Below are 115,343 nucleotides of genomic sequence, written 5' to 3'. Positions count from 1 at the left end.
GCCACCATTGAATTTGGTTTGTTGTCCGGGTCGTCCTGCCCGTACGGAATAAAATAAATGTTTTTTGTTGCCATCAGCCGCATCAAATTCACGCCGTTTAATCCGAGCGCATCATTGGTCGAAATGCCGAGCACAACCGGTTTCAAATTGCGGAGCGTCGCTTTGGCGGCCATCAGCACCGGGGAATCCGTGAGCGCGTTCGCCAGTTTGCTCATCGTAAATCCGGTCAGGGGCGCAATCACCATGCAGTCAAGCGGGAGGGTTGGCCCGAGCGGCTCGGCCTCGACAATCGAATCAATCGCTTTTTGCCCGGTGCATTTTTCAATTTTTTCCACCCATTCTGAGCCTTTGCCGAATCTTGTATCCGTCGTTTTCACCGTGTGCGTGACCACCGGGATGACTTCCGCCCCCAATGCCACGAGCTTTTCGATTTCAGGAAAAACGGCCGCATAAGTGCAATGGGAGCCGGTTAAGCCGAAGCCGATTCTTTTTCCCTTTACATCCATGGCGATGACCCCTTTCTTTTTAAAACGTCTTCTTCAATCAGCCGGCCGAGCACATTCCCGAGTATCCGCCCGGCTGTTTTCGGCGCGACAATGCCAGGCAGGCTCGGCGCCAGCATCGCTTTAATGCCGCGCTTTTCGGCATACCGGAAATCCGTTCCGCCCGGTTTGGAAGCAATATCCAGAATGAGCGTATGCGAAGGCATCTTTTGGATAACGGATGCGTTCACAATCAGGTGCGGAACCGTATTAATGCAGATGTCAATGTCTTTTACTTCCTGTTCAAGATCGTTTAAATGAAAAGGCACAAGCCCCATCTCCGTTATCCTCGCAAGATGTTCGCTTTTTCTCGCGCCGACTTTCACCTTCGCGCCGAGATGGCAGAAAGCCCGGGCAACGCTCATTCCCACCCTGCCAAGGCCGAGGACGGCAACATTTGAGCCGTGAATCGTAAATTCCGTGTTCTGAATAGCCATCATGATCGTTCCTTCGACGGTCGGAATCGAATTATAGATGGCCACATCGTCCCGCTCGAATAGTTTCACAAGGCGGCGGCCCGCTTTTTTAGCAATTTGTTCCAAATACGGATTGCTGATGCCGGTATAGATCGTAAAATAAGGCGGCGTTTCAGCCAGCATATCACCGGTCAGCACAACTTCTTCGTTCGAAAAAATCAAATCGATTTTCCCGTCGTCCGCTGTCCCGGTAATCGGCAAAATGACGCAATCCATTTCCGAAAACCGGATATCTTTAAATTTTTCTTTCGTGACGCCGGAATACACAAAATCAAGCTGTTCAAATCCGATCAATGAAATTTTCGCATCGAGATCCGCAAGTTTCCGGATCACTTCCAATTGGCGCGCATCTCCGCCTATGATGGCAATTTGGACGCCGGTCAACAAATGCCTCACCTTCTTTTCCATGTGCATGGGGAATTCCCCATATCTTATGGCGGCAGCATGTTTTTTGTGAAAAAAGGCAAAGAAAAATGCCGGAATACCCGGCATGCTTCTTTGCCTTTTTAATAGCTGTACTGGTTTTCAGGCACTTCCAAAATCATCATATCGGCACCAATCGTTCTGATCCGGTTCCACGGGACGCGGATCTCGTTCGCCTGTTTTTTAAACCGCCTTCCGACCGGGATGATCAGGGCCTCCACTTTTCCGCTCGCTTCATCAATTTCAAGGTCCGTTGCGCCCAATACCCCGAGCCGTTCCGCTTTTTTAAAATCGACCATTTCTTTTCCGCTGAGTTCGCTGAGCCGCATATTCCCCCTTCTTTCTCTCATGGACTGATTCCATTTTATGCGGGGGATGGAAAAGATATGCCGTCTTTAAGACAACCGCTCCGGCAATTTTCCGTCCGGGCTGATTAAAGATGCCGAATACGGTTTGGAGAAAATCTCCCTCGCACAAGCATTGACTTTTTCCACGGTGACACGGTCGATTTCCTCGAGCATTTCATCAAGCGAACGGTGCTTCTTTAATAACAGTTCGTTCTTTCCGTTCCGGCTCATGCGGCTGTTCGTGCTTTCCAGGCTGAGCATGAGGTTCCCTTTTAACTGTTCCTTGCAGTTTCGCACTTCTTTTTCTGTTACCCCTTTTGCTTTCAGCGTCTGCAGCGTCTCCTGCACCGTCTCAAACAGCTCGTCCAATTGGGAGGCGCCCGTTCCGCCGTAAATCGTTAAAATGCCGCTGTCCTTATAGGCGGTATGGTAGGAATACACCGAATATGCAAGCCCCCGCTGTTCCCGCACATTTTGGAAAAGGCGGGAGGACATGCTGCCGCCTAATATATTATTCAGGACAATCAGCTCATAAATATCGTCACTGCCGATTTTCTTCCCCTCAAATCCGAGGCAGAGATGGGCCTGTTCTGTTTCTTTTTTGCGCGCAAGGTCATTCGTATGAAAAACGGCCGTTTCGCCGCCTGTCTCTTCCTTCCCGCCTTCATAGGAACCGAACAACGCTTCAATCTCCTTTACGAAAGACGGCAGCACATTGCCGGCAACGGAGACGACAACGCGGTCAGGGGTATACATATCATATACATATTGATGGAGATCGTCGCTCGTAAACGATGCAAGCGTTTCTTCCGTCCCTAAAATCGGATAGCCGAGCGGATGGTTTTCATAAATGGCCTTGCCAAGCAAATCGTGGACAATATCGTCCGGCGTATCTTCATACATTTTGATTTCTTCATTGACAACGCTTTTTTCGCGTTCCATTTCATCTTCTGAAAAAGTGGAGTGGAAAAACATGTCCGACAGAATTTCAAGCGCGAGCGGTGCATGCGTGTCGAGCACTTTCGCATAAAAGCATGTATATTCTTTCGACGTAAAAGCATTCACCTGGCCGCCAATGGCATCAAAGGCCTCGGCAATGTCTTTTGCGCTCCTTTTTTCCGTCCCTTTGAAAAACATATGCTCAAGAAAATGGGAAATGCCATTGTTTTTTTCATTTTCATTTCTCGAACCGGTGCCGATCCAAATGCCGATCGCAACCGAACGGACAGTTGGAATTTCTTCCAGTACAATCCTCAAGCCGTTATGGCAAGTATATTTTTGTATCATGTTGTGCCTCCTCGCAGTCTCATTTCACTCTGTGCCGTCTTTTGTATCAGCGGGATCCTTTTCGCTGTTTAAAAATGTTCCGTCCTCATTTTTAATGATTCTTTCCTCATCGAGCAATTTTGAAACGGTTCCGACTTGTAAATTTTTCTTTTCCAGCCTGGCAATCAACGGTTCCAACGCTTTCGCTGTAGAAGCGGTCGGATGCATTAAAATAAGCGAACCGCCCTGTGCTTTCGCAGTCACGCGCTCTACAATCGTCTCCGGGGAGGGGTTCTGCCAGTCGACCGTATCGACCGTCCACATGATCGTTTCCATTCCCATTGATTTTGCGATGCTTACCGCTTCATCCCGGTAACTGCCGCTTGGCGGGGCAAACCACTTCACTTTTTCTTCCGTAATCGCTTCAAGCACCCGGTTTGTCTTCACCAGCTGGCTTTTGATCTTTGATTCCGGCAAAGTGCTAAAATCGGGGTGGGTATAGGAATGGTTCCCGGTTTCATGCCCGCCGCTTACAATCATGCGGGCAAGCTCAGGGTTTTCTTTTGCCCATCGCCCCTCTAAGAAAAAGGTAGCATGAAGATGATGCTTTTTTAAAGTTTTTAGCATATCCGGCAAATATTCATTCCCCCATGCGACATTGATTAAAAAAGCAACCATTGGTTTATCCGGATTTCCCGTATAGACGGGGGCCGGGTCCAGATCTTTAAGGTGGACGGCAGGGGGAATTTGTTTAAATACCAGTTTGCGTTCGTCGTAACGGCCGTCCTGTTTCATTTTCGAGTAAGAAGCTTTTTTGTCCACTTCCACCCCGTTATAGCCGGGGATCGCCTTCCAAACCCTGTCAATCTTGGCATTTTCCGGCGGACGGTAAAACCGTTCTGCAGCCTGTTCAATTTTTTCCTGAAGCTCGTTCTCTTTTGTGCTAAAGGCGGCCCGCTCCTGCAAATACCGGGTGGAAAGCGGATTTCCCGCAAGCAACAATGCTAGAATAGCAATCAAGCCAAGCGCAATCAAGCGTTTTGCTTTATTCACGTTATTTTCCCCCTTCTTTAAAAAAAGTATGAAAAGGGAAAGGGGCATAGAACGGGCGCGCGGGACAAATAAAAAAAGCCAGGGCTCCCTGACTTTCATCACGATTTATTTTCTTTTTTTTGCTGCTCCTTTAAAACAGCTTTGCGGGAAAGGTTGATGCGCCCGTGGCTGTCAATATCCGTCACTTTGACCAGAATTTCATCGCCGATTTTGACAACATCTTCGACTTTCCGGACGCGTTCTTCGGCGAGTTCGGAAATGTGGACAAGGCCGTCTTTGCCGTTAAAGATTTCCACAAAAGCGCCAAATTTTTCGATCCGTTTTACTTTACCGAGATAAACCTTGCCGACTTCGACTTCCCGGACAATATCCTCAATCAATTTCTTCGCTTTGTTGTTTGCCTCTTCGTCCGTCGAAGAAATAAAGATGGTGCCATCCTGTTCAATGTCAATTTTCACGCCGGTTTCGTCAATGATTTTATTGATTTGTTTACCGCTTGGCCCGATGACGTCGCGGATTTTATCCGGATGAATGGTCATCGTTAAAATCTTCGGCGCATAGACGGACAAATGGTCACGTGTTTTCGAAATCGTCGACATCATATGGTCGAGAATCTGCATTCTGCCCTTTCTCGCCTGCTGCAACGCTTCTTCCAGTATCTCCCTTGACAGTCCTGCAATTTTAATATCCATTTGCAGCGCGGTGACGCCCTTCGACGTGCCGGCCACTTTAAAGTCCATATCGCCGAGATGGTCTTCCATGCCCTGGATATCGGTTAAAATCGTATAATGTTCGCCGGATTTCACAAGCCCCATCGCAATCCCAGCAACCGGCGCTTTAATCGGAATGCCGGCATCCATCATGGCAAGGGTGGATGCGCAAATGCTTGCCTGTGAAGTGGAGCCGTTCGATTCGAGCACCTCGGATACAAGCCGGATCGTGTACGGAAATTCTTTTTCATCCGGAATGACCGGTTCCAGCGCACGTTCACCCAGTGCCCCGTGCCCGATTTCGCGGCGGCCCGGCCCTCTCATTGGCCCGGTTTCCCCGACGCTGAATGAAGGGAAATTGTAATGGTGCATAAACCGTTTTGACTCTTCAATGCCGAGCCCGTCCAAAATTTGCACGTCGCCTAAAGCGCCTAACGTACAAATGCTTAAAGCCTGTGTTTGCCCGCGGGTAAACAACCCGGAACCGTGCGTGCGCGGCAAAACCCCGACTTCGGAGGAAAGCGGCCGGATTTCATCGATTTTGCGGCCGTCCGGGCGAATTTTATCGACCGTGATCAGCTTGCGGACTTCTTCTTTTTCAATATCGTGCAAAATTTGTTTAACTTGCTTGACCGTTTCTTCATCGGCTTCTTCTGCTTCAAATTGGGCAAGCACCTCATCGCCCACTTTTCTGATCGCTTCTTCGCGCGCTTTCTTCTCATGAACCTGGATGGCTTCAATCATTTTTTTCCGGCACATGCCGCTGACTTTTTCCACCAGTTCTTCGTCAAGTTCGAACAATTCGACAGCCATTTTCTCTTTTCCGATTTCTGCCACAATTTTTTCCTGGAAAGCAATCAGGCGCTTGATTTCCTCATGCCCGAACATGATCGCTTCAAGCATCACTTCTTCCGGCACTTCTTTCGCACCCGCTTCAACCATATTAATGGCGTCTTTTGTGCCGGCAACGGTTAAATGGATGTCGCTTTTTTCCATCTGTTCCACGGTCGGGTTGATGAGGAACTTGCCGTCCACCCTTCCGACGATGACGCCGGCAATCGGGCCTTCAAACGGAATATCGGAGACGGAAAGTGCGAGCGAAGACCCGAGCATCGCGGCCATTTCCGGCGTGCAGTCCTGGTCGACGCTCATGACCATACTGACAACCTGCACTTCATTGCGGAAGCCGTCGGCAAAGAGCGGGCGGATCGGCCTGTCAATCAGCCGACTTGACAAAATGGCTTTTTCGCTCGGGCGCCCTTCTCTTTTGATAAAGCCGCCCGGAATTTTCCCGACAGCATATAGCCGTTCCTCATAATTTACGGTCAGTGGAAAAAAGTCCACATTTTTCGGTTCTTTAGAAGCGGTTGCTGTACTGAGGACAGCCGTTTCGCCGTAACGGACGAGTGCAGCACCGTTTGCCTGTTTTGCGAGCTGGCCGATCTCCACGGTGAGCGGGCGGCCGGCCCAATCTATCGTATAGGTATGTTTATCCTGTACCATACAGATGAAAATCTCCTTTCTTTTTGCCTATATTGTTTCACATTTATGCAAAGATAAGCACGGGTAATGATTCAAAAACGAATCAACCGTTTGCTATGTATGTACAAGCCGCGCCAGGTCAGTGCGAAAACCCGGCGGCAATTTGAAATACATCTGTTCCCAAAATTAAGGGGGGAAAAACACATTGCAAAAAAGCGGGAATACTCCCGCTTTTTGCATTCTGCATTTTTTTATCGGCGCAAGCCCAGCCGGTTAATCAATTCACGGTAACGATGCACATCTTTATTGCGCAGATAGGTCAACAAATTACGCCGTCTCCCTACCATTTTCATCAAGCCGCGGCGTGAATGGTGGTCTTTTTTATGGACACGCAAATGATCGTTCAATTTGTTGATTTCTTCTGTCAATACAGCAATTTGCACTTCCGGAGAACCGGTATCGTTCTCGTGGATTTTAAATTGGTTGATGATTTCATTTTTACGTTCTTTTGAAATCGCCATCCTGTTCACCTCCTCTGTTTCCTATCCCCTGTTGCCGAGCAGGCGTCGGTGAGTCGCGCTGCCAAGCACAGGTTCCGGTACTGTAATAGAATACTACTTTTTCGCACAAAACTCAAGTAGCAGTTCCCTGTTTTTCAAAGTAACGCCTTGCTGCCGTTTCATCCCGTTTCATTTCTTCAATCAAGTCCTCCACGCGGGCGAACTTTTTCTCTTCGCGGATGCGCGCAAGCCATTTGACAACTGCTTCTTCCCCGTAAATGGTATCGGAAAAATCAAGCAGATACACTTCTGTCGTTTTTTCATATTCTTCCGGATTTTTAAACGTAGGATTGTAGCCAATGCTGCATAAGCCGTTATGCCACGTATCCGCGACCTTCATTTGCACAATGTATACCCCGTTTGGCGGCAGCATATACGACGCGGTAAGCTTTAGATTTGCCGTTGGAAACCCGAGCTGTCGTCCCCGCTTCTCCCCATGGACGACAATGCCTTTGATCTCATAATCGCGCCCGAGCAGCGGCTTCACTTCCCCGACTTTTCCTTCCCTGATTTTTGACCGGATCAGGGTGGAGCTGACTTTTTCCCCGGTATTTTCAAGGGCCAGTTTTTCAATCACCGTAATCCCGAACCTGCCGTTTGCATATTCAGGGAGATTCTCCATATTGCCTTTCCCGAATTTGCCGTATGTATAATCAAAACCAGCAACAACATGTTTCACACCGAGTGCGGCCAGATATTGGTCGACAAATTGCTGCGGCAAAAGAGACGCAAAACGGGAGGTAAAACGGACGACGAACAGATAATCGACACCAAGTTTTTCAATCAACTTGATCTTGTCTTCAAGCGGTGTAATCAGTTCAATGCCATCCTTTTTCTTTCCCAGCACAATAGAAGGATGGGGTTCAAATGTCATGACGGCGCTTTTCCATCCGTTTTTTTCAGCGATCCCGCGGGCTGTTTTAATCACTTTCTGATGTCCGAGATGGATGCCGTCAAAATAACCCAATGCGATGGCAAGCGGCGGAAAATCGCCGGGTTTAAAGGAATGGGGATGATGGACCGTTATTGTTTTCAAAATTTCTCACCTTTTCCCTTTTACAAATTGAAGCAGCCGCCTTCCTTGTTTTTACCCGGAAGGCTTTTTATATCACTTTCGCCGGTTTGATAAAGCCGGGCCTGCCGGAATGCGCCACGTATACCGCGAGTATTTTTCCGCGGAAAAAGACAGCAAGCCTGTCTCCTGTTTCCGGCCAGGTCTCCGGTTTTTTCAACACGGCACCGTTCTTTACTTTCTCTGCTAATGTATCACTAATTTCCCATTTCGGCAAATGGCGGATCCCGGCCTCGAGCGGGTAGAGCAGGCTTTCCCTGTCGCCGGTTTCCGCGGCTTTTTCAATCTCCTGAAAGGTGGCGCATTGTTCCTTTGAAAAACCGCCTGCTTCAATTCTTGTAAGATTGGACATATGTGCCGGATAGCCGAGCTTTTCTCCGATCATAACAGCAAGCGTGCGGATATAGGTGCCTTTGCTGCATGAAGCGCGGAAACGGAACGACACAACCGGCCCTTCAAAATATTCCCGCCCGTCCAATAGTTCAAGGCTGTAAATTTGCACATTCCTTTTAGGGCGTTCCACTTCGATGCCCGCCCGCGCATATTCATACAACCTTCTTCCGTTCACCTTGACGGCGGAAAACATCGGCGGGATCTGGGTAATATGCCCGGTAAACGAAGCGAGTGCGGCTAAAATTTCTTCCCGGCTGATCGGCCGGCTAATTTCCTTTTTTTCAATGATATCGCCGGAAGCATCTTCTGTCGTCGTTGAAATCCCGATCGTTGCTTCACCTTCGTAAGTTTTGCCGGCATCCTGAAGGTATTCGGCAATCTTTGTCGCACGCCCGATGCAAACCGGGAGGACCCCTTCCACATCCGGATCAAGCGTGCCGGTATGGCCTGCTTTTTTTGTGCCGAAAAGCTTCCGGATTTTAAAAACACAGTCATGGGAAGTCATCCCCGCCGGTTTCCAGAGCGGTAAAATGCCATCCATGGCGCCACTTCCTTTCGCAAATCCAATAGAATCACTCAAAAAAAGGAAACTTACCGAACCGTGTTCCGGCTCCGATCAGTTTCCTGAAACATTCATTCATCCGTGTCATGGATTTTTTTGATCAGCGTCTCAATGCGGTTGCCGTATTCGATGGATTCATCGATTTCAAAAATCAGTTCAGGCGTTTTGCGGAGCCGGATCCTTTTGCCAACTTCCGAGCGGATAAAGCCTTTTGCTTTTTCCAGGCCGTCAAGGGTGTCTTTCTTTTGTACCTCATCGCCGAGGACGGTGAGGTACACTTTTGCCTGCTGAAGATCGCCTGTTACTTCCACATCGGTTACAGTGACAAAGCCGACACGCGGATCTTTTAGTTTTCGCCCGATAATGTCGCTCAGCTCTTTTTTCATTTGCTCGCCAACCCTATTTGCACGAAGATTCATCAATCACACCTCATTTATAGCCATTCAATATTTGTTTCAAGACGCTCCCATTCAGGGAAGGAATCCAGAAAGAGAATTGCCCGCTGCAATTCTCTTTCAGCCGCCGCCCGGCTTGAAGCAACGGTCACGACTTCAACGAGGGTCCGCTGCCAGGCATCCTGGAAATCCATTTCACCGGCTGCAACATTATATTTTTGCTTTAGCCGCGTCAATATTCTTTGCAGCACTGCCCTTTTTTCTTTCAATGAACGGGCATCATAAATGCGAAATTCGCAACGGGCGCTCCCAATCATGCTCTTTCAATTTCCTCCATGATAAAGGACTCGATGACATCTCCTTCTTTGATGTCATTAAAGTTTTTAATCGTAATCCCGCATTCATATCCCTGGTTGACTTCTTTCACATCATCTTTATAGCGTTTCAGCGTATCAATTACACCTTCATAAATGACCACGCCGTCACGGATGACGCGCACGCCGCTGTCACGGGTGATTTTTCCGTCGGTGACATAGCCGCCCGCAATCGTGCCGATCCGTGATACTTTAAACGTCTGCCGCACTTCAACCTGGCCGATGATTTTTTCTTTGTATTCCGGATCAAGCATCCCTTTCATGGCAGATTCGATTTCTTCGATCGCTTTGTAGATAATGCGGTGCAGGCGGATATCCACTTTTTCCGTTTCGGCTGCGCGTTTGGCGTTATTATCCGGGCGGACATTAAAGCCAATAATAATCGCATTCGAAGCGGAAGCAAGCGTCACATCGGATTCATTAATCGCGCCGACGCCCGTATGGATAACGTTAATGTTGACGCCCTCCACATCAATCTTTTGCAAAGCGGCGGTCAATGCTTCTACAGAGCCTTGCACATCCGCTTTGACAATCACATTTAATTCTTTCATTTCCCCTTGCTTCATTTGCTCAAACAACGTGTCAAGGCTGACGCGCGCGGTTTCGTTACGGTGCGCCTGGACAGCCTGTTGTTTCCGCGCTTCCCCGACCTGGCGGGCTGTTTTCTCATCTTCAAAGACAACAAAACGGTCGCCGGCTTCCGGTACATCATTTAAACCGGTAATTTCAACAGGCGTGGACGGCCCTGCTTCTTTCACGCGACGGCCGAGATCATTGACCATCGCACGGACGCGCCCGTAAGTGTGACCGACTACAATCGGGTCGCCGATGCGCAAAGTGCCGTTTTGTACGAGCAAAGTGGCAACCGGGCCCCTGCCTTTATCAAGGCGCGCTTCAATAACCGAACCGAGTGCGCGGCGGTTCGGGTTTGCTTTCAGTTCTTCCACTTCGCTGACAAGCAAAATCATTTCAAGCAGATTGTCAATCCCTTCACCGGTTAGAGCAGAAATCGGGACAAAAATCGTATCCCCGCCCCAGTCTTCCGGAACCAGATTGTATTCCGTCAGTTCCTGCATGACTCGTTCGGGGTTCGCTGTCGGTTTATCAATTTTATTGACCGCAACAATGATCGGAACGCCGGCTGCTTTCGCGTGGTTAATGGCTTCCACTGTCTGCGGCTTCACGCCGTCATCGGCAGCAACAACAAGCACGGTAATGTCCGTCACTTGCGCCCCCCGCGCACGCATTGTTGTAAAGGCTTCATGCCCCGGCGTGTCTAAAAATGTAATTTTTTTGCCGCCTACTTTCACCTGGTATGCACCGATATGCTGGGTAATCCCGCCTGCTTCTCCGGCGGTGACTTTTGTATGGCGGATGGAATCGAGCGTTGTCGTTTTCCCATGGTCAACATGGCCCATAATGGTGACAACCGGCGGGCGGACTTCGAGGTCTTCTTCACGGTCTTCCGTAAAATACGTTTCCAGATCCGTCTGGTCAACGATCACTTTTTCTTCCACTTCAACGCCGTATTCCGAAGCAATCAGTTCAATGGCGTCTTTGTCAAGCTGCTGGTTGATCGTTGCCGCAACGCCGAGCAGGAACAGTTTTTTAATAATTTCGGAAGGTTCCCTGTAGAGCTTCTTCGCAAGTTCCGCAACGGTCAGCGATTCTGTGAACGTAATTTTTTCAGGCAGTTCTTTTACCTTTTGGACCGGCTGCGGCTGCGGTTTGAAGTTTTTATTTTTCCGGTTATTTTTCTTTTGTTTGTTAAACGGCCGTCCGTTGTTGCCGCGGTTTCCGTTATTGCTACGGTTTCCATTGCCACTGTTGCGGTTATTCCCGTTGTTCCGGCTGTTCCCGCTGTTTTGATTATTCCTGTTGTTGCCCGCGGCTTGGGTGTTTCCATTGCTCCGGTTGTTGCTTGTGTTCTGGCTGTTTCCGTTATTCCGGTTGTTACTTGCAGCCTGGCTTTTTTCGTTATTCCGGTTGTTGCTTGCGGCCTGGGTGTTTCCATTGCTCCGGTTGTTGCCGCCGGTTTGGCCGTTCCTGTTATTCCGATTGTTGCCGCCCGTTCTGCTCTTCCCATCGCTGCGGTTGCTGCCGCCAGAGCGGTTATTGTTATTGTTTCTGCTGTTTCCGTTATCCCCTTGGTTTTTGCTGTTTTGGCCGTTTCCGTGATTCGGCTTCTGGTTTTCGCGCCGGGTGCGGTTTTCGGGTTTGTTTCCTTGTCGGTCCCCGGTTTCGGACCTGGTGCTTCTTTCATTTCTGGTCGGCCCGTTTTGCCCGTTTTTCTTGCCATCCTGCTGATTTTTGCCGCTGTAAACCGTATCCAGCTTCCTTACTATTTCCCCATCGATCATTGACATATGATTGGATACCTCTATATTCATTTGTTTTAGTTTCGTGATAATTTCCTTACTTGATGTATGATGAGCTTTCGCATATTCGTAAACACGTATTTTGCTCATGTCGTCACCCCCACCTATGATTCATCGAGCAGTTCAGCAAGTTTTTCCGCAAATCCGCGGTCACTTACTGCCACTGCGACTCTCGCCTCTTTCCCAATGGCTTTTCCAAGCATTTCCCTCGTCTCTATCCACCGTACCGGTACATGATAGAAACGGCATTTGTCTAACAATTTTTTTGACGTATTGGATGAGGCATCTTTTGAAAGCAATACAAGTTTTGCCTGGCCTGCCCGGATTTCTTTCAGGACAGGCTCCTCTCCCGAAACGATCTTTCCTGCCTTGAACGCAAGGCCTAAAAGGGACATTGCCTGCTTCCCGTTCATGATTTTTGTTTATTCTCCTTTTTTTCCTTTTGAATAAACGCGATGATTTCATCGTAAAAAGCATCTTCTACAGCGGCACCAAGATGGGATGAGAGAATATTTTTTTTCTTTGCCAACAGCACCGCTTCCTCGTCTTTTGAAAGATAGGCGCCTCTTCCTGACTTTTTCCCGGTCGGGTCAATCGAAACATCGCCTTCCTTGGAACGAACGATACGGACCATTTCTTTTTTCGGTTTCATTTCTCCCGTTGCTACGCATTTTCTCATCGGAATTTTCTTACGTGTCGCCATCAGCCCCACTCCTTATTCGATCTCTTCATCTTTCCCGCCGTTTTCAGGCAGATCCGCTTCTTTCGCATCCGGTACGGCCAGTGCTTCGGAAGTGCGGCCGGCATCATCGTCATCAAAAAGCCCCGGTGTTTCCCCGTCTATGTCATCATTGGTTTCAGAACGCGGATAAATGCCTGACTCCCTTGCATCCGTTTCGCTCTTAATATCAATTTTCCAGCCTGTGAGTTTCGCGGCAAGCCGGGCGTTTTGGCCGCGTTTCCCGATTGCAAGCGACAGCTGGTAATCCGGAACGATGACCGTTGTAGCCTTATTGTTTTCGTCAACAAGCACATCAAGCACTTTTGCAGGGCTTAACGCATTTGCTACAAATTTAGCCGGGTCGTCCGACCATTTTACAATATCAATCTTTTCCCCGTGAAGTTCATTTACAATCGCCTGGACGCGCTGCCCTTTAGGCCCGACGCATGCGCCGACAGGATCAACCTCCGGGCGGTCGGTGTAAACCGAAATTTTCGAACGGTCCCCTGCTTCGCGGGCGATCGAACGGATTTCTACGATGCCATCGTAAATTTCCGGCACTTCAAGTTCAAACAGCCGTTTTAAAAGGCCGGGATGGGTGCGCGAGACAAAAATTTGCGGCCCCTTTGTTGTCCGTTCGACTTTTGTAATGTAGACCTTAATCCGGTCATGCGGGTTGTACGTTTCATTCGGGGATTGTTCCCCCGGCGGCAGCAGTGCTTCTGTTTTTCCGAGGCTGACATACGTAAAACGCGGATCTTTCCGCTGCACAATCCCGGTCATGACCTCGTCTTCACGGTCGATAAATTGATTGTAAATGATTCCCCGTTCCGCTTCCCGGACGCGCTGCGTGACAACCTGTTTTGCTGTCTGTGCGGCGATCCGGCCAAAATCTTTCGGCGTGACTTCCAATTCGACAACATCGCCGATTTCATAAGACGGATTGATTTTCTGGGCATCTTCAAGCGAAATTTCAAGGCGCGGGTCAAATACTTCTTCAACCACGTCTTTACGCGCGAACACACGGATCGTCCCGTTCGCCAGATTTAAATCCGTCCTTACATTCTGTGCTTGGTTAAAATTGCGGCGGTATGCCGATACAAGCGCGGCTTCGATGGCTTCAACGAGCACATCCCGCGAAATTCCTTTTTCTTCTTCAAGTATCGTAAGCGCATCTACCAGTTCTGAGCTCATGGAAATTGGATCCCCCTTCATTTTTTGAAAAATGATGCATTTTTAAAATTCAACGGCAAGCCGTGCGTTGGCCACTTTGTCATACGGAATTTCCTTCTCGATTTTCTTCGTTTTCACTTTACATTCTAATGTTAGGCACCCGTTGTGAAAAGCAATCAATTTTCCCTGGAACGTTTTCTCCCCGTCAAGCGGTTCATACGTTTTCACGAGGACGGTCCGGCCGACAGCACGTTCAAAGTCACGCGCTTTTTTTAACGGGCGTTCCGCACCCGGGGAGGAAACCTCAAGGAAATAATTATGGGGAATCGGGTCCGCTTCATCGAGCTTTTCCCCGAGCCGTTCGCTGACGAGCCCGCATTCTTCGATATCGACCCCGTTTTCTTTGTCAATATAAACACGAAGAAACCAGTTTTTTCCTTCTTTGACGTATTCAATATCAACAAGTTCAAGGCCGAGCCCTTCCACAACCGGGGATGCCAGTTGTTCCACCACTTCAACGACTTTACTCATGCTGACCTCCTCAAAAATCCGATTTAAAACACGAAAGAGCGGGGTGATGGCCCCACTCTTTCGCACGAGCGTTTATCCGTAGTATTTCCATAAAAAACTATACCATAACAGGCAAAAAAAAGCAAACAGCGGTCCTTAACCCGTATTTAGAAAAGCGACAGCTGGTTCTGCTCCGGCAGCGACTCTAAGCAGCCGTGCCCGTCAAGGTATTCCATAATCGTTTTGGAGACTTTTCCGCGGCGCTGCAAGTCTTCTTTTGAAAGGAATTCACCTTCTTCACGCGCTTTTACGATATTGACCGCGGCGTTTGTACCAAGACCCGGAATCGCATTAAACGGCGGAATGAGCGAATCGCCGTCAATGACAAACTTGTCTGCTTCCGATCGATACAAATCAATCGGCTGGAAGCGGAAGCCGCGCGCCGTCATTTCAAGCGCCAGTTCGAGCACGGTCAGCAAACTTTTCTCCTTCGCCGATGCGTCCATCCCTTTTGCATTAATTTCACTGATTTTTGCCTTGATGGAATTCGAGCCGTGGATCATGACATCGAGATCGAAATCCTCCGCGCGCACCGTAAAATACGTCGCATAGTAGATCAGCGGATGGTACACCTTGAAGTAAGCGATCCTTACCGCCATCAGCACATAGGCGGTGGCGTGGGCTTTCGGGAACATATATTTAATCTTTTTGCACGATTCAATATACCAATTTGGCACGTTTTGCTTGATCATTTCCTCTTCCATTTCAGGCGTGAGCCCTTTCCCTTTCCGTACCGATTCCATAATTTTAAAAGCAAGGGACGGCTCTAAGCCCTGATAGATTAAATAGACCATAATATCGTCCCGGCAGCCGATTACTTCAGGCAGGGTGCATGTGCCGTTTTGGATCAGTTCCTGGGCGTTGCCGAGCCATACGTCCGTTCCGTGCGAAAGCCCTGAAATCTGGACCAGTTCGGCAAAAGTCGTCGGTTTTGTATCTTCGAGCATTTGGCGCACAAACTTTGTGCCAAATTCCGGAATGCCGAGCGTGCCGGTTTTGCACATAATCTGCTCTTCCGTAACCCCGAGCGGTTCCGGCCCGCTGAAAATTTTCATCACTTCCGGGTCATCGGTCGGGATCGTTTTCGGGTCAATCCCGCTTAAGTCCTGGAGCATGCGGATGACGGTCGGATCATCGTGCCCGAGTATATCAAGCTTCAAAATATTATCGTGGATCGAGTGGAAATCAAAATGCGTTGTCCGCCATTCCGAATTGTGATCGTCCGCCGGATACTGGATCGGCGTAAAATCGTATATATCCATATAATCCGGGACGACGATAATGCCACCCGGATGCTGGCCGGTCGTCCGTTTCACCCCGGTGCAGCCCTGGACAAGCCGGTCAATTTCCGCGCTCCGGAATGTCAGATTATGGTCCTGGGCATACCCTTTTACATAGCCGTAGGCCGTTTTTTCCGCAACCGTGCCGATCGTGCCGGCGCGGTATACATACTCTTCGCCGAACAACACTTTTGTATAGGCGTGGGCGCGCGGCTGGTAATCGCCCGAAAAGTTCAGGTCAATATCCGGTACCTTGTCCCCTTTAAAGCCAAGGAACGTTTCAAACGGAATATCATGGCCGTCTTTTTTGTATTTTGCCCCGCACGCCGGGCAGTTTTTATCCGGCAGGTCAAAACCGGAACCGACCGAACCGTCATTGAAAAACTCGGAATGCTTGCAGTTCGGGCACACATAATGCGGCGGGAGCGGGTTGACTTCGGTGATTTCCGTCATCGTTGCAACAAGCGAAGAGCCGACAGACCCCCGCGAACCGACAAGGTAACCGTCATTCAATGATTTCTTGACAAGTTTATGGGCAATCAGATAAATGACCGCAAATCCGTGACCAATAATGCTTTTTAGCTCTTTTTCAAGCCGTGCTTCGACAATTTCGGGAAGTGGATCCCCGTAAATCCTTTTCGCGCGCTTATAGCTTTGCTCGCGGATTTCTTCTTCCGCCCCTTCAATTTTCGGCGTGTACAACTCATCTTTTACCGGCTTGACGTCCTCGATTAAGCCGGCAATTTTATTCGTGTTGTCAACCACGATTTCTTTTGCCTTTTCTTCGCCTAAAAACGAGAAGCATGCAAGCATTTCATCCGTCGTGCGGAAATGCACGTCCGGCAGCCGGTGCCGGTTCAGCGGATTGGCACCGCCCTGGGAGCTGATCAGGATTTTCCGGTAAATTTTGTCTTCGGGGTTTAAATAATGGACATTGCCTGTTGCGACAACCGGCAGATTTAATTTTTCCCCGAGCCTGACGATTTTCGTGATGATTTCTTCAAGCGCCTTTTCATCCCTTATCAGTTCCTGGTCGATGAGCGGGGCGTACACTTCTTTCGGATGGACTTCAAGATAATCATAAAAGCGGGCGATCTCCTCTACTTCCGCCGGATCTTTCTGCATCATGCCTTCAAATACTTCGCCTTTGTCACAGCCGGACCCGACGAGAATGCCTTCCCGGTACTTTTGCAGCTCGGAACGCGGAATACGCGGCACACGGTAAAAGTAATCGATATGGGAAAGAGAAATCAGTTTAAATAAATTTTTCAAGCCTTCCTGCGTCCGGACAAGCAGCGTGCAGTGCGACGGGCGCGCCCGCTTGTACGCGCCGCCTTCCCCCATATACTGGTTCAGCTCGTCATGGTATGTGATCCCCCGGTTACGGGCGTCTTTCAGCATTTTTAAAAAGATTTGTCCTGTTGCTTCCGTATCGTAGATTGCGCGGTGGTGCTGGGTCAGTTCCACATTGAATTTTTTCGCGAGCGTGTTCAGCCGGTAGTTTTTGAAATCCGGATATAAAAACCGTCCGAGTTCGAGCGTATCAATGACGGGGTTATTGGATTTCGGCAGCCCGGCTTTTTTCAGGCCAACGTTTAAAAACCCGATGTCGAACGAAGCATTGTGGGCTACAAGCACCGCGTCGCCAATCCATTCATTGTATTCTTTCAACACTTCGGAAATGTCCGGCGCATCTTTTAACATATCGTCGGTAATATGGGTCAGCTCAATAATCGTATTGGACAGCGGACGTCCGGGATTGGCAAACCGTTCAAACGTATCGACCACTTCGCCGTCTTGGATTTTCACCGCAGCGATTTCGATGATCGTATCATAAACGGCAGATAATCCCGTTGTTTCAACGTCAAAGACGACATATGTCGCTTCATCAAGGTGGACGTGCGCATCATTATAGGCAATCGGCACCCCGTCGTCGACAAGATTGGCTTCAACGCCGAAGATGACTTTTATACCGTTCTTTTTGCCGGCGCTGTAAGCTTCCGGAAAACTTTGCGCGACGGCGTGGTCTGTGATCGCAATCGCCGGATGGCCCCATTTTTTTGCCTGGGCGACAAGGGTAGACGCGGAAGTGACCGCATCCATCTGGCTCATCGGCGTATGGAGATGGAGTTCGACCCGCTTCTCATTTTCCGGCGCATGGTCTTTCCGGACGCGCGGGGCTACTTCAGAAAGATCGTTGGCGATCATGACCAGATCACGGACAAACGTATCGTTCTGGATGCTGCCGCGCGCACGCAGCCACATCCCTTTCTTCACGCGGGCAAATTGTGCGGCATCTTCCTTATCCCGCGAAAACATCTTCACGAGAATGGAGCTCGTATAATCGGTGATTTTTAACGTCAAAAGCGTCCGCCCGCTGCGCAGTTCTTTCGTTTCGACGTCAAACACATAGCCTTCCACCGTAATCCGCCGTTCTTCATCAACAATCTCGGAAAGGCGGCGGATATCATCATCGGGCGGGATTCTCAGCCCGATCATAAGCGGTCCCGCGTCGTGCGTTTCTTCCCCGCTCTGTTGCTCATTCACGTGCTTCTGCATTTCGAGAACGGCCTGTTTTGCCCGTTCCTCATCTTCTTTTTTCTTTTCTTCCATAAATTTGGCGTATGCTTCACTTGCTTCAGGTGCCGCCGAAATTTCCGTGTCAAACATCAGCTGCGGAAAACCGGCCCGTTCGTAAAAACGGACGATCCATTCCCCGTATTTTTGTTTTAATGTCGCTGCTTCCGGTTCATTGCGGCCGGTTACCACCAGCTTATTGCCGGAAAGTGACGGCACCTGCTCCGCAAGTAGGGACAAAAGCATCGGCGACATGCCTTCCAGTTCTCCTAGGCACGCTTTCCAGTAATCGGCAATCAGCGCCGGCCCAAAAGAAGGGTCTTTCGCCCGGATTGAAAAACGGACGTCGGCAATATGCTGAAAAGCCTGGCGCAAACGGGTTGTAAATGTCAAGTACACTTCAAAGGGGAGAATTTTTTCGAGCAAAAAATAAAAATGCCATCGCTTTGACTGGCGTTCCACAACTAGTTTTTCAATTTCTCCGTATTTAAAATGCTCGTAAAACCTGTCATCAAGCAGTTCCAGCTGCCGGAGCAAAATCTGGAACCTTTCTTTCTTTCCGGCGGGATTTTCAATCATCTTGTCCTCTCCCATCCTTTTTCATTCAATCTATCTTTATCTTAAAAAACAAGCGTCCCGAATGCAATCTTTCCGGAATTTTTCCCGGTAGTGTTGAAAGGTTCGGGTGTTGAAATTTTCCAGGCAAAACATTTTCTGCCTCTTTTTTGCAGGAAAAGAAGAGAAGCACCGGCCGGTAAGCCGATGCCCCTGTCATGAAGCAAGTTGTGCTAAAATATTAGAAATTGTCTCGGCCAAATCCTCTTTTTTCACTTCGAGCACTTCCCCGGTTTTTCTGATTTTCACTTCGACGATGCCTTCCGCCGCTTTTTTCCCGACGGTTACCCGGACAGGCAGGCCGATCAGGTCGGAATCCGCAAATTTCACACCCGGGCGCTCGTTTCTGTCATCCATCAAGACGGTAAACTGCTTTTCAAGTTCCGCATGGAGCGATTCTGCAAGGGCGGATTGTTGGGCATCCTTCATATTTACCGGAACGAGATGCACGTCAAACGGCGCCAGATTGACAGGCCAAACAAGCCCTTTATCATCGTTATGCTGTTCGCACACTGCTGTTAAAGTGCGGGAGACACCAATCCCGTAACACCCCATCAACATGACCTGCTCCCTGCCGTTTTCGTCTAAAAAGGCGGCGTGCATGGCCTCACTGTATTTTGTGCCGAGTTTGAAAATATGCCCGACCTCTATGCCGCGTGCAAACCGGATCGTTCCCTTTCCGTCCGGTGACGGGTCGCCTTCCTGGATATTGCGGAGATCCCCATATAGATCGACGCGGTAATCCCTCTCCGGATTCGCATTCACATAGTGGAAGTCATTCTCATTGGCACCGCAAATGCCGTTGACTACATAGCGGACGGCGTGATCGGCCAAAATCCGGATCTGTTCCGGCGCGCCGACAGGGCCGAGCGAACCGGGATCCGCCCCCATGATCGACTTGATGGCTTCCGGATCTGCCATTTCAATCGTTTCAGAACCGAGAAGATGTTTGACTTTGACTTCATTTACGTCATGATCGCCCCTGACCAGCACAATGACATATTCATCATCCGCTTTCAGCACAAGGGTCTTCAGGCATTTTTCAGGATCTGCCTTTAGAAAGTCCGCAATTTGCGCGATCGTTCTTTGCCCCGGGGTCGGAATTTTTTCGAGCGGTTTTTCCGCTTCATCCGGCTTTGTGTAAACGGTCTTCACTTCCGCCATTTCAATATTTGCCGCATAATCGGATGAGTCGGAATACGCAATGGTGTCTTCCCCGATTTCAGACAGCACCATAAACTCCTGCGTATCTTTCCCGCCGATCGCGCCCGAGTCCGCCAATACGGCGCGGAAATCCAGTTTGCACCGCGAGAATATATTGGTATAAGCCCGATACATATCCTTATACGTCTCATCAAGGCTCTCTTTGTTGGCATGGAAAGAATACGCGTCTTTCATGATGAATTCCCGTCCGCGCAGCAAGCCGAAACGCGGGCGCTTTTCATCCCGAAATTTCGTTTGAATTTGGTATAAAGAAAGCGGCAGGCGTTTATACGATTTTACTTCGTTCCGAATTAAACTTGTGATCACTTCTTCATGCGTCGGCCCGAGCGCAAAGTCCCGTTCATGCCGGTCCTTAAGGCGCATCAAATCCGGCCCGTAAGAATACCAGCGCCCCGATTCCTGCCACAATTCCGCCGGCTGGAGGGACGGCATCAGCAATTCCATGGAACCGATAGCTTCCAATTCTTCGCGGATAATCGCTTCAATTTTATGTAAGACTTTTTTCGCGAGCGGCAAATACGTATAAACACCGCTTGCAATTTGCCGTATGTAACCGGCACGGAGCAGCAGCTGATGGCTTTTCACCTCGGCTTCTGCCGGTACGTCCCGCAATGTCGGAATAAACAATTTGCTCTGTTTCATACATCGCACTCCCGTATTCATTTATTATAGATCAGTCGCGTTGATTACGTTCCTTCGTTTCTATTCCCCCGATTCAGCAAACCAGGTCCAAGGTTGGATGGTAAGAGATTGTAAATCAAAAGCCGGGCCAGGGTGCTAGAAATGCAGATTTTAAAAGGGATCCGCACGGTAAAAATACGAAGATTTGGCGTTGCTTGTGAAGACGAGCGGGCCAAACCGGGCTAATGGCGGATCAAAAATGCAAATCCATTTTATAACCGTCTCCGTATAGCAGGTAAGGAAGCAGGCCCTTTTGCAACAGGGCCCGCTGGAACCCCCTCGAAACCGGAAACTTTACAGGAAAAATCTTTGGATATCATTCCAGGTGACAATAATCATCAACAGCATCAGGAGCGCAAAACCGATAAAATGGACGATGCCTTCTTTTTGCCGGTCAATCGGTTTGCCCCGCAATGCTTCGATGCCGAAAAACAGCAGCCTGCCGCCATCTAAAGCCGGCAGCGGGAGCAGGTTCATAATCCCGATGTTGATGCTCAACAATCCTGCCCATTTAAACAAATAAATGATGCCCGACTTGGCGACGGTCTCTGTTGATTTGTAAATGCCGACAGGGCCTGACAGCATATCAATGGAAAAGCCGCCGCTGATCAGGTGGCCAAGCAGTTTAAAAATTTCCACCGTCCAAACGTATGTCTGTGTAATGCCGTACGTGGCTACTTTCAGCGGGGAATGGTCAACCGGGCTGGTCACGCCGATTCTCCCGATGGTCTTCCCGTCCTCTGAAATGCTTTTTGGCGTCACCGGAATGTCCATTGTTTTGCCGTTCCGTTCCACTGTAAACGTAATTTTTTCATCAGGGTGTTTTTGGATCACGTCGACAATGTCATTCCACGTCGAGATTTCGGCACCGTCAATGCTGATCACTGTATCCCCTTTATGCAGCCCGGCCTTTGCCGCAGCACTGTCCTTGACAACCGTTCCGAGCACCGGATCGGTCATCGGCACCCCCTGCACCACGGCCATAAGGGTAAAGACAAGGGCTGCCAGAACGAAATTCATGAGCGGGCCCGCAAAAATCGTGAGCGCCCGCTTCCCAAGCGATTTGGAGGCAAACTGGCGGTCCCAAGGCGCGATTTGCATTTCCATCCGGTCTTCGACAAGCACGGCATCCCTTTTCACTTTAAACGTCCGGAGGTGTTCATCATCGCCTTCTTCATAGCCTTTGATTACAAGCGCACGTTCCAGATCTGCAGATTCCGTTTCAATCATGCGCAATCCGGTATACCGGTCTTTTCCGTTCACCACGATTTTTTCAACGGCTTCGTTTTCATCGAAAAGCAGCCCAACCCGCTGGCCTGGCTTCAACTCCGGCATATCCGGGTCTTCCCCCGCCATCCGTACGTATCCGCCGATCGGAAGCAGGCGGACGGTATACTGCGTTTCGTTTTTCTTAAACGAAAGGATCTTCGGGCCGAATCCGATCGCAAATTCGCGGCATAAAATCCCGGCTTTTTTGGCAACAAAGAAATGCCCGGCTTCATGGAAAATGACAAGTGAACCAAAAATCAAAATAAAGGCTATAACTGTCGTCAAATGAATACCACCTTACTTTAAAATAGTCTCCGCCTTTTTCAGGAACTCCGGGCAAGCTCCCGCTTATATGAGCGAGGCCACATAGTCCCGCGTCTCACGGTCAACGGCCCAGATCGTTTCCAAATCAGGGTGTATAATTACATTATGCCTTGCAAGCGCCTTTTCAATCAACTGATCAATTTGCAAAAACGAAATTTTTTCCTGCAAAAAGGCATGGACCGCCACCTCATTGGCCGCATTCAGCACGGCCGGCATCGATCCGCCGGCTTTTCCGGCTTCATAGGCAAGTTTCAGGCAGTAAAAGCGTTCTTCATCCATTTTTTCAAAATGAAGCCGGCCGATTTCCGCCAAATCGAGCCGCTTTGCATCCGGTAGCGGCAACCTTTTTGGAAATCCGAGCGCATATTGAATCGGGATGCGCATATCGGGCATCCCGAGCTGCGCCTTTACGCTGCTGTCACGGAATTCGACGAGAGAGTGGATGATGCTTTCGCGGTGCAGGATAGTATCAATTTTTTCAAAGGGAAGGCCGAACAGCCAGTGTGCTTCAATGACTTCGAGCCCTTTATTCATCATTGTTGCCGAATCAACCGTGATTTTGGCGCCCATCGACCAATTCGGGTGGTTCAGCGCATCTTTTACGGTGACGGTTTCAAGCTGTTCCCTTGTATAATCACGGAAACTGCCGCCGGATGCGGTAATGATGAGCCGTTCGATCTCATCCCGGTTTTCCCCTTGCAAACATTGAAAAATGGCGGAATGCTCGCTGTCGATCGGAAGAATTTCAGTTTCGGCGCGCCTTGCTGCATCCATCACGAGGTGGCCAGCTGTGACGAGCGTTTCTTTATTGGCGATCGCAACAGTTTTCCCCGCCCGGATCGCCTCCAAAGTCGGCAACAGCCCGACACTGCCAAGCACCGCATTGACCAAAATATCCGATTCGGCATATACCGCCGTTTCGACCATCCCTTTTTCCCCGTAGAGCACAACCGGGCTGTCCCCGAATTCGGTTTTCAGCCGGGCACAGTCTTCTTTGTCAGCGACAGAGACAAGCGCCGGATGAAACTCCGAAATAATTTTCCTCGTTAAGTTGAGATTTTTCCCTGCTGAAAAGGCAGCGAGCCGGAATGCTTCCGGATGGTTCCGGATCACATCCAGCGTTTGCGTGCCAATGGAGCCCGTTGCCCCCAATAAGCTGATTTGCTTCAATGCTATCCACCTCTTTTTCTATCCCGCCATCATTTTTAAAAAATGGATAAGCGGGAGGACAAACAATAAGCTGTCGAAGCGGTCCAAAATGCCGCCGTGCCCGGGCAGGATTTTCCCTGCGTCTTTTACCCCGTAATGCCGTTTATAGGCGGATTCCACCAAATCCCCGATCTGGCCGAAAACGGAGAGGACGACCGTGGAAATCATGAGCCGCCCGAGACCGAGACCGATATCGGAAAACAAAAAAAACAGCACAGCAACAATGACCGCACACAGTACGCCGCCAAGCGCGCCTTCAACCGTTTTATTCGGGCTGATCTCCGGCCACAGCTTATGCTTTCCAAAAGCCCGTCCGATGAAATAAGCGCCGGAATCCGTTGCCCAAATGAGAAACAGGGCGTAAAAAATATAGGTTATGCCCGCATCTGGCGCATTTCTTGTTTCAATAAAATAATAAAAGCCGATGCCAACGTAGATGGCGGACAAAATGTGGAAACCCGCCTGCTCAAATGTAAACCGGTTTTTCGTCATCACCATGTAGGCAAGAAAAAGCAGCACGATCATATACACCAATTCAAGCTTTGAAAAGCCTGTTTGTGCGATGACATGCATATACTTTGATGGAAATAAAATCAGCCACAGCAGCAGGACGGAAAGGATGCCGCCAAAGGAAAAAAATGACTGTTTTCCCATCCGCAACAGCTCGTATAGCGCAACGGTCGCCATGGCATACACGAGCAGCGCAAACGGCCATCTCCCGTATACCACAAAAGGAATAAAAAAAGCTGCTGCCACGATGGCTGTAATGATTCTCTGCTTCATTCAGACTGCTCCTCACTTTTTAAACCGCCGTATCTTCGGGAACGTTTTTGATATTCTTCAATCGCACTTAAAAAATGTTCCTCATTAAAATCCGGCCATAACACATCGGTAAACACAAACTCCGTATACGCCAGCTGCCACAACATAAAATTGCTGAGCCGGATTTCCCCGCTCGTCCGGATTAAAAGGTCGGGGTCCTGCAGGCCGTGCGTCATTAAGTACTGGTGGAACACTTCCTCGGTCAGCTCGTTTTCATTCATTATACCATTTTTTACATCCATTAAAATATTTCTCACGGCGCGCATAATTTCATCCCTGCTCCCGTAGTTCAACGCAAAATTGAGAATCAGCCCGTCGTTTTGCGCCGTTTCACTGATCGCTTTATTGATGGCCCTTTGAGTATGAAGCGGGATTTTTTCTTTGCACCCCATCATCTGCACTTTCACATTTTCCGCTTTCAGCTCGGGAAGATAAGTGGATAAAAATTCTTCCGGCAGCTTCATTAAGTATTCCACTTCTAATTTTGGCCGTTTCCAGTTTTCTGTTGAAAAAGCATACAGCGTCAATACTTTGATTCCGAGCCGGTTGGCGATACGGGTAATTTTCCGGACGGTTTTCATGCCTTCGTGATGGCCGGCCACCCGCGGCAAATGGCGTTTTTTCGCCCATCTTCCGTTGCCGTCCATGATGATGGCGACATGTTCCGGGATGGCGGCAGCTTTCACTTTTTCGCCGCGGGTTGTCGTGTCGCGGCCTTCTTTATCGAAAGATTTCCATCTTTTTAAATTCATATGCACATTTGCCCTCCAAATGGTATCCGCCTGCAACTTTATGCACGGTACCGCGGCCATACGTGTTCAGTCGTTTCCGGCAAAAGTGGTATGACCTTTGTATTCCATTTGCCAACCTCTATTATAGAGAAAATGGATGCGTTTGTGTAGTTCTGTTTTTTAAACGATCCGGCCATTTGGTTTGGGGGTGTATGGAAAACCGGCTTTGTATCCCCTTTTAAACGCGTGTGTAGCCCCATTTTCCGGCAATATGACAGGATTTTAGAACCGGAACATTCCATGCTCCCGGGAAAAGCGCGCACTGATAACATAATAAAAAACTTCCATCGGCCGCTTGCCAACGGAAGTTTTTTGTCCGGCAGTCAGACTTCCATAATTTCCTGCTCTTTTGTTTTTGTCATTTTATCGATTTTTTGAATGTGCTGGTCGGTGATTCTCTGGACGTCTTCCGCGAAGCCGCGGTGCTCGTCTTCTGTAATCTCACCGTTTTTCTCCTGCTTTTTCAGCTCATCATTGGCATCGCGGCGCACGTTACGGATGGCAACTTTTGCTTCTTCCGCTTCTTTTTTGATGAGCTTCACCAGTTCTTTTCTCCGTTCTTCCGTTAAAGGCGGGATAGATAGGCGGATCACGGAACCGTCATTATTCGGCGTAAGGCCGAGATCCGATTTTAAAATGGCCCTTTCAATTTCACCCAGCACCGTTTTATCATACGGCTGGATCACCATCAGGCGCGCTTCCGGCACGGAAATGGACGCAAGCTGGTTTACAGGTGTCCTAGCGCCGTAGTAATCTATCGTGATTTTATCGAGCAGGGCCGCGTTTGCACGCCCCGCACGGATGGAGCCGAGTTCGCGCTGAAAAGCCTGGATTGCTTTTGCCATTTTATCTTTTGCAGTGTCAATGACCTGATTTGCCATCATATTTTCCCCCTAACGATTGTCCCAATGGTTTCGCCCAAGACGGCGCGTTTGATGTTTCCTTCCTCCATAATTGAGAATACTATAAGCGGGATGTCATTGTCCATACATAAAGAGGACGCGGTGGAGTCCATGACAGCGAGGCCGTCTTTGATGACATCCAGATATGAAAGCTCTTCATATTTCACAGCATCTTTGTCCAGTTTCGGATCGGCAGAATAAACACCGTCCACATTATTTTTTGCCATTAAAATGACATCGGCTTCAATTTCTGCTGCACGCAGCGCGGCGGTCGTATCGGTGGAGAAAAACGGGTTGCCCGTACCGGCGGCAAAAATAACGACACGACCCTTTTCCAGATGGCGGATGGCCCGCCTTCTGATATAAGGTTCTGCCACCTGGCGCATATCAATGGAAGTCTGCACGCGTGTTTCCACGTCGCTCTGTTCCAGGCTGTCCTGAAGGGCCATTGCATTCATGACCGTGGCGAGCATGCCCATATAATCAGCCGTTGCCCTGTCCATTCCCATCTGGCTGCCGATCTTGCCGCGCCAAATATTGCCGCCGCCGACGACAATCGCCACTTCAACGCCAAGCTCGACAATTTCTTTTACTTGCCGCGCGACGGACTGGATGACCGTCGGATGAATACCAAAGCCCTGCTCTCCAGCCAATGCCTCACCACTTAATTTCAATACGACACGTTTATATTTAGGGGTGTCCATTTTGAACCTCCAATATGGTTATGTAAAATTGCCCCGGTCCATCTTTGCCGGTAAACGGGGCGTTTTTTTTGCAAGGTTAAAATCCTGCCTTCTTTTAAAAAGAGGAACACACTGTGTTCCCCTTTTAAAACTAGTTTTTCTTCACTTGATTCATGACTTCTTCAGCAAAGTTTTCCTGGCGTTTTTCAATGCCTTCGCCGACTTCATAACGGACAAAATCTGCCACTTTTGCATTATGGGAAGCGACGAACTGCCCAACCGTTTGATCCGGATTTTTGACAAACGCCTGGTCTGCCACACAAATTTCCTCGAAGTATTTCTTCAAGCGTCCTTCCACCATTTTTTCCACAATCTTTTCCGGTTTGCCTTCGTTCAGCGCCTGTTGTTTTAATACTTCGCGTTCATGGGCCACTTCTTCTTCCGAAACCTGGTCGCGGGAGATGTATTTCGGATTCATCGCTGCAACATGAAGGGCAACGTCTTTTGCAACAGAAGCATCGGTTGTGCCTTCAAGAACAGTGAGCACACCGATACGGCCGCCCATGTGGAGGTATTCGCCGAACGCACCGTTATCCGTTTTCGTTTTCAGGGCAAAACGGCGGAGCGAAATTTTTTCACCGATTTTGGAAATCGCCTGTGTAATAAAATCATTGACAGTCGATCCGTTTGCCATTGTTGATTGTAAAGCGGCATCCAGATCGGCCGGTTTGCTTTGAAGCAAATGTTCAGCGATTTCTTTTACAAGGTTTTGGAATTCTGCATTTTTTGCAACAAAGTCTGTTTCGGCATTGACTTCGAGAATGACGGCGTGGTTGCCTTCGCTTAATACGTAAGTGGTTCCTTCTGCAGCAACGCGGTCTGCCTTTTTCGCCGCTTTTGCGATCCCTTTTTCACGAAGATAGTCCACCGCTTTTTCCATATCGCCGTTCGTTTCCGTCAGCGCTTTTTTGCAATCCATCATGCCTGCGCCGGTTTTTTCACGAAGTTCTTTCACCATTTGAGCTGTAATTGCCATCGGATTTCCTCCTTCAAGTTTATGTACGTCTCCCTAAAAAAAGGTGATAAGCACAAACCTTCTTATCACCTTTTTTATTGGGATATTTTGGGTAAGGTGCGGCCGCTGTCAAACCCCGGCCGGAAAACGGATCAGGCTTCGACAGTCGTTTCTTCCGTGCCCGCTGCTTCGCCGGATTCGGCCGGAACTTCAGCGGCACCTTCTTCGCCCTGTTTTGCTTCCACAATAGCATCCGCCATTTTGCTGGTCAAAAGTTTGACCGCACGGATCGCATCATCGTTTGCCGGAATGACATAGTCAATTTCATCCGGATCGCAGTTTGTATCCACAATCCCGATAATCGGAATGTTTAATTTTCTTGCTTCCGCTACCGCGATGCGTTCTTTGCGCGGATCGATTACAAACAATGCATCCGGCAGGTTCCGCATATCTTTAATGCCGCCAAGGAATTTCACCAAACGGTCGTGTTCTTTTTTCAACTGGACGACTTCTTTTTTCGGAAGGACATCAAATGTGCCGTCTTCTTCCATTTTTTCGATTTGTTTCAAACGGTCAATCCGTTTTTGGATCGTTTCAAAGTTGGTTAAGGTTCCGCCAAGCCAGCGGTGGTTCACGTAAAACATGCCGGAACGTTCCGCTTCATCTTTAACGGATTCCTGCGCCTGTTTTTTCGTGCCGACGAACAGAATATTTCCGCCGTTGCCTGCAAGATCTTTTACAAAGTTATAAGCTTCTTCTACTTTTTTGACCGTTTTTTGCAGGTCAATAATATAGATGCCGTTCCGTTCCGTGAAAATGTATTTTTTCATTTTCGGGTTCCAGCGGCGCGTCTGGTGGCCGAAATGGACACCGGCTTCGAGCAGTTGTTTCATTGAGATTACTGACATTTTATTTCCTCCTATGGTTTTTTTCCTCCGCCCCAATCCTTTTCAAAAGGAGACCGCTTAAAAGCAGCACCGTCCTTTAAATCATGAAGCGTGTGTGATAACACCAACGATTACTATACCATAAAAAAAAATGCGAATCAAGCATTATCCGCGTCCTGTCTGAAATTTGAGAAGCAGCTCGATTTCCGTGCGGCCTTTATTTAATTTTTGGGCAATTTCATCAACAGTATACCCGTTTTGTTGCAAATCATTCACTTTTTGCAAAAGGCTTTTTTCTTCCTGAAGCTGCCCATCGCTTTGTTCCCCTGAAATTTGCCGGGCCGCATTCCGGTACGCCCGGTTTGCGGATACCTGGATGAGCGCATCTGACTTCAGTTCCGCTGTTTCTTCTGTCTCAGGCGGCTGTTTTGTTTCCGAACCCGGCTGTCCCGTTTCCGGCCCTGCTTTTTCCGCCGGCCCGGCCTCCTTCATCCTGCCTGCTTTCATTTTTTTGATAAAAGCATCGTTTTCTTCTTTTAGCTCCATCAGGTATACGGAAAAGATGTCTTCGATTTCCTTTACCATTTTATTGACGTTCTGTTCTGCCCGGGCAAAGCGGTTTTGCCGTAAATAGAGCAGGATGATGGCAAAAATGGAGAGCGCATTAAATAGGAAAGAAAGAATGAGGAAAAAAATAACCGTTTGATTCACCCCCTCTGATTACAGCAACCGTTTTTCCAAAATATTCCGCAGTTTGTAAATGGCCTTCGAATGGATCTGGGAAATGCGGGAAGTGGAAAGCCCCATCACTTCGCCGATTTCTGTCAGCGTGCATTCTTCCTGATAAAAGAGGCCCAGCACAAGCTGCTCTTTTTCCGACAGGGCACGGATGGCCTCTGCCAGTTCCTTTACGGTTTCCTTCTTTTCCAGTTCGGATTCTGGCTGGCCATTATTCCGTTCCCCGGACACGAGCCGGGATGCCGCTTCCGGTTCATCATTGTCGGTGCCCGTTTCTTCTATTGACAGGACATTGGCAAAAAACTGTTCATTCATCGTTGTGCAGACTTCCGTTTCTTCCATGCCAAGCTCCAAAGCGACTTCTTTCGGAGAAACGGCGCGCAAGTATTTCTGCTCCAGCTTTTCAATGGCGCTTTCAATTTTTTTCGCTTTTTCTCTCGTGCCCCTTGACAGCCAGTCTTCTTTCCGCAGGCCGTCCAAAATCGCGCCGCGGATCCGAAAAGAAGCATATGTATCAAATCTCAGTTCGCGGGACGGATCAAATTTGTTTAATGAATCCAAAAGCCCGAACATGCCGAGGCTTTTTAAATCCTCTTTCGATACGTTGCGGGGAAGCCCGGCGGCAATTCTTTGGACATGGAAAGAAACAAGCGGCATATATCTTTTCACAAGGGCATTCCCGGCTTCCGGATCACGGGATTTAAGCCACAAATCCCAGTCTTTCTGCTCTTCACCCTGTATTGGCTCCTCCGCCATATCGCATCCCTCCTTGTTGCCATTGCCTTTTCCCGAAAACAAAGGGGCGGCCCTCATTATATTTCGACAGATCCCTGGTTGACCGTTCTCACGGTCAGCACGGCATTTTCCGGGTTAAATTCAATCGTGCGGCCGCTTTTCCCCCCGGTATCTTCGGCCACCAATTGAATGCGGTACTTTTTCAGTTCGTGTTTTACAGCCTCGACATTGCGCGGCCCGATCCGCATTGCTTCATTCATGGAAGAAAAAGAAAACATTTCGGCTCCGCCGGCGATTTTTGCCAACAGCCTGCTCTGGTGGCAGCCTACGCTTTTCAGCATGCCGATCAGCTCAAAAATGGCGGTATCCGCAAATTTTGCTTTATTCATATGCTCCCCGTTCTTCGCAATGAAGGATGAAGGCAGCATCACATGGGCAAGCCCGGCTGTTTTGGCCGGCAAATCGTACAGGACGACGCCAACGCATGAGCCAAGCCCGGTGGTCCTGATCAGGCCGGGAGAAGTGACAATCTTCATTTCCGCAATGCCCACTTTGACGATGTTCATTTCGCTATCCATTTAATTCAACCCTTAGCGCACGGAACAGGATTTCATAAGAATCCGGATCCGGAAAGAGGAAAAAATGCCCCTTCATATCGGAATTTTCCGCCTGCTCATCGCTCAGCACCGTATCAATCACGATGGCATAATCGCTGACCTGGGACAGTTCAATCAAACCGTAGCTGATAATGGATCCGAACATATCAATGCTGAGCGCCGGGACGGAAGGCAGCATATCCAGCTTCGTAAAATCGGAAAGCGCCGTTAAATAAGACCCCGACAAAATATTGCCCAGCTCCAGCATCGCCGACAGCCCGAGCTCCGGATAAGGCGGTTTTTCAAAAGAAAACGACGGATCCCCGATCATTTCTTTAATGAATCGTTCGCCCTGGGCAACCGGCACGATGAAAAAAATATTGCCGGGTGCATCGCCTTCAATCCGTAAAAACACGCTCACCACAACGAGCTCAGCACCGCCGATCAGATCCATGATTTCTTCAAAAGAAGCAATATGGACATCCGGAACCGTCATTTTGATTTTTTTATGCAGCAATTTGGAAAGTGCCGTTGCGGCATGCCCCGCTCCGATATTCCCGATTTCTTTTAAGACATCAAGGTGAAGATTTGTGATTTTATTTTTAATATCCATTTAAAATACCCCTATTGTAATGGCGTTAAAGTTTTTTCTAAATCAAGCAGCAGCAAAAGCCTCTGGTTTATATTCGCCACACCGGAAATAAAGTCCTCTTTGCCCGCGTTTACCACTTCCGGCTCGGGTTCCACTTTTTTTTCGTCGATATCCAGGACATCCGTCGCCTCGTCCACAAGCAGGCCCGTTTCAATCTCTCCAAACCGGACGATGATCAGCTTGCGTTCCTCCGTATCAGCGCCCGTGTCATCCTCCATGCCAAACCGTTTTTTCAGATCAATGACCGGGATAATGACACCGCGCAAATTCATCACGCCAAGTATAAAAGGAGCGGTAAGCGGCACTCTTGTAATATGCTGCAGCTTTTCAATGGCCAAAACCTGCGTAACCGGCAGGGCATACTCTTTATCATTTAACTGAAATACGATCACTTTCTCCAACGATCTCAACCTCTTTCCTGCGCAATGAAATGGGCGGCAAGCACCCTGTTTTCTATTTAATCAGCGCATTGCTGTCGATGATAAGGGCAACCTGGCCGTTTCCAAGAATGGTGGCCCCGGAAATGGCAAATACATTCGTTAAATAATTCCCTAAAGATTTTAATACGATTTCCTGCTGGCCGATAAAGGCGTCCACCACAAACGCAGCCAGTTTTTCCCCTTTCCGCACAATCAGTACGGAGACATATTCATCATTTTGCTTTGCGTCCGGAACTTCAAATATTTCATTCAAAAAGACAAGCGGCACCACTTTGCCCCGGAAATCGATCACTTTTTGGTGATGCGCTTTTAATATTTCGCCCTTCTTAATAATGGCCGTCTCTACAATAGAGGATAACGGGACAGCATATTTTTCCGTCCCGATTTCCACGAGCATGACGGAAATGATCGACAGGGTAAGCGGCAGCTGAATCGTAAAGACGGATCCGCGCCCTTCTGCGGAATGGACAGAAATCGAGCCGCCCAATGATTGAATAGTTGATTTCACCACATCCAGCCCGACACCACGGCCGGAAATATCAGATACATGGTCAGCGGTTGAAAAACCGGATTCAAAAATCAGGTTATAAATCTGGCTGTCTGTTAAACTGCCGGCTTCCTCCTTTTTGACAATGCCTTTTTCAATGCCTTTTTCCAGCACTGTTTCACGGTTAATGCCGGCGCCGTCGTCTTCGATTTCAATAAACACATGGTTGCCGCTGTGGTAAGCTTTTAACGTAATTGTCCCTGTTTCCGGCTTTCCTGCCCGCTTTCTTTCTTCCGGTTGTTCAATGCCGTGGTCGCACGAATTCCGGATCAGATGGACAAGCGGGTCGCCGATTTCATCAATGACGGTGCGGTCCAGTTCTGTTTCGGCACCGATAATGTCGAGATCCATTTTTTTGTGCAATTCTCTTGCCAGCTGGCGGACAAGCCGCGGAAAACGGTTAAACACCGTTTCGACCGGCACCATCCGCATGTTCAAAATGATCGTTTGCAAGTCGCCGGAAATTCTGGACATCCTTTCAACGGTTTCATTGAGCTCCGGATGGTTCACTTCTTTTGCAATTTGTTCGAGGCGCCCGCGGTCAATGACCAGCTCTTCAAATAGATTCAGCAGATTATCCAGCCGCTCGATGTTCACACGGATCGTCTTCGTTGTATGTTTCTGTTTTTGCGGATGCTTTTTCGCCGGTTTTTGCGGATGCTTTTCCGCTATGTCCGGTGCAGCCTGTTTTTTCTCTTCTGCTGCCGGTTTCTCCGGTTCTGCCGTTTCCAGGTGTTGTCCGCTCTCCGGTTTTGAGAGGGTCACGGTGCTTGCTTTGACATCTTCAATCTCTGATACTTTACAGATTTTTTGGCGGATCTCTTCCCTGTCCTCTTTTGAGATCAGCGTCACCTTAAATTCATTGTCGAACTGCTCTTCTTCCAGCTGGTCGGCCGGCGGATCGGAATGGATAATCTCGCCGCATTTTTCAAGGATATCAAATACCATGAATACCCGCGCCGCTTTTAAAAGGCAATCGCTGCGCAATGTTACCGTGAACTGGTAACAGCTGTACCCTTGTTCTTCTGATTGAACAATCACGGCCTGTTCGTACTGGTCAAATTCGTCTTCCTCTGTTTCCGCCTTTTCCGCTGTGGCGGCCGAAGCTTCTTTCTCCGCCTTCTTCTCTCCGGCCGAACCCTGTTCTGCCGCTTCCAGGCGGGCGATTGTCCCGCTCACATCCATTTTGCCGTCCCCGCCGTTTGCAACCGATTCCACCATCGCTTCCAGATGGTCCACCGCAGTAAAAATCACATCGATAATGTCCGGTGTTACAGACAGCTTCCCGTTCCGAATGGCATCAAGCACATTTTCCATCTTATGAGTCAGGTTGGCGAGGTCTTCATACCCCATTGTTGCCGACATCCCTTTCAATGTGTGGGCGGAACGGAAAATTTCATTGACAATTTGCAAGTCATCCGGGCTTTTTTCAAGCAGCAGCACATTTTCGTTTAACGACTGGATATGTTCCCTGCTTTCTTCAATAAACACTTCCAAGTACTGGCTCATTTCCATCTATACCACACCCTAATCACTAATAAATTTCATGATTGCCTCCGCAATTTTTTCCAGCGGCAAAACTTCATCCACCACTTTCGCGGCAATGGCACTTCTCGGCATGCCGTAAACGATGCAGCTTTCTTCCGCTTCGACAATCGCTCTTACATGCCCGCGATTCTTTAACGCGATCAAACCTTTTGTTCCGTCTGAACCCATCCCGGTCATGATGACGGCAAGTGTTTCATAGTTTTTCAGCATGCTCACCGATTCAAATGTTTTATCCACAGCCGGCCTGTGCCCGTTAACCGGCGCGGATTGCTCAAGCCGGATAAAGAGATGTGCGCCGCGCGCCTCCACGCCCATATGGAAGTCCCCGGGCGCAATATAAACCGCCCCCGGCTTGAGCATTTCGCCATCCTCGGCTTCTTTCACCCTGATGTTTGAAATGGCATTCAGCCGGCTGGCAAGCGACTTTGTAAATCCGCTTGGCATATGCTGGACAACCAGAACAGGCGCTTCCAAATTCCCGGGCAGGGAAGAAAGGACGGTTTGCAGGGCGCGCGGGCCTCCGGTCGATGTTCCGATGCAAACCAATTTTTTCCGTGCTATCCGTCCGCTTTGAACAGGATCGGACAAAGGTTGCGTGTTTTTTTCCGGTTCGCTTCCTTTACGTTTTTCCCATTTCACAAATCTGCCCCCTGTTTTTCAAAACTGTCATTCATTGCCCTGTTATTGTCATGCATGTTTAAGATTTCAACAAAAGCCCCCTCAGTTTCCGCATAAATACCGGTGCGCGCTGGCTGGGCCCGTCCGAATTGCCGGATACATAGCGGTTAAGCAATTCATCGATTCTTCTTGCAGCCGCTGAATGTGGAAATGCACTGTAAAACGGCAGCTGCCTTGATACAGCTTTTTTTACATGCGCATCTTCCGGCACAACGCCGAGAATGTTCACTTCTTTCCCTAAAAATTTCTTAACTGTAAATTGAAGCCGGTTTAACGTCAACATCCCGTCTTTTTCTTTTTCCGCCCGGTTGCAAATTAAATAAAGGGGGGCGCTGAATTGCTGCATGTAAATATATTTCATCATCGAATAAGCATCGGTAATCGCTGTCGGCTCAGGTGTTGTGACAATAAAAATATCATCAGCCGAAAGCAAAATTTTAAGGCTTGATGGCGCGGCGCCGGCACCCATATCGAAAATGATGTAATCAAAATCATACTGGAGCAGTTCGAGCTCTGTGACAAGCCTGGTTACAGCAGCTTCTTCCATCTCGACAATCTGGGCAAACCCGTTGCCGGCAGAAATATAAGAAATACCGGCCGGCCCGTCGCATATCATTTGGGCAAGTGGGATATTCCGGTTGATAAAGTCCGAGATCGTGTATGGTGCGTCAAGCCCGAGAAGGACGTGGATATTGCCCATGCCGACATCCAGGTCAAATAAAAGGACTTTTTTTCCCCTTTCTGCAAGTGCCATTGCCAAATTGACCGAGATGTTGGACTTCCCGACGCCGCCCTTTCCACTTGCGACTGCAAGCGTTTTTGCCGGAATCCCGTGTTGCATTTTTAACTTTGCGCGCAGCTGTTCTGCCTGGTCTCTCATTTGTCGTTCTCCCCAAATACGTATTCGGCAAAAATACCGGGGGTTGCCTCGAGCATATCATCAGGGACATCCTGGCCGTTTGTCACATAAGCACAGCCTTTTCCATACTGTTCCATTAAATTGATCGCAGCGCCGTAAGTGGATGTCTCATCCAGCTTGGTGAAAATAAACCGGTCAATCCTGATGCTTTGAAAACTGTCAAAAACGGCTTTCATATCTTTCTCTTTCATCGTTAACGACAACGTCAGAAAGGTTTCCATTTCCGCATGAAAATCGATGAGTCCTGAAAGCTCGCGGACATATTGCAGCTCCCTGTAATTCCGGCCGGCGGTATCGATAAAAACACGGTCAAAATCGGAAAATTTTTCGATCGCTTTTTTGAAATCGGACAATTTATAGACCACTTCGAGCGGCACATTCAGCAGGTTTGCATACGTTTTTAATTGTTCAATCGCTGCAATCCGATACGTATCCGTTGTAATGAAAGCAATTTTTTCTTTTTTTTCGAGCACGGCCTGTGCAGCCATTTTGGCGAGTGTCGTCGTTTTGCCGACACCGGTTGGGCCGATCAGGTTCACGTACTTTTTCTGGCTCCCCCCGTATGTCAAATGGGCGAGCTTTTTTTGAAGCAGTGCCTTCGCCTGCTTTAAAATTTCGTTTTCCGTCAGATTGCCGTTTGCTTTCTCCCATTCTTCATACAGGGCATCTCCGATCACAACCAGCAGCGATTCATCCAGCCCTTGCTGCAAACCTGTGTTTAATCGTTTTTGAATCGGCAGTGGATACTTTTGGTAAGCGGGATTCCCAAATTTCGACACTTCCTGGACCACTTTTTTCAGCGCTGCGATTTCTTTTTGCAGGCTTTCTTTTTCTGAACGGACGGAGGCATCCGGTGCGCGCGCAGGTTTTTCACCACGGGCAGGGGCCGTTTGTACCGGACTGTTTTTCCCGGCATCCGGGTCAACGGCTGCAATTACTTCGATGTTCCGCTTTTTCATAAATCCAAGAAAGCCTTTGTGCTGGACCACTTTTGAATTTAAAATGACGGCCTGGTCCCCAAGCTCAAGACGGATCTGTTTCATTGCTTCAGACATATTGGGCGCCATAAACTTTTTAATTTTCATTCTATGTTCACCAGCCCTGTGCTTTGTACCTCAACGTTTGCTTCCAGTTCATTATAGGAAAGAACCGACACCTGAGGAAAGAACCGTTCAATCATTTGCCGCAAATACATGCGGATGGCAGGCGAACAAAGGATGACCGCGGAACTGCCGGTAAGCGATACCCTCTCAACCTGCTGTGCAACGGATTCCACAATTTTTTGCGACACGGACGGGTCCAGGGAAAGATAATTGCCATGTTCCGTACGCTGGATGCCATCCGCAATCAATTTCTCTACTTTCCCCGAAACGGTGATGACTTTTAATTGCCCGTCTTGCGCATATTGCGCCGTAATTTGCCGCGCGAGACTTTGGCGGGCGTATTCCGTCAGCAAATCGGTATCTGTTGTTAATTTACCATAGTCGGCTAACGTTTCAAAGATAATCGGCAGTTTTCGGATGGAAACATTTTCTTTCAAAAGATTCGCCAGCACTTTTTGGATCTCGCCGACGGACAACGGGTTCGGTGTTACCTCTTCCACAAGCACCGGGTACGACTCTTTCAAATGGTCAATCAACGCTTTTGTTTCCTGCCTTCCGAGCAGCATATACGCGTTTTGCCGGATCGTTTCCGTAATATGGGTCGAGACAACCGTCGGGGGGTCCACGACCGTATAGCCCATCATTTCCGCCTGTTCTTTTTGTTCTTCCGTCACCCATTTTGCCGGCATTCCGAAAGCCGGCTCGACCGTCTCAATACCTTCAACGGAGCCGTCATCTTCGCCGGGCGCCATCGCTAAATAATGGTCGAGAAGAAGCTCGCCTTTGGCAAGTTCATTCCCGTTAATTTTCAACCGGTACTCATTCGGCTCAAGCTGGATATTATCGCGGATCCGGACAACCGGAATGACAATGCCGAGTTCGATGGCGAGCTGCCTGCGGATCATGACAATCCTGTCAAGCAAATCGCCCCCCTGGTTGACATCCACAAGCGGGATCAGGCCGTAGCCGAATTCGAATTCGATCGGGTCAATATCGAGCAGGCTCATGACGCTTTCCGGGCTTTTCAATTCCTCAGGCTGGAGTTCTTCCGCTTTCTCCGCGCTTTCCTGTTCCGTCTTTTTCGGGACTTGCTGGAGCCGGAAACCGCCGATGAACAGCGCCGCTGCCACCGTCATGGTTAAAAAATCATTAATCGGCGTAAACAAGCCGAGCAGAAAGATCGTGCCGCCCGCGACATATAGCATTTTGGGATAGGACAGCATCTGCGCCATTACGTCCTGGCCAAGATTGCCGTCTGATGCCGCCCTCGTGACCACGATCCCGGTTGCTGTCGAAATGAGCAGAGCCGGCACCTGGCTGACAATGCCGTCGCCAACGGTCATCAGCGAAAACTGGCTCGCGGCATCACTAATGGAGAGGCCGAGCTGGGTCATGCCGATAATGATCCCGAAGATAAGATTAATGAGAACGATAATGATGCTGGCAATCGCATCGCCCTTGACAAATTTGCTGGCACCGTCCATCGCGCCGTAAAAGTCTGCTTCCCGGCTGACTTTTTCCCGGCGAGCGCGCGCCTCCTGATCGGATATCATGCCGGCATTCAAGTCCGCATCAATGCTCATTTGCTTGCCCGGCATCGCATCGAGCGTGAACCGGGCCGCGACTTCAGCCACCCGTTCAGCGCCTTTTGTAATCACAATAAATTGGATAATAATCAAAATCGTAAAGACGACTAGCCCGACGACGATGTTGCCGCCGACAACGAACGATCCGAACGTCTCAATGACCCCGCCGGCATTGCCGGTGGAAAGGATCGAGCGGGTGGTTGAGATATTCAGCCCGAGCCGGAATAAGGTTAAAATGAGCAGCAATGACGGAAAGACGGAAAACTGAAGCGGCTCTTTCATATTCATTGAGATTAAAAGTACCATCAATGCAAGAGAAATATTACATATAATTAAAAAGCTCAATGCCCATGTCGGAAAAGGGATAATTAGCATAGTGACGATTAAAATGACACCTGCGATCACGGGAATATCTCTCAAATCTCTTGCACTCATACGGTTTCTCTCCTAACTTGCATGAAAAAGCTTAAATTTTATGCTTGATTTTGTATACGTACGCCAAAATTTCCGCTACTGCTTTAAAAAACTGTTCCGGAATGCGTCCGCCAACTTCCACCTGCTCATAAAGCGCCCTTGCCAGCGGCCTGTTTTCCAGCATGACAATGTCATGCTCTTTTGCGATCGATTTGATTTTTTGGGCAAGGAAGTCCGCTCCTTTTGCCACAACGATGGGCGCATCGCTCTTTGTTTCATCGTAGCGGAGGCAGACGGCAAAATGCGTTGGGTTCGTAATGACGACATCGGCGTTCGGCACTTCCTGCATCATTCTCCGCATCGCCATTTCGCGTTGCTTTTGCCTGATTTTTGATTTAATCAGCGGGTCGCCTTCCATATTTTTAAATTCTTCCTTGATTTCCTGCTTGGACATCCGGATATTTTTTTCAAAATCGAAACGCTGGTACAAGTAATCAAGAACGGCGAGCACAAACAGGGCAACAGAAGCGCTGATGCCGGTTATGGCGGCGAGATGCCCGACTGCAGCCAGCGTATCGCCCGCGCTTTTAAACGGCAGGCCTGAAATATCCTGGATATTGGCCCAAATGACGTAAAAAGCAACAACGCCGACCACCGCCATTTTTAAAACGGATTTTAACAATTCCACAAGCGCCCGGATCGAAAAAATCCGTTTTAATCCGGCGACGGGATTGATTTTGTTTATATTCGGTTTCAGCCCTTCACCGGTAAAAAGGAGGCCGGTTTGGGCCACATTTCCGACCACGCCGGCCAAAAGGGCAACGGCCATAACCGGCAAAAGCATCGAAGCCAGCTGTTTCATGACGCCGGTCATCAATTTGCCAACGCTTTGCTCCGTGACATCCTGCAGCATATATTTTGAAAAAGCCTGGCGAAAGAGTGCCATCATCGGGCTTCCGATCGAGGAGGCCCCGAAATACAAGAACAGAAACACCGCAAGAAGCATGACAGCCGTTACGATATCCTGGCTTTTGGCTGTCTGCCCCTTTTTGCGGGCATCACGCCGCTTTTTCGGCGTTGCCTTTTCTGTTTTCTCCCCTGCGAAAAACTGCAAATCGAGTGAGAGGTGCTTCAAACGGATCCCCCCAACAGTGCCATACAATTCCGCATCGCAACAAACATCCATTCAAACAAATGTTCAACCGCGATATAAATCGTGCCCATTGCCACCGCCAGCGCGATCAAACTAACGGCAATTTTGACCGGAAAGCCGACCACAAAAATATTAAGCTGCGGTACGGTCCGGGCGATGATGCCAAGCGCAATGTCCGTTAAAAACAGGACGGCGACAACAGGTGCCGACATTTGAAAAGCGACGAGAAACACACGGGCCAAAAGGGTTGCCAAATATTTTGCGAGATTGAAAGACCCGAGATGGACCCATGCCTGATCGAGCGGGATAAACGAATAGCTGTAATAAATCCCGTCCAAAAGCAGGTGGTGCCCGTTCAGGGAAAGCAATAAAAGCAGCGCAAAACTGTACAAATATTCCCCGGTAAGCGGCGTTTGCGCCCCTGATTGCGGATCAATCACATTGGCCATGGAAAACCCTGCCTGAAAATCGATAAACGTACCGGCCAATTGCACGGCCGACAAAATGAAATAGGCTACAAAGCCAAGCAGCAGGCCGACAAGTGCTTCTTTAATCATCAGCATAAAATAGGCGCCATCCATGGTGAACGGTTTGGCATGGATCGTGTATGTCACAAGGACGGACAAAAAGAAGCCAAGGCCGATCCGGAACCGGGCCGGTACGCTCCTGTGGGAAAATAACGGCATCATGATAAAAAAAGTGGTGACCCTAATGAAAACGAGTAAAAATATACTGAATGACGGAATCAGTTCATCCATATGTTAACCTATATATTGTGTTAAATTGGATAAAATTTCTTTTGTGTATGTAAGCATGTGGCTTAGCATCCACGGGCCAAGCAGTACAAGGCCGAGCAGCACCGCAACAATTTTCGGGACAAATGCCAGCGTCTGTTCCTGGATTTGCGTTGCAGCCTGGAAGATACTGACAATCATACCGACGACAAGCGCAATCAATAAAAGCGGACCGCAGACCATAAAGGTCACCATGATGCCTTTTTCGGCCAGTGAAATGACCATTTCCTCACTCAATCCATTCACCTTCTTTAAAAACTTTCAAGCAGCGACTTCACAACAAGATACCATCCGTCCACGAGCACAAACAGTAAGATTTTAAAAGGCAGCGAGATCATCACAGGCGGCAGCATCATCATTCCCATCGACATCAGGACACTTGCCACGACCATATCGATGACAAGAAAAGGAATGAAAATCATGAAGCCCATTTGAAAAGCCGTCTTTAATTCGCTGATTGTAAATGCCGGAACAAGGGTTGTCATTGGAATATCCTGCACCGACTTAGGCTGCTTTTTATGGGCATAATCCAAAAACAGCTGCAAGTCTTTCTGCCGGGTCTCTTTCGCCATAAATTCCTTAAACGGCTTCTGGGCTTTGTCATAAGCCTCTTCCAGCGTCAGTTTATCATGGAACAACGGCGTGAGCGCCTGTTTATTTACCTGTTGAAACGTCGGAGCCATGATAAAAAACGTCAGAAACAGCGCAAGGCCTACGATCACCTGATTCGGTGGGGCTGTCTGCGTGCCGAGCGAAGTCCGGACAAAAGACAGGACAATGACAATCCGCGTAAAAGAAGTCAATAGGATTAAAATGCTCGGTGCCAATGAAAGAACGGTCATAAGCAAAAGGATTTTGACCGAAAGGGAAACGGTATCGCCGGATGTGCTGCTTAATGTATTCAACAACTCATTCATCGTTCTGTTTCTCCTTCTCCCTTTGTTCCAGTTCTTTCATCGCCTGCGCCCGCTCCTCCCTGATCGCGCTAATTTGCGACTTCAGCAAATGCCCGAACGGGGTTGCTTCTGTTTTTGCCCCAGTTTCCCTGTTTTTCACCGCTTTTATGAGCCTTGTCGCAATATCGCGCGGTTCCAGTTGCTGCTCGAGCTTTTGATTGTACTGGTCAACGAACTGCCTGACCTCTTCCTCGTCATCAATTTCTTTGACAAGCTGCACATCGTCCCCGACACCTAAAATAAGAATCCTGTCGCCCGCTTTTACAATTTGCAGCGACTTATTTCCGCCCAAAGGCGTGCCGCCGAAATTCTGTATCATTTTACTGCTTTGATAGGCATGGCTTCTTTTGTTGACAAATTTTAAAACAAAGTATAGTAAACAAATCACGAAAATAAGTGCGAGGATCATCCGCGCAATATCCCCGAAGGTTACCGCCGGATTTGCCGTTTCCGATTGTGTAGCCTGGCTTTCGGATTTTCCGTCCGTTTGTTTTTGACACTGTTTCGGATGGTCGATACATTCTTTCACATTTCCGTTAAAAGAAGCCGCGAGGGCATTGCCGGGTGCCGAAAACCCGTACAGCAGGCACAGCAGAATCCCAAACAGCAAAAGCCCCTTCGTCACTTGGCTTTGCAAATCATTGTCACCTTCCTGGCATCGTCAGCCGAGCGTTTTTTGGATGGCCTCAATTACACGGTCAGCTTGGAACGGTTTGACGATAAAGTCTTTTGCACCGGCCTGGATGGCATCAATGACCATCGCCTGCTGGCCCATTGCCGAACACATGATGACTTTTGCATCCGGGTCGATTTTTTTAATTTCCTTCAGCGCGCTGATCCCGTCCACTTCCGGCATTGTAATATCCATTGTCACAAGATCCGGCCGGTGTTCCTTATATTTTTCGATTGCTTGTGCGCCGTCTCCCGCTTCAGCGACAACGTCATATCCGTTTTTTGTCAGAATGTCTTTAATCATCATGCGCATAAACGCAGCGTCATCTACAATCAAAATTTTCTTTGCCATTTGGATCTTCCCCCATTATCTCAGTTTTTTCAGCCGGTCTTTCTGGCTCACGATATCTGTCACACGCACACCGAAGTTCTCATCAATCACCACCACTTCCCCGATGGCGATTAACTGATGGTTGATGAGAATATCCACGGGTTCTCCGGCAAGCTTGTCCAGTTCTACAATGGAGCCTGCGCCCATTTCAAGAATTTCCCTTACTGTTTTCGATGTCCTGCCCAATTCAACGGTCACTTCAAGCGGAATGTCAAGGAGCATGTCCAGATTTTTCGTTTCCACGCGCGGCGCTGTTTCTTCAAAACTCGTAAAAACAGCCGGCTGCACATTTTGGTGCGTCTCCTGTTTTGCTGCATTTTGAGCAGGCTCAGCCGGTTTTTCCGCAGCATGGCCGCGCATATTTTGATCCGGCTGCTTTTCCTCTGCTTTTTTTTCAGCTTCGGCGGGTTGTTCAGGATGAATGAGATCGCGCGCCAGTTTTTTCGCAAACGAAAGCGGCAACAGCTGCATGATCTGCGAATCGATTAATGACCCGATCATAATCCGGAACGAGACTTTCACAAGCAAATCCTGGTCCGGAAGCTTGTCCGTGCCTTCGCCTTCCAAAATATTTAAAAGTGAAACGGCCGGCGGGGAAATATCGATTCTTTTATTAAAAACCGTAGACATCGAGGTAGCGGCAGAACCCATCATCTGATTCATCGCTTCCTGTACCGCGCTCAAATGGATCTCATCCAGTTCGCTGCTCGGATTTTCGCCGGTTCCGCCCAGCATCAAGTCGGCAATAATGGCGGCATCGGATTGTTTAATGACGAGCACATTCACGCCGGAAAAGCCCTCCGTGTATTTCACCTGAATGGCCACGTAAGGATGCGGAAATTCATCCGCCAGTTTGTCGTGCCGGACAATGCTGACCTCAGGCGTTGTAATTTCAACTTTTTGTGAAAGCAGGGTGGACAATGCCGTCGCAGAGCTCCCGAACGAAATGTTACCAATTTCCCCAAGCGCATCCCTTTCCATGGAATCGAGATAATCTTCCACACGGAGGGAATCTTTGGCGCTTGCGTCTTCCAGATTTGCAGTGCCGTTAAGAAGGGCATCAATTTCTTCTTGCGACAGCATATCATCGCTCATACTGTTCTTCTTCCCCTTCCTCTATGATATCAAGGATTTGGACAGCCATTTTAGTGCCTTGCTTGCCCGGCTGCCCAATGAATTTCGGAATTTTATCCACCTTGACAACCAACGGCTCTTCAATGGTTTGGTTCAGCCGTATACAGTCGCCAATTTCCAGATTCAGAAAATCTTCAATTTTTATTGTTGCCGTCCCCAGTTCGGCGGTGAGCGGCACTTTTGCCTCCTTAATGCCTTCTTCGAGCAGGCGGATATTATTCGGGTCCGGTTCCTTTCCGGCGTGCTGCATCCAATAATGCCCGGACAATTTCGGCATCATCGGGTCAAGCACCACTTGCGGCAGGCATAAATTGATCATGCCGCTTGTATCGCCGATGGTCGTGTTGAGAGAAATGACGACCACGGTTTCATTCGGAGAAATCATCTGCAGAAACTGCGGATTGACTTCCAGTTCAGTCAGAAAGGGATTGATTTCGATGATCTCGCTCCACGCTTCCTTTAACTGGTCGATGGTCTGGTCAAAAATTCTCGTCATGATTTTCTTTTCAATCTCAGTGAGTTTGTCAATTTTATTGATGCTTTCCCCGTACCCTCCCAACACACGATCCATCATCGTATAGGCAATGTTCGGGTTAATTTCCATAATAATATTCCCGTCAAGCGGGGGAACTTCATAAACCGTCAAAAGCGTCATTTTCGGTATCGAACGGATAAATTCCTCATACGGAATCTGGTCAGCCGATGCAACGGAAATCTGCACGTAAGTCCGGAGCTGGGCAGATAAAAAGGTTGTCAGAATCCTTGAGAAGTTTTCATGAATTCTTGTCAGGCTTCTGATCTGGTCTTTTGAAAACCGGAGTGCCCGCTTGAAATCATATACTTTGACTTTCCGGGTTTCCTCTTTTTTTATTTCCTCCGCGTTCATTTCCCCCGTTGACAGGGCGGATAGCAGCGCATCAATTTCAGACTGCGATAAAATATCTTCCGGCAAGTTTACCCACCCCCCTTGTTTACATACAGGCACAGGGGCCGGACTGCCTGCTGCGGCACTGCCTGTTTGCTGCACTCTGCCTTTATTGCTTCAACAGGCGGCATACTTTTATTGGATAACAAAGGAAGTAATATATACATTTACAACTTCGCCGTCCTGCATCATTTTATTTAACCGGTTTTTTATGTCTGTTTTGAACTTTTGTTTCCCCTTTTCAGCTTGCAAATCCTGCATGTTCATATTTGACAGCTCGTCAATCATAATGTCTTTGATTTGAAAATCTCTTTTTGTCAGTTCATCTTTTGCTTTTTTATTGTTTCCTTCAATTTTGATGGCAATCTGGACGATGTGGTTGTCTTTCAGATTGGTTGTCATCGTGTCAATGTCCACGGAAGAATCGACAACTTCATCAATGTTTGGCCCTTTTGCCTTTGTTGCCTCGTTCGATTTATAGATGACGATGATGGTGATGATGCCGGCCAGTAAAATGACGGAAATCATCACAAGCATGATCCGCACCATTTTATTCATTCCGGCCCCTCCTCCCCGGTATTTCTTCCAAGCAAAGAAACAGACCGGAAAAAGGCGGTCACTTTTTGCTCGATTTCTTTGCTCGACTCCCTAACAATATAAGCGTGTCCGTTTGTCAGGATGATTCTTGTATCCGGCATGCTTTCCACCGTTTCAATATGAATAGCGTTTATCCAGAATGCCCTGCCGTTTAATTTTGTCACTTCAATCACATTATGCGGGCCGGGGCTAGAGCCCTGGCCCCCTTCCCCCTATCGTTTCAGATTGACAAGTTCCTGCAGAATTTCATCGGATGTCGTAATAATTCTTGTATTCGCCTGAAACCCGCGTTCTGCTACGATCATATTGGTCAACTCTTCCGACAGGTCGACATTGGACATTTCGAGATAGCCGGATTTGATTGTGCCTGCACCGTCTTGTCCCGGCTGGCTTACTGTGACCGTCCCCGCATTGGAATTCGTTGTGGTATATAAATTGCCGCCGACTTTTGTCAGCCCGGCAGGATTCTGGAAAGTGGCAATGCTGATTGTTCCAATTGTATTGCCATCCTGATCGGTAATGGTTCCGTCTGTTGCGACTGAAAAGCTTTTGACATTTGCGCCAAGGGTGATGGCTTGTCCATTTGTACCCAGCACAGTAAAACCTTCTGAATTGACGAGTCTTCTGTTATTATCAAAGTAAAAATTGCCGGCACGCGTATAGTACGTGTTGTTGCCATCTGCTACTCTGAAGTACCCGTCTCCAGTAATCGCAAAGTCAAGGGGACGCCCCGTTGATTCCGGACTTCCTGAAGTATCAACGGTATCAATTGAACCGATCTGAGACCCAAGGCCTACCTGCTGGGCGCTTGTGCCGGGCGTCGCGCTGGCTAGCGTCTGGCTGATTGCATCTTTAAACGTCACACGCCCTTTTTTGTACCCGTAAGTATTCACATTTGCGATGTTGTTTCCGATTGTATCAAGTTCTGTTTGAAAGTTTTTCATGCCGCTTACGCCTGAATATAATGAACGTAACATTGCATTAACCCCTCTCCATTTTTGTTTTCAGCTGCGTCTGTCATTCGGCAGCTGCGGCCTTCCTTCCGGTCCGGCCGGTGATTCTAAAATGATGGCGCCGTTAATATTGCTGAAAATTTGGGAACCGGCTTCACTCCGGTCCATTGCAGTAATCACGGTTGCATTTTTTGCACTGACGATCAGCGCGGCATCATCTGCCAGAACCAGTGTCTCATCCAGCCCTTTTTGCTTTGCCTCCGCCACCTTTTCGCTGATCTGCTTCCAGGTGGAATCGTCGAGTTCAATCCCCCGTTCCTGCAGCCTTTCGCCGGCGTGTTTGCTGATTTTTAATGTGGCTGGTTCAGACTGCCCGGACAATGCCTGCTTGAAATAATCCGAAAAATGGCCGGTTTGGTTCTTCCCCTGGCCGGATTCTCGCGTTCCATTAAGAGAACGCACAGGCGTGGTTCGCTGCAATGGAATGGACGGATAGGATTGATCCATTCAATCACTTCCTAGTTTGCAATTTTCGTAAGCTGCCCGCTTGCGGCTTTTTGCCCGTTATCAAGTGTAAAGATGAGGCTGCCGTTTTGGATGGAAACGGCACTGACCGAAGCTGTTTCTTCTTTTCCGGCATTATTTGTATAGGCCACTTTTTTTCCAATCAAATGGCTTGCCTGAATCAATGCTGCTTCATTTGAAGTGTTGCTATTGATCCCTGTCATATCGGAAGAACTGATTTTCGTTCCGTCATCCAGCGTGAAGGTAACTGCATTGTCATCCCCAAACGAAATGCCGGTAATCGTCCCGGTTCCCGACTTAACGGATGCTGTTCCGTCATCTGCTGTTTCCGTTTTTTCCCAGGAAACCGTTCTCCCGATATATTGTGTATACGCAATTTGCTGCGATTGCTGCGAAAGTTTGATCAGATTGTCGATATCGTTTTTCAGATTGGTCATTTGCTCCAATGAAGAGAACTGCGCCATTTGTGAGACAAATTGCGTGTCGTCCATTGGCTTGGTCGGATCCTGGTTTTGAAGTTGGGCAATCAATATTTTCAAAAAAGCATCTTTATCCAACGTCTTACTCCCCGTACGCGTGCTGGTAGCTGTATTTTGATTGCTTAACAGCAGGCTTGGGTCAATAATAGAAGTCAAAGTCATTTCACCTACGCTTCCGCATCAATCATATTGTTTTCGAGCATGGCCGAGAAATGTCCCGGTTCCGGGTTTTCCCGACGTTTTTGCTGCTGTTGCCGTTGTTCGCGGCCCCCGCTGTCCCCGGGCTGGCCGTGGGCGGTTTGTGCCGCTGTGTCACGGTATTCAATATCCATTTTTGTTAACTGGACCTGCTGGCCTGCCAAAGCATGTTTAAGCTGCTGCAGCTGGGAATCAAGCAAATCTTTTGCCGCACCAGTGTCTGTCAGTATCTTTGCTGCCAGTTTTCCGTCCTGCTCAAGCAATTCCACGCGCAAAGAACCGAGGTTTTCAGGTTCAAGCCGGATCAACAGCCTGTTTGCGCCTTTATGGCTGGAATAGGCCGCCTTTTGAATGATATTGGCGAATTCCTGGACAAACTGCCGGTACGAAACCGGATTATGTTTTTCGCCGGTGTAAAGGACGAGCTGTTCCACTTTGCCCGAGAGTGAAAATGCCGGGGCTGTATTGCCGTTCCCGTTTATTTCTTCTGCTGCTTGAAGATGGCTGCTGTTATGCGCAACAGGGCTTCTTTTTCCGGTTTCCCATCCGTTTGCCAATCCATCTTCGGTGCTATCGTTTCCGGATTGTCCTGTCTGCTGGATTTCCCGGGAAAAATCCAATGCGGCATGCCGGCTGCTGTCTTCTAGTTTTCCGTTTTCCTGCTGGGGACCCGCATTTTGGCCTGGCACAGCAATCCGGCCATTTTCACCAGCTGTTGCCTGCGTCTTCACCCTGCCGTTGCTTCCCGGTATCCCGTCTTCCATGAGCTCAATATGCTGGCTTGCAGTGGCCTGCACCTCATCAGCCGTTGCTTTTAGTGCCTTGAGCTGGCTGCCATCTGCAGGCTGCCCGGTATTTGCCTCTGGATGGGCGGTCGTTTGCACACTGGGCGCCTGATTTTGCAATGGCCCGCCTGTCCTGCTTTCACTTGGCGCATTGCCCCGAATCGCTGCTTTGCCATTTTGCGCGTCCGCTCCTGAAGTACCCGCCTGCAGCGGTTTTGCAGCCGGATTCCCAGCATTTTCATCCGCGGCGACGGATTCTGCTGCCAGACTAAACGGCACCCCTTCCTGCCGGGATGAGCGGCCATCCTTTGATAAGGCTTCCGTCACTTCATTGTTGTCTGTTTGTAGCAGTGCTGTTCCGGTGGTGCCCGTGCCTGCAGCAGCCGGTTCGCTTCTTTCATTTGCCGGCAATACCGCTTCGTTCATTTCCGGAATCGCCCCATTTGCAGAAACTGGGCCGTTTTGAAGCAATACCTGGTTACTTTCCCGTCCATTTTGCGCCGAGTTGGCATGATCCGGATTGGAAGCCATTCCTAGAGCCGCGGCAGCTGGAGATAAAGGAAGAACAGGTGCTTTTTTAAACAGCGATGGATCCGCCTTTCCGCCGGATAAATGCAAATAAGCAGTTTTTAATATTTCTTCTTTTACGGCAATGCCCGGCTGTTGCGGCGCGCTTGAAACCGTCTGCCCCGCGTTTAGCGCATCTGCTGAAATGGCCTTGAGAAAACGGCCGATTTTTTCGGACAACTGGGCTAATTGTTCCGTTGTCTGCATCATGTTGATGCCTGCTGCTGTATTTTCGGGAAACGTTTTTAGAACAGCCCCCACCTGCCTGAGCAATGTTTCCGCATCTTCAAGTCCGAGCTTTATTAAAGACGGGACTGGCATGGAGGCGAGCATTTGCGCCATATTCATGATGGCAGCTGCGGCATCGCCTGTTTCGATGGCCGTTTTTGTTTCTTGTATCTTTTTTTTGCTGTTTTCGTCTTCAGCGCCGGCAAACCGCACCAGCCGGTTGAAAAGAGCGGAAATGGTCTGCATATCAGCCCCTTCTTCCTGGCTTCCATCTTCTCTAGCCTGTTCCGTTGCCCCGGCCTTTTCCGTTAAAACCGCGACAATCCTTTGTTGAAGCTTTTGGCAAACATCCACTGCCTCCTCGTTTTCCGGCATCCGGCCGCTGTCCTGGCCGGCAAGGCTCAATTGCTGAAAAAACCCGGATGGCTGCGTCTGCAGCTGTGCGCCAGCCGTTTGCGTACTTGGCGGAGAAAATGGTACAGCCTGAAGAGCCGAATTTACATTCATGTTTTCACCTCCTTTCAAGTTTAATGGATGGCTTATGATCCTGTACGCCCGAGCATTTGGGTGTATTTTGCTGCTTTATCGGCACTCATTTTTTCAAGGACGTTCGCCAATGTTTCCGAACTGAGCTGGGAAAGGATCCCCGTTGCTTCCTGATCGCTCATTTTTTGAATAATGGCAGCCGCATTTTCCGGATTCATATTTTCATAGGTGCTTGCGATTTCTTTTAATTTTTTCTGATTGGCTGCCTGTTGTTGCTGGGCTTTCTTCAATTGCTGCTTCAGATCAGAGACGGTTTGTTTCATTTTCAAATTGTTCTGTTGGCTTTTGTCCAGTTCGGATTGCAGCTTGCTGATTTCTTTGTCTTTTTCTGACGCCTGTTTTTGTAAAGAACGGATCTGGCTTTTATACTGTGTTTCACTGAACGTGCCGCTTTGCTTCTTCCCTTTTTCATTCCCGCCTGTGCCAAATATCCCGGTCACCTGATGGGCGAGGCCCGATGCTTTACTGATCACATTGACACCCGAGATAGTAGCGATAATGATCGCCATCGCGGTGGCAAACAGTAGCGGAATCAGGATCACGTAAAAAAACCACTGCAGTTTACCGCCTTTTTTTTCTTCTGCTGCTGTCTCGATTTCTTCCATTTGTTTGCGCATAACATCACCCGGTTTTCAGGCTTTAGTGATAAAAAGTCTGGGTTGAAATTTCATCTGCCTGCTTTTCTTCCTGTATTTTCAGTTTCATCAGAAAACGGCCATAATCTTTGTCTTTCAGTTTTTCGTATTTTTTGACTTCTATATTTTTCTCCTGCAGTTTCTGCTGATGCCAGTTCATCCGGTTTCGTGCATTCATGACGAGGCTCTGATAATAATGGATTGATTTTTCAATATCATCAATAAACCGCCGGTAATGCCGGATTTCCTGGACGGAAAGGCCCGCTTTCATTTTTTCAGCCTGGTGGGCTTCCAGGTCTTCTTTCTTTTTCAAAAGCGCGTACAGCTCCCGGGCCACATTTTCAAATGCCTGTACCGCATTTTTGTATGCACTGAGCGCCTCGTCTTTTTCCTTTTCTTTGACATCAAGGATTTTCTCGAATTTATAATGATAATTCATGCCCACTCACCCGTTTCCGCAAGTCCGATTAAAGCCCGGATACTGCTTTCCATACTATAGGTTTCGTCGGTGCTTTGTTTGATAAAAGAAACGATTTTCGGATAGCGTTCGATCGCTTCATCAATTTCTTTTGATGCGCCCGGTTTATAAGCGCCGATATTGATCAGGTCCTCTGAATTCAAATAAGTGCTTAACTGTTCGCGAATCTTTTCTGCGGCTTTTTTGTGTGCAGGACTGGCAAGTTGGCTCATCAGTCGGCTAACGCTTTTTAAAATATTGATAGCCGGGTATTGCCCTTTATTTGCCAAATCCCTGTCCAGAACAAAATGCCCGTCTAAAATGCCGCGCACCGTATCGGCAATCGGTTCATTCAAATCATCCCCGTCGACAAGCACGGTGTAGATCCCGGTAATCGTGCCGGACTCATTTGTTCCGGTCCTTTCCAAAAGTTTCGGCAAAATCGCGAAAACGGACGGGGTATATCCTTTTGTAGCCGGCGGTTCCCCCGTTGCCAGTCCGACTTCACGCTGGGCCATCGCGACCCGGGTAACCGAGTCCATCATAAACATGACATTTAGCCCCTGGTCCCTGAAATATTCCGCTATCGCTGTTGCTGTATAGGCGCCTTTAATCCGCATCAATGCCGGCTGGTCGCTTGTTGCCACGACAACAATGGACTTTTTTAAACCTTCAGGGCCGAGATCTTGTTCAATAAATTCCCTTACTTCCCTGCCCCGCTCCCCGATTAGGGCGATCACATTCAGATCGGCATTTGTGTTGCGTGCAATCATGCCGAGCAGGGTGCTTTTGCCGACGCCGCTTCCAGCAAATATGCCGATCCGCTGGCCTTTTCCAACCGTCAGCAGACTGTCGATCGCGCGGACGCCAAGCTCAATCGGTTCCCTGATCGGCGGGCGCTTGAGCGGGTTGGGGGGCGTCCGGTCGATCGGAATCGGTTTTAGGCCGGCGGGAAGCGGGGAATGGTCGAGCGGCACGCCCAAAGGATCAATGACTTTCCCCAACAGCCGTGGGCCTGCTTTCACCCGCATCGGTTTCCCTGTTGCTTCCACAAGGCTGCCGGGAGAAATTTCTTGGATGTTCGTATAAGGCATTAAAATAACATTCCCGTCACGGAACCCGACAACTTCGGCAATGATTTTTTTCGTATTTTTTTTGTTATCCACATGAATATAACAGACGTCACCGATGGAGCTTTCCGGCCCGAGTGATTCGATCATTAAGCCGATCACTCTTTTTACTTTTCCGTAATGTTTAAACGTCCCAATTTCGGGTATATAGTCTAAGAGATCGGTTGCTTTCATTCCGCATCCTCCCCGATCAGTTCCAAAAGCTTTGCCTTAAGTTCAGACAGCTGGCTGTCAATGCTTGCATCAATCCTGCCGCTGCCGCTTTCAATATAGACCTGGTACGGTTCAAGCGAATCATCCGGGTAGACATAGCATTTTGTATCGTTCGGGAAGAGGGCATCCAGTTCTTCCTTGTTGTCCATGACGAAGGCGTACTGCCCCGGATGGATATGGAGATCGACTTCTTTATACCCAGTCGCTTCTTTTAATACGTTTTTTACGATGGCAAACATTTTTTCGGGGGATGTTTCAAGTGTGTCTTGCAAAATTTTCCCCGCTGCTTTCATCGCAATTTCCAAAATATCTTTTTCCGATGCTTCTAAATGTTTTTTGAACGCCTCTTTGGAACGGTTGACGATGTCAATGGACTCGTTTAAATGGTCGCGGATGCTTTCAAACCCTTCCTTGCGGCCATCTGCATAACCGGCTTCAAACCCTTGGCGCTGTGCTTGTTCGGTGAGCTTTGCTTTTTCCTGCTCCCACTGTTTTTTCTCTTCGGCAATTTGCCGGCGTACTGCTTCTGCTTCTTTTTGACTGTCTAAAAGCAGGCGCTCTGCCTCGGTTTGATATTTTGCGAAAATATCCTCTTTCACAGCGGTTGCATCTCCCGTTTCTTCGGGCAAAGCCGGGAGCCGGCGCACGCTGATTACGCGCATTTTGGAAACAACACCTGCATCTTGCTTTGTTTTAATAATATTAGACAATGATGTCGTCGCCTCCGTTCCTTGCGATAATGATTTCGCCGCTGTCTTCCAGCCTGCGGATAATGGACACAATTCTCGACTGGGCTTCTTCGACTTCACGCAGCCGCACCGGGCCCATATATTCCATTTCTTCTTTCATGGAATCGGCCATCCGTTGCGACATATTGCGGAAAATAATTTCTTTTACTTCGTCGCTTGAGACTTTCAGTGCAAGAAGCAGGTCTTCATTTTCGCATTCGCGGATGACGCGCTGAATGGAACGATTGTCAAGGGTGACGATATCTTCAAATACAAACATTCGTTTTTTGATTTCTTCGGCAAGTTCGGGATCTTTCTGTTCCAGCGAGTCAAGGATCGTTTTCTCTGTCGTACGATCGACCCCGTTCAACACTTCGACAACGGATTCCACCCCGCCTGTCTGCGTATAATCCTGTGTCACCGTCGCGGACAGCTTTCTTTCCAAAATGGCTTCCACTTCGCTGATAATTTCAGGGGATGTGCCTTCCATTAAGGCAATTCTTCTGGCAATGTCCCCCTGCATTTCAGGCGGAAGCTCGGAAAGAATCTGCCCGGCTTTTTCCGGATCCAGGTAGGACAGAATCAAGGCGATCGTCTGCGGGTGTTCATCCTGGATAAAATTCAGAATCTGGGCCGCATCTGCTTTTCTAGCAAAATCAAACGGGCGCACCTGCAGCGATGAAGTGAGCCGGTTGATGATGGATGCCGCCTGTTCCGGGCCGAGTGCTTTTTCGAGAATCATTTTGGCATAACCGATACCGCCCTGGGTAATATAGTCCTGTGCCAAAGCAATATGGTGAAATTCGGTCAGCACTTTTTCCTTCGTGTCATTGTCGACTTTTCTGACGCCTGAGATTTCCAGCGTCAGCTTTTCGATTTCTTCTTCTGTTAAATGTTTGTAGACGGATGCCGATACGTCCGGGCCGAGAGAAATCAAGAGAATGGCTGCTTTTTCTTTGCCGGATAATGTTTTTTCTTTACTTGCCATCTTGTTTCCCTCCTATTCTTCGGAAAGCCATGACCGCAATAATTTTGCAAACTCATCCGGTTTTTCCTTTGCCATTTTTTCAAGCTGTTTCCGCCTTGCTGAAGCGTCGGTTTCCTGTTCCTCATTTACGTCCGGAATGCGGGGCGGTGCCGGTTTTTCCGGCGTTTCTTCCGCCATGTCTTCTTCAGCCTCCGAAGTGGCCCGCCTTCTGTTGCGGATCAAGAAGAAGATGAGCCCGGCTATCACGAGCAGCAAACCTCCGCCAATCGCGTATACCCACCACGGAATCGAAGCTTTTTTCGCCTTCTCCGGCGCATTGGCTGCAAATGGCTGGACGGAAACTGCGATTTTATCGGCAACCGTTTGATTGGTCAGCCTTGTGCCGCTTGACTTGTCAATCGACGTTCTGACAATCGTAGAAAGCATCGATTTAATATCTTTTAACCGGGAAGCGGGCAAGGAAGACCGTTTTGTTCTGACCGGCGGCTCGACCATGACTTCTATGCCGAGATCGCGGATTTTGTACGGGCTCTCTGTAATTTTCCGTTTAATCCGGTTTACTTCGTAGTTGATCGTGTCACTTGTTTTGGAATACGTCCCGTTCCCGTTCGACCCGGATACATACGAAGAGCCGACAGAATCTGTACTGCCAGATGGCGTTCCGGCTGCTGCGCCTGTACCCTGGTATGTTTCCTGGATTTTTTTGGCGCTGATTTCAATGCCTTTCATATTCGTCTTATCAACCGGTTCAACGAGATCTTCCTCGCGTTTTTCCTGCGTAAAATCGATATCCGCTGTAACGGTGACAACCGCTTTTCCTGCACCCATCAGTGTGGAAAGCATCGTTTGCACCTGCTGCTGAATATCCCGTTCAATTTGTTTTTTGATCGCCTGCTGCTGTGTATAAGCATTTCCGGAAGAATTTGAAGAATTTAAGTCATAGTACTCAAAATTCTGGTTCATAATGACGATATTATCGGTAGGAAGATTCGGAACGCTTTTTGAAACAAGATTGTAAACGGCTTTTATCTGGTTTTGGTCCAATTCATAACCGGGTTTTAACGTCAGGACAACCGATGCGGAAGCTTTTGCCTGGCTGTCGGCTACGAAGACGCTTTGGTTCGGAAGATTGATCATCACCTTTGCTTTTTCGACGCCGTCCATCTGTTCAATCAGATTTTCCAGTTCCGTCTGCATCGCATCGAGCTTTACGACGTTAAATTCATTGTCTGTCATCCCGAATTTTGCATTCTGGCTGAAAAAAGAATAGTCGATGCTGCCGGTCTTTGGCAGCCCTTTTGCAGCCAATGTGACTTTCAAATCGTCCACCTGGTCTTCAGGCACTTCGATCGTTTTGCCACCATCCGTGATTTTGGACGGTACGCCTTCCTGGTCCAGTTCGTCCTTGATGGATCCTGTTTCGGAGACATCCAGCCCGCTGTAGAGCGGCGCGTATTTTGTTTTTGTCATAAAATAAGTGATTCCGGCAGCAAGTACCAGCATAAGGGCAACGGCGGATATGCCGATTGTTTTCTGCTTCTTGCTCCTGCTTTTCCAAAACCCCTTCAGGTTTTGAAAAGATTGTTTTAACTTTTCATTCATCATTATCCCCCGGGATAAAAAATTCACGGTGTTTCATCAATAGAACAGTCGGACAGCAAACGTTCCGGCATCCTTTTCGCCTTTAGGGCAGACGGAAAGGATCCGGGCGTTACGGCCGGGAAACGGCTTTTATGTACGCCGGATCAGAACGTTACACTTGCATCTGCATCATTTCTTTATAGCCTTCGACTGCTTTATTTCGGACTTCGAGTGCCGTCTGCATCGAAAGGTTTGCTTTTTGTACGGCGACCATTACCTGGTACAGGTCCACATTTTCGCCGTTCGATAGTTTTGTAATCAAGGTGTCGGAATGGTTCTGCTGTTTGTTCAGTTCATTGACAGACTGCTTCAGCAGGTCCGAAAATGAAACGGAGCCGTTAGCGGACGAAGCGGCGCCTGCTGATTTTGGCGACAGCCCGCTCAAACTTGCGAACGGCGTCTGACTGATTGATTGAACAGACACATCATTCGCCTCCTTTCATATGCGGAATTTTCTCTGTTATTGGCCGAGTTCGAGCGTCTTCATCAGCATCGCTTTGGAAGCATTCAGCGCCGTGACATTGGCTTCATACGAGCGGGTGGCGCTGATCATACCGGTCATTTCCGTTAAAAGATCCACATTTGGTTTTGTCACATATCCGTTTGCATCCGCATCAGGATCATCCGGATTGTATTCTTTTTTAAAATCGCTGTTATCTTCGACAATGCCGGCCACCTGGACGCCGGACCCAGCACCCTGCATTCCGAGTTTCGAACGAAATATGGAGGCAAAAGAACCGCCTCCTGCAGCAAGTACCACTTCTTTCCGGCGGTATGGCTGCCATTTCCCATTTACATACGTATCTCTTGTTGTATCAGCGTTCGCAATATTGGAAGAGATGACATCCATCCGCAGGCGCTGTGCCGATAAGGCTTCAGAAGAAATGTTCATTCCGGTGAACATGGACATCTTACTGTCCTCCTCTCACGACATTTAATAAGGATGAGAGCTTTCCTTTTTCCAGCTCAATCAGTGACTCGTAATAAATCTGGTTGCTGGCAAGGTTCGCCATTTCGGTATCGATGTCAACACTGTTGCCATTGCTGTTGTAAGTGGTGCCGGATTCCGTCACGATTTCTGGACTTGAATCCCCGGCAGAAAAACGGAAGTGCCGGGGGTCGGTCCGGTTCGCTGAAATGGCATTGACCGAATCCTCCAGCACATTTTTAAAACTGACATCCTGCGCCTTATAATTCGGTGTATCCGCATTGGCAATATTGTTCGAAATCACTTTCTGCCGGAGCGAAGCATACTGCAATGCATGCTCAAGCGACCGCAACGTATTGGAAGAGAGACTCATCAATGGACACCTCATTACATAAACTTGACATTTTTTTCTTTTATACGACAAATTGTTTGCTATTTTTTATTTTAATTGTTTCATAACGGGCTGTAAATGAACATATTCTTAAATCACAAAAAATTTTTTTGATAGTAGGACTTTTGGATTAATCCCTTACTCCCACACCGCGAAAAAGATGCCGAAAAATTTTTCAAGCACCTTAATACGCCTAGGATTACAAAAATTTACAATTACTGGGAAACACTATTGGCAGGTCGGATTTCCTTAAATTTTATTAGTATCCATATATTAGTATTTGTGCGTTTTTATGGTAAATTAAATACCAATAAAAAAAAGGATACGAATCGTATCCTTTTTTGGCGCAAATTGCCGTAAAGCTTATCCGTTAGTTAGAACGGACTTTTTCCAGTTCAACGAGGAATTTGTTATTCAATACTTTAATATAGGTCCCTTTCATGCCAAGGGAACGGGATTCAATGACCCCTGCGCTCTCCAGTTTACGCAGCGCATTCACGATGACAGAGCGGGTAATGCCAACGCGGTCCGCAATTTTGGACGCGACAAGCAGGCCTTCCTTCCCGTTTAATTCTTCAAAAATATGCTCAATGGCTTCCAGCTCGCTGTAGGACAAAGAACTGATGGCCATTTGCACGACCGCTTTGCTGCGCGCTTCTTCTTCAATTTCTTCTGTTTTTTCGCGGAGGATTTCCATGCCGACAACCGTCGCACTGTATTCTGCCAAAACAAGATCTTCGTCATCGAATTCCCGCTCAAGACGAGCCAGAATCAACGTACCGATTCTTTCCCCGCCGCCGACGATCGGAACAATCGTTGTCAGGCCTTTTTCAAACAGGTCTTTGTTTTCAATCGGAAATGCCGTGTACTCACTTTCAATCGTCAAATTGGATGAGGTTTCCGTAATGTTAAACAGGCTGTTCGTGTATTCTTCCGGAAACTGGCGGTCTTCAAACATTTGTTTCATCCGCTCGTTTTCAATTTTCTGGTTGATGGCGAGACCGAGTAATTTCCCGCGGCGGCTGACGATGTAAATATTGGCCTCAATCACATCACTCAGCGTTTCCGCCATTTCTTTAAAATTCACCGGACGTCCGGCTGCTTTTTGCAACATCGAATTAATTTTCCTTGTTTTATCTAACAAACTCATTTCCATTCCTCCTAGATTGATTCGGTATTTGAACTGCATTGAATTGCCGGGACCTGCCGCAAAAGAGAGAAAGCCTTCATTACACGTCTACCCTTATCCGATTTTTCAAAACGGTTATAAAATATACTGGCTTAAATCTTTGTTCTGTGAAATCGCACCGAGCTTTTCGTCCACATACTGCGGGGTGATGGACACTTTTTCCAAATGGATGTCCGGTGCTTCGAAAGACAGATCTTCAAGCAGTTTTTCCATGATGGTATGAAGTCTTCTCGCCCCGATATTATCGGTATTTTGGTTCACTTCAAAAGCAATTTCAGCAATTCTGGTAATAGCTTCGTCAGAAAATTCTATTTGTATACCTTCTGTTTCCAATAATGCAATATATTGTTTTACCAGGGCATTATCCGGCTCGACAAGAATTTTGACAAAATCGCTGACGGTCAGTTTCTCAAGCTCCACTCTGATCGGGAAACGCCCTTGCAGTTCGGGGATCAGATCGGACGGTTTTGCCATATGAAAAGCGCCGGCAGCAATAAACAAAATATAATCCGTTTTAATGGAGCCGTATTTTGTGACAACCGTCGATCCTTCGACAATCGGCAGAATATCCCGCTGGACGCCTTCCCTCGATACGTCCGCTTGGGACCCGTTCCCGTTTTTGGAGGCAATTTTGTCAATTTCGTCAATGAAGATAATGCCGGTTTGTTCTGCCCGGAAAATGGCTTCCTGGGTCACTTCGTCCATGTCGATCAGTTTCTGTGCCTCATCCTGTGCAAGCACTTTTCTTGCTTCCCTGACCGGCAATTTCCGCCGTTTTGTTTTTTTCGGTAGCAGATTGCCAAGCGCGTCCTGCACACTCATGCCCATTTGTTCCATGCCGGAACCCTGGAACAAATCAAACATGGACGAAGCCTGCTCTTCCACTTCCACGGTAACCGGTTCATCTTCCAGTTCACCGTTTAAGAGCTTTTCCCGTATACGCTGTTTCTGTTCCCTTTTGGAGTATTCTTCCTCCTCTTCATCCGGTGCCGTGTCCTGCTGCCCGCCGCCGCCAAAAATCATTTCAAACGGGTTTTTGAAATTCCCTTGCTTCTTCCGCGACGGGACAAGCAAATCGACGAGGCGTTCATTTGCATTTTTCTCCGCCTGATCGCGCACGCCGTTCATTTTTTCCTCTTTTACAAGCCGGACAGCCGTCTCGACAAGGTCGCGTACCATCGACTCCACATCCCGGCCGACATATCCGACTTCCGTAAACTTCGTGGCTTCTACTTTGACGAACGGGGCACCGACAAGCCGTGCCATTCTTCTTGCGATTTCCGTCTTTCCGACACCGGTCGGCCCGATCATCAAAATGTTTTTCGGAATAATTTCTTCCCGCATTTTTTCAGACAGTAGGCTTCTTCTGTAACGGTTCCTGAGCGCCACGGCAACAGCCCGCTTTGCTTCTTTCTGGCCGACAATATACTGGTCCAGGCGCTCAACAATCTGCCTTGGTGTCAAACTGTTTGTTTTTCTAAACGTGTTGGCCAATCCGCTCACTCCTTTATGGAAATATACCGGTACGGGAACCTTTCCGCTTATAGTTCTTCCACGATAATGTTTGAATTTGTAAATACACAAATTTCAGATGCGATTTCAAGGGAAGCCCGCGCAATTTCTTTTGCGGTGAAGTTCTCTGCCGCATGCCGTTTCAGTGCACGGCCGGCAGCGAGCGCGTAATTGCCGCCCGAGCCGATAGCGAGGATGCCGTCATCCGGTTCAATGACTTCCCCCGTTCCCGAGACAAGCAGCAAATTGTTTTCATCCATGACAATCAGCATCGCTTCGAGCTTTCGGAGCACTTTATCGCTTCTCCACATTTTGGCCAGTTCCACTGCTGCCCGCGTCAGGTTGCCGTTATATTCCTGCAGTTTTCCTTCAAACATTTCGGAAAGCGTAAAAGCATCCGCAACCGAGCCGGCAAAACCGGCCAGCACTTTTCCGTTAAACAGCCGGCGGACTTTTTTGGCCGTATTTTTCATCACGACAGAGTTTCCGAGCGTCACCTGCCCATCCCCAGCCATTGCACTTTTTCCGTTATGGCGGATGGCGAATATTGTGGTTGCGTGAAAATCACCCATATCAGCACCTCCTATGTAATCAAAGCGAACCGCCTTGCATTGCTATGCTCTCGGGTGGTAAGCCATATAAGTTTGCCGCAAATGCTCCTTGGTTACATGTGTGTAGACTTGCGTGGAAGACAAGCTTTCATGCCCAAGAAGGTCCTGTACTGTGCGCAAATCAGCCCCATGGTTCAGCAAATGGGTTGCAAATGTATGCCGCAACATGTGGGGATGAATTTTTCCGGTCAGTGCCGCTTTTTTGATCATTTCATTTAAAATATAGCGGACACCTTTATCGGTCAATGCGCCGCCGCGTGCATTTACAAATAAATAGGGATGGTCTTCTTTACCGCGCATCAACGTTTTCCGTGCATGCGCCATATAATCCGAAACGGCTTCCCCTGCAAAATGGCCGAACAGCACGATCCGTTCTTTTTTTCCTTTCCCTTTTACATGGATCGTCTCGAATTCAAAATCAATATCCTGCAACCGAATATTGACGCATTCGCTCACGCGGATGCCGGTCGCATACAGGATTTCGAGCAAAGCACGGTTGCGCCGGGACAGTGCATCATCGCCTTCACATGCCGCAAACAGTTGCTCCATTTCTTCCTCATAAAAAAATTTGGGCAGGCGCTTATGTTGTTTCGGCTGTGATAAAAGTGCAAAGGGATTTTCTTTGACGATTCTCTCCCGCATCAGGAATTTGAAAAAACTGCGAATGCTGGATATTTTCCGTGCTACCGTGGCGCGGCTGTATCCGTGTTCATGCAACATTGTCAAATACAGTCTCCCTGCCGGATACCCCACCTCGTCCAGCGAGGCAATCCCCTGTGCGGTTAAAAACGCAAAAAAATCCTCCAGGTCCAGGCGATAAAATTTGATTGTGTATGCGGAATAGTTTTTCTCCACTTGCATGTATTCCATAAAAGAAAGCAAATAGCCGGACAGTTCGCCGTTCATCTGTTTAACACCTCACATGTGCGGGGAAACGGGCCTGCTTTACGCCACTCTTCACGTTGATAGACAACAATAGGCTTTCCGGGGTTATTGCCATTTTTTTCAGCCGGTAAAACGGCCCGGACAAACCCGCCAGCCGGGCTTTTTGCGCCGGTCCGGGTATCCGTAAGCCCCGGCTTGCGCCAACCGAAACCCCGTCTCCCGCCGGCTCATATGCTTCGAAGCCAAGGGACGGCATTCGGAAATCCGGTTAAATCATAACACATTTCCGGATCGGATTGCAACGAATGTTACATATTTTTCATAAATTTTCGAATTGTCCTTTTGACTGGCGCTTCCTGCCGTGAAAAGCCGGGAATGCCGTTTATTGAAAAGCTTTTGGCCGCTGCCCGCCAACGATTCGGGAATTCTGTCGTTTTTTGTCGCAACTGTCCTTTAAGCATTTTACAACAGCTGCTCCAAGAAGTAAAAGAATAAGATGCATTTTCTCGTAAAAATGTAAATATTCATTTTGATCAACCGGAACTTTGCCGCCCGCTCCACGCAAGGCCGCCAAAGTTCCGGCAAGGTCGATCATTACTTCACCGACTGCTCTTTATAGTCACAGTGCACACATTGGATCTGCGTCCCTTTTTTCAGCTTTTTCTCAACGAGCATGTCGCCGCACTTCGGGCACTTCCTGCCAACCGGCTTATCCCAAGAGACAAAATCACATTCCGGATAACGGTCGCACCCGTAAAAAATGCGGTTTTTCTTTGTTTTCCGCTCAATGATTTCACCTTTACCACATTTCGGGCAAGTGACGCCGATTTTTTTGACGATTGGCTTCGTATTGCGGCAATCAGGAAAATTGCTGCAAGCCATAAACTTGCCATAACGCCCCATTTTATACACCATCGGACTTCCGCACAGCTCGCACATTTCCCCGGTTTCTTCATCTTTGATCTCGATTTTTTCCATTTCGGTTTCCGCTTTTTTCAGGCGGGCTTCAAAATTTTGATAAAACGCATCAATGATTTGGACCCATGGCACTTTTCCTTCTTCAATTTCGTCCAGGTCTTTTTCCATATCAGCGGTGAATTCGACATCTATGATTTCCGGGAAAAATTCCCGAATCAATTCGAGCACGATTTCGCCGAGCTCTGTCGGGACAAACCGCTTATTCTCAAGCGCCACATAGCCGCGCTTTTGGATTGTATCCAATGTCGGCGCATAGGTGGACGGCCGCCCAATTCCAAGTTCTTCCAGCGTTTTGACAAGCCGGGCTTCGGTATAGCGTGGCGGCGGCTGGGTGAAATGCTGTTTCGGTTCGATCGACTCAGATTGGACAACATCCCCTTCTTCGAGATGCGGCAAATAACGTTCGCCTTCTTCCTGCTGGTCGTCGGAACCTTCCACATACACTTTCATAAAACCCGGAAACTGGATTTTTGACCCGGACGCCCGGAACAAAACCGTGCCGTTTGCCAGCGTGGCACTCATCGTATCCAGTATTGCAGGGGCCATCTGGCTGGCCATAAAGCGTTCCCAAATCAATTTGTACAGCTTATACTGGTCTCTGCTTAGAAAGGACTTGACCGAACCCGGATCCCGGAAAATGCTTGTTGGCCGGATCCCTTCGTGTGCATCCTGGGCATTTGCCTGTTTTTTCTCTTTTCTTTCTTCCTGGCGCAAATAGTTTTCCCCGAATTTTTCCCGAATATATTGATTGGCTTCTGTTTTTGCGACTTCCGAAATCCGGGTCGAGTCTGTTCTCATATACGTGATCAGCCCGACAGTCCCTTCTTTTCCAAGGTCGATGCCTTCATACAGCTGCTGGGCCACCATCATTGTTTTCTTTGCCCTGAAGTTCAGCTTCCGGGCGGCTTCCTGTTGCAAGGAAGAAGTCGTAAACGGCGGCGCCGGATTCCGTTTCTTCTCTTTGTGCGTGACGGAAGAAACCTGGAACTTGTCGCTTTTCAGCATGCCGGTAATTTTTTTCACATCCGCTTCTGACTTCAGCTGTATTTTTTTTCCGTCCACACCGTAAAAAGATGCCTGGAACGTGTCTTTCCCTTTTTTAAAGGACCCGGCAATCGTCCAGTACTCTTCCGGCACAAACGATTTAATTTCATTTTCCCGGTCGATGATAAGGCGGACGGCAACGGACTGTACCCTGCCCGCACTCAAACCTTTTTTCACTTTCTTCCATAAAAGCGGGCTAATGTTATAACCGACGAGACGATCCAAAATCCGTCTTGCCTGCTGGGCATCGACAAGGTCCATATTGATCGGGCGCGGATGTTTAAATGATTCTTTAATCGCGTCCTTTGTAATTTCATTAAACACGACGCGGCAGTCCGAATGCACATCCAGATTCAAGCTGTTGGCGAGATGCCAGGCAATTGCTTCCCCTTCGCGGTCAGGGTCGGCGGCAAGATAGACTTTTTTTGCTTTTTTGGCCGCGTTTTTCAAATCTTTTAAGACCGGCCCCTTGCCCCTGATTGTAATGTACTTCGGCTTAAAATGGTCGTCCACATCCACCCCCATTTGGCTTTTCGGCAAGTCGCGCACATGCCCCATGGAAGCTTTCACTCTATATTTTTTTCCCAAATATTTTTCAATCGTTTTCGCTTTTGCAGGTGATTCTACAATCACTAAGTAGTCTGACATTCAAAAATCCTCCCTGGAGAGCTTATACCCTCTCTTTGCAGCAACTTTGCTTTCATTTTTCAAACAAAATCATTTGTAATTATGGGCATGGATGCCCGCATTTGTCAATTGTAACAGCACGAATGATGAAAAATCAACATCGCAAGCGGTTTCATTTTGAAAATTTTATCTTTTCTTTCTCTATTTTATAACCATTTTATCCAAAAATCATGCGTTTTTTCACAAAATCGGAAAATCACTGCCCATTTATGAATTTTCTCTAACTATTTTTTACCTTGTCGGAAGCAGTTCTTCCAAAATGTCTCCGCTGCATGTTACCAATTTTGCGCCCTGCTGGATAAGATGGTTTGTTCCTTTCGACAGGCTGTCCAGCACGTTTCCCGGCACGCTGAAAACTTCCCGGCCTTCCTGGAGGGCGTAATCTGCCGTGATCAGGGAGCCGCTCCGTTTTTCCGCCTGAAGCACGAGCACACCTTCAGAAATGCCGCTGATGATCCGGTTGCGTTCCGGAAAACGCCATTTTTCCGGGCGCGTAAACGGCGGATATTCCGACAGCAGTAAATGGCCCTGTTTTATTTTTTCCGCCATTTGTATATTTTCCCGCGGATAAATATGAAAAAACCCACTTCCGAGCACCGCAATCGTCTTCCCCCCGTATTTCATGGCGGCACGGTGGGCAATCGAATCCGCCCCTCTCGCCAGCCCGCTGACAATGGCAAACTGTTTTTCGATCAGGGGTGGCAGCAAATGATCGGCGACTTTTTCTGCATAGGAACCGGCCTTTCTTGACCCGACAACGGCCAGCGCACGGTTTTTCAGCAATGATACATTTCCGATTGAATAGAGTACGGCAGGAGGCTGGTACGTTTCTTTCAGAAGCGGCGGATATTCCGGTTCAAAACGGGCTGTCATTCGGATCTGTTTTTTCTGGTAGAGGGTTAAATAGGGTTTGATGTCAAGATGGAGAAGATCTTCATAAAAGCGTTCAAATGTTTCCTTTTGCATATGAAGCATGGCGCGCAGTGTTTCAGGGGGAATCCGGCAGATTTTTTCAAGCAGCGGATCAAATTCGAGGATTTTCATTTTTTGCACGCGGGAAATTCCCCTGCAATGATCCAAATGAATGTATTTGATTTTTAATGGTTCCATTGTTTGCCTCGCTTTCAAACCGTATTTCATTGAAAAAGAAAAACATTTAGGACCCGGCTGCACGCTTAAAAATGGCAGCCGGATCCAGGCAGTTTTACCGGACTGTCCCGGAAAATGCGGGTTCCGGGACGGCCGGTGCCGCCGCTTAAAGGTTTTTACATTTCTCGTAAAGGCCTCTTTCCTTCAGTACACGAACGAGCGTTTCCCCAATGACAGCCGGCGTTTCGGCTACTTGGATGCCGCATTCGTTCATCGTGCGGATCTTTTCCGCTGCGGTTCCTTTGCCGCCTGAAATGATGGCGCCGGCGTGGCCCATCCGTTTTCCAGGAGGCGCGGTGACACCGCCGATAAATCCGACAACCGGTTTCTTCATGTTTGCCTGCACCCATTTGGCGGCTTCTTCTTCCGCCGTCCCGCCGATTTCACCGATCATAATGACCGCTTCCGTTTCCGGATCATTGTTAAATTCTTTTAATACATCAATAAAATTGGTGCCGTTCACAGGGTCGCCGCCGATGCCGATCGCCCCTGTCTGACCGATGCCGGCGCGCGTCAGCTGATGGACGGCTTCATAAGTCAGCGTACCGGAACGGGAAACAACGCCGACATGGCCTTTTTTATGAATATAACCCGGCATAATGCCGATTTTGCATTCGTCTGGCGTGATGATGCCCGGGCAGTTCGGCCCGATCAGGCGCGTTTTCTTTCCTTCCATATAACGTTTCACTTTGACCATATCCAATACCGGGATATGCTCCGTAATACAGATGACAAGATCGAGTTCTGCATCGACCGCTTCCATAATCGCATCTGCCGCAAACGGAGCCGGCACATAGATAACTGAAACGGTTGCGCCCGTTTTTTCAACGGCTTCTTTCACCGTATTAAAGACCGGCACGCCTTCTACTTCAGTCCCGCCTTTGCCAGGGCTTGTGCCGCCGACAATTTTCGTCCCGTATTCCAAGCATTGTTTTGTATGGAAAAGCGCCGTTTTCCCGGTAATCCCCTGGACAATGACTTTCGTGTCTTTATTTACATAAATGCTCACTTTTTTCCCCTGCCTTCTTCATTCAAGAATATTTGTTCGCATTTGGTCTGAATGAACAGCTGCTGTCAGCTGACCAGTTCGACAATTTTTTGCGCGCCGTCTGCCATCGATTCAGCGGCAACAATTTTCAGCCCGGATTCGTTTAAAATTTTCTTCCCAAGTTCCACATTGGTCCCTTCAAGACGGACAACGAGCGGGATGTCGAGTCCGACTTGTTTTGTGGCTGCAACGACGCCGGAAGCAATGACATCGCACTTCATAATGCCGCCGAAAATGTTGACAAAAATGCCTTTGACTTTTTCATCCGATAAAATGATTTTAAACGCTTCCGTTACTTTTTCTTCCGTTGCGCCACCCCCGACATCAAGGAAGTTGGCCGGATCGCCGCCGTAATATTTAATAATGTCCATTGTCGCCATCGCAAGGCCGGCGCCGTTTACCATGCAGCCGATATTGCCGTCAAGGGCGACATAGCTCAAATCGTATTTCGACGCTTCAATTTCTTTCGGATCTTCTTCTTCGAGATCGCGGTACGCCAGAACATCCTGCTGGCGGAACAAGCCGTTCGAATCAAAATTCAATTTGGCATCGAGCGCCATTACTTTTCCGTCGCCGGTTACAACAAGCGGATTGATTTCCGCGATCGAGCAGTCTTTTTCCACAAATACTTGATAAAGGCCTGTCATAAATTTAACGGCCTGATTTACAAGTTTAGCAGGAATATTGATGTTGAACGCAATGCGGCGCGCCTGGAATGGCAAGAGCCCGACTGCCGGGTCAATGGTTTCTTTAAAAATCTTTTCCGGTGTTTTCGCCGCCACTTCTTCAATTTCCGTGCCGCCTTCTTCAGAAGCCATCAGCACAACCCGGCTTGTGGCACGGTCCAAAACAAGGCCGACATAGTATTCTTTTTGAATGTCGCACCCTTCTTCGATCAAGAGGCGCTTCACTTCTTTTCCTTCAGGGCCTGTCTGATGCGTCACAAGCGTTTTGCCAAGCAGTTCCTGTGCGTATGTACGAACCTCATCCAAATTTTTTGCCACTTTGACGCCGCCTGCTTTTCCGCGGCCGCCGGCATGAATTTGCGCTTTTACCACACATACTTGTGTACCGAGCGATTTCGCTGCTTCCACCGCTTCATCCACGGTGAAGGCCACTTTCCCGTTCGGCACAGCGACCCCGTATTTTCTCAGGATCTCTTTGCCCTGATACTCGTGAATATTCATGTTCCATCCTCCTATCAAACTGTTCAAAAAATTAACTGCGCTTTCATTTTAATAAACATCGGAAAAGATGTCTACCATAATGAACTAAAATGGCTATTATTATTCAAAAATATTTTTTTCGGTATAAAATGGACGTGATTTTACTGGTCGTTGGCCTATTGTCACCGCAGCCTTTATGCAAATGGGTGCCCAGGCTTAATGGTCAGCTTTCGTTCATTTTTTATCCTTGTTTTTTAGCGACTGGTCGAGGCGGTAAATCATGGCAAACACCTCGGCCACAGCTGCATACAGTTCTTCCGGGATCGCTTCGTTGATGTCAAGCCGGCCGAGCAGTGCGGCAAGATCCGGGTCCTGCTGGATCGGAACATTCGCTTTTTTTGCTTCTTCAATAATCCGCCTGGCCACATCCCCTTTACCTTTTGCCTTCACGACAGGGGCGGAATGCGCATCCGGGCTGTACTGGAGCGCGACCGCTTCTTTTATGTCCTTTTGTGGATCCTTCATATCCTAAGATCAACCCCTTTCCCGGAAACCTCCGGCCGGCTGAGCGTGGCACGCACAGCATCCGGCTGGAATTCCCCGAACCGAACGTCAGACAATGTGTAACCGGTTTTGGAAAGGCCTTCCTTTAAAGCCGGCAAAAAAGGCTTCACGGCTTCCTGAAGACCCTTTTTCAAACTGGAAATGCGGATGGAAACGATCCGGTTTTGCACATTCATCTCGACCAATGTTTCTTTCATAAACTGAAGATTCAAGTAAAAAATGATTTTACAATAATTACTGTCTATTTTTCCGCCATTTTTCCGCCTGCCTGACCATTGTACAACGGCATTCGTTTGAAAGTGCGCGAATGAAAGCGGAATTTCCATCCAAATGTGCTGCACTACCCCGCCGGAAAGCGCGAGCAGCTGCTGGCCGTTCAGTTTCTGTACGATTTCGTCTGCTGCATCCCGGGCAGCTTTTGTTCCCCCGCCTTTTTGCAGCAAATCAACAAGCAGCGCTTTTAAAGGCAGCCCGTCCTTGTCCGCGGCTTTGTCCTCATGCAAAAGCCCCGCCTCATAAAAAAGTCCCATTTTTTGAATCTTCTCTTTGATTTGCCGGCGTAACGCCTCTCCTGTCACCTGCTCGCTGCCTGTCCCAAGCTCCCCGATAAGTGCAAGCAATTGCCTCGTTTCCGGCGTCTGTTCCCCCTGCTTGAGCGCCTGCTGCAACCGGTTTAAAAGCTGATCCGCCGGTATGTTTTGACCTGCGGCAAGGAGCGAAGTGAACACGCCCTCTGACACAGGAAAGCCTTCTTGGAGCATAAAGGCAGCCGTTTCCAGCCCGTTTGCCAGATCCGGTACATGCTTCAGCCATGCGCCGATCGCAGCAATGTCATTTTTCATAAACGGAATTTCCTGTTCAGCCAAGTACGAAACAAGGGACTGGAACGTTTTTCCTGGCGGCAGTTGCATTTGCGGGAGCAAAGCTTTCCCGGCCATGCCGTTTGCATCGGCTTCCGAAAGCATTTTCAACTGCACTTCACCGTCGGCCAAAACCGTTTGAAACCAGTAGTTTTTTCCGGCTTCAAGCGGCACTTCGAGTTTCGCGGCAAATGTACGCCCGCCTGCCTGGACAAGTGCGGTGTCATTTGGAAACAGTTTTTGGATGGCACCGGAAAAAATCTGCCCCGTTTGAAATGCAAACGTGCGGATATTTGAGCCGGCATCAATAGAAAATGGCTGTTTGCCTAAAAAAATTTGCATGCTATTCCCCCGCCCTGTTTCTTTCTTCTTGCTTATTTATCGGCGGATTGCCGGTCTGTCTTTAATCGGCGCAAACGATTTTCGATGGATCGGGCACGGGCCAAGCTTCATGAGCGCTTCCAGATGTTTTTTCGTCCCGTACCCCTTATGTATGGCGAAACCGTAACCGGGATATTTTTCATCCATTTCCTGCATATACCGGTCTCTCGTTACTTTTGCAACCACAGATGCCGCGGCAATTGAAATGCTTTTCGCATCCCCTTTTACAATCGAAGTTTGCGGGTACGAAGCGGGAATTTCCATCGCATCGATCAGCAAATGGTCAGGAGCAGCAGGCAAATGGCCCAAAGCCGCAAGCATCGCCTTTTTGGCCGCCTCGTAAATATTCATCCTGTCAATTTCTTCTGCGCTGGCAAAGCCGACGCCGACAAGGGTTTCTTCCTGGATCCGCGCAAAAAAGGCCTCCCGCTGTTTTTCGGAAAGCTGTTTGGAATCGTTCAGGCCGGGCAGGTAAAAATCTTCTGGAAGAATGACGGCAGCGGCTACAACTGGCCCGGCAAGCGGCCCCCTGCCTGCCTCGTCAATTCCGGCGATCAGGCGGCAGCCGTGGCTGCGCAGGGCGTCTTCAAACCGTCCCATCTCCCGGAATTTTTCAAGCTGTTCACGCTCTTTTTGTAATTTTCTCATCCATTTTTCCAGCGCTTTTTGTGCGCCTTTCCGTTCGTCCCGGCCTAGCGCCTGGATAAACGGATCGGACGGGTTTGTGATTTCCTGAAGACGCGCTTCAATTTCACTGATTTTCAATGTTTCCCCTCCCCGAAAAATAAGCACTCCCTTACGGAGAGCGCTTATTACAAATCAAATGTCAGAGGCCCCAGTTTCATGCCGCGGATATCACGGATAATCACTTCAGCCGTTTTGTCGTAATCGATTTCCCCTCCCGCCCGCAAGCAGCCGCGCAGGCGACCGATATGGTCAAAAAGGGGGACAATATCCGGGATATCCTCAAGCTTGTACCGGGCTTTTAATGTGCCGGGATAATGTTTTTCAAGAAAACGCAGGCCAAATACGGAAACGTCCTGCAGGTTGAGGATCGTGTCTTTAATCGCACCGGTTAAAGCGAGCTTATAACCGGTTTCTTTGTCTTCGAATTTCGGCCAAAGGATCCCAGGCGTATCGAGGAGCTCCATCGTTTTCCCGACTTTTATCCATGCCTGCGCTTTTGTCACGCCCGGCGTATTGCCGGTTTTGGCGATATTTTTCCCGGCAAGCCGGTTAATGAGCGTCGATTTACCGACGTTCGGAATTCCGACAATCATGGCCCGGATCGCACGCGGCCGGATGCCTTTTGCCCGCATCCTCTCCCATTTTGGCTCCAAAATCTGTTCAGCCAGTTTCACCATTTTGTCGAGCCCTTTTCCGCTTTGCGCGTCAATGGCAAGGACATGCGTATTGCCGCCGGACAATTTTTCAAGCCAGCGGGCTGTAGCGGCCGGATCTGCCATATCGGCCTTGTTCAGCAATTTGATCCGCGGCTTTTGCTGAATCAGTTCATCCAGCATCGGATTGGCGGAGGAAACCGGGATCCTTGCATCAAGCAATTCAAAAACGATATCGACCAGTTTTAATTTTTCGGTCACTTCTCTCCTTGCCTTCGCCATATGGCCCGGAAACCATTGTATTGCCATCATGCGTCAACTCCATAACGGTTACTTTTTTCCGTAAAATGCGCAACGAACGGGCGCTTATTTATTGATCATATGGGCATCTTTCACCGGCCAGTATACAAAGTTTGTCTCCCCGACCACCTTGCTGAGCGGAATCGTCCCGATCTGGCGGCTGTCTTTGCTGTACCGGCGGTTATCGCCCATCACAAAAATCTGCCCTTTTGGCACCGTGTCGCGCCCAATATAGTCTTTTAAGGTAAAATCTTCCGTAAGCGGTCCGTCGGCTACGGCTTTTTTATATTTATCGAGATAAGGCTCTTTATACGCTTTCCCGTTAATATACAGGATGTCATTTTTATACTCGATCCGGTCGCCCGGCAGCCCGATGACCCTTTTGATATAATCTTTGCCTTCCGGGGCGTGGAAAACGATGATGTCGAACCGTTTCGGGCTCCCGATTTTATTCACAATCATCCGGTCGCCGTTTTTCAAAGTCGGCATCATGGAAGAGCCGTCGACCACGATCGGGGCGAAGAAAAAGTAGCGCAAAATGCCGGCCAGTGCCACAGCAATCAGCAGCGCTTTCACCCATTCGAACAGTTCATTTTTTGGTTTTTTCTGTTTTGCCATTTATTTACACCGCCTCATTCCATGTATCCATAAGCGTATATTCCCTGATATTTTGCATTATAACAGGATTGGTTGCCGATTGAAAACCTCAGAGACACCCGGGTTATTTATGTATAAGTATGAAGAAAAGGGGCCATGATAGCCCCTTTTCGAACAGCCGTTGCAGCAAATTAGCGAATTTCTTTAATACGGGCAGCTTTACCGCGCAGATTACGCAGGTAGTAAAGTTTCGCACGGCGAACTTTACCGCGACGCACGACTTCAAGCTTCGCAATTTTTGGTGTATGGAGCGGGAATGTACGTTCAACGCCGACACCGTAAGAAACTTTCCGGACTGTAAACGTTTCGCTGATCCCGCCGCCGCGGCGTTTAATGACCACACCTTCAAAAACCTGGATACGTTCGCGTGAACCTTCGATAACTTTTACATGGACGCGGACCGTATCCCCCGGGCGGAAAGCAGGCAGATCAGTGCGAAGTTGATCTTTTGTAATTTCGTCAATAATATTGTGCATCGTATTCAACTCCTTCCAACAAATGCTCTTGCAAATCTTCCATCGTATTTGCAGCGGAACATCGTTTTACGGCGGTCTGCCTTGTTTTCAAGCAAACCACAAAAGCAATCTTAGCATAAACGCATGCTGATTGCAACAGCTATCCGCGTTTTTCTTCCCATTCTTTCAGCCACGCTTTTTGCTTTTCGGAGAGCGGATATCCGCGTAAAAGATCCGGCCTTCTCGTATAGGTGCGGTACAGCGACTCTTTTTCGCGCCATTCTTCAATCAGCCGGTGATTTCCGGATAATAACACGTCCGGCACCTTCATTCCGCGAAAATCCGCCGGCCGCGTATAATGCGGATGTTCCAGCAGTCCGGTCGAAAAAGAATCAGTAACAGGCGAGGTTTCATTGCCCAAAACACCGGGAAGCAGGCGGACGATGCTGTCGATCATGACCATTGCGCCCAGCTCGCCGCCCGTTAACACATAGTCTCCGATTGAGATTTCATCGGTTACAAGCGTCCGGATCCGTTCATCATACCCTTCGTAATGGCCGCAAATAAAGATCAGATGTTCTTCTTCCGCAAACGCTTCCGCTTTTTGTTGCGTATACGTTTCCCCCTGGGGGCAGAGCAAAATGATGCGCGGCTTTTTTTCGCTCCCCTCAAGCCGGTCTTCGATAGCATCGAACACCGGCTGGGGCTTTAACACCATGCCCGCCCCGCCGCCGTACGGGTAGTCATCGACGGTTTTATGCTTGTTGTCGCTGTATTCACGGAAATTGACCAGATGATAATGGACGATCCCTTTTTCTTCTGCTTTTTTTAAAATGGAGGATCCGAGAACGCCTTCAAACATTTCCGGGAACAGCGTCAATATATCTATTTTCATGGCAAAAGCCCTTCCATCGGTTCAATCACAATTCTTTTTTCTTTTTTGTCGACTTTTTTGACGACGTCTTCAATATACGGGATCAGCGCTTCTTTCTGCTGCGCTGTTTTCACCACCCAGACGTCATTTGCCCCGGGCGTTAAAATCTCTTTTACCGTCCCGACTTTCTCGCCTGCGGTTGTCACGACTTCACAGCCGATGATTTCATGAAAATAAAACTCATTTTCGCCAAGCTCATCCAACTGTTCTTCGGAAACTTTCAACATGCCGCCTTTCCATTTCTCGGCTTCCTCAATCGAATCGAAGCCCTCAAACTTCAGCAAATCAAACTGCTTATGCACCCGGTGCGATTCAATCGTAACAGCAAGCGGCTCATCGCGGCCGGGAAGGAACAAGTAAAGCGTATTGCCCGGTTTATAGCGCTCCGCTTTGAAATCCGTTTGGGAAATTACCCGCACTTCTCCGCGGATGCCGTGTGTATTAACGATTTTGCCGACATTAAACCATTGTGTCATATGCTCACCTCTCGCGAATTTCATGGATGATGCCATCTTTTATAATAATCGATTTCTCTTTTGTCACCGCATTCCAATCGTCGCCTTCCCGGACGTCAACAATGGCGTGAATTTCTTTTTCTTTTAATTCTGTCCCGATCGGAAGCAAAAGCAGTTGTTCAATTTGGAACTCCACCAGTTTGATTTTCTCCTGCCGGCTTTCAATTTCTTTTTCAAAATGCATTTTTAAATGGGTTCCCGAAAACTTTTTTTGCTTTTCCAGTTTTTTTGTTTCAAACCGGAGCTGCTCACACTCTTTTTGAAGTTGTTGTTTCTTTTGCCGGTATGTATCCAAAAGCATTCCTTTGCTCTTTTCGGTCAGGATTTGCTTGACCGTCACTTTTTGAAGGATTTTCAAAATGCCCTGCCCTCCTTTTCGCGCCATTCAATAAAAAACCCAAAAAATGCAGCCGGAAAAAGCGGATGTCGGTTAAGATGAGGGGGAAAGCCCGAAAGATGTATAAAAAAGGGAGGTGTGCCCCTCCCTTTCACTGGTGTTCTATCCATCGTTGTCCATTATTCGGCAATTTCAAGACGGATTTTTTTATGTCCGTGCACGCCGGCCGCCGCATAAACGACCGTACGGATGGCCTTTGCGGTACGCCCCTTTTTACCAATGACCATGCCGGCATCATCCGGATGGACAATCAGGCGGTAGAGCGTTCCGGATTCTTGTTCATCCCGTTCTACCCGCACTTCATTCGGATGGCTGACAATCGGCCTGACGATCGAAAGGATTAAATCATCCATCTGTTGGTCCATGATTATTTGCCGTGTTTTTCGTTATGGTATTTTTCCATAATACCTTGTTTTGAAAACAAGTTACGTACCGTATCAGACGGTTGGGCGCCGTTTTTCAGCCATTGGAGCGCGGCTTCCTCGTTGATTTTTACTTCTGCAGGATCTGCAACAGGATTGTAAGTTCCTACTGTTTCAATAAAACGTCCATCACGCGGTGAACGGGAATCTGCCACAACAATGCGGTAAAACGGGGATTTTTTTGCACCCATGCGTTTCAAGCGGATTTTTACTGCCATTTTAATCATACACCTCCAAAAAAGTTTCTCACAAGACTGTATCATATCAGAAAATCATGATGGTGTAAAGTCTTTTCTCTTAACACCCTCGTTTTTTACATAAAAGGGAATTTAAAGCCTTTTTTCCGGCCTTTTTGATTCATGCCCTGCAGTTGTTTCATCATTTTCTTCATTTCTTCAAACTGTTTCAAAAGCCGGTTGACTTCCTGTACCGGGCGGCCGGAACCTTTCGCAATCCGTTTTTTTCGGCTTGCATTGATGATGTCCGGGCGGATTTTTTCCTGCTTTGTCATCGACTGGATAATCGCTTCAACATGCGCAATTTGTTTCTCATCAATTTGCAGATTATCCATCCCTTTCATCCGGTTGGCCCCCGGGATCATTTTCAAAATGTCGCCGAGCGGCCCCATTTTCCGGACCTGGCCGAGCTGTTCAAGGAAATCATCGAGCGTAAATGACTGGTCCCGCATTTTCTTTTCGAGCGCGCGCGCTTTTTCTTCGTCGACAGTTTCCTGCGCTTTTTCAATCAGCGACAGAATATCGCCCATGCCGAGAATACGGGAGGCCATCCTTTCCGGGTGGAACGGTTCGAGCGCATCCATTTTCTCGCCCATCCCGGCAAATTTAATCGGCTTTTCGGTTACGGCCCGGATCGATAAAGCCGCCCCGCCGCGCGTATCGCCGTCAAGCTTCGTCAGGATGACGCCGGTGATGCCGAGCTGGTCATTAAAACTTTGCGCGACATTTACGGCATCCTGGCCTGTCATCGCATCGACGACAAGAAAAATTTCATCCGGATGCGCAAGTTCCTTGATTTCCTTCAGTTCATTCATCAGCTCGCTGTCAATATGGAGGCGGCCGGCCGTATCGATGATGACGGTATCGTGATGTTCTTCTTTTGCTTTTTCAATCGCTTGCCTGGCAATTTCCACCGGGCTGATTTTATCGCCAAGCGAAAACACCGGCATGCCGAGTTGTTTGCCGAGCGTTTCCAGCTGCTTGATTGCAGCGGGGCGGTAAATATCGGCCGCAACGAGCAGCGGGGTCCGGTTGTATTTTTTTCGCAACAGGTTGGCCAGTTTCCCGGATGTCGTCGTTTTCCCGGCACCCTGCAGGCCAACCATCATGATGACGGTTGGCGGGCGCTTTGCAACGGCAATCTTGCTCTGCGATCCGCCCATAAGGTTGGTCAGCTCTTCCTGGACAATTTTGATGACCTGCTGCCCGGGCGTCAGGCTTTTCAGCACATCCTGGCCAACCGCACGTTCACTCACTTTTTTTACAAAATCTTTTACCACTTTGAAGTTGACGTCAGCTTCCAGAAGGGCAAGACGGACTTCCCGCATCATTTCTTTGACGTCGCTTTCCGTGACCTTGCCTTTTCCGCGGATTTTCTGCATCGTGCCCTGCAGGCGTTCTGCGAGTCCTTCAAATGCCATTTTTCCGCCCCCTATTCCAATTTTTCGAGCGCATCGACAAGCCGCAACAGTTCCGGATTGGCATCATGCGCCAAAAGATTGCGCATCGACCGGAAAATGCGTGTGCGCGCTTGAAATTTTTCCAATAAACCAAGCTTTTTTTCATAGTCTTCAAGCGTTTGTTCGGTGCGTTTGATATTATCGTAAACCGCTTGACGACTCACACCGTATTGTTCGGCGATTTCGCCAAGCGACAAGTCGTCGAGATAATAGAGGGACATATAGCTGCGCTGCTTCGGAGTCAACAACGATTGGTAAAAATCGTACAAATCATTCATTCGCGTTGTTTTCTCCAGCATGGCTTCTTCCCCCTGTTAAGTGAAAATGCTTTACATAAACACAGAATACAAAGATTCCTGTTTTTTGTCAATGAAAACAAGTTCGTTTCCCCACAACCGATTTGAAGCGCTCCCGGCGGGCTTTAATACCGCGGCCTTCTGATTCGCAGTACGGCCCACATACGGTCAGGCTTGTTCTTCCGGCACTTCATCGATCAGATCGGAAAACAACCCGTACACATATTTTTCCGCATCAAACGGCTGAAGGTCATCCATTTTCTCGCCGAGGCCGACGAATTTGACGGGAATATGGAGTTCGTTCCGGATCGCGAGCACAATCCCGCCTTTTGCCGTGCCATCCAATTTTGTCAGCACAATCCCGGTTACGTCTGTTGCTTCTTTAAACGTCTTAGCCTGCACCATCGCATTTTGCCCGGTGGTGGCATCCAAAACGAGCAGCACTTCATGCGGGGCGCCCGGGATTTCCCGTTCGATGACACGCTTTACTTTTTCCAGTTCCTTCATCAAATTGACCTTGTTTTGCAGGCGGCCCGCCGTATCACAAAGCAGCACATCTGCATTTCTTGCTTTCGCTGCCTGGACGGCGTCAAACATGACAGCGGCTGGATCGGATCCTTCCGAATGTTTGATCACTTCCACGCCGACCCTCTCTCCCCAGACTTCAAGCTGTTCAATCGCGCCGGCGCGGAATGTATCGCCGGCTGCCATGATCACTTTTTTCCCCTGCTGCTTCAGCATATGGGCGAGCTTACCGATCGTAGTCGTTTTGCCGACGCCATTTACGCCGACAAACAAAATAACGGTCAAGGCGCCGTCCTGGATGTTAAGCCGGTTCGGGGCATCTTCGCCGGCCGAATAAATGTCAACCAGTTTTTCGGAAATCACGGACTGGACTTCAGAAGGGTCTTTAATGTTTTTCCGTTTCACTTCCATTTTTAATTCATCGATTAGTTCCATCACGGTCTGGAAGCCGACATCCGCCTGAATTAAAATTTCTTCCAGTTCTTCGAAAAAGTCTTCATCGATTTTCCGGTAACGCGCGACAAGATTGTTGACTTTGTTCGAGAAATTATCGCGCGTTTTTGCAAGCCCGGTTTTAAATTTATCGGTTACCGTATCGGCTTGCCGGGTGAATTTGTCTTTTAATGTTTTAAAAAAGCTCATTTGTCCACTTCCTTTGGCTTTCCTGAATTTGCGTATCAGCTTGTGCGGCATAAAAGCCGCACGAGCAGTCGTAAAAATCGCCGGCCTGATTTTTATCCCTGCCGGCCCGCTTGTGGCACGGGCGCTTCTTTTTAAACACGGCGCTGATTCGCCTGTTTAAGACGTTTGAAAAGCGAGGTCGGTTGATTCTTCCAGTTTGACCGACACAAGCTTCGATACGCCGGATTCCTGCATCGTAACCCCGTAGAGGACGTCCGCTTCCTCCATCGTTCCTTTCCGGTGGGTGATGACAATAAACTGGGTTTCCGCACTGAATTGTTTCAAATATTTGCTAAACCGGTATACATTGGCTTCATCCAGCGCAGCTTCCACTTCATCGAGAATGCAAAACGGCACCGGGCGCACACGCAAAATCGCAAACAAAAGCGCGATCGCGGTCAGCGCTCTTTCGCCGCCTGAAAGCAGCCCGAGATTTTGCAGTTTTTTCCCCGGCGGCTGCGCGAAAATTTCCACGCCTGTCGTAAGCAAATCTTTCGGATCCGTCAGCCGCAAATCCGCTCTCCCACCGCCAAAAAGCTCGCGGAAAACGGGTTCGAATTCGTTCCGGATGGCGTTAAACGTCTCATCGAACCGGCGGACCATTTCGCCGTCCATTTCCGTAATCACCTGGTCAAGGGTGTCTTTTGCTTCAAGCAGGTCGGTCTCCTGTTCTTTTAAAAACTGGTAACGTTCCGATACGCGCTCATATTCTTCGATCGCGCCGAGATTGACGGCGCCAAGCTCATCAATCGACAGTTTGATCAGCTTCACTTTTTTGCGTGCTTCCTCCAGGGAAACATTGAGCGGGCGGGCTTCTTTCGCGGCTTCAAAGGTGAGCGTGTATTCTTCGCGGAGCCTTTGAAGCCGGTTCTCAAGTTCCACATCCAGCCGGTTTGCTTTGACTTCTTCATCCTGAATGGCCTGCTGGAGCCCTTTTTGCTGCCGTTTCCATTCCTTCAGGCCGCGTTCCAGGTCTTCCATCTCTGCTGTCAGCCGGGCCCGTTCTTCCCTGCGCACGGCGATAAAGGCGAGCGTATCGTTTTTGTCACGCGCTTTTTGTTCGGCCGCTTCTGCCAGTTCGCTTTCCGACATGTGATGCTTCTTCGATTCGTCCGTAAGAAAGTGGTACTGCTCATCGTAACGCGCTTTACGTGACGCCCACTCCTTTATTTCACGGTCGAGCCGCGCAAGCTCTTCGCGGTCGCGCGCCGCCTGTTCCATCTTTACGGCAAGCGTCGATTTTAAATCGCTCAGTTCGCCCTGGAGCCTGCTTTTTGCCGTCGAATCATCGTTTTTCTTTACGGTCAGGGCTTCAATTTCCGCTTCCAGTTGCTGCGCTTTTTCGCCGGTACGCGCCAGCATATCTTCCAGTTCGCCGATCCGTTTACGGGCTTCATCCTGCTGCTTTTCCGCCTCTTGTTTTTCCATATCGTAGACGAGCAGGTGCTCATCCAGATTTTTTTCCTCAACCGCAAGCCGTTCCAGTTCCGCTTTCGCCTGCTGTTCTCCAAGTCTCAGCGCTTCGCCGTTTTTCCTCGCTTCATCCAGCTCCTGTTGCATGCGGGAAGCTTCGGCTTTCAATGCTTTGACTTCCGTTTCAAGCGCCATCGTTGTTTTTTCCATGCCGGCAAGCTTTTCTTTTAATGCTTCCAGTTCGCTTTTTCTCGAAAGGAGTGACACACTGTTTTGTTTCGAAGCCCCGCCTGTCATCGAGCCGCCCGGATTAACAACATCCCCGTCAAGCGTCACGATGCGGTAGCGGTAGCCGAGCATTTTGGCGATTTTGTTTGCACTTTTTAAATCACGGACTACAAGGACATGGCCGAGCAGATTGGACACAATGGACTGGTAGCGGCTTTCAAAGCGGACAAGCTCCGCGCACACGCCGACGTACGCCTCTTCATTGCGGAGCGGTTTGAGGCTTGCTTCCGGAATGGCCCGCGGCTTAATAATATCGAGCGGCAAAAAAGTCGCCCGCCCGGCCTTTCGTTCTTTTAAAAATGCAATGGCGTGCCGCGCATGCCGTTCCGTTTCTGTCACAATATGCTGCATCGAAGCACCCAGTGCTGTTTCAACCGCTTTTTCGTAAGGCGCGGGCACCCGGACCAGTTCAGCCACAGCACCTTCAATGCCTTCCAGCTGTTTGCCGCGGGCTTTCAAAATTGCACGCACGCCTTGGTAAAAGCCGGTATAATCTTCTTCCATCTCTTCAAGCGTTTCTTTCCGTGATTTCGCTTTTTGCAAATATTGGTATGCCTGATACAGATTGGACTCCTGTTTTTGATACCGACTGTTTACGGATTCCAGCTGCCTTTGCTTTTCCATATAGGCACCGGCTGCCGCTTCCAGCTCCTGTTTGATTTTTGCAAGGCGGCCGGTCGCCATTTTTTTCTTTTCCCGCACTTTTTCCCGTTCTTCGACATATTTCCGGTTTTCGGCTTCAAGCCGGCTGAGGCGGTTTAACGACGTTTGCAGCTGCTGCATAAGCAGGCGCTTTTCATTTTTTCCGCTTGCCTGCTCATTCAGCAGTTCAATATAGTCGCTTTTTAAAGACTCAATTTTTCCCTCCAGATTCGTGCTGAGGCGGAAAAGGCCCGCTTCCTTCTCTTTCACGCTTTCTTTCAGGGACGATAAGGCTTGTTCATTTTCCGCCGCCGTTTGCAAAAGCTTTTCCTTTTGGGCTTCCAGTTCTTTTAAAGCGTTCTCCGCTTCATTTATATTTTTCTCAAGCTGGGCTTTGTTCTCGCTGGCGTTCTTTTTGCGTTCCTTCAGCACTTCTTTTTGCCCTTCGAGTTTTTCCAGCTCTTCTGTCGCTTGAAGCAGCACATTCTGCAAGTCTTGAATCGATTCATCGAGCGCGTCCAGCTGATTGCGCTTTTCTTCCAGCTGTGCTTCCTGTTTGCGGATTTCGGAAGAGAGCCCCGCTTCTTTATCCCGGTGTGCTTCAAGCTGCGATTTAAGCGATTCCCACTCGCCATGCAATGATTCTATTTCATACGCCAAAACGGCAATTTCATAATTTTTCAATGCTTCCTTTTGTTCCAGATAATCTTTTGCGACCGATGCCTGCATTTTCAACGGCTCAAGCTGGCTTTCCAGTTCATACAGAATGTCGCTAACACGGTTTAAGTTATCCTGCGTTTCGGCAAGCTTCACTTCCGCCTTTTTCTTGCGCGTCTTATATTTTAAAACGCCGGCTGCCTCTTCAAAAATGCTGCGGCGTTCTTCCGCTTTGCTGTTTAAAATTTCTTCCACTTTCCCCTGGCTGATAATGGAAAAAGCTTCTTTGCCAAGGCCGGAATCCATAAACAATTCCACAATATCCTTCAACCGGCATTGCTGTTTATTGATATAAAACTCGCTTTCCCCTGAACGGTACACCCGCCTTGTCACGCTCACTTCCTGGTAATCAATTGGAAGGGCGCGGCCTTCGTTTTCAAGCGTTAACGTCACTTCTGCAAAATTCAGTGGTTTTCTTGTATCGCTGCCGGCAAATATAACATCTTCCATCTTTCCACCGCGCAGGCTTTTCGCTGATTGTTCACCGAGCACCCAGCGGACGGCGTCGATCACATTGCTTTTGCCGCTGCCGTTCGGGCCGACAACCGCTGTCACGCCCGGAACAAATTCAAAGGAAATCCGGTCCGCAAATGACTTAAATCCGATCACATCGAGACGTTTCAGAAACAATCCGTTCCCCCTCCATTCTTTACGGCTTCTTTTTTTCTTCTTTCTGCAAATTGGATAAAGCCGTTTGCGCAGCCTGCTGTTCCGCTTCTTTTTTGGAGCGGCCTTTTCCTGTCCCGAGCGCTTTATTGTTTAGCGACACGCTGGAGATGAACTCCTTGTCATGCGCAGGGCCGCGTTCATCGAGAATCGTGTATTCCAACACACCGGATGTTCTTTTTTGGACGTACTCCTGCAACTTGCTTTTATAATCCGCCGTGCTACTGAAGAGGCCCTCGTCAATTTTCGGGAATACGACTTTTTCAAGGAGGGAAACAACAGCCTTTAACCCCTTGTCCAAATAAAGCGCGCCGATAAACGCTTCAAACACATCGGCTAAAAGAGCCGGGCGCGTTCTGCCGCCGGTCATTTCCTCGCCTTTACCGAGCAGGATATACTCGCCGAAATGCAGCTCATTGGCAAAAATGACAAGCGACGGCTCACAGACGACGGACGCCCGCAATTTCGTCATTTCCCCTTCGTTCATCGACGGGAACCGATTAAATAAATAATGGGAAACGGTCAGTTCCAGGACGGCGTCGCCTAAAAATTCAAGCCTTTCATTGTCGTGCCTGCGCTTTTCCGGATGCTCGTTCACATAGGAGGAATGCGTAAAAGCCTGTTTCAGCAGGTTTACGTCTTGAAAATGGATCCCGAGTTGTTCCTGCAGGTTGCCGAATTTGTTTACTACATGTTCTTCATCTGATTTTATTTTTTTACCCATCGTTCATCCACCCGATATCTTGATATAGTTTCAACTTAACTTAAATATATAGAAAAATACTGCTGAACGCAAAGGCATCTCCCAGGACCCGGGCGGTCGTAAATAGGCAAAAAGGGATCGCGCTTTTTTGCCCATTTACCATCCTCAGGCAGGAGACGATTGACGCCGGATTAGAGAAAAATGTCCCGCTTTATGGGGCGGGACATTTTACATGAAGACGATTACTGCTGATTTTGTATGTAATTTACAGCGTCACCCACTGTTACAATTTTCTCAGCATCCTCGTCAGAAATTTCCATTCCGAATTCATCTTCCAATTCCATCACCAATTCCACTACATCAAGGGAATCAGCGCCAAGATCTTCTTTGAATTTCGCTTCCAGTGTAACTTTGGATTCTTCGACACCAAGGCGGTCAACGATGATCTTTGTCACACGCTCTAATACGTCTGCCATGCGGTTCACCTCCCCTCAAGGTATTATAGAGGATTTTTTATAATTAATAAAGTGAAACTTAAAAACAAGCTTTGCCGCAACCGTTACATGACCATTCCGCCATCGACGTGGATCGTTTGCCCGGTGATGTAGTCGGAACTGCTGCTTGCCAAAAACAGGGCAGTCTTTGCCACATCTTCCGGCTTGCCGAAACGGGAAAGTGGGATTTGGCCCAGCATGCCTTCTTTGATGTCTTCCGTCAGCTTATCGGTCATATCCGTTTCAATCATGCCCGGGGCAATGGCGTTTACAGTAATACCGCGGCTTGCCAGCTCACGCGCCGCCGTTTTTGTAAGCCCAATGACGCCGGCTTTGGCAGCGGTATAATTGGCCTGACCGGGGTTGCCGCTGATGCCGACAACCGAGGCAATATTAATGATTTTGCCGCTCCGCTGCTTCATCATCGGCCGCGCCGCCGCTTTTGTGCACAGGAAGACCCCTTTTAAATTGGTATCGATGACTGCATCCCATTCTGCTTCTTTCATCCTCATCAAAAGGTTATCCCGGGTGATGCCGGCGTTATTCACCAATATATCAAGTTTGCCGAATTTTTCCAGCACCTGTCTGAACATTTCCTGCACTTCCGATTCATTCGAAACATCAGCCCGGATGGCAAAGGATTCCACACCATAAGAACGGACGGCGTTTACCACTTCTTCCGCTTTTTCAGCATTCCCTGCATAGTTGACCACAACATGCGCGCCGGAAGCGGCAAACGCAAGCGCGATTTCGTGGCCGATGCCGCGGGACGCACCGGTCACAAGCGCAACTTTGTCTTTTAAAAGCATTCGGTCTCCTCCTCCATTATTTTTGCAGCGCGCCAACCGCAGCTTCCAGGGTTTCCATATCCTGGACGGCATATGTTTTTACGCTGCGGTCAATTTTCCGGATTAATCCGGAAAGCACTTTGCCCGGCCCGACTTCAATAAAGGTATCAACGCCGAGGCTGATCATTTTTTTGACAGAATCTTCCCATAAAACAGGGGAATAGAGCTGGCGGATACAATTTGCTTTGATGTCCTGAGCGCCCGTTTCCACTTCGGCATCAACATTGGCGATCACAGGAACCGCCGCATCCCGGATAGCAATTTCGTCAAGAACCGCCTTATATTTTTCCGCTGCCGGCTCCATCAATTTGGAGTGGAAAGGCCCGCTTACCTGAAGCGGGAGGACGCGTTTCGCCCCTCTTTCCTTGGCAAGGGCGCCCGCTTTCTCAATTCCGGCAGCTGTCCCGGAAATGACTATCTGGCCGGGACAGTTCAAATTCGCGAGCTGGACCGTTTCCCCTTCACGGCTCACTTCATCTGCAACTTCCTCTAGCACGCCGCGGTCAAGCCCGAGCACGGCGGACATTGCCCCGGCACCGTTCGGGAATGCTTCATCCATATATTCGCCACGTTTGCGTACCGCATATACGGCATCTTCAAAAGACAAAGCGCCAGCTGCCACAAGCGCCGAATATTCGCCAAGGCTGTGCCCGGCTGTGAAATCTGCATGGATGCCCGCTTCCTGAAGCACCTGTAAAATCGCAGTGCTTACCGTTAAAAGGGCCGGCTGGGCATTTTCGGTACGGGTCAGTTTGTCCAGCGGGCCGTTTTGAATGAGCCCGGATAAGTCCATCCCAAGCTTTTCATCTGCTTTTTGAAAAACAGCCGCCGCTTTTTCATTTGCACCGGCAACCGACTGCCCCATGCCAACCGTCTGGGATCCCTGCCCCGGAAAAACAAATGCTATTTTCCCCATCTCTTTTCCTCCATCCTTACTTTTGTTCAAGTTGTTGAATTGCGTGTTTGATTTTGCCGGTGACGTCAGACTGTACCATTTCACGCGCCTGCCGCACCGCATTGTAAATTGCATTGGCGTTTGATGACCCGTGTGCTTTAATGACGGGCGCATTCAGCCCCATTAAACCCGATCCGCCGTATTCCGAGTAGTCCATGATATTTTTCAGGCCTGACAGTTCTGATTTGATCATCGCAGCGGCCAGTTTTGTCTTCAGATTGTGCATGAACACTTTTTTGATCATGGAAAACAAGGATCCGGCCGTACCTTCAATCGTTTTCAGCACCATATTGCCGGTAAACCCGTCTGTGACAACGACATCCGCCGCCCCCTCGAGCAAGTCGCGGGCTTCAACATTGCCGGTAAAATTCAAATCAGTTTCTTTTAAAAGTTGAAATGCTTTTTTTGTTAATTCATTGCCTTTCTTTTCTTCTGTTCCGATATTTAAGAGGCCGACGCGCGGATTTTTTAAGCCTCTTACCTTTTCGGCATACAGCGAGCCCATGATGGCAAACTGCAGCAAATGTTCCGGCTTGGCTTCCGCGTTTGCGCCGAGATCGAGCATGACAAAACCGCGCCCGTCCGTTGTCGGGAGCACCGGGGCAAGGGCCGGCCTTTCAATACCTTCAATCCTGCCAACCACAAAGAGACCGGATGCCATTAGAGCGCCCGTATTTCCGGCCGAGATGCACGCGTCCGCTTCCCCGTCTTTCACGGCTTGGGCCATACGCACCATGGAAGAATTTTTTTTGCGGCGAACTGCCCGCACCGGTTCGTCTGTTCCAGATATTACCTCATCGGTATGGATAACGGCAACGCGGTCAGACGTTTCCAGTTCCTTCCTGATTTGCGTTTCGTCCCCGAACAGGATAAACGCCGTGTCCGGAAATGCGTTTACAGCCCGGTTAATCCCTTGTACAATTTCTTTTGGGGCATAATCCCCGCCCATTGCATCAATTGCTAATTTCATTCTGTTCAGCCCCGTTTCTAAAATCAAGCTTTTCCCGTGCGAAAGTTTTCCCGGCCATGCCGCAACCGGGGTTGCCGGTCCCCGGGAAAATGGTTTACCTGTCCGCGAAGCATAGTTAAGCACTGCCGCCTTTTCCGGCATGATCCCGATACATTTCAAATTCGCCTTTAAAGACGAGGTCACGGCCGACATAGCTTTCAACAAACACAGTCGTTCTGCCGTTTTCCTGATTGACGTTCGCCACTTTTGCCTTGGCAATGACGCGGTCGCCGATTTTCGCGGACCGCAAAAACCGGATGGTGGCTTTCGCCGTGAGGGCCAGTTCATCATCAATGACGGCAACGGCAAGCGAGTTGGCCTGCGCAAACAGATGATGCCCGCGGGCGATGGCGTTTCGCTTAAAAACATGTTCTTTTTTGACATCAAAAATAGAGATGGCGCTGCGATCCAATTCGATATCGATCACTTCCCCGACGACTTCTTCGATCGGCAGCGCCCTTACTTCATTGGCGAACCGCTTTTCAGCAACGTTTTTGATCCTTTCCCGCAGTTCCGGAATGGAAAGCTCCAGCCGGTCAAGGCGGATCGTCTGCACGCTGACATGGTATTTTTCCGCCAGTTCTTCATCAGTAATAAAAGGATTCTGCCTGATGGTTTCCTGCAAACTTTGCTGCCGGTCCTTTTTTTTCATTTTCATGGGTGACACCATCCGAAATTTTAGGACTTGGTACTAATCGTAGTATATAGAAAGAAAAGGAAGTTTGCAAGAATTGCCAAAGCTGCCCTGGCAAAACGCAAACTCCCTTTAGTCCAGTTTCTCCCCTTCGAGCACACCTGATGCTTCAAGCTGGCGCCGCAAGTGTGAAAAAGCCGGGCCATGCCAGAATGTATCGGAACTGATCAATTGCTGCGCATCCTGCCTGGCTGTTTCAAGCGCCCGGAAATCATGGACCATATCGGCCACTTTAAATTCCGGCAGCCCGCTTTGTTTTTTTCCGAAAAAATCGCCGGGTCCGCGAAGCTCGAGATCTTTTTCGCTCAAAACAAAGCCGTTGTCCGTTTCCGTCATAATTTTCATCCGCTCTTTGCCGATTTCTGTTTTCGGGTCGGCGAGCAAAATACAATACGATTGCGCATCGCCTCTGCCGACACGGCCGCGCAACTGGTGAAGCTGGGCAAGGCCGAACCGTTCGGCATCATAAATGACCATAATGGTCGCATTCGGCACATTGACCCCGACTTCGACAACCGTTGTCGACACAAGCACCTGAATTTCGTTGCGGCTGAACGCTTTCATGACTGCTTCCTTTTCGTCACCCGGCAGCCTGCCATGCATCAGCCCGGCTGTATACCTGCCATTAAAATATTGGTTTAAAATGGCATACACATCAATCGCGTTCTGGACGTCAAGCTTATCGGATTCCTCGATGAGCGGACAAATGACATACGCCTGTCTGCCTTTTTTGAGCTCTTTTTCGATAAAGCCGAGCACCCTTTCGAACAGATTGTTTTTCACCCAGTACGTTTCAATCTTTTTCCGGCCAGCTGGCATCTGGTCAATGACAGAAACATCCATTTCGCCGAACACGGTGATGGCAAGCGTCCGCGGAATGGGCGTCGCCGTCATAAAAAGCACATCCGGATTCATCCCTTTTTCGCGAAGGATCCGTCTTTGCTCAACCCCGAACCGGTGCTGTTCATCTGTGATCACAAGGCCGAGCCGCGAAAATGCCACATCTTCCTGAATTAAAGCATGCGTGCCGATTAAAATATCGATACCGCCAGTTCCAAGCTGTTCCAAAAGCGCTTTTCGCCGTTTCCCTTTTACGGTGCTCGTCAGTAAAGCGACCTGGACGCCGTGCGGTTCGAGCAGCTGGCAAAGCGATTCGGCATGCTGCTCGGCGAGAATTTCCGTCGGGACCATCAGTGCCCCTTGAAATCCCGCCGTCACCGCAGCGTATAGCGCAATCGCAGCAACGACCGTCTTCCCGGAGCCGACATCCCCCTGGAGTAAACGGTTCATGCGGAACGGCGACTTCATGTCCGCGCAAATTTCGTTTACCACTCTTTTCTGGGCGGCCGTCAATGAAAACGGCAAGGAGTCGATAAAATGTCTTAATTTCCGCACATCATAGCGGATGGCCCGGCCGTTTGAATGTTCGCGCTCGAATTTCCTTAACGCCTGCATCTTCAGCTGAAAAGCCAAAAACTCTTCGTATACAATGGTCCTTCTCGCCATTTTCACTTCTTGTTCCGATTTTGGGAAGTGCATCGCAAACATGGCCTGCTTTTTCGGCATTAATTTATATTTTGCAAGCATTTCTGCCGGGAGCGCCTCTTCGATTTCACTGCCATAAGCATGAAAGGCGGATTGAATGTATTTGCGCAACGTTTTTACCGTCATTTTTCCTTTCACCGCATAGACGGGCCCGAATCCGGACGTTTGATCAGCCGTGCCTGTTTTTACGGATTGGGCCGTAATCGTCTGCCGGTGCATGTCCCATTTTCCGGTAACCGTAATCTCATCATGGACATGGATTTTCTTTTTCAAATACGGCTGGTTAAAACAGACAACCGTAATGAGAAAATCGCCTGCGAACACTTTCATCGACAGGCGTGACCGTTTTTTTGAATAATAGATGAGGGAGGGTTCGCTATGCACCCTCCCCGTCACCGTCACCCGTTCATCATGCCCGACTTCACGCAAATCTTTGAGCCGGTCATCTTCATACCGGAAAGGAAAATAAGTAAGCAGGTCATAGATGGTAAAAATCCCCATCTGCCCGAGGCTTGCTTCCGTTTCTTCGCCGATCCCTTTTAAAACGGATACCGGCAGATCAAGCGGGCTATTCATGCAGATCAAGCGGCATACCGAAAATTTTGGCTTCCAGTTTCCGGGCGGTCGGCGTATCCGCCAAGCCTCCCCGCGCTGTTTCTTTGAGCGCAGTCGGCATCTGCTGCCCGACGCGGTACATCGCATCAATCACTTCATCGCAAGGGATCCGGCTTTTAATGCCGGCAAGCGCCATATCTGCCGCAACCATTGCATTGGCCGCCCCCATTGCATTCCGTTTCACGCATGGTACTTCCACAAGACCGGCAACAGGATCGCATACGAGGCCGATCATATTTTTCAACGTAATGGCCATCGCATGGGCACATTGATCCGGTGTGCCGCCCGCCATCTCAACGATAGCCGCGGCAGCCATCCCGGCGGCTGATCCGACTTCTGCCTGGCAGCCGCCTGCTGCGCCGGAAATAAACGCATTATTGGCCACCACAAAACCGAATGCGCCGGCTGTAAATAAGAAACGGACCATTTCTTCACGCGTCGGATGCAGTTTGTTTTTGACCGCAAAGAACGTTCCCGGCACGACGCCGGCAGAACCGGCTGTCGGCGTTGCGCAAATCGTTCCCATTGCCGCGTTCACTTCATTTGTCGCAACGGCTTTGCTGACGGCATCCAAAATGGTGGCGCCGGATAAGAAATTGCCTTTTTCAATATATTTTTGCAGCAGTACGGCATCGCCGCCCGTAAGCCCTGAGTGGGAGTGGACGCCGGCAATCCCTTTTTCAACTGCTTTTTCCATCACAGCCAGATTTTCATCCATCTTTTTTATGATGGCTTCCCTCGATTTTCCGGTTACTTCCATTTCTTGCTCTATCATAATTTCCGAGATTTTTTTATTTTGCTGTTCGGCCAGTTCTACAAGCTCAGCAACATTCCGAAACATAATTTCCCTCCTTCAATATCCATGCTGCTTCTCCTGGCACAGGCAAGGATGCACGCACATTTTTTAAAGACAGCCAAAAGAAAGCGCCACCTGCTTAGCAGCTGCGCTTTTTTCTCACTATTAATCTACAACTCTTGCAACCTGGGTAATATTCGGGAGCTGCTTTATCTCTTCAATGACGGCGTCATCGAGATTCTGGTCCACTTCGATAGCCATCAAGGCCATCTTTCCGGCTTCTTTGCGCGATACTTCCATATGGCCGATATTGATTTCATGTGCTGATAAAATATTGGATACGGCCGCAATCGCCCCGTAGCGATCCTGGTGAACGACGAGCACAGCCGGATGGTGGCCGGATAAATGCAGTTCAAAGCCGTTCAGTTCTGTCACTTCAATTTTTCCGCCGCCGATTGAGATACCGGTCAGTTCCATATCTCCCGATGCGTCGCCCATCCGGATCTTTACCGTGTTCGGGTGATCCGTGACGGCGCTTTCCACGAAAAACTTTACCGAAAGTCCGTGCTGTTCCGCAATCTGAAGAGAAGATTTGATCCGTTCATCATCCGTGTCAAAATCGAGCAGGCCGCCGACAATGGCAACGTCTGTGCCGTGACCTTTATAGGTGGTCGCGAACGATCCGTAAAAATGGATGTCTGCCCACTGTGGCTGCCTGCCGAATAAGCTTCTCGCCACCCGACCGATGCGCGCGGCACCTGCTGTATGGGAGCTCGAGGGCCCGATCATCACCGGGCCGATAATATCAAAAACACTTTTATATTTCATTGCGCATCACACCCACATTATTGTGTTTTTTCGCGATTTCAATCTTGGTGGGTGCGCCCCGTTTTTCAGGCCGCACCCGCCGTTGTGCTGATTTTAAAGTTTGCCGGGCAAAACCGGGTTGGTTCGGCCGGCTCGCCCGAACTGGAACCTTTTTACCAAAAAAGAATGGATGAAAGCTTTGCACTTGAAAGCGCTGCAACAGATGAAAACAAACAGCAGCGGATGGTGCATTTTTTCGTATTCAGCAAGCTCTTTTTATAATATGCGGGCAAGCAATCTTATTCCACTGCCAAAATAAAGGAATATAACGGCTGCCTGCCTTCATGGACTTCGATTTCTATCTCCGGCCAGTTGGTTTCAATATAGGAAACGAGTTCGTTTACCTGTTCCTTGCTGACATCTTTTCCGTATATGACGGTGGCAATTTCATCTTCCGCGCCGATCATGTGCGAAAGCAGCTGCCCGGATGCTTCCAACAGGGCAGGACTCGTTTTGACGATTTTCCCTTCGTAAATCCCCATATAATCCCCTTTTTTGATGGAGATGCCGTCAATATTCGTATCCCTGACCGCATTGGTAACCTGGCCGGATTTCACGCGGCCGAGCGCTTCTTCCATTGCTTGGACGTTTTTGTCAAACGGCTGTCCGGGGTTAAATGCGAGCAGCGCCGCCATTCCCTGCGGCACGGTTTTAGACGGGACAATAGCCACTTTTTCTTCCGCTAGTTCCGCTGCCTGCTCGCTTGCCATGACAATATTTTTATTGTTCGGTAAAATGATGATTTGTTTTGCGTTTGCCTCTTCAATGGCTTTCAATATGTCCTCGGTGCTCGGGTTCATCGTCTGGCCGCCTTCAATGACAACATCGGCGCCGATGCTTTTAAACAGCGCAGCGATTCCGTCCCCCATGGCAACCGTAATCACACCGTAATCTTTCTTTTCTTTTTTCTCCTGTTCCGCTCCGTTTTCGCCAACAAGCGCATGATGCGTTTCGCCCACTATCGCGCTGTGCTGCTCGCGCATATTGTCCACTTTTAACTTAATGAGGCTGCCGTATTGCTGGCCGTAGTTCAAAACATCACCCGGGCGCTCAGTGTGGACATGGACTTTCACGATATCATCATCCGAAATGACCAGGAGGGAATCCCCGAAACGGCTCATATCACTGCGGAACCGCTCCTCCGAGAATGTCTTGGCGGACGGTTTGGAGCGGTCGAGCCTGACCATGATTTCCGTGCAGTACCCATATTTGATATCTTCCGTACGCATAAAGTCCTGCACATGCTTATGGTGTTCGGCGTTTACGAGCTCGTCCATTGACGGCATGACGGACGGTGTATCCGGCAGCTCTTCCCCTTTTAACTCGGCAAGAAAGCCTTCATAAATAAAAACAAGCCCCTGGCCGCCGCTGTCGACCACGCCGACTTCTTTTAACACCGGCAACATGTCCGGCGTCCGGCTCAGCGTCGTTTTCGCTTCCCCGAGGATCGCTTCCATGACTGCCGCCAGATCCTTTTCGGTTTTCGCCGTTTGCACGCCTTTTTTGGCCGCTTCCCTTGCAACGGTGAGAATCGTTCCTTCAACCGGCTTCATGATCGCCTTAAAAGCGCTCTCGATCCCGGCCTGAAAAGCCGCTGCAAACTCTTTTGCGGAAATATGCGCTTTTGTTTCAATCGATTTGGAGAAGCCGCGGAACAGCTGGGATAAAATCACGCCCGAATTGCCCCGCGCGCCCATCAGCAGCCCTTTTGCAAAACTTGCGGCAACGGACCCGATATGCGCCTGGACATTTTTTTGCACTTCCTTTGCACCGGAAGTCATCGTTAAATTCATATTTGTTCCCGTATCGCCATCAGGGACAGGGAATACATTCAGGGCGTCAACCGTTTTGGCATTTGCCGCAAGATGGTTCGCCCCTTGTATGACCATTTCTGCAAAACGCTTTCCATCCAGTGATGTAACCACAAAATTTCCTCCTCGTTACGGGTTCGCGACACGCACGCCCTGAACGTAAATATTAATGGCATCAACTGATAAGCCGACTGTTTGATTCAGCGTATATTTTACTTTCTGCTGGACGTTGCGGGCGATTTCGGAAATTTTTGTCCCATAGCCCACAATAATATACATGTCAATTTCCACTTTTTCATCCTGTTGACGCACAATAACGCCCCTCGAGAAGTTTTCTTTGCGCAGGATTTCTGTAATGCCGTCTTTGATTTGATTTTTCGAGGCCATGCCGACAATGCCGAAACAGTCGATGGCTGCACCTCCTGCAAGCGTGGCGACGACTTCATTCGATATATCAATTTGTCCATAATGCGTATTTATTTCAATCGGCATAAATCGCTCCCCCTTATCTTCACTGTTTCTAAACCGGATTTGACCTGCTACCGCCATTGTACTATAAGACAGGGTACATGGAAAGCAGAGCAGGCCTGCATTGTTATAGTTTACCACAAAACAGGGTGCTCTGCATGTATACTCACCGGCAAGACTTGCATTGTGTCTTCCAATATGATAAATTATTATAGTGAATTTTTAACGAAAAATGAAGAGATGAAAGCATAAATATGTTCTATTTCTGCTTTGCAACAGAAGGAGGGAATACAATGCCGAAAAAATGTGCAATTACAGGACGTAAAACGGTATCCGGCAATAAACGTTCTCACGCCATGAACGCAAACAAACGCACCTGGAAAGCGAACTTGCAAAAAGTGCGCATTCTGGTGGACGGCAAACCGCAACGCGTCTGGGTTTCTGCCCGCGCTTTGAAATCCGGGAAAGTCGAACGTGTATAAGGCAAAAACAGGAAGCCGGGCATCCGGTTTCCTGTTTTTTTTGCGGCAAAAAAACCGGCGCGCCGCCGATTTTCCCGCTGTGTAGAATGAACTGCCCCACGAACCGCCATGCGTCCATTTTATCTCTTATCCTTTTTTAAAAGTCCCCAGCATGGCCCTGACAATACCGCCCAAAAATTTAGGCAGTTTAATCGTATAAAATTTCATGTATGTCCCTCCCCATTCAAATACAATCCGGGTCTCCCGCACATTATATTCATGCGTAAGCGAAAAGGATACAGCCTGCTTGTTCATGAAATATCATTAATCATGGCTTCTTACCATCATTAATATGCCGCTTGAAAAAGAAAAAGTACCAAAATCACGGATTAGTTCATTGCTGACACAAAGGGTGGTGCCCCTTACAATATGCCGGTTTTCAAGCGGATACTTAAATCCGGTTAAAAAGATCCCTTCTACCTCTTCCGTCAACGGGAGAAAAGAAACATACGGATACGCATCCATTTTTTCAATCGTATAAGTTCCGGGCAAAAACATTTCCACGAGATTCTGCCTGTCGATCATTTCTATTTTTCCTTTAAATTGCAAAGCTTTTTCATGTACAAGTAAAAGGACATTGGTAAAAGCATGATCGAGCCGTCCGCCGGTAGCACCAAAAATGCGGATCACATCCGGATCCTGGCTGATTGCCCACATCAAGGCCAGCTCCATATCGGTCTCATCTTTTTCGGGCTGGAATTTGCGAATATGCTCAAGTTTCCGGTTGATCCAGTCCCATTCTTCCTGATTGACAGAATCAAAGTCGCCAAAGGCCATTTCCGGGATGATCCCTTGTTTAAGCAAATGCAGCACGCCCCTGTCTACACCTGCCCATGCCGCTCGTTTGTCCTCCGCATATGGCGCAAGATCCGGTACATTTTCGGGCGGGCCGCCTGCTAAAATATAGATTTTCTTTTCCATGCCTCATTCCCCTTTTATACGACGGATTTAAGACAACCTGATGCTTTGTCCACTCCCCGCGGGTTTTTCATGCAGAAAAAGCCGGATGAACCCCGGCTGTTGTTTTACTGCCCGTATTTTAATGCCTGGATCGCTTTTTTCCGGTTCTTGCTTTTAAAAATATTGGAGCCCGCAACCAGCACCGTTGCACCGGCCTGTGTGCATTTTTGCGCTGTTTCCGGATGGATGCCGCCGTCGACTTCAATGTCAAATGCAAGCCCCTGCTCTTTTTTTAAACGGTGCAGTTTTTCAATTTTCGGGACAACGGATTCAATAAAAGCCTGTCCGCCAAACCCGGGATTGACCGTCATCAGCAATACAAGGCCGACATCCCCCAGTATGGGCGCAATCCATTCGACCGGTGTGGCGGGATTTAAGACAACGCCGGGATTTACACCAAGGGACCGGATTTCCTGGATCGTCCGGTGGAGATGCCTGCACGCTTCCACATGGACAGAAATTGTATCCGCCCCTGCTTTCGCAAAAGCTTCCAAATACTGGTCCGGATTTTCAATCATTAAATGGACGTCGAGCGGAAGCTTTGTGACCGGCCGCACCGCCCCAACAACGAGCGGCCCCATCGTAATGTTCGGCACAAAATGGCCGTCCATTACATCAATATGGATCCAGTCCGCCCCGCCTTCCTCCACATCTTTAATTTCCTCTCCCAGTTTTGCAAAATTTGCAGACAAAATAGAAGGTGCGATTTTTACCATCGTCAATACCTCGGCTTTCTGTTTTTAATTTCCTGAAGAAACTGGATGTAATGGCTGTACCGGAATGAAGCGATCTCCCCTTCGGCCAAAGCGGCTTTTACCGCACAATGCGGCTCGTTTTCATGCAGACAGCCACGGAACTTGCAGCCGGCCGATTTTTCACTGATTTCCGGAAAATAGGCCCCGAGCTCCGTGAATTCCACGCCGGCGAAGTCGAGTGAGCTGAAACCCGGCGTATCCGCGACGAGCCCGCCTCCGACCGGCAATAGTTCAACATGGCGGGTAGTGTGCTTCCCTCTGCCCAGATGCGTGGAAATTTCATTTGTTTTTAAACCCAAAGCAGGGTCCAGACGGTTGAGAATGGACGTTTTCCCCACTCCGGACTGGCCGCAAAAGACGGTGATTTTTCCTTTCAATGCCGAAAGCAAAGCATCTGCCCCTTCGCCTGCTTTCGCCGACGACAAAATAACCGGGTAACCGATTTGCCGGTATACTGCAAGCGTCTCGAGCAGCTTTTCTTTTTCATCCGCGCCCAAGAGATCGCATTTTGTGATCAGAATAAGCGGCCGAATCAGGTTCTTTTCAATTGGGACTAAAAAACGGTCCAAAAGCAGCGTAGAAAAGGCTGGTTCTTTTGCGGAAAAAACCAAAACAGCCTGATCCACATTGGCAATCGGTGGACGGACGAGTTCATTCTTTCTTTCGCCGATGTCCAAAATATAACCTTCCCGCCCGTTTTCTTTTTGGAATTCGACATGGTCCCCGACGAGCGGGGTGATTTTCCTTTTCCGGAAGACACCTCTGCCCCTGCATTGGTAAATTTCGCCGTCTTCACGATTTTTCACATAGTAAAAGCCGCTTAAAGCCTTGATGATTTTTCCTTCTGCCATACATCCACCTCCATCTCTCCGACATTTTCAAACCAGGGGAGGCGCCGGGTTACGGCCCGGCGCTTTCTCAGTTAAGAAAGGATAAATTTTTCAATTTCTACTTTCCTAACGCATAAATGCAACGACGGCGCTGCTCTCGCCTAAGGATGGGACGCCCGCGTTTTCTTAATTTGGATACGGAACGGTCTCTTCGGCGATGACTTTGCCATCCCTCATGATTTTGTATGTCGCCTCTTTCCCGTATTCAATCGTGAACTCCAGCTGTTTTTTCACCGTTTTCGTAATCTCAAACGTTTGAACAGGTGCGGACATCGAATGGTTCATGTCTTCAATAAAAATTTGCACTTCCTGTTTCGGGTTTTCTTGTGCAGATGCATCTGTTTTGCCGCCGGAATCGTTTCCGTTTGATTCGCTGTTGCTGTCACCGGACTGGCTGTTTCCGTCCGACCCGGAACTTTCGCTATTGTTTTCATTTGTGCTCCCGGCGGAATCCGTGTCCGGCTCATACGGGATCGTTACTTCCTTTGTGACCGTCTTTGGCGGCATTTCTTTCTGTCCTTTGCTGATGGTCACTTTTACGACCGAGCCTTTTTTCAGCTCGGTTCCCGGCTGCGGGGATTGCGAAATGACATGGTCCTTTTTCACGGTATCCGAATAATCTTTTCCGGCATATTCAATGGAAAAACCGGATGTTTTTTCATATGCGTCCAGCTGTTTTTTTGAAAATCCAGTTAAATCCCCGACTGCATAAATTTCCGGGCCTTTGCTTACAGTAAAGGTAAGCACCGTGCTTTCGGGCACCACTTTTTTATCGGGCGCGGGATCCTGTGATATAATGGTCCCTTGCGCACTGTCATCGTATACTTCTTCTTTATCGATGTCTTTAAAATGTTCCCCAGTCAATAAATTCACGACATCGTCAAACTGCCTGCCGGTATAATCGGACAGGGTAAATGTTTCTTTTCCCGTGCTGATATAAAGGGAAACTTTTGTCCCCTCTTTGATTTTTTCCCCGGCTTCGGGATCCGTTTTGATCACCTGCCCCTTTGGTACCGTTTCGCTTGTTGTTTTAATCTTCTCCCCGGTTTTCAGACCATGCGCCGTAAGCACGGCGGCAGCAGCATCCGCCGTTTTGCCTGATACTGACGGGACGCTGACGGTTTTCGGGCCGAGCAGGGACGGCAGCAACAAGGCGGCAAGGCCGGCAAGCACGACCAGAAAGGCAAGGGTGCCGACAACGAACGGCCATTTTTTCCGCCGTTTTTTCTCTTTTTTGTCCCGCTTTGTGTCCGGTTTCTTTTCCTTTTCATTTTCTCCGGCCGGATTTGCGATAATGGTTTCTTCATTCCGGTCGGGGCCGGCAGCCACTTCGGAAATCACCGGCATAATTTTCGTCTGATCTTCGTCTTCCGGGATAACAAATTTCGGTTCATTCAGCCTTTCCGGCAGGAGTGCGGTGCGGATATCCTCCCCCATTTCTTCGGTGCTGTTATAACGGTAAAACGGATCTTTCGCCGTTGCTTTTAAAACAATATTTTCAACACTTTGGGGAATATCGGGATTCCACCTTTTCGGCGACGGCGTCTCGCTTTGCAAATGTTTTAAAGCAATGGAAACGGCAGATTCCCCGGAAAAAGGAAGCCTTCCCGTTAAAAGCTCGAACATCACGATGCCGAGTGCGTATATATCCGATTTATATGTGGCAACACCGCCCCTTGCCTGCTCGGGGGAAAGATAATGGACCGAACCGAGCACGGCATTTGTCCGGGTGATTGAAGTAGCGGATAAAGCCATGGCAATCCCGAAGTCCGTAATTTTCACAACGCCGTCATGGCTGATTAAAATATTTTGCGGCTTAATGTCACGGTGGATAATATGGTTGTCATGGGCATGTGCGATCGCCGCTGCAAGCTGTCCCATAATGTCCAGCGTTTTCTCAACGGAAACCGGGCCGTTTTGCTGTATGTATTGTTTTAACGTCATGCCCTCGACATTTTCCATGACGATATAATTTAAATCGTCCTCTTCGCCAACATCATAAATACTGACAATATTCGGATGGACCAGGCTCGTTGCCGATTGGGCCTCCCTGTGAAAACGTTGGATAAACTCCGGCTCATTTGCAAAATCCGGGCGCAGCACTTTGACGGCCACATCACGGTCCAAAATCATATCGCGGGCCAGATAGACGTTTGCCGTGCCGCCGCCGCCGATCAGGCTTTTGACTTTATAGCGGCCGCTGATCCGTCTTCCGATTAACATTAAGGGCACCCGCCTTTATTGCGGCCGGACGAAAGAAGCACAATCGTAATATTGTCTTCCCCACCGTTTTCATTGGCATAATCCACGAGCATGTCCGCTTTCTCCCCAAGCGGCAGATCTTTTTCCAGCACTTCTTTCATCACTTCCGTCGGCACTTTATTCGACAGGCCGTCTGAACAAAGCAGCAAAGTATCATTTTCTTCAAATACAATCGTTTTTAAGTCGGGCGAGATCGAATCTTCCGTCCCGAGCGCTTTCAGGATCACATTTTTATGTGGGTGATTTTCGGCGTCTTCTTTTGAAATCTGGCCGGTTTTGACCAGTTCATTGACCAGCGAATGATCTTCCGTCAGCTGCTGGAAGCCGTTTTCATTAAAAATATAGCCGCGGCTGTCTCCGATATTGGCGATGGAAATAAAGCCTTCGGTGCAGACCGCTGCAACCAGTGTGGTGCCCATTCCTTCGCATTCAGGGTGATGGGCGGCATGTTCAAATAAACGGGCATTCACCTCGCCGATCGTCTCGGAAAGCCACGCCTCCGCGGACTCCGCATCGGCAACCGGGCCGAATTTTTCAAACGCTTCTTTAAAACATTGCACCGTCATGCCGCTCGCAATGTCACCCGCACGATGGCCGCCCATGCCATCCGCAACAATCGCAAGGAGATCACCGCCGGCATTTTCAAAGACTCCCCCACTGTCTTCGTTATGCTGCCTTACTCTGCCCTTGTCCGTTTTGTAGACAGATTCCATTATACCCCCACCTTCATACTCTTTGACGTGTTTATCATCAGGCAAACCTATGCTTTACCGGCCTTTTTGCGGATGCTGGCGATGAAAAATCCGTCCCCGCCGAAGTCCTGCGGAAAAATCTGCATCCGGTATCCGTCAACGCAAGATTCCATTGCTTCCGGGACGTGCAGCGGATACGGTTCAAATTCCGGATGTTCCTGCAAAAATGTTTCAATCGTCCCTTCGTTTTCTTTCCGGTCAACGGTGCACGTGCTGAAAACAAGGATGCCGTCCGGTTTTAACAGTTCCGACACGCCCGATAAAATCGAAAGCTGGACCTGCTTTAGCGCATGGATATCGTCAACGGTTTTCGCATATTTGATATCCGGTTTCCGTCGCAGCACGCCAAAACCTGTGCACGGCGCGTCGACAAGAATGCGGTCAAAAGTATTTTTTTCAAAACGGGCGCCTGCATCCCGGCTGTCCATCGCAATCGCTTCGACCTGTCCGGTACCGAGCCTCTCTGCATTTTCCTGAACCAGTTTTACTTTATGCGGATGGAGATCGAGCGCGACAACTTCTCCCGTTCCTTCTAACTTTTCCGCAATATGGGTCGTTTTTCCGCCCGGTGCCGCACAAGCGTCCAGAATCCGCTGGCCTTCCTGGATGCAAAGCGCATAGGCAACCGCCATCGAACTTTCATCCTGGATGGTGAAGAGCCCTTCTTTAAAGCATGCCGAGCGGGCAAGATTGCCTTTTCGTGAGCGGACAGCTTCCGGAATAACCGGGCTCCGCTCAACGGTAAACCCTTCCCGCTCCAGTTTTTCGATGACTTCTTCCACGGATGCCCGGTTCAGGTTCACCCTTGCTGTCTGTAACGGCGGAATCAGGTTTGCTTCACACATTTCTTTCGTCGTTTTATAGCCGTAAGCTTCCGCCCATCTTGCCACAAGCCAGTGCGGATGGCTCGTTGCCACCGATAATCTTTCAAGCGGGTCTTCTATTTCCTTTAAACTTCTGAGCCCCCCGCGCTGGATGGCGCGCAAAACGCCGTTGACCATTCCGGAAATCCCGCGGTGGCCCCGTTTTTTGGCGATCTCCACCGCTTCAAAAATAATCGCGCGGTCAGGGATTTTATCTAAGTATACCATTTGATATAAAGACAAGCGCAACAAAATCCGCACCCAATTTTCAATTTTTTTGCGCAAAAACGGGGCGAGAAAATAGTCCAGTGTCTGTTTTCTCTGCAACGTGCCATAAGTGATTTCCGTAAGCAGCGCCCGGTCAGGACCGTGGAACCGGTATTTTTCAATATAGCGGTCAAGCAGCAAATTGCTGTACGACTCGTTTTTCTCCACTGCCTCCAAAAGTTCAAGCGCCGCTTCACGGACATTTTTCCGATCTTTACTCATCTTCATCTCCAAATTTCATTCCGGGTGCAAGGCCGCCCGCTGAACCGTTTAAAAATTGTGCAACCGCCATCCGTTTCTTCCCGGCAGGTTGCAGTTCCGTCACTTTAATGCCGGTTGTGTTGCCCGTTGCGACCACGATCCCGTCTTTTTCTATCGTGACGATGGTGCCCGGCTCCGCCTGCTCAGAAAGCGGCACTTTTTCGCTTTTCCATATTTTAAACGTCTTTCCGCCAAGCACGGTGTAGGCAACCGGCCACGGGCACAGCCCCCTGATTTGGTTGTAAATGACTTCCCCCGGTTTTTTCCAATCGATTTTTTCCTGGCTGCGCGTAATATTGTGGGCAAACGTCGCCTTCTGTTCATCCTGCGGCACCGGCGTCACTTCTTTTGCCAAGATTTTCGGAAGCGTTTCGGATAAAAGCACAGCGCCCGCTTTGCTCAGCTTGTCATGGAGGGTGCCGGCATCATCGGTTTCTTCAATTTCGACTTCCCGCTGGCTGAAAATGTCGCCGGCATCGAGTTTTTCCGCCATGTACATAATGGTGACGCCGGTCTTTTTCTTCCCTTGTAAAATAGCCGTATGGATCGGCGCCCCGCCACGCAGTTCCGGCAGCAGTGACGCATGGACATTGATGCAGCCGAACGGGGGCGCATCAAGCAATGCTTTCGGCAAAATCTGCCCGTATGCGCATGTAACCACAACATCCGGTTTGAGCGCCAAAATACGGGCGAGGCTTTCCGGCTCGCGCAATTTTTCCGGCTGAAAAACCGGAATGCCGTGCTTTTCCGCCTCCCGTTTTACAGGCGGAGGGGTTAAAACCTGTTTTCTGCCAACCGGCCTATCCGGCTGCGTCACAACGCCAATGACCTCGTACCCGTCGCGGATCAAAGTCTGTAAAACCGGCACGGCAAAATCCGGCGTTCCCAAAAACACCACTTTCGTCATTCGGCATCGGCCTCCTCAAAAACCAAGTCTTCCTCATCCACATAATCAATGATTTTGGACGTAAACAAAACGCCGTGCAGATGGTCGATTTCATGCTGCAAAGCGCGGGCAAGGAAATCTTCCGCTTCAATGGTGAACGCCCTTCCGTTTGCATCCTGTGCTTTTACTTTCACATAATGGGCGCGCGAAACCGTCCCATAAACGCCGGGAAAACTCAGGCAGCCTTCGACATCCGTCTGTTCCCCGCGCCTTGTTACGATTTTCGGATTGATGAGGTCAATCCGGCCTGTTTCATCCCCGGTATCGACAACGGCGATTTGCTGGTTGATGCCGACTTGCGGGGCGGCAAGGCCGACCCCGTCCGCTTCAAGCATCGTTTCATACATTTCATCCAGTACCGCTTTTAAAGACGGGCCGAATGCCGTGACCCGTTTGCATTTTTCCTCCAAAATAGCGGCAGGATATTTTACAATCTCCATCATTTCGAATCACTCGTTCCTGTTACATCATCATATTAGGATTGACATCGACCGCGATGCTTAATCCTTCCGAGGCAATCTGGTGCTGGAAATGTTCCAGCAAAACAGATAATGTTTCATTGAGCCGCGGTTCCCGTTTGTATTTTATCAGACATTGGTAACGATATCTATTTTTCACACGGGGTACCGGGCATGCCGAAGGGCCTAAAATCACGCTTCCGCCCGACACCCGGTTCCGCATAAAGCCTGCGATTTTTTCGGCTGCGGACATGGCTTTCATCACATTTTCATGGCTGACCGTAATCAGGGTGAGATAGTAAAAAGGAGGATAGGCGCCCACTTTCCGCATTCTCATTTCCTGGCGGTAAAAGCGTTCATAGTCCTGTTCCCCTGCAAATTGGATGCTGTAATGTTCGGGGGTATAGGTTTGGACAACAACCTCGCCTTCCAGCTGGTGCCGCCCCGCGCGCCCGCTTACTTGCGTTAAAAGCTGAAACGTTTTTTCAGACGCCCTGAAATCGGGTAAATGGAGTATCGTGTCCGCATTCAGCACGCCGACAAGCGTAATATTTGGGAAATCGAGCCCTTTTGCAATCATCTGCGTCCCAAGCAAAATATCGGCTTCCCCGTTTGCAAAGCTTTGCAGCATCCGTTCATGTGCCCCTTTGCGGCCGGTTGTATCGACATCCATCCGGATCACGCGCGCTTCGGGCAACAGCCGCCCCAGTTCCTCTTCCACTTTCTGCGTCCCTGTCCCGAAATAACGAATATGGGAACTCCCGCATTCCGGGCATGTTGCGGGCACAAATGTCTCGTAACCGCAGTAATGGCATTTCATTTCGTTTGTAGAGCGGTGATAAGTAAGCGAGATATCACAGTTCGGGCATTGCTGCACATACCCGCAGTCCCGGCACATGACAAAGGAGGAGTATCCCCTTTTATTCAGCAGCAGCACGGTTTGCTGTTTTTTCTCCAGACGGTCTTTCAATTTTTCAAAAAGCTCTCTTGAGAACATGGAACGGTTGCCTGCGCGCAATTCTTCGCGCATATCGACAATCGAAACCTCGGGAAGCGGGTGGTTGTTCATCCGTTTTCCCATTTTCAGCAAAGTATAGACCCCTTTTTGTGCGCGGGCAAATGATTCAAGCGACGGGGTGGCGCTGCCGAGTATGACCGGGCAATGGTGGTTTTTGCTCCGGAAAAGGGCGACGTCCCTCGCATGGTAGCGCGGGTTGTCCTCCTGTTTGTAGCTGTTTTCATGTTCTTCATCAATAATAATGATGCCAAGATTTTCAAGCGGGGCAAAAATCGCCGACCGCGCCCCGACGACCACTTTCGCTTCTTTGCGGGTAATTTTCCGCCATTCATCGTATTTTTCGCCGACCGATAAGCCGCTGTGCAAAACCGCCACGTCTTTGCCGAAACGGCTTTTAAAACGGTTCACCATTTGCGGCGTAAGAGAAATTTCCGGCACAAGGACAATCGCCTCTTTTCCCTGGTTCAGCACTTCCTGTATCGACTGGAGATAAATTTCCGTTTTTCCGCTACCGGTTACGCCAAAAAGCAAAAACGTTTCATTTCTGTTTTCGCGGACAGCGGAGAGGACCGGGCCAATTGCCTGTTTCTGCTCCGCAGTTAAAGCATGTGGCACGCTCTTTTGAAATTGGTGGCCGGCATACGGGTCGCGGTACGATTCTTCCTGTTTTTCTTCCAACCATCCTTTTTCAAGCAATGTTTTGATAACCGCCCGCGATACGCCAGCTGTTTCCGCCAGTTCGGGAGAAGGCATCTTAGCATCCGGATTTTCCAGGAAAAATTGCAGCACCTGCTTTTGCTTCGGTGCATTTTTCGGCACTTCTTCCATCCGTTTTTCAAGCTCGTCTTTGGACAGCGGGCAGAAAATAAGCCGGACCGTTTTCTTATTGGCTTTGCTTTTGACTTCGTACACGACTTCCACCGATCCGTTTTTCGCTTCTTTTTGGAGAAACGGCAGAAAGCCCTTTTGCTGTGCTTCTTTCCAGCTGATTTCGTCATGACCCTCAAACACTTCGTCAAGAAAAGGGTTGGCGCCCCCGTCCTGCCTTTTGATGCGTTTTTCATATTTTGCCTTCATCGCAGCCGGCAGCATCGCCTGGTAAGCGGAGATTTTCAGGCAAAGCGTTTCCTTCGCAAGCCAGTCCCCGAGCGCAAGCAGCTCCGCATTCAAAACCGGGGCCAAATCCTGCGGCGCAATGATTTCACGCAAGTTCTTCACTTCTGAACGGTCTTTTATGCCCGCAACAAATCCCTGGATCGTACGCGGGCCGAACGGGACAATGACACGCATTCCCGGCTGAATGGCCGTTTCCCATTTTTCCGGGATCCGGTAATCAAAATATTTATCTGTCTGCATTGCCGGTATATCGACAATCACATTTGCAATCTTCATTTCTTTTCGCCCTTTTCGATCTCGCGGCAGATTTCGCGCAAAATTTCCCTTGCCGCCTCATGCTTGGAAAGCAGCGGGAGTTCCCGTTTCGAGCCGTCGCGTTTAAAAATGGTCACGATATTGGTATCACCGGCAAAGCCGGCGCCTTCCCGGCTCACATCATTGGCAACAATTATATCCGCACGCTTCCGTTCCATTTTGTCGCGCGCATAGTTTTCGAGATTATCGGTTTCCGCGGCAAAGCCGACGAGAAAAGGCTTGTCCGGCCTTTCGCCGAGTTCTTTTAAAATATCTTTTGTCCGTTTCAATTCCAGCGTCAGGTTGCCCGGCTGTTTTTTCATTTTTTTATCAAAAACACGGACCGGCGTGTAGTCTGCCACGGCCGCGCTTTTAATGATGATATCCGCTTCTTTGTAGCGGCCCATAACCGCATGATACATCTCCTCTGCGCTCTCCGCTTTGATGATTTCCGTTTCGGCGGGCGGTGTCAGATTGTCCACACTTGTGACAAGCAAAACGTTTGCCCCCATATTGGCCGCTTCTTCGGCAAGCGCAAATCCCATTTTTCCGGACGAACGGTTTGAAAGAAAGCGAACAGGATCAATTTTTTCAATCGTCGGGCCGGCTGTCACTAAAACCGTTTTCCCGGACAACGGTTTTGGTCCGCCACCGCTGAAAAAATCTTTCAAAAGCGCCACGATGTTCTCCGGTTCTTCCAATCTTCCTTTTCCGGTATAGCCGCATGCGAGATGCCCATCCGCAGGCTCGATCAGCCGGTAGCCGAAGCTTCCAAGCGTTTCCAGGTTCCGGCGGACAGCCGGGTGGCCATACATATGGACATTCATCGCCGGCGCCACCCATACCGGCGCGGTCGTGGCGAGAATCGTGGTCGAGACCATATCATCCGCTATTCCGTTCGCCAATTTTCCAATAATATTAGCGGTGGCCGGCGCAACGAGGACAAGATCCGCCCAGTCTGCAAGATCAATATGGGCAATTTTTTCCGGGTGTTTCTCATCAAATGTATCGGTGTACACTTCATTCCGGGAAAGCGCCTGAAACGTTAACGGCGCCACAAACTTGCAGGCGGATTCCGTCATGATGACTTTCACATGTGCGCCGGACTGCGCCAGCTTGCTTGTGAGCGCAGCCGCTTTAAAGACGGCAATCCCGCCGGTTACGCACAATAGTATATTTTTTCCAAGCATCCATATGCCCCCTGTAAAATCTCAGTCAAACTCCTTACGACCATTCTAACAAAAAAGCAAATATAAGAAAAAGGGCTGACGCCATATCCGCCAGTCCCTGCTCTGTGATTTTCCGTATGATCGCGCCAGGATGCCTTAAGAAGCTGTTCCATCGTGTTTGATCCGGAGGACGCCGACATAAATTTCTTCAAGCGCCTTGCCGACATTTTTATCGGAAACATATTTTTCAAGTACTTCGTTATGCTCGTCCTGCAGCTGGCGGGCGCGTTTTGCCGCGATCGTGACAAGGGAATATTTTGAATCGATAATTTTCAATAGTTCATCAATGGAAGGATAAAGCATCTTATTCAACCTCCAGAATTTTTTTATACAGCTTCGCAACGCGTGTCGTCCGGCAATGTTCCGCGACGACAATGGCTTTGATTTTTTCGCAGGCGTTTTCTATTGTATCATTTTCCACGACGTAATCATATAAATTCATCATTTCGATTTCTTTGCGGGCTTTTTCCATCCGGTCGCGAATCCTTTCGGCTGTTTCCGTCCCGCGCTGCGTAATCCTCAATTCCAGTTCGGACAAACTTGGCGGCGCAAGAAAAATGAATAAGCCGTCCGGAAATTTTTCGCGGACCTGCCGTGCGCCCTGCACTTCAATTTCGAGAAACACATCTTTTCCCGCTTCCAATGTTTCCTTCACATAATCGACAGGTGTCCCGTAATAATTGCCGACATATTCCGCGTACTCCAGCAGTTTTCCCTGCCTGATCAGTTCTTCAAATTCTTCGCGTTCTTTGAAAAAATAATCCACCCCGTCGATTTCACCTTCCCGCGGTTTTCTCGTCGTCATTGAGATGGAATATTCAAATTTCGTATCCGGCTGCGAAAAAATGGCTTTCCGTACGGTCCCTTTCCCGACACCGGACGGACCGGATAACACAATGAGCAATCCTTTTTTCTTCAACGCTATACCTCCTCGCCATCTGTTTCCCCGTCCGTAACACGGTGCGCCACTGTTTCCGGCTGAACTGCGGAGAGAATCACATGGCCGCTGTCCATCGTTACCACTGCCCGGGTTTTTCTGCCGTATGTCGCATCGATTAAAGTGCCACGCTCGCGTGCATCCTGAATGAGCCGCTTAATCGGCGCTGATTCCGGGCTTACAATGGAAATGATGCGGTTTGCCGAAATGATATTGCCAAAGCCGATATTAATGAGTTTTACCACCTGCATCCTCTCCCGCTCGTATACAATTGACTTCGCGCGAATCATTCTATATTCTGCACTTGCTCGCGCATCTTCTCAAGGACCGTTTTGAGCTCAACAACGGCTGTTGAAATACCGGAAGCATTTGCTTTTGATCCGATCGTGTTCACTTCCCTGTTCATCTCCTGGATCATGAAATCCAGTTTTCTGCCAATTGGCTCATCAAGCGCCAACGTTTCGCCAAATTGAATCAAGTGGCTCTCAAGCCTTGTTACTTCTTCATGGATATCGGATTTGTCGGCAAACAGCGCCGCTTCCTGGACGAGCCTCGCTTCATCCAGCCGGCCGCCTGATAGCTCCTGCATCCGCTTTTCAAGTTTGAATCGGTATGTAGAAACGAGCGACTGCGCCTCTGTTTTGATATCGTCCACCTGCTTTGAAATCGTTTGGAGATGTTTTTCCAAATCGGCTTTGAGCAGGGAACCTTCTTTTTCGCGCATAAGCCGCAACTGCCCGGCCGCCTCTTTGCAGGCTTCCAAGACAAGGGTGAGGATTTCTTCATTATCTTCCTCTATTTCTTCTATTGTAACTAAATCTTCGCGGTTTAATAACTCGCGAATGCCAAAACCTGATTCAATTCCGTATTGCTCACGGATCCGGCTTAAAAACCGGTGGTATTCGTCCAGCAAATCCCAGTCGACCCGCAGCCTGCGTTTGACAAGCCCTTCACCGGCAATGGTGACAAACACGTCAATACGACCCCGCTGCACATAGTTCCCGATGATTTTTTTCAACTCTTCTTCCACTTTGACAAGCTGCTTCGGCATCCTGATCTGATATTCGCAAAAGCGATGGTTGACAGACTTGATCTCAACTGTCACACTGAACTGCTGCGTCTTTCGGCGGCCTCTGCCATAGCCCGTCATGCTTAAGACCATCTTCTCACGCCCAATCTCTTCTTACATCTACCATCACGCCGGTTTTAACCTTCACGACTTTCATCGCGCCTGTCCCCGGCCCGGTGATAATAGCTTTTACGGAGATTATACCGCGCCCCGCCCATTTAGGAAAGGAAATCTTAACCGGAGCACCTGGGGAAATTTCGCCAAAAGAAAAAGTAATAGAGGATCCCCTATTACTTTTAAGATTATAGCATAATTCAAGGTTTTTTTCTTAAATAATATGTCCCCGCAAGCAAAAATGTCGGAATTGCACTCATGCAGAGGACGAGCAGCCAGTCTTTCGGCAATATCGGTAGCGTATGGAAAACCGGCTGGAGGGCCGGAACATAAATCACGGCAAGCATAAGCAAAACCGATGACAAAACAGCAAGCACAAGATAGACATTTCCAAACGGGTTGCGCGCGAGCACCGAGCGTTCGCTGCGGCAGTCAAACACATGGATCAGCTGGGCAAGGACAAGTGTTGCAAATGCAATCGTTTGGGCATAAGGAAGCCGGTCAGGATGCTGGTAATATACGGTCACAAAAGCGGCCAATGTCGCAATTCCGATCAGAAAACCGCGTGAAATCACTTTCCAGCCGAGCCCGCGCGCAAACACCCCTTCACGCGGATGGCGCGGATTCCGCTTCATCACATCTTCTTCCGGCTGGTCGAGACCGAGCGCCATTGCCGGCAGCCCATCCGTCACGAGATTGACCCACAGAATTTGGATGGGAACGACGGGAAGCGGCAGGGACAAAAGCATCGCAAACAGCATCACAAGGATTTCGCCGACATTGGAAGCGAGCAGGTAACGGATGAATTTCCGGATATTTTCGTAAATATTGCGGCCTTCCTGGATCGCCGCTTTAATCGTCGCAAAATTATCATCGAGCAAAATGAGCGAGGACGCTTCTTTTGCGACATCGGTTCCGGTAATGCCCATCGAGATGCCGATATCGGCCGTTTTTATGGCCGGTGCGTCATTGATGCCGTCTCCTGTCATGGCGACGACTGCCCCGCGGTTTTGGAAAGCTTTGACGATTTTTAGTTTATGGTCCGGCGATACGCGTGCAAACACGGAAACTTCGTCAATCACGTCTTCCAGCTCATCCACCGTCAGTTCGTTCAGCATCGCGCCGTCCACCACTTTTTCACGACTTGTGCGCAAAATCCCGAGCTGTCTCGCAATCGCTTTTGCGGTCACAGCATGGTCGCCCGTAATCATCACCGTGCGGATGCCCGCTTCCTTACATTCTTTAATGGCTTGTCTGACTTCCGGCCGCGGCGGATCGATCATTCCCTGGACGCCGAGAAAAATCAAATTTTTCTCCGCCTCTTGTTCATTTTTTGCCGTTTCGCCTGTTGCAAGCGGCTTGAACGCGATGGCGATCGTCCGAAGCGCCTGTGCAGCCAAAGATTCGACCGCTTTCTCTACTTTTCTCCGTGTTTCCGGATCAAACGATTGTTCCCTGCCGTTCCAGAGCACCGACCGGCTTACCCCGAGCAGCACATCCGGCGCGCCTTTTGTGATTACAAACCGTTTGCCGTGTTTGTCACGGATCACCATGCTCATCATTTTCCGCGTTGAATCAAATGGAAATTCCTGTTCAATCGTAAATTCTTTCAGCAGTAATTCCCTCGTTAAACCGGCCTTCAGGGCAGAAACGAGGAGCGCGCCTTCCGTCGGGTCGCCGTCTATGATATATTCTTTGTTTTTCACTTTCAATTCGGCATGGTTGCATAATAGCCCGAACGTCAACAGCTGGTAGACGCTTTTTTCCTTTAACGGGTGGATTTCCGCGCCATTGTCCGTAAAAATCCCTTTCGGCTCATAGCCCGTCCCGGACACTTTCCACGTCTTTCCCCCGCTCCATAAATGAGTGACTGTCATTTTGTTTTGCGTCATTGTGCCGGTTTTATCCGAGCAGATGACAGACGCACAGCCAAGCGTTTCCACAGCCGGCAGTTTCCGGACGATCGCGTTTTTCCGGATCATGCGCTGGACACCGAGCGATAATGCGATCGTCACAATCGCCGGCAGGCCTTCCGGAATCGCCGCAACCGCGAGCGAAACCCCCGCCAGAAACATGGAATACAAGTCATGCCCGTGCCAGACGCCGACAAGAACAACAAGGAGGGTTAAAAGCAGCGCCACCACGATTAAAATTTTTCCCAGTTGCTCGAGCCTTCTTTGCAAAGGGGTCGCCATCGCTTCGGCGTTTTGAATCATATCGGCAATTTCCCCCATTGCCGTCTGCATCCCGATGCCGGTGACAATGCCGATGCCGTTGCCGCGCGTTACCATTGTCCCCATAAACGCCATATTATGCAAATCGCCGAGGCCCGCATTTTCCACAGGAATCGGTTCCGTTGATTTCTGGGAAGGGATGGACTCTCCGGTTAACGCCGACTCTTCAATTTCAAGATTATTGGCCTTTACAATCCGGACATCGGCGCCAACCCGGTCCCCGCTTTCAAATTTTAAAATATCACCAAGCGTCACTTCTTTGGAAGGGATTTTTACCCATCGCCCGTTTCTTCGTACATTGACTTGCGGTGCGGAAAGTTCTTTTAATGCTTCAAGCGATTTCTCGGCCCGCCGCTCCTGAAAAAAGCCGAGAAACCCGTTAATCAATACAATGGCGATGATGGCGACCGCGTCGACATATTCGCCTAAAAATCCGGAAATCACGGTTGCGGCAAGCAGGACGAGCGTCATAAAATCTTTAAACTGGCTGAGAAAGAGCATAAGGGCAGATTCCTTTTCCGCCTCTTCCAGTTCATTAAAGCCGTACTGCCTGATTCTTTTTTCCGCTTCTTTTTCGGTGAGCCCTTTTTCCAGATCAGTTCCGAATTCCTGTTCTACTTCTTTTTCACTCATTTCGTGAAACATCATGAAAATACACTCTCCCCTGCTTCTGCCCATTATTGTCTTAATAGCAACATATTCAGCCCTGTCCAAAAAAATGATATAATTTAACATGCCAACGACTGACGCAATGCTTTATGCATGCGCGAAAGAATTGAGGAATGCGATATGTCATTTGACGGATTATTTACAAGAGCGATGGTAAAAGAACTTGTTGATACGATAAAAGGCGGGCGGATTAACAGAATCCACCAGCCGTACCAGAATGAACTGGTCCTTGTGGTGCGTGCAAACGGAAAAAACAGGCGGCTGCTTTTGTCAGCACACCCGGCCTATGCGCGCATTCAGCTGACGGATGAACCGTTTGACAACCCGCAGGACCCGCCGATGTTTTGCATGCTTTTAAGAAAACATCTGGAAGGTGCCGTGATCGAGAATATTCACCAGGCCGGCCTTGACCGCGTTGTTGTCTTTGACATCAAAAGCCGAAACGAAATCGGGGATATTTCCTTTAAACAGCTGTACGTGGAAATCATGGGCCGCCACAGCAATATCATCTTGGTCGACAAAGAGCGGAACCTGATCATGGACAGCATCAAACATGTCCCGCCGGCTGTTAATACGTACCGGACAATTCTCCCCGGGCATGAATATGTCATGCCCCCCGAGCAGCACAAACGGAACCCACTTGAAGCGGCAAAAGAGGATGTCACAGCAGCGCTCGACTGGAACAGCGGGAAAATGGACAAGCAGATTGTCGCGCAATTCGCCGGGGTCTCCCCTCTTTTGGCAAAAGAGATCATGCACCGGGCGAAATTTTCGAATCCGGAAGCGGTGACGGACGCGTTCTTGTCCGTTATGGAGCCGATTAAAAAGTTTGACCTCCAGCCGGTGATGATCATGGGCGCACAAAAAGAATCATTTTACATGATCCCGCTTGCGTCCCTTGGGGGCGAAACCAAAACTTTCCCGACTTTAAGCGCGCTGCTTGACCGTTTTTATGCCGGGAAAGCCGAACGTGACCGCGTCAAGCAAAAAGGCCATGATCTTGAGCGGTTTGTGAAAAATGAACTGGAGAAAAACGAAAGCAAAATCAAAAAGCTGGAAGCCACGCTTGAGGAGGCGCAAAATGCCGAACAGTTCCAGCTGTACGGCGAACTTTTGACAGCAAATTTGTATGCCGTGAAAAAAGGAATGGACAAAGTGAAAGTGCAAAACTATTACGATGAGAACGGGGCAATGGTTGAAATTCCGCTTGATCCACTGAAAACCCCTGCGGAAAATGCGCAAAGCTATTTTTCCCGCTACCAGAAAGCGAAGCATGCGCAAGTCGCGGTGCGTGAGCAGATCAAAAAAGCCCGGGATGAAGTGCTGTATTTTGAAAACCTCCTCCAGCAGCTTGAAACAGCCTCGCCGAAAGATATCGGGGAAATCCGCGAAGAGCTGGAAGAAGAAGGCTATTTGAAAAAACGGCACAGCCGCGCCCGGCGGAAAAATGCAAACAAAATCGCCCTCGAAAAATACGAGGCTTCGGACGGCACGGAAATTCTTGTCGGAAAGAACAACAAGCAAAACGATTATTTGACAAACCGGGTCGCCGCCCGCGATGAAATCTGGCTGCACACAAAAGACATTCCCGGGTCGCATGTTGTCATCCGCAGCAAAAACCCGGCGCCGGAAACGATTTTGGAAGCCGCATCACTCGCCGCCTATTTTAGCAAAGCGCGCCAGTCCGCTTCCGTCCCGGTCGATTATACGAAAGTGCGCTACGTGAAAAAACCGAACGGCGCAAAACCCGGATTTGTCATTTACGAGAACCAGCAAACCGTTTATGTCACACCGGATACCGACAAAGTGCTGGCCATGAAAAAAACGAAGGATGCATGAAAAACACGGAATATGTTGTAAACAGCGCAGGCCCAGGCATTGCGCTGTTTTTTTTGGTGAAAAAAATGTTTTCGGAAACGAATGATCTAAATAAATCCCAAAATATTGAAATGGCTGCCTTGATTTATTTTGTCAGATATTCTATCATTTTAGAAAACAATTTATATTTGGAGGTCTTCACATGGCAACTTTAGAAAAAATCAGCGCGTTTGCAGGGAAAACGTTCACCGTATGGGTGCTGATTTTTGCAGTCATCGCTTATTTATTGCCCCAGCATTTTGCGTGGATCGGGAATTATATCGTACCGTTATTGGGAATTGTCATGTTTGGGATGGGGCTGACGCTTGAATTATCAGATTTTAAAGAAGTTTTCAAAAAGCCGCTTGAGGTGGCGCTCGGCGTCATCGGCCATTTTGTCATCATGCCGCTTATTGCTTTTCTGCTTGCAGTCGGGCTCAACTTGCCGAAAGATATTGCCATCGGCGTCATTCTTGTCGGCTGCTGCCCGAGCGGAACGGCTTCGAACGTGATGGTGTTTCTCGCGCGCGGAAATGTGGCGCTTGCTGTTGCGATCGCCTCCGTGTCCACGATTCTTGCGCCGATTGTCACACCGCTGTTAATCCTGCTGTTTGCCAGCAAATGGGTGCATGTCAGTGTATGGTCTTTATTCCTTTCGGTTGTGCAAGTGATCATTGTGCCGCTTTTGCTCGGATTTATCGCGAAAAGGTTTTTCGGCAAACAGGCGCGTGCCGGCGCAAAAGCGATGCCGCTTGTCTCGGTTGTGGCAATTGTGCTGATTGTAGCGGGAGTGGTCGCCGGAAGCGCCGAAAAAATTGCACAAACGGCTTTACTCGTTTTTGCCGTCGTTATTTTGCATAACTTGCTCGGGTTTATCATCGGCTTTTTCTTCGCCCGTTTGTGCGGGATGGACCTTGCCAAGCAAAAAGCGGTTTCGATGGAAGTCGGCATGCAGAATTCCGGGCTCGGGGTAGCGCTTGCTACCGCGCATTTTTCCCCGCTTGCCGCCGTCCCGAGCGCGATTTTCAGCGTCTGGCATAATTTGTCTGGTTCGTTGCTCGCAAACATCTACAGCCGGATGAAAGATAAAAAGGCAGTAAAACCCGACGCGAACCCGGCCGCAAGCCAGCATGTGTGAGAAAAAGAGGGGCTGCCCTGCGTGCGCAGGCCGGCCCTTTTCTCTTATACGCCCCGTTTGTTCCCCCACACCAATGCATGCAATTGGGGAAGGACATAAGCATCATTCATTTCTTCTGCCTGCAAGGCCAGATTGATCAGCCATTCATATCTTCCGGTCAGCATTTTCGCTAATGCATCCCGGTCAGGCAAAGTAACATCCGGATTGCCGACTTGTAAATAGAAGGGAACAGGCGGATAGCGTTTATGGATCTTTTTGGCGTAATCAAAATCCTCTTCGTCGAAAACGACAATTTTTATGCAAAAATTTTATTATAATGATATTCTGGAAAATCAGAAAGATTTTGGAACTCATTATAAGCTCCTGCCTCGTTGTCATGTTTGGCAGCGTTTTGATGCCATAAGGACCTTGCACTTGGAGACCGTTGCTATGTAAAAAAGGCCGAGCATCAATTCACTTTTGCAGAAAACTTTTTCTACACCATTCTCTTGAAATTGGGATAACAAAAATCGCTGGGCCCGTCTTGCTGAAATAATCCCTTTGTGAAGAGATGAAGAAAGGGATGCCAGGTCCTTCAAAAAAATTTAAAGGCGAACAGGATTACGCCGTCAGAATCGTTCTAAGAGCTCTCTACATCAAAGAGCATCTTGGGCTACTTGGCCGAGATGCAATCGAACAGATCATAGAAAAGCCGTATCTTCAGTATTTATCGGTTTGCCTGAATTCCAGGAAAAAGCCCCATTTGGCCATTCTATGATGACTCGTTTTAGAAAGTGCTTGCGTGCAAATATCATCAATAAACTGAATAAGTGGATCGTTCCGGGAAAACAAGAACGCCAATTGGAAAAAGCATATAAGGAAAAGGACAACGATGATGATCATGATGTTTAAAAACATACCCCTTGGCATTTAAAATGGACAAGGGATGCCCAAGCCGGCAGAGAAAGGCAGAAAATACAGACACGAACCCGGCTGCAAGCCAGTATGTGCAAAGGGACAGCCCTTTGTTAAAGGTACTCCCCAAATTGTCCTGCATTACCTGCTGTTCATCTCCGCCACGATTTCTTTATATTTCTTTTCCGTCAGGCGGTAGAAAAAGCCGAATACAACAATGGTTAAAATGGACAGTGCTGCCGGATAGATGAACATAAGCGCTTTGATACCGAAAATGGCGCTTGCAGACTGGACGGCATTCGGCACATATCCGGAAATGCCCAGCACAAACCCGGGAATAAACCCGGCGACAGCCTGTGACAATTTGCGAAAGAATGTAAAAAAAGAGTAGACAATGCCTTCCGTCCGCTTTCCGGTTTTCCATTCCCCGTATTCCACACAGTCGGAAATCAATGCCCAGTTCAGGCTGTTGACAAAAGCATTTCCGAAAAAGGCGAGGCAGGCAAATACAATAAAGAGGACGGCATTATGGGCAAAAAACAAAGCAAGCAGATCGGCAACAGCCCAAATGGCACAGCCGAACATATACGTGTACTTTTTCCCGATTTTTCGCTGAGCAAAAGGGGCAAGGGCAATCCCGAAAAATGCGCAGCCCATGCTGAAAAATCCCATATAGGAAACGACGGTGACATTGTGCAGTACATACTGGCAGTAATACACCTGGACGGCCAGTTTCACATTGTAGGCTGAAATGGTAAATAAATTGACCAGACTGACAATGAAAAGGGGGCCGTTTTTGACAAGCGCCTTGTAGCTGTCTTTAACCGAGTGGTTTGTTTTTTTCGGTTCCAGTTCGACATGGCGCTCTTTTATATGCTTATAAGAATAGATTTGCAGCAATATACCGGCCGTTGCAAAAATCGCAGCCGCCACCGGATATCCGATTTTCGGATTGTCGAACAGGAGGACAACCGGCATAAAACCGACTGTTGTAATGAGCAATCCAAGATTGGCGCCGGCTTGCCTGAAAGCGGACAATTCAGCCCGTTCATTGGCTTTTTTCGTCATTGCCGGGGCCATTGAACCGTATGGTATGCTGGAAATGCTGTAGATGGTGCCGAAAGCCATGTATGTAGCAAAGGCCCAAATCACTTTTCCGTTTAATGAAAAATCCGGTGAAAGAAAATTCGTCACCGTCATCAGCGCCAGCGGAACTGCGGTATACAGAATGAAGGGACGGAACTTCCCTTTTGGCCCAATTTTTTTCCGGTGGTCTACAACCGTGCCAATGGTAAAATCCGAAAAAGCGTCCCAAATTTTTGTCACTAAAAATACCATTCCTGCAATGGAAGCCGGAAGCCCGAGCGTATCCGTGTAAAACTTGAGCAAATAGATTTGCCCGAGGTCAAACAGAAAATTATACCCGATGTCCCCTGCACCGTATGCGATTTTTTCCTTTCGGTGCAATTCTCCCGTTTGCGTGACCGGGTTTTGAATACCGGCGTGATCCTCCTCCAACCGGCTGGCATAATGGTCCATGTAAAAACCTCCTCGTATAATAAGTTTAAATCCAAAGTGGATGTCAATTTCCAGTTCATTCTGCTGCTCATTGACAAGTGAATATAAGATTTTGTATTCCGGGCTCGCCCGGAATACAAGTTCGGACTTGGACGCTTCGCGATGTTCCCGGATAATGGTCTTAGGATCGTTTGGGTCAATGCTTCCCCTCCTTGTAGCCTGACTACTCGAAAAGTCTGCATCCCCAGGTTCTTGCTTGAACGTCTAACCCGTAGGCCGTTCCTCCGGATCTCCGTGCTGGAAATGAGCAGTTCCAGGCAGCCCACGGCCCGGATGAGTTCTCATACGCGAGGCTGACAGATCGGCAAGCCATCTGGGGATATCCCGAAGCGTCCGATTCCATCGATCCCAATACAGAGAGGAGGAAATCATATGCCCTTATTTGTCGGTATTGACGTGAGCTCCAAAAACCTCGATGCCTGCCTGATGGATGGAATGGGGGAAACGTTGGCCACCCAAACGGTGACAAACAATCTTCCCGGTGCCTCTGAGTTAAGAGACGCCATCCTCCAACATGCGGAGGCGGATGACACCATCCAGATCGCCATGGAGGCCACATCTGTGTATAGTTGGCACCCGGCAATGTTTTTCCATGAAGATCCCGAGCTGAAACAGCGTCGTACAAAGGTGTTTACCCTGAATCCGAAGCTGGTGAGAAATTTCAAAAAGGCTTATGCCGAGATGGACAAGAC

The 115,343-nt window shown here is 48.9% G+C and carries 115 protein-coding genes and 2 pseudogenes (1 of these 117 running past the window's edge); 5 read left to right on the top strand and 112 right to left on the bottom strand.

Features of this window, described 5'->3' with window-relative positions; all coding sequences use genetic code 11:
* From NFR98_RS00585 to NFR98_RS00120, 94 genes are all read right to left on the bottom strand, one after another.
* A protein-coding gene (locus NFR98_RS00585) for a dipicolinate synthase subunit B (RefSeq protein ID WP_013859144.1) crosses the window boundary here: on the bottom strand, positions 1–506 show its 5' portion. It extends 100 nt beyond the left edge of the window; 506 of the gene's 606 nt are visible here — the first part of the coding sequence; its start codon is at positions 504–506; its stop codon lies beyond the left edge, outside the window.
* Entirely contained in the window at positions 497–1,405 is a 909-nt protein-coding gene (gene dpaA / locus NFR98_RS00580) for a dipicolinic acid synthetase subunit A (RefSeq protein WP_260832603.1), read from the bottom strand. The genes NFR98_RS00585 and dpaA overlap by 10 nt, the downstream gene beginning before the upstream one ends.
* Positions 1,406–1,524: 119 nt before the next feature.
* Positions 1,525–1,770, bottom strand: a complete 246-nt coding sequence (locus tag NFR98_RS00575; RefSeq protein ID WP_014095405.1) for a YlmC/YmxH family sporulation protein — start codon at positions 1,768–1,770, stop codon at positions 1,525–1,527.
* Between the two features lie 66 nt (positions 1,771–1,836).
* Positions 1,837–3,075, bottom strand: a complete 1,239-nt coding sequence (locus NFR98_RS00570) for a M16 family metallopeptidase (RefSeq protein ID WP_014095406.1) — start codon at positions 3,073–3,075, stop codon at positions 1,837–1,839.
* 24 nt (positions 3,076–3,099) lie between these two features.
* On the bottom strand, positions 3,100–4,206 hold the full coding sequence (locus NFR98_RS00565) for a polysaccharide deacetylase family protein (protein WP_014095407.1): 1,107 nt from the start codon (positions 4,204–4,206) through the stop codon (positions 3,100–3,102).
* A complete protein-coding gene (gene pnp / locus NFR98_RS00560; protein WP_014095408.1) occupies positions 4,206–6,320 on the bottom strand; it encodes a polyribonucleotide nucleotidyltransferase in 2,115 nt (704 codons plus the stop codon). The genes NFR98_RS00565 and pnp overlap by 1 nt, the downstream gene beginning before the upstream one ends.
* A 230-nt stretch (positions 6,321–6,550) precedes the next feature.
* A complete protein-coding gene (gene rpsO / locus NFR98_RS00555) occupies positions 6,551–6,820 on the bottom strand; it encodes a 30S ribosomal protein S15 (RefSeq protein WP_013859138.1) in 270 nt (89 codons plus the stop codon).
* Positions 6,821–6,932: 112 nt separating this feature from the next.
* Entirely contained in the window at positions 6,933–7,895 is a 963-nt protein-coding gene (ribF, locus tag NFR98_RS00550) for a bifunctional riboflavin kinase/FAD synthetase (RefSeq protein WP_014095409.1), read from the bottom strand.
* A gap of 67 nt (positions 7,896–7,962) precedes the next feature.
* Positions 7,963–8,865: a tRNA pseudouridine(55) synthase TruB gene (gene truB / locus NFR98_RS00545; RefSeq protein WP_014095410.1), complete on the bottom strand. Its 903-nt coding sequence runs from the start codon at positions 8,863–8,865 to the stop codon at positions 7,963–7,965.
* A gap of 92 nt (positions 8,866–8,957) precedes the next feature.
* Positions 8,958–9,305 carry a 30S ribosome-binding factor RbfA gene (rbfA, locus tag NFR98_RS00540; RefSeq protein WP_014095411.1) on the bottom strand — a complete coding sequence of 116 codons (348 nt, stop codon included), beginning with the start codon at positions 9,303–9,305 and terminating at the stop codon, positions 8,958–8,960.
* Between the two features lie 14 nt (positions 9,306–9,319).
* Positions 9,320–9,598, bottom strand: a complete 279-nt coding sequence (locus NFR98_RS00535; RefSeq protein WP_014095412.1) for a DUF503 domain-containing protein — start codon at positions 9,596–9,598, stop codon at positions 9,320–9,322.
* The gene (infB, locus tag NFR98_RS00530) at positions 9,595–12,123 is read right to left on the bottom strand and encodes a translation initiation factor IF-2 (protein ID WP_017551545.1); all 2,529 of its coding nucleotides are present in this window, start codon (positions 12,121–12,123) and stop codon (positions 9,595–9,597) included. Before infB ends, NFR98_RS00535 begins: the two co-directional genes overlap by 4 nt.
* A gap of 14 nt (positions 12,124–12,137) precedes the next feature.
* The gene (locus tag NFR98_RS00525) at positions 12,138–12,446 is read right to left on the bottom strand and encodes a YlxQ family RNA-binding protein (protein ID WP_014095414.1); all 309 of its coding nucleotides are present in this window, start codon (positions 12,444–12,446) and stop codon (positions 12,138–12,140) included.
* Positions 12,443–12,736 (bottom strand): RNase P modulator RnpM, encoded by a 294-nt coding sequence (gene rnpM / locus NFR98_RS00520; protein WP_014095415.1) that lies wholly within the window; start codon positions 12,734–12,736, stop codon positions 12,443–12,445. Before rnpM ends, NFR98_RS00525 begins: the two co-directional genes overlap by 4 nt.
* 12 nt (positions 12,737–12,748) lie before the next feature.
* Positions 12,749–13,948: a transcription termination factor NusA gene (gene nusA / locus NFR98_RS00515; protein ID WP_017551544.1), complete on the bottom strand. Its 1,200-nt coding sequence runs from the start codon at positions 13,946–13,948 to the stop codon at positions 12,749–12,751.
* A 42-nt stretch (positions 13,949–13,990) separates the two neighbouring features.
* On the bottom strand, positions 13,991–14,458 hold the full coding sequence (rimP, locus tag NFR98_RS00510) for a ribosome maturation factor RimP (protein WP_017551543.1): 468 nt from the start codon (positions 14,456–14,458) through the stop codon (positions 13,991–13,993).
* 146 nt (positions 14,459–14,604) lie between these two features.
* On the bottom strand, positions 14,605–18,933 hold the full coding sequence (locus NFR98_RS00505; RefSeq protein ID WP_035181738.1) for a PolC-type DNA polymerase III: 4,329 nt from the start codon (positions 18,931–18,933) through the stop codon (positions 14,605–14,607).
* A gap of 192 nt (positions 18,934–19,125) precedes the next feature.
* Entirely contained in the window at positions 19,126–20,835 is a 1,710-nt protein-coding gene (locus tag NFR98_RS00500; protein WP_014095419.1) for a proline--tRNA ligase, read from the bottom strand.
* Positions 20,836–21,168: 333 nt separating this feature from the next.
* Positions 21,169–22,428 (bottom strand): RIP metalloprotease RseP, encoded by a 1,260-nt coding sequence (rseP, locus tag NFR98_RS00495; RefSeq protein ID WP_014095420.1) that lies wholly within the window; start codon positions 22,426–22,428, stop codon positions 21,169–21,171.
* 63 nt (positions 22,429–22,491) lie between these two features.
* On the bottom strand, positions 22,492–23,637 hold the full coding sequence (locus NFR98_RS00490; protein ID WP_061087338.1) for a 1-deoxy-D-xylulose-5-phosphate reductoisomerase: 1,146 nt from the start codon (positions 23,635–23,637) through the stop codon (positions 22,492–22,494).
* A gap of 18 nt (positions 23,638–23,655) precedes the next feature.
* Positions 23,656–24,459: a phosphatidate cytidylyltransferase gene (locus NFR98_RS00485; RefSeq protein ID WP_026684651.1), complete on the bottom strand. Its 804-nt coding sequence runs from the start codon at positions 24,457–24,459 to the stop codon at positions 23,656–23,658.
* Complete coding sequence (uppS, locus tag NFR98_RS00480; protein WP_014095423.1) at positions 24,456–25,250, bottom strand: undecaprenyl pyrophosphate synthase; 795 nt, start codon at positions 25,248–25,250, stop codon at positions 24,456–24,458. Before uppS ends, NFR98_RS00485 begins: the two co-directional genes overlap by 4 nt.
* 362 nt (positions 25,251–25,612) lie before the next feature.
* Positions 25,613–26,170: a ribosome recycling factor gene (gene frr / locus NFR98_RS00475; RefSeq protein WP_026684649.1), complete on the bottom strand. Its 558-nt coding sequence runs from the start codon at positions 26,168–26,170 to the stop codon at positions 25,613–25,615.
* Positions 26,170–26,895, bottom strand: coding sequence for a UMP kinase (pyrH, locus tag NFR98_RS00470; protein WP_014095425.1), 726 nt, complete (start codon positions 26,893–26,895; stop codon positions 26,170–26,172). Before pyrH ends, frr begins: the two co-directional genes overlap by 1 nt.
* A 130-nt stretch (positions 26,896–27,025) precedes the next feature.
* Positions 27,026–27,910, bottom strand: a complete 885-nt coding sequence (tsf, locus tag NFR98_RS00465) for a translation elongation factor Ts (RefSeq protein WP_014095426.1) — start codon at positions 27,908–27,910, stop codon at positions 27,026–27,028.
* A gap of 131 nt (positions 27,911–28,041) precedes the next feature.
* Complete coding sequence (gene rpsB / locus NFR98_RS00460; protein ID WP_014095427.1) at positions 28,042–28,797, bottom strand: 30S ribosomal protein S2; 756 nt, start codon at positions 28,795–28,797, stop codon at positions 28,042–28,044.
* A gap of 144 nt (positions 28,798–28,941) precedes the next feature.
* Positions 28,942–29,487, bottom strand: coding sequence for a hypothetical protein (locus tag NFR98_RS00455; RefSeq protein ID WP_026684648.1), 546 nt, complete (start codon positions 29,485–29,487; stop codon positions 28,942–28,944).
* Positions 29,488–29,496: 9 nt separating this feature from the next.
* Positions 29,497–30,270: a FliA/WhiG family RNA polymerase sigma factor gene (locus tag NFR98_RS00450; RefSeq protein WP_013859116.1), complete on the bottom strand. Its 774-nt coding sequence runs from the start codon at positions 30,268–30,270 to the stop codon at positions 29,497–29,499.
* Positions 30,271–30,326: 56 nt separating this feature from the next.
* Positions 30,327–30,827, bottom strand: coding sequence for a chemotaxis protein CheD (locus tag NFR98_RS00445; RefSeq protein WP_017554487.1), 501 nt, complete (start codon positions 30,825–30,827; stop codon positions 30,327–30,329).
* Complete coding sequence (locus NFR98_RS00440) at positions 30,820–31,458, bottom strand: chemotaxis protein CheC (RefSeq protein WP_013859114.1); 639 nt, start codon at positions 31,456–31,458, stop codon at positions 30,820–30,822. Before NFR98_RS00440 ends, NFR98_RS00445 begins: the two co-directional genes overlap by 8 nt.
* Positions 31,459–31,469: 11 nt before the next feature.
* Positions 31,470–31,898, bottom strand: coding sequence for a chemotaxis protein CheW (locus NFR98_RS00435; RefSeq protein ID WP_019721099.1), 429 nt, complete (start codon positions 31,896–31,898; stop codon positions 31,470–31,472).
* 52 nt (positions 31,899–31,950) lie between these two features.
* A complete protein-coding gene (locus NFR98_RS00430) occupies positions 31,951–33,999 on the bottom strand; it encodes a chemotaxis protein CheA (RefSeq protein WP_026684647.1) in 2,049 nt (682 codons plus the stop codon).
* A gap of 12 nt (positions 34,000–34,011) precedes the next feature.
* Positions 34,012–34,671, bottom strand: coding sequence for a CheB methylesterase domain-containing protein (locus NFR98_RS00425; protein WP_017554485.1), 660 nt, complete (start codon positions 34,669–34,671; stop codon positions 34,012–34,014).
* Positions 34,672–34,729: 58 nt separating this feature from the next.
* Positions 34,730–35,590, bottom strand: a complete 861-nt coding sequence (locus NFR98_RS00420; RefSeq protein ID WP_014095435.1) for a MinD/ParA family protein — start codon at positions 35,588–35,590, stop codon at positions 34,730–34,732.
* Positions 35,587–36,714: a flagellar biosynthesis GTPase FlhF gene (gene flhF, locus NFR98_RS00415; RefSeq protein WP_014095436.1), complete on the bottom strand. Its 1,128-nt coding sequence runs from the start codon at positions 36,712–36,714 to the stop codon at positions 35,587–35,589. Before flhF ends, NFR98_RS00420 begins: the two co-directional genes overlap by 4 nt.
* Positions 36,711–38,753 carry a flagellar biosynthesis protein FlhA gene (gene flhA, locus NFR98_RS00410; protein WP_251459510.1) on the bottom strand — a complete coding sequence of 681 codons (2,043 nt, stop codon included), beginning with the start codon at positions 38,751–38,753 and terminating at the stop codon, positions 36,711–36,713. The genes flhF and flhA overlap by 4 nt, the downstream gene beginning before the upstream one ends.
* A 31-nt stretch (positions 38,754–38,784) precedes the next feature.
* Positions 38,785–39,867: a flagellar biosynthesis protein FlhB gene (gene flhB / locus NFR98_RS00405; protein ID WP_017551525.1), complete on the bottom strand. Its 1,083-nt coding sequence runs from the start codon at positions 39,865–39,867 to the stop codon at positions 38,785–38,787.
* Positions 39,864–40,643 (bottom strand): flagellar biosynthetic protein FliR, encoded by a 780-nt coding sequence (fliR, locus tag NFR98_RS00400; protein WP_017551524.1) that lies wholly within the window; start codon positions 40,641–40,643, stop codon positions 39,864–39,866. The genes flhB and fliR overlap by 4 nt, the downstream gene beginning before the upstream one ends.
* A 3-nt stretch (positions 40,644–40,646) precedes the next feature.
* The gene (fliQ, locus tag NFR98_RS00395; RefSeq protein WP_014095440.1) at positions 40,647–40,916 is read right to left on the bottom strand and encodes a flagellar biosynthesis protein FliQ; all 270 of its coding nucleotides are present in this window, start codon (positions 40,914–40,916) and stop codon (positions 40,647–40,649) included.
* A 14-nt stretch (positions 40,917–40,930) separates the two neighbouring features.
* Positions 40,931–41,596 (bottom strand): flagellar type III secretion system pore protein FliP, encoded by a 666-nt coding sequence (fliP, locus tag NFR98_RS00390; protein ID WP_014095441.1) that lies wholly within the window; start codon positions 41,594–41,596, stop codon positions 40,931–40,933.
* The gene (locus NFR98_RS00385) at positions 41,589–42,272 is read right to left on the bottom strand and encodes a flagellar biosynthetic protein FliO (protein ID WP_026683998.1); all 684 of its coding nucleotides are present in this window, start codon (positions 42,270–42,272) and stop codon (positions 41,589–41,591) included. Before NFR98_RS00385 ends, fliP begins: the two co-directional genes overlap by 8 nt.
* A 24-nt stretch (positions 42,273–42,296) precedes the next feature.
* On the bottom strand, positions 42,297–42,659 hold the full coding sequence (locus NFR98_RS00380) for a response regulator (protein ID WP_014095443.1): 363 nt from the start codon (positions 42,657–42,659) through the stop codon (positions 42,297–42,299).
* Between the two features lie 15 nt (positions 42,660–42,674).
* Positions 42,675–43,793 carry a flagellar motor switch phosphatase FliY gene (fliY, locus tag NFR98_RS00375; RefSeq protein ID WP_061565832.1) on the bottom strand — a complete coding sequence of 373 codons (1,119 nt, stop codon included), beginning with the start codon at positions 43,791–43,793 and terminating at the stop codon, positions 42,675–42,677.
* Positions 43,783–44,784, bottom strand: a complete 1,002-nt coding sequence (gene fliM, locus NFR98_RS00370) for a flagellar motor switch protein FliM (RefSeq protein ID WP_014095445.1) — start codon at positions 44,782–44,784, stop codon at positions 43,783–43,785. The genes fliY and fliM overlap by 11 nt, the downstream gene beginning before the upstream one ends.
* Positions 44,785–44,892: 108 nt before the next feature.
* Positions 44,893–45,315, bottom strand: coding sequence for a flagellar basal body-associated protein FliL (gene fliL, locus NFR98_RS00365; protein ID WP_014095446.1), 423 nt, complete (start codon positions 45,313–45,315; stop codon positions 44,893–44,895).
* A complete protein-coding gene (locus NFR98_RS00360) occupies positions 45,312–45,527 on the bottom strand; it encodes a flagellar FlbD family protein (protein WP_017551521.1) in 216 nt (71 codons plus the stop codon). Before NFR98_RS00360 ends, fliL begins: the two co-directional genes overlap by 4 nt.
* Positions 45,528–45,566: 39 nt before the next feature.
* Complete coding sequence (flgG, locus tag NFR98_RS00355) at positions 45,567–46,331, bottom strand: flagellar basal body rod protein FlgG (RefSeq protein ID WP_026683997.1); 765 nt, start codon at positions 46,329–46,331, stop codon at positions 45,567–45,569.
* 27 nt (positions 46,332–46,358) lie between these two features.
* On the bottom strand, positions 46,359–46,814 hold the full coding sequence (locus tag NFR98_RS00350; protein ID WP_026683996.1) for a TIGR02530 family flagellar biosynthesis protein: 456 nt from the start codon (positions 46,812–46,814) through the stop codon (positions 46,359–46,361).
* Between the two features lie 11 nt (positions 46,815–46,825).
* Entirely contained in the window at positions 46,826–47,473 is a 648-nt protein-coding gene (gene flgD / locus NFR98_RS00345; protein WP_196229967.1) for a flagellar hook assembly protein FlgD, read from the bottom strand.
* 5 nt (positions 47,474–47,478) lie between these two features.
* Positions 47,479–49,596, bottom strand: a complete 2,118-nt coding sequence (locus NFR98_RS00340; RefSeq protein ID WP_014095450.1) for a flagellar hook-length control protein FliK — start codon at positions 49,594–49,596, stop codon at positions 47,479–47,481.
* A 32-nt stretch (positions 49,597–49,628) separates the two neighbouring features.
* On the bottom strand, positions 49,629–50,252 hold the full coding sequence (locus tag NFR98_RS00335; RefSeq protein ID WP_014095451.1) for a MotE family protein: 624 nt from the start codon (positions 50,250–50,252) through the stop codon (positions 49,629–49,631).
* A gap of 22 nt (positions 50,253–50,274) precedes the next feature.
* On the bottom strand, positions 50,275–50,709 hold the full coding sequence (gene fliJ / locus NFR98_RS00330) for a flagellar export protein FliJ (RefSeq protein WP_013859091.1): 435 nt from the start codon (positions 50,707–50,709) through the stop codon (positions 50,275–50,277).
* The gene (gene fliI / locus NFR98_RS00325) at positions 50,706–52,031 is read right to left on the bottom strand and encodes a flagellar protein export ATPase FliI (RefSeq protein ID WP_014095452.1); all 1,326 of its coding nucleotides are present in this window, start codon (positions 52,029–52,031) and stop codon (positions 50,706–50,708) included. Before fliI ends, fliJ begins: the two co-directional genes overlap by 4 nt.
* Positions 52,028–52,780: a flagellar assembly protein FliH gene (fliH, locus tag NFR98_RS00320; RefSeq protein ID WP_014095453.1), complete on the bottom strand. Its 753-nt coding sequence runs from the start codon at positions 52,778–52,780 to the stop codon at positions 52,028–52,030. Before fliH ends, fliI begins: the two co-directional genes overlap by 4 nt.
* Positions 52,773–53,786: a flagellar motor switch protein FliG gene (gene fliG / locus NFR98_RS00315; RefSeq protein WP_014095454.1), complete on the bottom strand. Its 1,014-nt coding sequence runs from the start codon at positions 53,784–53,786 to the stop codon at positions 52,773–52,775. Before fliG ends, fliH begins: the two co-directional genes overlap by 8 nt.
* A gap of 12 nt (positions 53,787–53,798) precedes the next feature.
* Complete coding sequence (gene fliF / locus NFR98_RS00310; protein WP_026683994.1) at positions 53,799–55,388, bottom strand: flagellar basal-body MS-ring/collar protein FliF; 1,590 nt, start codon at positions 55,386–55,388, stop codon at positions 53,799–53,801.
* A 151-nt stretch (positions 55,389–55,539) separates the two neighbouring features.
* Positions 55,540–55,851: a flagellar hook-basal body complex protein FliE gene (gene fliE / locus NFR98_RS00305; protein WP_017551517.1), complete on the bottom strand. Its 312-nt coding sequence runs from the start codon at positions 55,849–55,851 to the stop codon at positions 55,540–55,542.
* Positions 55,852–55,887: 36 nt separating this feature from the next.
* Positions 55,888–56,337, bottom strand: coding sequence for a flagellar basal body rod protein FlgC (gene flgC / locus NFR98_RS00300; protein WP_013859084.1), 450 nt, complete (start codon positions 56,335–56,337; stop codon positions 55,888–55,890).
* A 1-nt stretch (position 56,338) separates the two neighbouring features.
* Positions 56,339–56,728, bottom strand: coding sequence for a flagellar basal body rod protein FlgB (gene flgB, locus NFR98_RS00295; protein ID WP_035188464.1), 390 nt, complete (start codon positions 56,726–56,728; stop codon positions 56,339–56,341).
* Between the two features lie 388 nt (positions 56,729–57,116).
* Positions 57,117–57,896: a GTP-sensing pleiotropic transcriptional regulator CodY gene (gene codY, locus NFR98_RS00290; protein ID WP_014095458.1), complete on the bottom strand. Its 780-nt coding sequence runs from the start codon at positions 57,894–57,896 to the stop codon at positions 57,117–57,119.
* A 114-nt stretch (positions 57,897–58,010) separates the two neighbouring features.
* Entirely contained in the window at positions 58,011–59,429 is a 1,419-nt protein-coding gene (gene hslU, locus NFR98_RS00285) for an ATP-dependent protease ATPase subunit HslU (RefSeq protein ID WP_014095459.1), read from the bottom strand.
* A 47-nt stretch (positions 59,430–59,476) separates the two neighbouring features.
* Positions 59,477–60,019, bottom strand: coding sequence for an ATP-dependent protease subunit HslV (gene hslV / locus NFR98_RS00280; RefSeq protein WP_014095460.1), 543 nt, complete (start codon positions 60,017–60,019; stop codon positions 59,477–59,479).
* Positions 60,020–60,061: 42 nt separating this feature from the next.
* Entirely contained in the window at positions 60,062–60,964 is a 903-nt protein-coding gene (gene xerC / locus NFR98_RS00275; RefSeq protein WP_014095461.1) for a tyrosine recombinase XerC, read from the bottom strand.
* 361 nt (positions 60,965–61,325) lie between these two features.
* Positions 61,326–61,538 (bottom strand): hypothetical protein, encoded by a 213-nt coding sequence (locus tag NFR98_RS00270; RefSeq protein ID WP_014095463.1) that lies wholly within the window; start codon positions 61,536–61,538, stop codon positions 61,326–61,328.
* Positions 61,538–63,613, bottom strand: a complete 2,076-nt coding sequence (gene topA, locus NFR98_RS00265) for a type I DNA topoisomerase (RefSeq protein WP_017551515.1) — start codon at positions 63,611–63,613, stop codon at positions 61,538–61,540. The genes NFR98_RS00270 and topA overlap by 1 nt, the downstream gene beginning before the upstream one ends.
* A 270-nt stretch (positions 63,614–63,883) precedes the next feature.
* Positions 63,884–64,696 carry a DNA-processing protein DprA gene (gene dprA / locus NFR98_RS00260; protein WP_235221803.1) on the bottom strand — a complete coding sequence of 271 codons (813 nt, stop codon included), beginning with the start codon at positions 64,694–64,696 and terminating at the stop codon, positions 63,884–63,886.
* 211 nt (positions 64,697–64,907) lie between these two features.
* Entirely contained in the window at positions 64,908–65,810 is a 903-nt protein-coding gene (sucD, locus tag NFR98_RS00255; RefSeq protein ID WP_014095467.1) for a succinate--CoA ligase subunit alpha, read from the bottom strand.
* Positions 65,811–65,875: 65 nt separating this feature from the next.
* Entirely contained in the window at positions 65,876–67,036 is a 1,161-nt protein-coding gene (gene sucC, locus NFR98_RS00250) for an ADP-forming succinate--CoA ligase subunit beta (RefSeq protein ID WP_014095468.1), read from the bottom strand.
* A 213-nt stretch (positions 67,037–67,249) separates the two neighbouring features.
* On the bottom strand, positions 67,250–67,540 hold the full coding sequence (locus NFR98_RS00245) for an EscU/YscU/HrcU family type III secretion system export apparatus switch protein (RefSeq protein WP_014095469.1): 291 nt from the start codon (positions 67,538–67,540) through the stop codon (positions 67,250–67,252).
* On the bottom strand, positions 67,537–68,781 hold the full coding sequence (locus NFR98_RS00240) for a TP0910 N-terminal domain-containing protein (protein WP_061086433.1): 1,245 nt from the start codon (positions 68,779–68,781) through the stop codon (positions 67,537–67,539). Before NFR98_RS00240 ends, NFR98_RS00245 begins: the two co-directional genes overlap by 4 nt.
* A 36-nt stretch (positions 68,782–68,817) precedes the next feature.
* Complete coding sequence (gene rnhB / locus NFR98_RS00235; protein ID WP_014095471.1) at positions 68,818–69,585, bottom strand: ribonuclease HII; 768 nt, start codon at positions 69,583–69,585, stop codon at positions 68,818–68,820.
* 47 nt (positions 69,586–69,632) lie between these two features.
* Complete coding sequence (ylqF, locus tag NFR98_RS00230; protein ID WP_014095472.1) at positions 69,633–70,472, bottom strand: ribosome biogenesis GTPase YlqF; 840 nt, start codon at positions 70,470–70,472, stop codon at positions 69,633–69,635.
* Positions 70,473–70,526: 54 nt separating this feature from the next.
* Positions 70,527–71,078: a signal peptidase I gene (gene lepB / locus NFR98_RS00225; RefSeq protein WP_014095473.1), complete on the bottom strand. Its 552-nt coding sequence runs from the start codon at positions 71,076–71,078 to the stop codon at positions 70,527–70,529.
* A gap of 170 nt (positions 71,079–71,248) precedes the next feature.
* On the bottom strand, positions 71,249–71,593 hold the full coding sequence (gene rplS / locus NFR98_RS00220; protein ID WP_014095474.1) for a 50S ribosomal protein L19: 345 nt from the start codon (positions 71,591–71,593) through the stop codon (positions 71,249–71,251).
* Positions 71,594–71,732: 139 nt separating this feature from the next.
* Complete coding sequence (gene trmD / locus NFR98_RS00215) at positions 71,733–72,467, bottom strand: tRNA (guanosine(37)-N1)-methyltransferase TrmD (protein ID WP_014095475.1); 735 nt, start codon at positions 72,465–72,467, stop codon at positions 71,733–71,735.
* Complete coding sequence (gene rimM, locus NFR98_RS00210; RefSeq protein ID WP_014095476.1) at positions 72,464–72,982, bottom strand: ribosome maturation factor RimM; 519 nt, start codon at positions 72,980–72,982, stop codon at positions 72,464–72,466. Before rimM ends, trmD begins: the two co-directional genes overlap by 4 nt.
* A 4-nt stretch (positions 72,983–72,986) precedes the next feature.
* Positions 72,987–73,379 (bottom strand): YlqD family protein, encoded by a 393-nt coding sequence (locus NFR98_RS00205; RefSeq protein ID WP_035188454.1) that lies wholly within the window; start codon positions 73,377–73,379, stop codon positions 72,987–72,989.
* A gap of 158 nt (positions 73,380–73,537) precedes the next feature.
* Positions 73,538–73,786, bottom strand: coding sequence for a KH domain-containing protein (locus NFR98_RS00200; RefSeq protein WP_026104620.1), 249 nt, complete (start codon positions 73,784–73,786; stop codon positions 73,538–73,540).
* On the bottom strand, positions 73,786–74,058 hold the full coding sequence (gene rpsP, locus NFR98_RS00195; RefSeq protein WP_014095479.1) for a 30S ribosomal protein S16: 273 nt from the start codon (positions 74,056–74,058) through the stop codon (positions 73,786–73,788). Before rpsP ends, NFR98_RS00200 begins: the two co-directional genes overlap by 1 nt.
* Before the next feature lie 95 nt (positions 74,059–74,153).
* Entirely contained in the window at positions 74,154–75,497 is a 1,344-nt protein-coding gene (gene ffh / locus NFR98_RS00190) for a signal recognition particle protein (protein ID WP_014095480.1), read from the bottom strand.
* A gap of 11 nt (positions 75,498–75,508) precedes the next feature.
* On the bottom strand, positions 75,509–75,835 hold the full coding sequence (locus NFR98_RS00185) for a putative DNA-binding protein (protein WP_014095481.1): 327 nt from the start codon (positions 75,833–75,835) through the stop codon (positions 75,509–75,511).
* A gap of 165 nt (positions 75,836–76,000) precedes the next feature.
* Positions 76,001–76,999 (bottom strand): signal recognition particle-docking protein FtsY, encoded by a 999-nt coding sequence (gene ftsY, locus NFR98_RS00180; RefSeq protein ID WP_017551511.1) that lies wholly within the window; start codon positions 76,997–76,999, stop codon positions 76,001–76,003.
* Positions 77,000–77,155: 156 nt separating this feature from the next.
* Complete coding sequence (gene smc / locus NFR98_RS00175; RefSeq protein ID WP_017551509.1) at positions 77,156–80,728, bottom strand: chromosome segregation protein SMC; 3,573 nt, start codon at positions 80,726–80,728, stop codon at positions 77,156–77,158.
* A gap of 19 nt (positions 80,729–80,747) precedes the next feature.
* Positions 80,748–81,488, bottom strand: a complete 741-nt coding sequence (rnc, locus tag NFR98_RS00170; protein WP_017551508.1) for a ribonuclease III — start codon at positions 81,486–81,488, stop codon at positions 80,748–80,750.
* A 221-nt stretch (positions 81,489–81,709) separates the two neighbouring features.
* Positions 81,710–81,943 carry an acyl carrier protein gene (acpP, locus tag NFR98_RS00165; protein ID WP_014095485.1) on the bottom strand — a complete coding sequence of 78 codons (234 nt, stop codon included), beginning with the start codon at positions 81,941–81,943 and terminating at the stop codon, positions 81,710–81,712.
* A gap of 83 nt (positions 81,944–82,026) precedes the next feature.
* On the bottom strand, positions 82,027–82,770 hold the full coding sequence (gene fabG, locus NFR98_RS00160; RefSeq protein ID WP_017551507.1) for a 3-oxoacyl-[acyl-carrier-protein] reductase: 744 nt from the start codon (positions 82,768–82,770) through the stop codon (positions 82,027–82,029).
* A 16-nt stretch (positions 82,771–82,786) separates the two neighbouring features.
* Positions 82,787–83,725, bottom strand: a complete 939-nt coding sequence (gene fabD / locus NFR98_RS00155; RefSeq protein ID WP_017551506.1) for an ACP S-malonyltransferase — start codon at positions 83,723–83,725, stop codon at positions 82,787–82,789.
* Between the two features lie 16 nt (positions 83,726–83,741).
* Entirely contained in the window at positions 83,742–84,734 is a 993-nt protein-coding gene (gene plsX, locus NFR98_RS00150; RefSeq protein WP_026104619.1) for a phosphate acyltransferase PlsX, read from the bottom strand.
* 115 nt (positions 84,735–84,849) lie between these two features.
* Positions 84,850–85,431, bottom strand: coding sequence for a transcription factor FapR (gene fapR, locus NFR98_RS00145; RefSeq protein WP_017551504.1), 582 nt, complete (start codon positions 85,429–85,431; stop codon positions 84,850–84,852).
* A gap of 108 nt (positions 85,432–85,539) precedes the next feature.
* Complete coding sequence (recG, locus tag NFR98_RS00140; RefSeq protein ID WP_104851380.1) at positions 85,540–87,588, bottom strand: ATP-dependent DNA helicase RecG; 2,049 nt, start codon at positions 87,586–87,588, stop codon at positions 85,540–85,542.
* Positions 87,581–88,468 (bottom strand): L-serine ammonia-lyase, iron-sulfur-dependent, subunit alpha, encoded by an 888-nt coding sequence (gene sdaAA / locus NFR98_RS00135; RefSeq protein WP_017551502.1) that lies wholly within the window; start codon positions 88,466–88,468, stop codon positions 87,581–87,583. The genes recG and sdaAA overlap by 8 nt, the downstream gene beginning before the upstream one ends.
* A gap of 120 nt (positions 88,469–88,588) precedes the next feature.
* The gene (sdaAB, locus tag NFR98_RS00130; protein ID WP_061086431.1) at positions 88,589–89,251 is read right to left on the bottom strand and encodes an L-serine ammonia-lyase, iron-sulfur-dependent subunit beta; all 663 of its coding nucleotides are present in this window, start codon (positions 89,249–89,251) and stop codon (positions 88,589–88,591) included.
* A gap of 278 nt (positions 89,252–89,529) precedes the next feature.
* The gene (locus tag NFR98_RS00125; RefSeq protein ID WP_017551499.1) at positions 89,530–91,215 is read right to left on the bottom strand and encodes a DAK2 domain-containing protein; all 1,686 of its coding nucleotides are present in this window, start codon (positions 91,213–91,215) and stop codon (positions 89,530–89,532) included.
* A 15-nt stretch (positions 91,216–91,230) separates the two neighbouring features.
* The gene (locus tag NFR98_RS00120; protein ID WP_251459507.1) at positions 91,231–91,593 is read right to left on the bottom strand and encodes an Asp23/Gls24 family envelope stress response protein; all 363 of its coding nucleotides are present in this window, start codon (positions 91,591–91,593) and stop codon (positions 91,231–91,233) included.
* A 269-nt stretch (positions 91,594–91,862) separates the two neighbouring features.
* Here NFR98_RS00120 and rpmB point away from each other — a divergent pair, with 269 nt between their 5' ends.
* Entirely contained in the window at positions 91,863–92,051 is a 189-nt protein-coding gene (rpmB, locus tag NFR98_RS00115; protein WP_013859045.1) for a 50S ribosomal protein L28, read from the top strand.
* Between the two features lie 126 nt (positions 92,052–92,177).
* On the opposite strand, the gene spoVM is transcribed toward rpmB, so the two are convergent.
* From spoVM to NFR98_RS00035, 16 genes are all read right to left on the bottom strand, one after another.
* Positions 92,178–92,258 carry a stage V sporulation protein SpoVM gene (gene spoVM / locus NFR98_RS00110; RefSeq protein ID WP_017551496.1) on the bottom strand — a complete coding sequence of 27 codons (81 nt, stop codon included), beginning with the start codon at positions 92,256–92,258 and terminating at the stop codon, positions 92,178–92,180.
* Between the two features lie 96 nt (positions 92,259–92,354).
* The gene (locus tag NFR98_RS00105; RefSeq protein WP_014095494.1) at positions 92,355–93,011 is read right to left on the bottom strand and encodes a thiamine diphosphokinase; all 657 of its coding nucleotides are present in this window, start codon (positions 93,009–93,011) and stop codon (positions 92,355–92,357) included.
* Between the two features lie 104 nt (positions 93,012–93,115).
* Entirely contained in the window at positions 93,116–93,766 is a 651-nt protein-coding gene (rpe, locus tag NFR98_RS00100) for a ribulose-phosphate 3-epimerase (protein ID WP_014095495.1), read from the bottom strand.
* Positions 93,767–93,768: 2 nt separating this feature from the next.
* Complete coding sequence (rsgA, locus tag NFR98_RS00095) at positions 93,769–94,656, bottom strand: ribosome small subunit-dependent GTPase A (protein WP_019722004.1); 888 nt, start codon at positions 94,654–94,656, stop codon at positions 93,769–93,771.
* A gap of 165 nt (positions 94,657–94,821) precedes the next feature.
* A complete protein-coding gene (pknB, locus tag NFR98_RS00090) occupies positions 94,822–96,918 on the bottom strand; it encodes a Stk1 family PASTA domain-containing Ser/Thr kinase (protein ID WP_035181809.1) in 2,097 nt (698 codons plus the stop codon).
* On the bottom strand, positions 96,918–97,670 hold the full coding sequence (locus NFR98_RS00085; protein ID WP_014095498.1) for a Stp1/IreP family PP2C-type Ser/Thr phosphatase: 753 nt from the start codon (positions 97,668–97,670) through the stop codon (positions 96,918–96,920). The genes pknB and NFR98_RS00085 overlap by 1 nt, the downstream gene beginning before the upstream one ends.
* A gap of 47 nt (positions 97,671–97,717) precedes the next feature.
* Entirely contained in the window at positions 97,718–99,061 is a 1,344-nt protein-coding gene (gene rsmB / locus NFR98_RS00080) for a 16S rRNA (cytosine(967)-C(5))-methyltransferase RsmB (RefSeq protein ID WP_017551493.1), read from the bottom strand.
* Entirely contained in the window at positions 99,054–100,007 is a 954-nt protein-coding gene (gene fmt / locus NFR98_RS00075; RefSeq protein WP_017551492.1) for a methionyl-tRNA formyltransferase, read from the bottom strand. The genes rsmB and fmt overlap by 8 nt, the downstream gene beginning before the upstream one ends.
* Positions 100,004–100,489, bottom strand: a complete 486-nt coding sequence (gene def / locus NFR98_RS00070) for a peptide deformylase (protein ID WP_035181825.1) — start codon at positions 100,487–100,489, stop codon at positions 100,004–100,006. The genes fmt and def overlap by 4 nt, the downstream gene beginning before the upstream one ends.
* Before the next feature lie 19 nt (positions 100,490–100,508).
* Positions 100,509–102,914 carry a primosomal protein N' gene (gene priA / locus NFR98_RS00065; protein WP_251459505.1) on the bottom strand — a complete coding sequence of 802 codons (2,406 nt, stop codon included), beginning with the start codon at positions 102,912–102,914 and terminating at the stop codon, positions 100,509–100,511.
* On the bottom strand, positions 102,911–104,122 hold the full coding sequence (gene coaBC / locus NFR98_RS00060) for a bifunctional phosphopantothenoylcysteine decarboxylase/phosphopantothenate--cysteine ligase CoaBC (RefSeq protein ID WP_017551489.1): 1,212 nt from the start codon (positions 104,120–104,122) through the stop codon (positions 102,911–102,913). The genes priA and coaBC overlap by 4 nt, the downstream gene beginning before the upstream one ends.
* 135 nt (positions 104,123–104,257) lie before the next feature.
* On the bottom strand, positions 104,258–104,464 hold the full coding sequence (gene rpoZ, locus NFR98_RS00055; RefSeq protein ID WP_014095504.1) for a DNA-directed RNA polymerase subunit omega: 207 nt from the start codon (positions 104,462–104,464) through the stop codon (positions 104,258–104,260).
* A gap of 1 nt (position 104,465) precedes the next feature.
* A complete protein-coding gene (gmk, locus tag NFR98_RS00050; protein ID WP_014095505.1) occupies positions 104,466–105,080 on the bottom strand; it encodes a guanylate kinase in 615 nt (204 codons plus the stop codon).
* Positions 105,081–105,082: 2 nt separating this feature from the next.
* The gene (gene remA / locus NFR98_RS00045; protein ID WP_014095506.1) at positions 105,083–105,388 is read right to left on the bottom strand and encodes an extracellular matrix/biofilm regulator RemA; all 306 of its coding nucleotides are present in this window, start codon (positions 105,386–105,388) and stop codon (positions 105,083–105,085) included.
* Entirely contained in the window at positions 105,385–106,260 is an 876-nt protein-coding gene (locus tag NFR98_RS00040; protein ID WP_014095507.1) for a YicC/YloC family endoribonuclease, read from the bottom strand. Before NFR98_RS00040 ends, remA begins: the two co-directional genes overlap by 4 nt.
* 221 nt (positions 106,261–106,481) lie before the next feature.
* Positions 106,482–109,163 (bottom strand): cation-translocating P-type ATPase, encoded by a 2,682-nt coding sequence (locus NFR98_RS00035; RefSeq protein WP_251459503.1) that lies wholly within the window; start codon positions 109,161–109,163, stop codon positions 106,482–106,484.
* Positions 109,164–109,304: 141 nt separating this feature from the next.
* Here NFR98_RS00035 and NFR98_RS00030 point away from each other — a divergent pair, with 141 nt between their 5' ends.
* On the top strand, positions 109,305–111,023 hold the full coding sequence (locus tag NFR98_RS00030; protein WP_251459501.1) for an Rqc2 family fibronectin-binding protein: 1,719 nt from the start codon (positions 109,305–109,307) through the stop codon (positions 111,021–111,023).
* 181 nt (positions 111,024–111,204) lie between these two features.
* A complete protein-coding gene (locus NFR98_RS00025) occupies positions 111,205–112,179 on the top strand; it encodes a bile acid:sodium symporter family protein (protein WP_251459499.1) in 975 nt (324 codons plus the stop codon).
* Positions 112,180–112,223: 44 nt separating this feature from the next.
* Here the strand turns inward: NFR98_RS00025 and NFR98_RS00020 are convergent.
* Positions 112,224–112,487, bottom strand: a pseudogene (locus NFR98_RS00020) (7-carboxy-7-deazaguanine synthase QueE); the annotation flags it as partial.
* A gap of 174 nt (positions 112,488–112,661) precedes the next feature.
* Here NFR98_RS00020 and NFR98_RS00015 point away from each other — a divergent pair.
* Positions 112,662–113,061, top strand: a pseudogene (locus tag NFR98_RS00015) (transposase family protein); the annotation flags it as partial.
* A 153-nt stretch (positions 113,062–113,214) separates the two neighbouring features.
* Here the strand turns inward: NFR98_RS00015 and NFR98_RS00010 are convergent.
* Positions 113,215–114,612: an MFS transporter gene (locus NFR98_RS00010; protein ID WP_251459497.1), complete on the bottom strand. Its 1,398-nt coding sequence runs from the start codon at positions 114,610–114,612 to the stop codon at positions 113,215–113,217.
* Between the two features lie 411 nt (positions 114,613–115,023).
* Between NFR98_RS00010 and NFR98_RS00005 the strand changes: the two genes are divergently transcribed.
* A partial coding sequence (locus NFR98_RS00005; protein ID WP_251459495.1) for an IS110 family transposase occupies positions 115,024–115,343 on the top strand: 320 nt, incomplete at its 3' end.

The sequence above is a fragment of the Weizmannia agrestimuris genome (assembly GCF_943193165.1).
Classification (GTDB): Bacteria; Bacillota; Bacilli; order Bacillales; family Bacillaceae_C; genus Weizmannia; species Weizmannia faecalis.
The sequence above is the reverse complement of the archived record's forward strand: the minus strand, read 5'-3'. Positions and strand labels throughout refer to the sequence as shown.

Excerpts from the sequence above, each read along its gene's own strand:
- rnpM (WP_014095415.1), bottom strand. The coding sequence starts at position 12,736 with ATGGCGACACGTAAGAAAATTCCGATGAGAAAATGCGTAGCAACGGGA.
- flgG (WP_026683997.1), bottom strand. The coding sequence starts at position 46,331 with ATGTTACGTTCATTATATTCAGGCGTAAGCGGCATGAAAAACTTTCAA.
- rpsP (WP_014095479.1), bottom strand. The coding sequence starts at position 74,058 with ATGGCAGTAAAAATCCGCTTGAAACGCATGGGTGCAAAAAAATCCCCG.
- rpsB (WP_014095427.1), bottom strand. The coding sequence starts at position 28,797 with ATGTCAGTAATCTCAATGAAACAACTGCTCGAAGCCGGTGTCCATTTC.
- NFR98_RS00380 (WP_014095443.1), bottom strand. The coding sequence starts at position 42,659 with ATGGCAAAGAAAATTTTGATTGTAGATGACGCTGCGTTTATGCGCATG.
- tsf (WP_014095426.1), bottom strand. The coding sequence starts at position 27,910 with ATGGCAATTACAGCTCAAATGGTGAAAGAACTTCGTGAAAAAACCGGC.
- rimM (WP_014095476.1), bottom strand. The coding sequence starts at position 72,982 with ATGACACAATGGTTTAATGTCGGCAAAATCGTTAATACACACGGCATC.
- rplS (WP_014095474.1), bottom strand. The coding sequence starts at position 71,593 with ATGCACAATATTATTGACGAAATTACAAAAGATCAACTTCGCACTGAT.
- NFR98_RS00240 (WP_061086433.1), bottom strand. The coding sequence starts at position 68,781 with ATGCAAATTTTTTTAGGCAAACAGCCATTTTCTATTGATGCCGGCTCA.
- fapR (WP_017551504.1), bottom strand. The coding sequence starts at position 85,431 with ATGAAAATGAAAAAAAAGGACCGGCAGCAAAGTTTGCAGGAAACCATC.
- NFR98_RS00575 (WP_014095405.1), bottom strand. The coding sequence starts at position 1,770 with ATGCGGCTCAGCGAACTCAGCGGAAAAGAAATGGTCGATTTTAAAAAA.
- pnp (WP_014095408.1), bottom strand. The coding sequence starts at position 6,320 with ATGGTACAGGATAAACATACCTATACGATAGATTGGGCCGGCCGCCCG.
- NFR98_RS00245 (WP_014095469.1), bottom strand. The coding sequence starts at position 67,540 with ATGAAGGATCCACAAAAGGACATAAAAGAAGCGGTCGCGCTCCAGTAC.
- fliR (WP_017551524.1), bottom strand. The coding sequence starts at position 40,643 with ATGGATGAACTGATTCCGTCATTCAGTATATTTTTACTCGTTTTCATT.
- rimP (WP_017551543.1), bottom strand. The coding sequence starts at position 14,458 with ATGAGTAAAGTCGTTGAAGTGGTGGAACAACTGGCATCCCCGGTTGTG.
- fliG (WP_014095454.1), bottom strand. The coding sequence starts at position 53,786 with ATGGCAAGTAAAGAAAAAACATTATCCGGCAAAGAAAAAGCAGCCATT.
- xerC (WP_014095461.1), bottom strand. The coding sequence starts at position 60,964 with ATGAACGGCGAACTGTCCGGCTATTTGCTTTCTTTTATGGAATACATG.
- remA (WP_014095506.1), bottom strand. The coding sequence starts at position 105,388 with ATGATTCGCGCGAAGTCAATTGTATACGAGCGGGAGAGGATGCAGGTG.
- ffh (WP_014095480.1), bottom strand. The coding sequence starts at position 75,497 with ATGGCATTTGAAGGACTCGCAGAACGCCTGCAGGGCACGATGCAGAAA.
- lepB (WP_014095473.1), bottom strand. The coding sequence starts at position 71,078 with ATGGCAAAACAGAAAAAACCAAAAAATGAACTGTTCGAATGGGTGAAA.
- NFR98_RS00505 (WP_035181738.1), bottom strand. The coding sequence starts at position 18,933 with ATGATTGAAAATCCCGCCGGAAAGAAAGAAAGGTTCCAGATTTTGCTC.
- spoVM (WP_017551496.1), bottom strand. The coding sequence starts at position 92,258 with ATGAAATTTTATACGATTAAACTGCCTAAATTTTTGGGCGGTATTGTC.
- sucC (WP_014095468.1), bottom strand. The coding sequence starts at position 67,036 with ATGAATATTCACGAGTATCAGGGCAAAGAGATCCTGAGAAAATACGGG.
- NFR98_RS00105 (WP_014095494.1), bottom strand. The coding sequence starts at position 93,011 with ATGGAAAAGAAAATCTATATTTTAGCAGGCGGCCCGCCCGAAAATGTA.
- rsgA (WP_019722004.1), bottom strand. The coding sequence starts at position 94,656 with ATGGCAGAAGGAAAAATCATCAAGGCTTTAAGCGGCTTTTACTATGTG.
- rbfA (WP_014095411.1), bottom strand. The coding sequence starts at position 9,305 with ATGAATCTTCGTGCAAATAGGGTTGGCGAGCAAATGAAAAAAGAGCTG.
- pknB (WP_035181809.1), bottom strand. The coding sequence starts at position 96,918 with ATGTTAATCGGAAGACGGATCAGCGGCCGCTATAAAGTCAAAAGCCTG.
- NFR98_RS00185 (WP_014095481.1), bottom strand. The coding sequence starts at position 75,835 with ATGCTGGAGAAAACAACGCGAATGAATGATTTGTACGATTTTTACCAA.
- pyrH (WP_014095425.1), bottom strand. The coding sequence starts at position 26,895 with ATGGACACCCCTAAATATAAACGTGTCGTATTGAAATTAAGTGGTGAG.
- flhF (WP_014095436.1), bottom strand. The coding sequence starts at position 36,714 with ATGAAAATTAAAAAGTTTATGGCGCCCAATATGTCTGAAGCAATGAAA.
- NFR98_RS00350 (WP_026683996.1), bottom strand. The coding sequence starts at position 46,814 with ATGGATCAATCCTATCCGTCCATTCCATTGCAGCGAACCACGCCTGTG.
- recG (WP_104851380.1), bottom strand. The coding sequence starts at position 87,588 with ATGAATAGCCCGCTTGATCTGCCGGTATCCGTTTTAAAAGGGATCGGC.
- NFR98_RS00535 (WP_014095412.1), bottom strand. The coding sequence starts at position 9,598 with ATGATTGGGAGCGCCCGTTGCGAATTTCGCATTTATGATGCCCGTTCA.
- fabD (WP_017551506.1), bottom strand. The coding sequence starts at position 83,725 with ATGGGGAAAATAGCATTTGTTTTTCCGGGGCAGGGATCCCAGACGGTT.
- ylqF (WP_014095472.1), bottom strand. The coding sequence starts at position 70,472 with ATGATGGCAATACAATGGTTTCCGGGCCATATGGCGAAGGCAAGGAGA.
- frr (WP_026684649.1), bottom strand. The coding sequence starts at position 26,170 with ATGGCAAATCAGGTCATTGACACTGCAAAAGATAAAATGGCAAAAGCA.
- flgC (WP_013859084.1), bottom strand. The coding sequence starts at position 56,337 with ATGTCCATGTTCACCGGAATGAACATTTCTTCTGAAGCCTTATCGGCA.
- NFR98_RS00485 (WP_026684651.1), bottom strand. The coding sequence starts at position 24,459 with ATGAAGCAGAGAATCATTACAGCCATCGTGGCAGCAGCTTTTTTTATT.
- fliY (WP_061565832.1), bottom strand. The coding sequence starts at position 43,793 with ATGAGCGATGATATGCTGTCGCAAGAAGAAATTGATGCCCTTCTTAAC.
- fliJ (WP_013859091.1), bottom strand. The coding sequence starts at position 50,709 with ATGAATTATCATTATAAATTCGAGAAAATCCTTGATGTCAAAGAAAAG.
- fliI (WP_014095452.1), bottom strand. The coding sequence starts at position 52,031 with ATGAAAGCAACCGATCTCTTAGACTATATACCCGAAATTGGGACGTTT.
- NFR98_RS00445 (WP_017554487.1), bottom strand. The coding sequence starts at position 30,827 with ATGGATAGCGAAATGAACATCGTCAAAGTGGGCATTGCGGAAATGAAG.
- NFR98_RS00525 (WP_014095414.1), bottom strand. The coding sequence starts at position 12,446 with ATGAACGGGAAGCAGGCAATGTCCCTTTTAGGCCTTGCGTTCAAGGCA.
- NFR98_RS00120 (WP_251459507.1), bottom strand. The coding sequence starts at position 91,593 with ATGCCGATTGAAATAAATACGCATTATGGACAAATTGATATATCGAAT.
- fabG (WP_017551507.1), bottom strand. The coding sequence starts at position 82,770 with ATGCTTTTAAAAGACAAAGTTGCGCTTGTGACCGGTGCGTCCCGCGGC.
- fliL (WP_014095446.1), bottom strand. The coding sequence starts at position 45,315 with ATGAATAAAATGGTGCGGATCATGCTTGTGATGATTTCCGTCATTTTA.
- NFR98_RS00420 (WP_014095435.1), bottom strand. The coding sequence starts at position 35,590 with ATGAGAGACCAGGCAGAACAGCTGCGCGCAAAGTTAAAAATGCAACAC.
- rpmB (WP_013859045.1), top strand. The coding sequence starts at position 91,863 with ATGCCGAAAAAATGTGCAATTACAGGACGTAAAACGGTATCCGGCAAT.
- dprA (WP_235221803.1), bottom strand. The coding sequence starts at position 64,696 with ATGAAAATCCTCGAATTTGATCCGCTGCTTGAAAAAATCTGCCGGATT.
- sdaAB (WP_061086431.1), bottom strand. The coding sequence starts at position 89,251 with ATGAAATATAAAAGTGTTTTTGATATTATCGGCCCGGTGATGATCGGG.
- hslV (WP_014095460.1), bottom strand. The coding sequence starts at position 60,019 with ATGGGTGATTTTCACGCAACCACAATATTCGCCATCCGCCATAACGGA.
- rnc (WP_017551508.1), bottom strand. The coding sequence starts at position 81,488 with ATGGGTAAAAAAATAAAATCAGATGAAGAACATGTAGTAAACAAATTC.
- fmt (WP_017551492.1), bottom strand. The coding sequence starts at position 100,007 with ATGACGAAAGTGGTGTTTTTGGGAACGCCGGATTTTGCCGTGCCGGTT.
- NFR98_RS00025 (WP_251459499.1), top strand. The coding sequence starts at position 111,205 with ATGGCAACTTTAGAAAAAATCAGCGCGTTTGCAGGGAAAACGTTCACC.
- priA (WP_251459505.1), bottom strand. The coding sequence starts at position 102,914 with ATGAAGATTGCAAATGTGATTGTCGATATACCGGCAATGCAGACAGAT.
- NFR98_RS00440 (WP_013859114.1), bottom strand. The coding sequence starts at position 31,458 with ATGGATATTAAAAATAAAATCACAAATCTTCACCTTGATGTCTTAAAA.
- infB (WP_017551545.1), bottom strand. The coding sequence starts at position 12,123 with ATGAGCAAAATACGTGTTTACGAATATGCGAAAGCTCATCATACATCA.
- NFR98_RS00430 (WP_026684647.1), bottom strand. The coding sequence starts at position 33,999 with ATGGAAATGAGCCAGTACTTGGAAGTGTTTATTGAAGAAAGCAGGGAA.
- rpoZ (WP_014095504.1), bottom strand. The coding sequence starts at position 104,464 with ATGCTTTATCCTTCCATTGATGAACTATTGAAAATTATCGATTCAAAA.
- uppS (WP_014095423.1), bottom strand. The coding sequence starts at position 25,250 with ATGAATTTAAAAAGATGGAAATCTTTCGATAAAGAAGGCCGCGACACG.
- codY (WP_014095458.1), bottom strand. The coding sequence starts at position 57,896 with ATGAGTTTGTTAGATAAAACAAGGAAAATTAATTCGATGTTGCAAAAA.
- fliF (WP_026683994.1), bottom strand. The coding sequence starts at position 55,388 with ATGAATGAAAAGTTAAAACAATCTTTTCAAAACCTGAAGGGGTTTTGG.
- def (WP_035181825.1), bottom strand. The coding sequence starts at position 100,489 with ATGATGGAGATTGTAAAATATCCTGCCGCTATTTTGGAGGAAAAATGC.
- topA (WP_017551515.1), bottom strand. The coding sequence starts at position 63,613 with ATGTCAGACTACTTAGTGATTGTAGAATCACCTGCAAAAGCGAAAACG.
- NFR98_RS00570 (WP_014095406.1), bottom strand. The coding sequence starts at position 3,075 with ATGATACAAAAATATACTTGCCATAACGGCTTGAGGATTGTACTGGAA.
- ftsY (WP_017551511.1), bottom strand. The coding sequence starts at position 76,999 with ATGAGCTTTTTTAAAACATTAAAAGACAAATTCACCCGGCAAGCCGAT.
- nusA (WP_017551544.1), bottom strand. The coding sequence starts at position 13,948 with ATGAGCTCAGAACTGGTAGATGCGCTTACGATACTTGAAGAAGAAAAA.
- NFR98_RS00035 (WP_251459503.1), bottom strand. The coding sequence starts at position 109,163 with ATGATGTTTCACGAAATGAGTGAAAAAGAAGTAGAACAGGAATTCGGA.
- rpe (WP_014095495.1), bottom strand. The coding sequence starts at position 93,766 with ATGGTAAAAATCGCACCTTCTATTTTGTCTGCAAATTTTGCAAAACTG.
- NFR98_RS00085 (WP_014095498.1), bottom strand. The coding sequence starts at position 97,670 with ATGGAATCTGTCTACAAAACGGACAAGGGCAGAGTAAGGCAGCATAAC.
- NFR98_RS00030 (WP_251459501.1), top strand. The coding sequence starts at position 109,305 with ATGTCATTTGACGGATTATTTACAAGAGCGATGGTAAAAGAACTTGTT.
- acpP (WP_014095485.1), bottom strand. The coding sequence starts at position 81,943 with ATGGCAGACGTATTAGAGCGTGTGACAAAGATCATCGTTGACCGCCTT.
- rpsO (WP_013859138.1), bottom strand. The coding sequence starts at position 6,820 with ATGGCGATTTCAAAAGAACGTAAAAATGAAATCATCAACCAATTTAAA.
- plsX (WP_026104619.1), bottom strand. The coding sequence starts at position 84,734 with ATGAAATTAGCAATTGATGCAATGGGCGGGGATTATGCCCCAAAAGAA.
- flhA (WP_251459510.1), bottom strand. The coding sequence starts at position 38,753 with ATGAGTGCAAGAGATTTGAGAGATATTCCCGTGATCGCAGGTGTCATT.
- NFR98_RS00335 (WP_014095451.1), bottom strand. The coding sequence starts at position 50,252 with ATGCGCAAACAAATGGAAGAAATCGAGACAGCAGCAGAAGAAAAAAAA.
- NFR98_RS00450 (WP_013859116.1), bottom strand. The coding sequence starts at position 30,270 with ATGGCGGAGGAGCCAATACAGGGTGAAGAGCAGAAAGACTGGGATTTG.
- NFR98_RS00500 (WP_014095419.1), bottom strand. The coding sequence starts at position 20,835 with ATGAAACAGAGCAAATTGTTTATTCCGACATTGCGGGACGTACCGGCA.
- flgB (WP_035188464.1), bottom strand. The coding sequence starts at position 56,728 with ATGAGTCTCTCTTCCAATACGTTGCGGTCGCTTGAGCATGCATTGCAG.
- NFR98_RS00010 (WP_251459497.1), bottom strand. The coding sequence starts at position 114,612 with ATGGACCATTATGCCAGCCGGTTGGAGGAGGATCACGCCGGTATTCAA.
- rsmB (WP_017551493.1), bottom strand. The coding sequence starts at position 99,061 with ATGAGTAAAGATCGGAAAAATGTCCGTGAAGCGGCGCTTGAACTTTTG.
- flgD (WP_196229967.1), bottom strand. The coding sequence starts at position 47,473 with ATGACTTTGACTTCTATTATTGACCCAAGCCTGCTGTTAAGCAATCAA.
- sdaAA (WP_017551502.1), bottom strand. The coding sequence starts at position 88,468 with ATGTTTCGGAATGTTGCTGAGCTTGTAGAACTGGCCGAACAGCAAAAT.
- truB (WP_014095410.1), bottom strand. The coding sequence starts at position 8,865 with ATGGATGGCATTTTACCGCTCTGGAAACCGGCGGGGATGACTTCCCAT.
- NFR98_RS00040 (WP_014095507.1), bottom strand. The coding sequence starts at position 106,260 with ATGGTCTTAAGCATGACGGGCTATGGCAGAGGCCGCCGAAAGACGCAG.
- coaBC (WP_017551489.1), bottom strand. The coding sequence starts at position 104,122 with ATGCTTGGAAAAAATATACTATTGTGCGTAACCGGCGGGATTGCCGTC.
- NFR98_RS00270 (WP_014095463.1), bottom strand. The coding sequence starts at position 61,538 with ATGATCGACCTTGCCGGAACTTTGGCGGCCTTGCGTGGAGCGGGCGGC.
- NFR98_RS00565 (WP_014095407.1), bottom strand. The coding sequence starts at position 4,206 with ATGAAAGTCAGGGAGCCCTGGCTTTTTTTATTTGTCCCGCGCGCCCGT.
- NFR98_RS00340 (WP_014095450.1), bottom strand. The coding sequence starts at position 49,596 with ATGAATGTAAATTCGGCTCTTCAGGCTGTACCATTTTCTCCGCCAAGT.
- fliP (WP_014095441.1), bottom strand. The coding sequence starts at position 41,596 with ATGAATGAGTTGTTGAATACATTAAGCAGCACATCCGGCGATACCGTT.
- trmD (WP_014095475.1), bottom strand. The coding sequence starts at position 72,467 with ATGAAAATAGATATATTGACGCTGTTCCCGGAAATGTTTGAAGGCGTT.